This is a genomic window from Mycolicibacter longobardus (assembly GCF_002102265.1).
GTDB lineage: Bacteria > Actinomycetota > Actinomycetes > Mycobacteriales > Mycobacteriaceae > Mycobacterium > Mycobacterium longobardum.
In genome coordinates this window covers 1-112,245 of record NZ_LQPG01000027.1, presented here as the reverse complement: position 1 = coordinate 112,245, position 112,245 = coordinate 1, and the positions used below count along the sequence as shown (strand labels likewise).

The following is a 112,245-nucleotide window of genomic DNA, read 5'->3' as shown; positions in this document are numbered from 1 at the left end:
GACCGGGCCCCGACTTCCTTGACGCGCCGGGTCAGCCGGCCGGCATGGTCGGTGCGGTGGTGGAACCGGGGGGCTCCACGCAGGACGGTGACGGCCCGGACATCGATGCCGGTTACCTGAGCATCTCCGGCCTGCGCGAGAGTCTGAGCCCCTCGGCCACAACGCAATTGACTGACATCGCCGCCGGCTCCGAGCCGGTGACCCGGCGCCTGGACGGGGTCGGCCGCTACCGGGTGGTCGCGACGGCCGCCCGGCACAGTGATGACGTGATCGTCATCGGGCTGCCGCTGGCGGCCGTGGACGCCACCATGGTGCGGGTGCTGCTGATCTTCGGGTTGGTCACCCTGGTCGCGGTGGCCGCCGCGGCGACGGCCGGCAGCGTGGTCATCCGGCGGGCGCTGGCCCCGCTGCGCCGTGTTGCACAGACCGCCGGCGAAGTCGCCGACCTGCCGTTGGACCGCGGCGAGGCGGCCCTGCCGGTGCGGGTCGCCGAAGTCGACGCCAACCCCCGCACCGAGGTCGGGCAGCTGGGTGCCGCGGTCAACCGGATGCTCGACCACATCGCCGCCGCGCTGTCCACCCGGCAGGACAGCGAGACCCGGGTGCGTCAGTTCGTCGCGGACGCCAGCCATGAGCTGCGTACCCCGCTGACCGCGATCCGTGGTTACACCGAGCTGGCGCAACGGATTCCGGTGTCCGACGGCGCAGACGCCGAAGCCCTGTCGCACGCCCTGAGCCGGGTGCAGTCCGAAACCGAGCGGATGACGCAGCTGGTCGAGGATCTGCTGCTGCTGGCCCGGCTGGACTCCGGCCGGCCGTTGGAGCATGAGCCGGTGGACCTGTCGCGGCTGGCGGTCGACGCGGTCAGCGACGCCCATGTCGGCGGCCCGGACCACCAGTGGCAGCTGGACCTGCCCGACGAGCCGGTGACGGTCCCCGGCGATGCCGCCCGGCTGCACCAGGTGCTGACCAACCTGCTCACCAACGCCCGGGTCCACACCGGCGCGGGAACCGCGGTGACGCTGCGGCTGGGTGTCGACGGCGCCGACGCGGTGCTCAGCGTGACCGACGACGGCCCCGGGATCTCGGCGGAGTTCCTGCCGGAGATCTTCCAGCGGTTCGCCCGCGGCGACACCTCGCGATCCCGTAAGGGCGGCAGCACCGGGCTCGGGTTGGCGATCGCGGCGGCGGTGGTCCGGGCGCACCGCGGGACCATCGGTGTGACCAGCGTGCCGGGCCGCACCGAGTTCACCGTGCGCCTGCCCCGGTAGCGCCTTTCTCCCGCGAGCTGCGGCCACCTCCCCCTCCGCGAGTGTGCGTGTTTGCACGTCGACACGCCGGGTGTGGCGTACATCTGCGCACGCTCGCCCGGGTTTGCCTTGCCCGCACGGCGGGTAGGCGACTGGCATGAATCCCGAACTGCCACCCGAACCGGGCCGGCCGGAAGAGCCGCCGCACCGGCGTGTTCCCGAGGAACCGCCGGAACGACTGGTGCCCGCCGACCCGCCGGAGCGGCTGGCCCCCGAAGAAGTGCCGGAGCGGCTGGTCCCCGAGGACCCGCCGTCGCAGCCCGAAGACCCACCGGAGACGTGATCCCATGCGTGCTGAAGAAGGCGACGAATCCATCCGCGACTACGCCCATGAGGCCCGGGAGACCCGCGCTCACGTCGACCGCCGATCGTGGCCGACGAGGCTGCGTCACGCGCTGAGCGCTTTGATGCGGCGCCGTTGACGCGCCAACCGCCCCCAGCAATGGCACGCTGAACGTCATGGAACACCAGCCGGTCAGCGCGACGGTCGAGGCCGCGCACAGTGAACACCTCAGGACGCTGCCCTTCGAGGACACAACGGATTTCGAGGACGCCGACCGCGGCTTTATCGCCGCGTTGACGCCGTGCGTCATCACCGCGGCCGACGGCCGGGTGGTGTGGGACAACGACAGCTACGACTTCGTCGCCGGCCAGCCGCCGACGTCGGTGCATCCGTCGCTGTGGCGCCAGTCCCAGCTGGCTGCCAAGCAGGGCCTCTACGAAGTGGTCGAGGGCATCTACCAGGTGCGCGGCTTCGACCTCTCCAACATCACCTTCGTCGAGGGCGACTCCGGGGTCATCGTCATCGATCCGCTGATCTCCACCGAGGTCGCTGCCGCAGCGCTGGCGCTCTACCGAGAACACCGCGGTGGCGACCGCCCCGTCACCGCCGTCATCTACACCCACAGTCACGTCGACCATTTCGGCGGCGTGCTGGGCGTGACTTCGCAGGCCGACGTCGATGCCGGCCGGGTGGCCGTCATCGCCCCGGAGGGCTTTATCGAACATGCGGTGTCGGAGAACGTCTACGCCGGCACCGCGATGGCGCGGCGCGCCGGCTACATGTACGGCACCATGCTGGCGCGCGGCCCGCACGGGCAGGTCGGGTGCGGGCTGGGTCAGAACACCTCGACCGGGGAGGTTTCGGTCATCGTCCCGACTGTCACCATCTCTCACACCGGTGAGACCCACACCGTCGACGGCGTCGCGATCGAGTTTCAAATGGCGCCGGGCAGTGAGGCACCGGCCGAGATGCACTTCTACTTCCCGCAGTTCCGGGCGCTGTGCATGGCCGAGAACGCCACCCACAATCAGCACAACCTGTTGACGCTGCGCGGCGCGCTGGTGCGTGACCCGCGTGCTTGGGCGGGGTACCTCACCGAGGCCATCGACACCTTCGCCGGACGGGCCGATGTCGTCTTCGCCTCGCACCACTGGCCGACCTGGGGCGCCGAGCGAATCGCGGAATACCTGGCGTTGCAACGTGATCTCTACGCCTACCTACACGATCAGACGTTGCGACTGCTGAACCAGGGCCACACCGGCACCGAGATCGCCGAACAGTTCCGACTGCCCCCCGCGCTGGAACGCGCCTGGCACGCCCGCGGCTACTACGGCTCGGTCAGCCACAACGTCAAGGCCGTCTACCAGCGCTATTTGGGCTGGTTCGACGGCAATCCGGCCCGGCTGTGGCCGCACCCGCCGGAGGCAGCCGGCCCACGCTACGTCGCGGCGCTGGGCGGAGTGGACCGGGTGGTGGAGCTGGCCGAAGCCGCGTTCGATGACGGTGACTTCCGTTGGGCAGCAACCCTACTCGACCATGCGGTGTTCACCGATGCCGAGCACGCCGGGGCCCGCAGGCTCTACGCCGACACGCTCGAACAACTGGCCTACGGCGCGGAGAACGCGACCTGGCGAAACTTCTTCCTGTCCGGGGCCGCCGAGCTGCGCGGCGGGGTGCTGGGCACCGCGGTGGACACTACATCGACGTCGATGCTCACTCAGCTCGCAGTGGAGCAGATCTTCGACACCCTGGCCATCCGGGTCAACGGGCCGCGGGCCTGGGATCTGGAGCTGGCCCTGGACGTCTCGTTCGCCGACACCGGCGTCAACTACCGCCTGACCCTGCGCAACGGAGTGCTGGTGCACCGCAAGGTGCCTGCGGACCCGGGCAGCGCGGACGTCACCATAACTGCGGGCACCAAACTGGCGCTGCTCGCGGCGCTGCTGGGCAAGCAACAGCTGGAGGTCTCCGGCGACCAGACTGCGTGGGCGAAACTGCTGGGCGTGCTGGACCGTGCGGATCCGAATTTCAACATCGTCACCCCGTGACGCCGGGTTTGCCGCTGCCTTTAGGGTGACAGGCGTGCAGTTGCTGCTTATCCGCCACGCCCTCCCGCTGCGCAGCGAGTATGGCCAGGGTTCGGACCCCGAGCTGTCCGAGACCGGGTTCGCCCAGGCCCGGCGCCTGCCGGACGCGCTGGCGCGCTACCCGATCACCCGGCTGGTCAGCAGCCCGCAGCTGCGGGCCATTCAGACCGCCGAACCGCTGGCAGCCGAGCGCGCACTGACCGTCGACATCGATGAGCGGTTCGCCGAATACGACCGGGATCTGGCCGGGTATCTGCCCGTTGAGCAGCTGCGCACCGAGCGGCCGCAGGACTGGGCCCGGATGGCCCAGGGCCACCTGCCCGGCGAGGTCGACGAGGCCGCCTTCTGCGCGCGGGTCGCCGAGGCCGTCGCCGACGTGGCGGCCGGGTCTGGTCCCGACGACACCGTCGCGGTGTTCAGCCACGGCGGCGTGATCAACGTGGTGCTGCACCAGATTCTGGGCACCCAGCGGTTGCTGTCGTTTCCCATCGACTACGTGTCGATCACCCGGCTGCTGTATTCGCGGTCCGGGCAGGCCGCGGTGGCATCGACGAACGGCACCGAGCACGTCTGGGACCTGTTGCCACGCAACCAGTCCCGATTCTCCGCCGGCGAAGAAAGCACCGCGGCCGCGGACTGATCTACCGCCGGGCGGCGAGTGACTTCTTGGCCGCGCGACGTAGCTGGAAGATCCGGGCGGTCCCGACCAGGGCGGTGACCAGGCCGCCGGAGATTGCCGCCAGCAGGATCGCCACCCCCGTCGGCAGGCTCCACGTCCAGGTCAAAAACGCCAGGTCCACCGGACTGGTGTTCTGCGTGACGAACACCAGCAACACGATCAGCACCAGGAAGCCGGCGATCAGCGCGCTCCACAGGGCGCCGGCGCGGGTGAATCCGATGGGCGCCGGAGGAGGCGGTGGTGCGCTGGTTTCGGCCGGCGGCGGGTCGACTGGCACGGACGGATCGCTGCTCATGGGTGACATCTTGCCGGTTCCCGCCCTGAAATGAACTGATTCTCGTCAGTTTGCGCACCGGGGGGCGTCACTGCGGATCGCCGGCCGGTCCCTTACGGTGGTTTGGTGAGCGCAGCCCCGTCCGGCTCCTGGCCGGCGATTCTGACCTGGCGGGCTCCCGACGCCCCGCGAATGGAGTCGGTGCGAGTGCAGCTGTCCGGAAACCGGATCAGGGCCAACGGCCGGATCGTGGCCGGGGCCACCGCGGAGCACCCGGCGTTCGGCGTCTACTACGACCTGCACACCGATGAGTCCGGAGCCACCAAACGGCTGGGGCTGACCGTCACGCTGGCCGAACGGGAACGTCAGCTGGTGATCGCCCGCGACGAAGAGAACATGTGGCTGGTGACCGACGCCCGCGGGCAGTCGCGCGCCGGCTATGACGGTGCCCTGGATATCGACATGCTGTTCAGCCCGTTCTTCAACACGCTGCCGATCCGGCGGGCCCGGCTGCATGAGCGGGCGGCCGCGATCACCCTCCCGACGCTCTACCTGAACCTGCCCGACATGTCGGTGGTGGCGGCGACCGCCAGTTACAGCAGCGTCGGGGCGGGCGGGCCCATCAAGGCGGTGACGCCGGGCACCGATCCGCAGGGCGTCAACGTCACCGTCGACGCCGACGGGTTCGTCATCGACTATCCCGGACTGGCAGTGCGGATCTGATCACCCCGCCGGCCCGGCCGGCGGCGGCCAGTTCCCGGCGCCAGTCCGGGGCACCGATGATGACGGTGACGATCTCGTGGCGCGGAAAGTTGTCGTAGCGCGTGCGCGCGGCGTGCCCGTGATTGACCAGTTCGGCCACCGAGTCCGCCGCTGAGAGCGAGTCCCGGGCGTCGGCCAACAGCGCGATGGCGCGATCCAGCGCCGGCAGCAGTTGCTGCCAGTTGGCCTCGCACATGGCCCGGACCAGATCCGGCGCCGTCCCCGCCACCCGGGTGCCGTCCCGGAAGGATCCGGCGGCCAGCGCGAAAGCCAGCGGCACGTCGGCGGCGGTGATGGCCAGCGCCTCGGCCAGCAGGTGTGGCAGATGGGAGATGGCGGCCGCGGCCGCGTCGTGTTCCTCGGAGCGGGCCGGTACCGCCACCGATCCGCAGTCCAGGATCAGGTCCAGCACTTCTCCGAACACCACCGGGTCCACGTGGTCGTCGACGCTGATCACCCACGGAGCGCCCTGGAAGAGCCCGGCGTGGCCGGCCGGCCAGCCGGAGTGGGCGGTGCCGGCCATCGGATGGCCTCCGACGAAGCGGGCCTGCAGCCCGGCCGCGGTGATGTTGTCGAGTACCGGGCCCTTGACGCTGGTGACGTCGGTCAGCGGGCACTCCGGCGCCAGCCGGCGGATGGGGTCCAGCAGCATCGGCAGGGCCGGCACCGGGACAGCGACCACGATCAGCGCGCCGGTCTGCGCGGCGCGCGCCAGGGCCGTCTCCAGGTCGGTGGTGGCGTCGAAGCCGTCGGCGACCGCGGCGTTCACCCCGTCCGCGGAACGGTTGTAGCCGAACGTCATCCGGCCCGCCGCCGAGGCGGCACGCAGCACCGAACCGCCTATCAGGCCGAGCCCCAGTACGCATACCGGTGTTTTCGCTGCGCTTGCCACCACCCGTCAAGGTTGGCACACGCTGGTCAAGGGCGTAAACGGCGACTACCGTAGGCGCCCATGGGAGCACAGGGCGCGTCCGCACAGGGCCGCACAGCGGACACGCTGGACGGTTTCGGAGTGGCTGTTGTGCGTGAAGACGGCAAGTGGCGGTGCACGTCGATGCGCCCCGCGGCCCTGACCAGTCTGTCCACCGCGGAGACCGAACTGCGGGAATTGCGCAGCGCGGGAGCGGTCTTCGGTCTGCTCAACGTCGACGACGAGTTCTTCGTGATCATCCGCCCCGGCCCGGCCGGCACCCGGCTGCTGCTCTCGGATGCCACCGCCGCGCTGGACTACGACCTCGCCGATGAGGTGCTGGAGGAGCTCGACGCCGACATCGAGGCCGATGACCTGGAGGATTCCGAGCCTTTCGAGGAGGGTGATCTGGGGGTGCTGTCCGACATCGGACTGCCCGCCGCGGTGCTCGGTGTCATTCTCGACGAGTCGGACCTGGCCGTCGACGAACAGCTGCACCGGATCGCCAGCGAGATGGGATTCGACGAGCAGCTCACCGCGGCGCTGCCGCGACGCGATCGGTGAGCGGCCCGGCGGGCGATGAGGAGCTGATCCGCGCGGCGTTGGCGGCTGCCGCGCAGGCCGGCCCCCGCGATGTGCCGGTGGGCGCGGTGGTGGTGGGGCCTGACGGCACGTTTTTGGCCCAGGCCGCCAATGCCCGCGAAGCCCTCGGGGACCCGACCGCGCACGCCGAGCTGCTGGCGATACGCGCGGCCGCCGCGGTCCTCGGCGACGGCTGGCGGCTGACCGGCGCGACGCTGGCCGTCACCCTGGAACCGTGCACCATGTGCGCCGGTGCGCTGGTGGCCGCCCGGGTGGCCCGGCTGGTGTTCGGGGCGTTCGAACCCAAGACCGGCGCGGTGGGCTCGCTGTGGGACGTGGTGCGTGACCGCCGGCTCAACCACCGCCCGGAGGTGCGCGGCGGGGTGCTGGCGCAGGAGTGTGCTGAGCCCCTGGAAGCGTTCTTCGCCAAGCAGCGATTGGGCTGACGGCACCCTCGTTGGGTAGGCTGTCCCGCGGTGGCGTGTCCGAGCGGCCTAAGGAGCACGCCTCGAAAGCGTGTGTGGGGTAACCCCCCACCGAGGGTTCAAATCCCTCCGCCACCGCCAATTTGCCCCGAGCCTATTAGTGCAGGTAAGGGGCTTATTTCATGTGCCCGGGACCGTGCTTCGGGTGGTCGGTGCCCACACTTTGCCCGCCCACACTTCCGACTAACTTCCCGAGAGGGCTCTACCCTTCAGCGCGAGGTTCGACATGCCTTGACCTGCGATGTCTTCACAAGTGTCAACCAACTTCGCATATCGACCAGAAATGTAAAATTTCCGGCAATTATTTTGCATATGGAACGCAGGCCTGGGATCGTTCAACCCTATGAACAACTGGCGACCGGATCATCCATACAACGAACTCCCGCCTCCCCCCCGCGCTGAAACGCTTGAAACACTCCGAGTCCTCAAGGCTGCCATCGGCGCAAATAGAGCGCTCGGCCAGCTAGACCAAGCTGCCGTCTCAATCCCGAACCCGACGGTTCTGATCAACTCCCTTCCCGTTCTAGAGGCCCAGGCCAGTTCAGAGATCGAGAACGTCGTCACTACCGCGGACGAACTCTTCCGGCACTTGGATGACGATGGGGGCGCCGACCCTGCGACGCGTGAGACCCTGCGTTACCGCACCGCCCTACGCGTCGGCTTCGCGTTAACTGAAGAGCGAGGAGTTACCGCTACAACTGCTGCCGCAATCTGCAGCACGATCAAGGGGCGTGAGATGAAGATCCGTGCCGTTCCCGGCACACGGATCGTGAATCCCACGACCCAAGAAGTCATCTACAGCCCGCCCGAAGGCCGTCACGTCGTCACGGAAAAGCTTGACACGTGGGAGAAGTTTGTTCACTCCGAGGACAAGCTCGACCCGCTCGTACGCATGGCCGCCGCGCACTATCAGTTCGAGGCTATCCATCCGTTCTCCGATGGCAACGGCCGCACCGGCCGAATCTTGAACGTATTGATGCTGGTAGAAGCCGGACTGCTCCGACTGCCTGTTCTTTATCTATCGCGGTACATCATCGACACCAAGAAGGACTACTACCGTCTCCTCCTCGCCGTGACAGTCGAGGATGCATGGGAGGAATGGGTGCTCTATATCCTGGCCGGGATCGAGCAGACATCGAGGTCCACCCTTCGAAAGATCGAAGCCATCCGCGCGCTGCAAGAGGACTTCAAACATAGGGCACGCCTCGCCTCCAAGGGCGGCGCGGACGCCGAGTTTCTGTCCGTCCTCTTCGAACAGCCCTACTGTCGGATCAACACGGTGGTGAACCGTTGCGGTGTCTCGCGCCCCACGGCCACCGCCTGGCTTGGGGCACTTGCGGACGCCGGCATGCTCCAAGACGTCAAAATCGGTCGCGACCGGCTGTTCATCAATAGAGAGTTCCTGCGCGTGCTGGTCCGGCCGGAGCTCACACGTCAGCCGGATGGCGACATGAAAGAAAATTGACAGATCCCGAAAACATTAGAAAAAACGGCCAATAGATTCGCACATCAATGTGATTCAGAACACAAGAGGTGGGGCGGGTCAGGCCCCGCCGGTGCCTCGACGCGCAACCCGCCCCATCGCTCGCGGGGTAGCTTGGCCATGAGATCGTCGAGTCTCGGCGGTGGCATGGGGACCTTCATCAACGCCCTGCTTCCTCGCTGAAACCAAAATTAGGCGGTGTGATTCACCGCGGCCGGTCCACCTCGTAGGTCCCCGCGTCGTCGGCGAACTCCACCAACACCTGGCGTTGCCTGCCGTCCACGGTGACCGCGCAGGTGAAACTGCTGCCCTTCTGCACCCTCGGGTTCACTCCGGTGTTGCACCGGACATCGGTGACCTTGTCGCTGCCGTAGCCGTTGATCGGGTCGGTGAGCACCTGGCGGACGCCGTCTTGCGCGTGGAGCACATCGAGTTCTAGCGGCCCGGTGCCGCTGACGACGCCGCGCAGCACCAACGTCAGCAGCACCGCTATCGCAAGCAGTCCGGTGACGGCGACGCCGATCAGCAGGTCTCGGTTCGACGGACGTTGCGGCTCAGCTTCTTTCGGGGGAGTAGCGGCCGGGCGTGACGGCGCGGGCCGCGACGGCTGGGGTCGGGGAGCCGGCGGCCGGCGGAACTCCAGATACCAGGGCTGCTCGGGCGGCGACGAGGGCGGCGGCTGCGGCCCACGCGGCGGCCGAGGCGGGCGGGGTATCGGTGTGGTCCGCGGCTCAGGTGGCTCGCGCGGGTCTTCTCGCCGGTTCACGGGAACCGCTCGAAGCATCCGTCGGCGTCGCCGTGCAGCCCGGAGCGAAACGCCAGGATCCGGGTGAAACCGGCCGGCACGGTGTTGTCTTCGACGTCGCTGGCGACCACTCCGTTCATCAGCAGGCCGGTGACCGCCTCATCGAGGTCGCCGCCGGCCAGTGTCAGACCCGGACCGGATGACAACGTCATCGGCTCGGCCATCCGGCGCTGGGCCACCCCGGTCAGGCACGCGGTCCGCAGAGCCGCCGTCGCCGATTCCAGCGGGACTTCGCGTTCACGTTGCACCGCAAGGGCATACCGCGAGGTGACGGCGGACAGTCCGGTGTTGTCGCCCTGTGGCATACCGATTGTCGACTGATCCGACGGCGCGCTCATCTCCTGCAGGCCGGGCATGTCGACGACGATGGTGTTGGTCTCCGGGCAGTAGGCCACCGGGTCGGGTTCGTGGCCGCTGGGGCACTTGCCCTTCGTGGCCAGCTCGGGCGGGCGGGACAGCGCGAAGATCTGGCCCAGCTGCTCCATCAGGGTCGACAGCACCGCCTCGTCGATCGTCAGGTCGCTCTGCGGGTTCTCCGAATCGAACAGGGAGCGCGGCAGATCGCCCCGGCGCTTGCGGATTTCGTCGGAGTCGATCTCGGCGCACATCTCGGTGCCGCCGTCGAAGCCGGTCTGAAAGGCGCCGACTCGATCCAGCGCGGTCCCGTGCTCGTCGGAGATCGACACCGGGTTGTCGGGGGTCGAGACCGGGTCGCGGATCGCGATCAGGCCGGCCAGCACGTGATTGAGTCCGTCGCCGGTGCTCAACGTCGCACGCGACGAACTGCCCGCGGCCACCCATCGCAGATACACTCCGGCGAAGCAGTCGGCCTGCTGTTCGCGCACCAGTGTTCGCGTCAGCGGGTGCACGATCCCGGCCATGTTCTGCAGGGCGTGCCCGTACTCATGCGCTAGGGTCCCGTTGATCGCCATGTCGCCGAAGTACTTTCGGGCCGTCGGCAGGAACTTCTCCCGGTCCCAGGCCATCGTGTCCGACCGGCGGCAGTACATCGCGTTCGGCAGGTGGTAGACATCGGCGCCGCACACCGCCGGGTTGTTCGGGTCGGTGGAGTCGTAGGACACCAGCGTCGAGACCGGCTTGAAGTGCCCGCGCAGCGCCTCGGCGTAGTGCTGCGTCCAGAACTCCTCGATGTCGTCTATCGCCAGCAGCGACAGTCGGTCGATCTCGCCGCCGTCGCTGCCCAGCACCCTGGCGGTGACGGGCGGGACGGCACCGCGCGGGCCACTGGGGCCCTCGGCGGTGGGCAGTCCGCCCACCCGTCCGGGGTTGTACAGCATCGATATCGCATGCCCGGTGACCACCGTCGGTGGGTCATCGGAGCAGCCCGCCAGCGCCAACATCAGACCGGCGGCCGCAAAAAATGCTCTGGCGGTGCGGCCCATTTCCCCTCGCGACATGCTCACCTACTGAGGTAGGCCACGATTCCGCTGGCGACGGCTGCGGCATACCGAGCCCGCCCGTCGGCGCTCCCGAACTGCGCGGCGTCGGCGGCGTTGCGCATGTTGCCCAGTTCGACCAGCACCGCCGGATACTCGGCCAGGTTCAGCCCGGCCAGATCGGCCCGGCCGTACAGGCCGTCCGCGCCGAGGTAGTCCGATTGTGGGATGCCCGCGGCCGTCAGCGAGTCCCGGATGTCACCGGCCAGCCGCACGGCCGGGCCGGACTGGGCGTCGTTGAGCGGCGGGCTGGAGTAGTTGACATGAAACCCGCGGCCCGAGGCCGGCCCGCCGTCGGCGTGGATGGACACGATCGCGTCCGGGTGCGCGGCATTGGCCGCGGCGGCCCGGGCGTCGATGCACGGGCCTACCGAGGCGTCATCGGCGCGCGAGAGCTCGGTGTGCACGCCCAGCTCGTCCAGGGCGGCCCGGATCCGGTTGGTGACATCCCAGTTGAGGCTGTGCTCGGGGTAGCCGTCGTCGGCAGCGGTCCCGCTGGTCTGACACGGCTTGGTGCCACCGCGGCCGTTGGGGACCTGCCGGTTGATCGAGGAGTCGTTGGCGCCGCTGTGTCCCGGGTCCAGAAATACGGTCTTGCCGGCAACGTCGGCTACCGCGGTTGTGACGGGCGCACCGATGCTCGCCGCCACGACGCACGCTGCCGAGGCGACACAGACGACGGTCCGGCGACGCACCGGCCCAGATTAGCAAGCGGCCACGGGGCCTGCCGGGGTCTAATAGGTCGATGCAGCTGATGTCACCGCTCGATTCGGTATTCCTGCTGACCGAAACGCGGGAGCATCCCATGCACGTGGGTGGACTGATGCTCTTCGAGCCGCCGGAGGGCGCCGGACGGGAGTTCGTGGGCGAGATCTACCAGGGACTGCTGGGCGCCCGCGACCTACAGCCCGCTTTCCGGAAGCGCCCGGCCACGCTGCTCGGCGGGATCGCGAGCGCTGGCTGGGCCTTCGACGACGACGTCGACCTCGAGTACCACGTGCGGCGCTCGGCGCTTCCGGTGCCGGGCCGGGTGCGCGACCTGCTGGAGCTGACCTCGCTGCAGCACGGCAGCCTGCTCGACCGGCACCGTCCGCTGTGGGAGGCCCACGTGGTGGAGGGCCTCAACGACGGTCGGTTCGCCGTGTACGTCAAGATCCACCATGCCCTGATCGACGGCGTCTCGCTGCTGCGGCTGCTGAGCCGCACCCTGTCGGTCGATCCGCGCGAGGCGGACCTGCGCACCCCGTGGTCGGTGCCGCCGTCATCCCGGCAGCGTCCCGATCCGCCGTCCCGGCTGCGGGAGCTCACCGGAATGGTCAAAGGTGTTGCCGCCCTGGGGCCGTCGACGGTGCGGCTGGCGCGCGCCGCGCTGCTGGAGCAGCAGCTCACGCTGCCATTCGAGGCGCCGCGCACCATGCTCAACGTCAAGATCGGCGGTGCCCGCCGGTGCGCGGCCCAGTCCTGGCCGGTGGCCCGCATCATCGCGGTCAAACGGGCGGCCGGGGTGACCGTCAACGACGTGGTGCTGGCGATGTGCGCCGGGGCGCTGCGGTCTTACCTCGAAGAGCAGCAGGCCCTGCCGGAGCACCCGCTGGTGGCGATGGTCCCGGTGAGCCTGCGCACCGAAGCCGACGCCGACTCCGGCGGCAACATGGTCGGCGCCATCCTGTGCAACCTGGCCACCGACCTGAAGGACCCGGCGCAGCGGCTGGAGGCCATCAGCGAATCGATGCGTCGCAACAAGAAGGTGTTCAGCGAGTTGCCGCGCACGCAGGCGCTGGCCCTGTCGGCGGCCAATATGGCGCCGTTGGCGCTGGCGGCCATTCCCGGCTTCGTCTCGGCGGCCAAGCCACCGTTCAACATCGTCATCTCCAACGTGCCGGGCCCGGCCGAGCCGCTGTACTGGCGCGGCGCCCGCCTGGACGGCAACTATCCGCTGTCGATCGCCCTGGACGGGCAGGCGCTGAACATGACCGTGGTCAGCAACGCCGGCAACCTCGACTTCGGGCTGGTCGGATGCCGTCGTTCGGTGCCGCACCTGCAGCGACTGCTCGGCCACCTGGACACCGCGCTGGAAGACCTGGAACGCGCCGTGGGTGTGTGAACCGTGGCCAAGCGCAGCGCCGGGCTGCTGCTGTACCGATCCGGCGCCGACGGCGCCGTGGAGGTGCTGATCGCTCATCCCGGCGGCCCGTTCTGGGCGCGCAAGGACGACGGCGCGTGGTCCATCCCCAAGGGGGAGCAACCCGACGGCGAGGACCCGTGGCAGACCGCGCGTCGTGAGTTCGTCGAGGAGATCGGCCTGGACCCGCCTGACGGCGAGCGCCTGGACCTCGGCGTGGTGCAACAGGCCGGCGGAAAGGTGGTCACCGTGTTCGCCGTGCACGGCGACCTTGACGTCACCGACGCCCGCAGCAACACATTTCAGCTGGAGTGGCCGCCCCGGTCGGGACAACTGCGGGAGTTTCCGGAGGTCGACCGGGTCGGTTGGTTCTCGCCTGAGCAGGCGCGAGTCAAGCTGCTGGCCGGCCAGCGGCCCGTCCTGGACCGGTTGCTGGATTACCTGGGGGCCAAGCCCTAACTGCTGGAGCCGGTGGGCGGCGTTCCGGGCTGTTGCCGCTGCGCCAGGCCGGTGGCAAGTATCCGGGCCAGTGCGCTTGCCCCCGTCGGCGGGTTCTTGGCACGGGCGACCGGCACCTCCGGAGCATGCCACTGCGCCACCGGGCCCAGTGCGCCGTTTAGGAACTGCCGCCGGCATTCGCCACGCTGGATCTTGCCGCTGGAGGTGGTGGGCAGCCGCATCGCCGGCACCAGCAACACGTCGTGCGCTTCGATGCCGTGCTGCTCGGTGATCGCGGCCCGGATGGCGTCCATGATGCCGGCGTATTCGGTCTCGGCGACCTGCTGCCGGTAGTCCACCTCCTGCAGCACAACCAGGTGGTTGTCGGCGCCCGGTTTCGATGGCACCGCGACGACCGCGCCGCGGTCCGCCAGCAGCGCTGGATGACAGGCCTGCACGGTCGGTTCGATGTTGTTCGGGTAGTAGGTGCTGTCGCGCAGGGTGATCAGGTCGCTCCACCGTCCGGTGACGAACAACTCGTCCTTGCACAGGAAACCCAGGTCGCCGGTGCGCAGGAACGGGCCTTCGCCGGTGTCGGCGAGGAAACCGGCGAACGTGTGCGCGTTCTCCACCGGCCGGGCCCAGTAGCCCTGCGCGACGCTGGGCCCGGACACCCAGACTTCGCCGACCTCGTCGGGTCCGAGTTGGCGGCGGGTCTCCGGATCGACGATCATCACCCGCTGGCCATAGACCGGTGGACCGCAGCTGACCAGTGCGACGGCGGCCGCGTCGTCGGGGGTGGTGTCGACCGCCCGGTTCTCGCCCAGTGCGGCGCCGTCGACGTACCGGACGCCGGCCACCGCAGGACCGGGGTCGCCGGTGACCAACAGGGTGGCCTCGGCCAGCCCGTAGGCCGGGCGAAAGGCCTCCAGCCGGAACCCGGCCGGTGCGAACGCCTCGGCGAACTCCTGCATGGTCGTCGCGTGAATCTGCTCGGAACTGATGGCGGCCGTGGACCAATGCGAAAGATCCAGCGCGGCACGCTGCGCGGCGTTGCTGTGTTTGACGCACAGCCGGTAGGCGGCGTTGGGTGCGGCGGTCGTGGTGGCGCGATACCGCGACATCGCCTCCAGCCACGCCATCGGGCGCTGGAAGAAGACGATCGGCGACATCAACACGGTGCTGCAGCCGACGTAGATCATCTCCAGGACCCCGCCGATCAGTCCCATGTCATGCTGCTGCGGCAGAAAGTAGACGCTCTTGGCGTTCTCGTCGCCGCGCCAGGCCCGCCGGATGGCTTCCAGATTGTGGATGAGGTTGTCGTGGGTCACCACGACGCCCTTGGGGGACTTGGTCGAACCGGAGGTGTACTGGATCAACGCCGTGGTGCTCGGGTCGACGTCGGGCACCTCCCAGTCTTCGGGATCGCCGTTGACCTGGTCGGTGGCGCACCACCGTAGCCCCGACATGCCGGGCACGTCGGCGGCCAGCGACTGCAGCTGGGTCCGGGTGTCGGAGGTCGCGACGGCGAAGGGGGCTTGCGCATCGGGGGCAACCAGCTTCAGCCGCGCAAGCGGCGTGTCCACCGGTACCGCGATCGCGCCGGCGTAGAAGCAGCCGAAGAAGCTGACGATGCTGTCCAGGCCCGGACGGCAGATCACCAGTGCCCGCTGTCCGGCAGCGCCTTGGTGTTGCAGGTCGGTCGCGATCGCCCGCGCCTTGGTGTCGAGTTCGCGGTAGGTCAGCCGGGCGGTTATCTGCTTGCCGTCGGGGGCGAAGCTGAACGCGACCTTGTCCCCGTACCGGTCGGCCTGCAGCCGCAGCAGGTCCACCAGGGTGTGCACGGGTGGTGTGATCTGCTCGGGCATCCACACACCATAAACCGTGTGCTCAGGGGCGCCATCAGGAGCGGCGGTTGGCCTCCGGGTGACCGGCGCACCACTGTTCCGGTGGCACCTGGGCCTGCACCTCGGCGACGTGCTCGCCGCAGCCGTCCCAGGTGGTCTTGCCGCAGACCCGGCACGGTACGGGGTAGCACATCGGCGGTTCCTTTCAGGCGGTGCGCAAGGCACCTGCCAGGGTATCGATGACGGTGCGGATCTTCTCGCCCACCTCGTCGGCGATCGGCGCCAGCGCCGGGTTGTCGATGACCTGGGCCATCAGTTGCGGATTCATCGCCTCCACGAGCACCGTGCCGGGGTGCTGCGGGTCTTCGCGGACCACGACATTGCACGGCAGCAGCACACCGATGCGCTTCTCGGCCGTCACGGCCCGGTGCGCCAGCGGGGGGTTGCAGGCGCCCAGGATCAGATAGCGCTCCATCTCCTCGCCGAGCTTGGCTCGCAGGGTGGCCTGCATATCGATCTCGGTCAGCACTCCGAAACCGTTGTCCTTCAGTATCTCTCGAGTCTTGGCGGCCACCGTGTCGAAATCGGAGCCGGTCACCGCGGTGCTCAACGCGACGGACATGAGACCTCCTTCGTTGTCGTGATGCCATCATATCAAACACCCCCAGGGGTATATACCAGCACGGTATCGTCGCCTCATGCAGACCCTGCGCACCCCCGACGACAGGTTCGCCGGACTCCCGGATTTCGCCTACTCGCCGCAGTACGTCGACCTGGACGACTTGGACGGTGGCACGCTGCGGGTGGCGTGGGTAGAGCACGGCCCCTCTGGAGACGTGGCCGGTGACCCGATCCTGATGCTGCACGGCGAGCCGTCGTGGTCGTACCTGTACCGCAAGATGATTCCCATCCTGGCCGAGGCCGGATACCGGGTCATCTGTCCGGACCTGGTCGGGTTCGGACGCTCCGACAAGCCCACGCGCGCACAGGACCACACCTACGCCCGCCACGTCGAGTGGATGCGTGCGCTGGCATTCGACGTCCTCGACCTGCAGAACGTGACCCTGGTGGGGCAGGACTGGGGCGGGCTGATCGGGCTGCGGCTGGTCGCCGAGAACCCGGATCGGTTCGCCCGCGTGGTGGTGGCCAACACCGGGTTGCCCACCGGCGACATCCCGATGCCGGAGATCTGGTGGCGATTCCGGGAGGCGATCCAGACCGCGCCGACGATCGATGTCGGCTGGTTCGTGCAGTCCGGGTGCCGCAAGCCCATGAGTGACACCGTCCGGGCCGGCTATGACGCCCCGTTTCCCGACGACAGCTACTGCGTCGGGCCGCGGACCATGCCTTCGCTGATCCCGACCACCCCCGAGGACCCGGCCGCCCCGGCGAACCGGGCGGCCTGGGCCGCGCTGTGCGCCTCGCAGATCCCGATGCTGGTGGCGTTCAGCGACGGTGACCCGATCACCGGGGCCATGGCGCCGATCTTCGAGCGTGAGATGGCGGGTGCGCACGGGCGGGCGCACCCGGTGATCCACGACGCCGGGCACTTCCTGCAGGAGGACGCCGGTGAGGAGCTGGCCCGCCACATCGTGGAGTTCCTGCGCCGCTGATCTGTCGCGCCGAGACCGACATTTTGCAGAGATGCACTCGCACTTTGTCTGCAAAACGTCGGTCTCGGGTCGTCGGGCGGCATGATGGACACCATGGACCTGCCCGTGGCGCCGCCGGTGGACCCGATGCTCGCCAAGGCGGCCGCCGAGGTTCCCGAGGAGCCGGGCTGCTGGTCCTATGAACCCAAATGGGACGGCTTTCGCGCCATCGTGTTTCGCGACGGCGACGACGTGCTGCTGCAGTCCCGCACCGGCAAACCGTTGGGCCGCTACTTCCCGGAACTTCTCGACGCGCTGCGCGCCGAAGTCGCCCCGCGCTGCGTACTCGACGGCGAGGTGGTGGTGCCGCGCCGGATCGGCGGACGGACCCGGCTGGACTGGGACTCCCTGAGTCAGCGGATCCATCCCGCCGAGAGCCGGGTGCGGCTGCTGGCCGAGCAGACCCCGGCGCAGTTCATCGGCTTCGACGCGCTGGCCACCGGGTCTCAGTCGCTGCTCGACGAGCCGTTCCGGGTGCGACGGGCGGCGCTGGCCGAGCTGATCACCGGAGGTTCCAGCTGCCACGCCACCCGCGCCACCGCGGACCCCGAGCAGGCCGTGCGCTGGCTCACCACCTTTGAGGGCGCCGGGTTGGACGGGGTGGTCGCCAAACGGGCCGACGGGCCGTATCTGCCCGGCAAGCGCGAGATGGTCAAGGTCAAACACCACCGAGATGCCGACTGTGTGGTCATGGGGTACCGCATCCACAAGAGCGGCGTGGGGATCGGTTCGCTGCTGCTGGGCCTGTACCGGCCCGACGGAGAGTTGGCGATGGTCGGCGGGGCGGCGTCGTTCACCGCGGCGGATCGGCAGGCGCTGCTCGCCGAGCTGGAACCGCTGCGTATCGGCGACGTCCGCGACGGTGAACCGAGCAGGTGGAACTCCGCGGCCGACAAACAGTGGGTCCCGATCCGGCCCGAACGCGTCGCCGAGGTCGCCTACGACCAGATGGAGGGGGTGCGGTTCCGGCACACCGTGAAGCTGCTGCGGTGGCGGCCCGACCGGGACCCGGCCAGCTGCACCTTCGACCAGCTCGACGTCCCGCTGAACTACGACCTCGCCGACGTGCTGGTGACCTGACATGGCCGAGCCCGAGATATTGGACGTCAACGGCACCCCCGTCCGGTTCACCAGCGGCGACAAGGTGTACTTCCCCCGGCTGGGCGCCGGCGGCACCAAGCGGGCGCTGGCCGACTACTACCTGGCCGTGGCGAGCGGGCCGCTGCTGCACGCCGTGGCGGACCGGCCCACCCATCTGCAGCGGTTCCCGGATGGCATCGACGGTGACGAGGTCTACCAGAAGCGGCTGCCCAAGGGGCACCCGGACGACCTGGAGTCCTGCCGGGTGACGTTCCCGTCGGGCCGCACCGCCGACGTGCTCAAGGTCACCCGGCCCGCCGACATCCTCTGGGCCGTGCAGATGAGCACCGTCACTCTGCACCCGTGGCCGGTGCGGTGCCCCGACACCGACCACCCCGACGAACTGCGCATCGACCTGGACCCGCAACCCGGCACCGGGTTCGCCGAGGCCCGCGCGGTCGCCTTGGAGGTGCTGCGTCCGCTGCTCGACGAGCTGGGCCTGGTCGGCTACGTCAAGACCTCCGGTGGCCGCGGCCTGCACGTCTACCTGCGGATCAAGACCGACTGGGACTTCATCGAGGTCCGCCGGGCCGGCATCGCGCTGGCCCGCGAGATGGAGCGGCGCGCGCCGGAGGCGGTCACCTCCTCGTGGTGGAAGGAGGAACGTGGCGCGCGGATCTTCATCGACTTCAACCAGAACGCCCGCGACCGCACCATGGCGTCGGCCTATTCGGTGCGGGCCACGCCGATCGCGACCGTCTCCACCCCGTTGACCTGGGACGAGCTGGCCGACGGCGCGGACCCGGACGACTACACCATCGGCACCGTGCCGGACCTGCTCGCACGGCGCGGTGACCCCTGGCGCACCATCGACGACCTCGAGCAGTCCCTCGATCCGCTGCGCGAGATGGTGGCCGCCGATGAAGCCCGCGGCCTCGGCGACCTGCCGTACCCGCCGAACTACCCGAAGATGCCCGGCGAACCCAAACGGGTGCAGCCCAGCCGGGAGAAATCAGACTGAAGGTTCCAGCAGCCCCACGCAGGTGGCGGTGAGCAGCCGGGTCAACGCGGCGGTGAAGTCCAGGTTCCACTCCGGCAGCACCTGGCGTTCCAACGCGTAGGCGTGGGCCAGTTCCGCCGGCGGGTGGGAGATCTGCCACAGCGGTGCCGCCAGCGAATAGGAGGCCAGCAGCAGGTCGAGTGCCCCCTGCCGGCCCAGGCCGGGCAGCGCCCGCTGGATGGCGTCGGCCATGGCCAGCCCCGCGGCGGTGCTCTTCCTGCGGACCTCGACCACCCGCTCGGCGTCCACCTCGTGTTCCAGGTGCAGGTGCAGGTTGGCCAGCATGTCGCAGAACAGCGGGTCGGCGGCCAGTCCGCGGCTCAGGGTGTCGGCGATCCGCGCCGGCGACATGGGTCCGGGCGCGCCCAGTGCCGTGCACACGGTGTCAGACCAGCGCTCCCAGCTCTCGGCCGCCAGCCGCAGCAGCACCTCCTTGTGCGAGCTGAAGTAGCGGCGGACGGCCGAATAATGCACCCCGGCCCGGCTGGCGACCTTGGTCAGCGTCACCGAGGCCACACCGGTCTCCAAAGCCACCGAACGCGCCGCCTCCATCAATGCCTCAGCCCGCTGACGCTTCTTCTCGTCGCTGCGGGCGCGTTGGAAAGTGGCCTGACGCACAGTGCGAGGATAACGCACATGGCGTGCGTTGCGACCGTCCGCGCGAGTGCGGTAGCGTGCGTTTACGCACGTTGACTTGGGTTAGGGTACCCAAAGGTGCTGGCTGAAGGGGACTCCGATTTTCAAGGTGCTGAGCCGGGTGTGGATACCCCTGGTGATTCTGGCGGTGGTCGCTGTCGCCGGGTTCACGGTGACGCGCATCCACGGCCTGTTCGGATCCGAGAAGCGCCCGTCCTACTCCGACGGTCAGGTCGACGAGACCAAGCCCTTCAACCCCAAGCGGATGACCTACGAGATCTTCGGCCCGCCCGGGACGGTGGCCGACATCAGTTACTTCGACGTCAACTCCGAACCGCAACGGGTCTCCGACGTCCCGCTGCCGTGGCAGCTCGAAATCGTCACCACCCTTCCCGCAGTGGTGGGAAGCATTATGGCGCAGGGCAATAGCAACAGCATCGGCTGTCGCATCATTGTGGACGGAGAAGTCAAAGCCGAACGCATCTCCAACGAGGTGAACGCCTACACGTTCTGTCTGCTGAAGGCGGCATGAGCCCGCCCGGATTGCGCACCGGCAGCGGGCATCCCGAGCGGACGTTCCTGGCGCGCACCATTCGCCGGTTCGCGGTGCCCATCATCCTGGCCTGGTTGGCGCTGATCGCGGTCCTGGTGGCCACCGTGCCGCCACTGGAACAGGTCGGCAAAGAGAACGCCGTCTCGGCCAGCCCCCAGGACGCTCCTTCCATGGAGGCCCTGACCGAGATGGGCAAGGTCTTCCAGGAGTCGGACTACGACAGCACCGCGATGGTGGTGTTGGAGGCCGACCACGAGCTCGGCGACGCCGAACACGAGTACTACGCCGAGGTCGTCGAGAAGCTCAAGGCCGACACCGCCCACGTCCAGCACGTTCAGGACTTCTGGGGTGACCCGATGACCGCTGTCGGCGCCCAGAGTGCCGACGGCAGAGCGACTTACGTGCAGCTGAACCTGGTCGGCAACATGGGCCAGGCGGCGTCGAACGACTCCATCGAAGCGGTCCGCAAGATTGTGGACTCGGTGCAGACCCCGCCCGGGCTGACGGTCTACGTCACCGGTAGCGCGGCGCTTTTCGCCGACATGAACCATGCCGGCGACAAGTCCATGTTCAGGATGATGATTGTCACCATTCTGGTGATCCTCACCATGTTGTTGCTCGTCTATCGGTCGATCATCACCGTGGGGCTGCTGCTGGCGATGGTCTACATGGAACTGAACGCGGCCAGCGGCGTGGTGGCGTTCATGGGCCACCATCACTGGGTCGGGTTGACGACGTTCGCCGTGAATCTGCTTGTCTCGCTGGCGATCGCCGCCGGCACCGACTATGCGATCTTCCTGATCGGCCGCTATCACGAGGCCCGCCAGGACGGCGAGGACCGGGAAACGGCGTACTACACGGCCTTCAACGGCGTCGCGCACGTCATCCTGGGGTCTGGGCTGACCATCGCCGGAGCGCTTTTCTGCCTGCACTTCACCCGGATGCCGTACTTCGTCACTCTGGGAATCCCGTGCTCGGTCGGCATGATCGTCTCGGTCACCGCAGCGTTGACGCTGGGTCCGGCGATCATCACCGTCGGCAGCCGGTTCGGGCTGTTCGACCCCAAGCGGGCCACCAGTACTCGTGGCTGGCGGCGGGTGGCCACGGTGATCGTCCGTTGGCCGGCTCCGGTTCTGGTCGCCTCACTGGCGATCGCGGCCGTCGGCCTGCTGGCACTGCCGGGATATCAGCCGGACTACGACGACCGGAAGTACATCCCCGCCGACATTCCCGCCAACGCGGGCTTCGCCGCGGCGGACCGGCACTTCTCGCAGTCCCGGATGCTGCCGGAGGTGCTGCTGATCGAGGCCGACCACGACATGCGCAACCCGTCGGACTTCCTGGTCATCGACAAGCTCGCCAAGGCCGTGTTCAAGGTCATCGGGATATCCCGGGTGCAGGCGATCACCCGCCCGCAGGGCACCCCGCTGGAACACACCTCGATCCCGTTCCAGATCAGCATGCAGAACGCCGGCCAGATGGCGACCATGCAGTTCCAGCGCAAGCGCATGGACGAGATGCTGACCCAGGCGGAGGCGATGGCCGAGACCGTCGCCACCATGCGCCAGATGCACGGCTACATGAGCCAGTTGGCCGGCACCACCCACGAGATGGTGGTCGACATGGACGTCCTGCAGGGCCAGATCTACGACATCCGGGACCACATCGCCGATTTCGAGGACTTCTGGCGGCCGATCCGCAACTACTTCTACTGGGAACCGCACTGCTACGACATCCCGATCTGCTTCTCGCTGCGCTCGGCGTTCGACATGGTCGACAGCATCGACCCGATGAGTCAGAGCATGGACAAGATGATCGCGCACATGGGTGACATGGATGCGCTCATGCCGCAGATGCTGAGCACCTTCCCGTCGATGATCGACAACATGGAGACCATGCGGACCATGATGCTGACCATGCACAGCACCATGTCCGGAATCTTCGCTCAGATGGATGAGATGAGCGACAACGCCACCGCGATGGGCAAGGCGTTCGACGAGTCGAAGAACGACGACTCCTTCTACCTGCCGCCGGAGGTGTTCGAGAACCCGGACTTCAAGCGCGCGATGGACATGTTCATGTCCCCGGATGGCAAGGCCGTCCGGATGATGATCTCGCACCGTGGCAATCCGGCTACCGACGAAGGCATTTCGCACATCGACAAGATCCGGGAGGCGGCCGAGGAGGCGCTCAAGGGAACGCCGTTGGAGGACGCCAAGATCTATCTCGGCGGGACGGCGTCGATGTTCAAGGACATGCGGGACGGCTCCGCCTACGATCTGCTGATCGCCGGAATCGCTTCGCTGTGCCTGATTTTCATCATCATGCTGCTGATCACCCGCGCGCTGGTCGCCGCGTTGGTGATCGTCGGCACGGTGGCGCTGTCGCTGGGGGCATCGTTCGGGCTGTCAGTACTGGTCTGGCAGTACCTGATCGGTATTCCGTTGCACTGGTTGGTGCTGGTGATGTCGGTTATCGTCCTGCTGGCGGTGGGGTCGGACTACAACCTGATGCTGGTCTCCAGGTTCAAGGAAGAGATCCATGCCGGCCTGAACACCGGCATCATCCGGGCCATGGGTGGCACCGGGAAAGTGGTGACGGCAGCAGGGCTGGTGTTCGCCTTGACCATGGCTTCGATGGTGGTCAGCGACCTGCGCATCGTCGGGCAGATCGGCACCACCATCGGTCTGGGGCTGATGTTCGACACCTTGATCGTGCGGGCGTTCATGACGCCGTCAATCGCGGCGCTGCTGGGCCGCTGGTTCTGGTGGCCCATCAACGTGCTGCCGCACGTCGGCGGGAAAGCCGCCCGCCATCGGGAGGCCGCCGCCCTCGCGCGTGCCGACACCGAGGCGACCGAGGAGTTCGCCCGCTCGCAGCAGTGAGGGCCGACGCGGTCAGTGCCCACCTGTGAGCGATCCCATGGACCGAGCCACTACAACTAATTAGCTAGTTTGGCTAAAATTATGTAGCATTCTTGAGGTCAGATGCCCCCACCGGTATTGGCTGGGCCGCATCCGGCTGACCTGCTTCGCCCGGCTCATCGGTCAAGCCGGCGGGGCCGGTGCCGAAAGCTGACATAGGGAAAGGTTCGGGGAATGGCTACAGTGGATTCCATGCGTAAGCACTCGATACTCCGCGGCGCCGCCGTGGCCGCAGTAGCGGGCGCCGCCGCGCTGCTGTTGCCCGCGACCGCCGCCGCCGACGCGACCGACGACTTTCCGATCCCGCGCCGGGTGATCCACACCGATTGCAGCGCCGAGCAGATGCTCGCCGCCAGCCGCGATCTGTCGCCGATCTACTACGAGCGCTACATGATCGACATGCACAACAAGCCGGTGCAGGTGCAGCAGGCGGCCATCGACAAGATGCACTGGTTCTTCTCGCTGAACCCCGCACAGCGTCGGGCCTACTCCGAGGAGTTGGCGACGAACTTCGCCGACCCGCTGACGGTGTCCTGGCCCAACCACGCCAAGATCTTCTTCAACAACAAGGGCGTCGTCGCCAAGTCGACCGAGGCCTGCAGTCAGTACCCGCGCGACGACATGTCGGTGTGGGACTGGGCCCCCAAGCCGTAACCGGAGACGCCGATGAACGGTTCCATCCGTCGAGTCGCCCGGGTTCTGGCCCTCGCCGGCATGGCCGGTGGCCTGCTCATCGGGGCTCCGGGATCACCCGCGGGGGCCCAACCCGCGGGTTTTCCCAATCTGGACGACTTCACCGCGGCCCCGGTGGACGCCTACGTCACCACCGGGCCCAAGGGCCCCGGGCGCTGGGTGAATTTCTCCACGCCCTACAACATCGCGTGCCAGTTCGACGCCACCGATCCTCCGGCGGGATCCTCGCAGGCCATCATGTGTGACGGCGACATGCCCGGTCTGGCCAGCGCCCCACTGGGCTCGGGTGCTCCGGTGCCGGGGGGCTGTGTGATCGGAACCGTGCGCTCCCAGGGCGCGGCGGGCCTGCGACTGAACCGTGAGTCGACGAGCTGCGGTCGCCAGTTCTCCAACGGAGCCTTCCTGGGGGTCGGGCAGAAGGTGTCCTACGGCAACGTCACGTGCGCGGTGGGCGCCGACCAACTCGTCGCCTGCCTGGACACCTCGCTGGGGCACCACGGGTTCGTGCTGAGGCCCTCGGGCAGTTCCGCGTTCTAGCGGTTCGGGACTCGCTACGGGTCGATGTTGAACGTCGTCGTGTAAGTCCTCGGGTGGTAGGGCGGCGGCGGCGCATCCGGACCCGCCGGCCAGCCCTCGGGCGTCGGCCAGGTGCTGACCCGCATCGTCACCTGCTCCTGGCCGTTGGGCAGCGTCTGGACGTCGACGATCGACGGCCCGTAGGGGACGGCCGGCTGATTTCCCGGGCTGGGGATGAACCCTGGGCCGGTGAGCTGCTGCGATGGGGCCTGCAGCAGCCCCTGCGGGCTCGCCGCGGTGACGCCCACGACCTGGGCATTGTTGCTCGCGCTGGTCAACAGATACCCGCCCTGCGGCAGCGAGACGATCTGATTCTCCCGGTCGGCCGCACCCAGGTTGTTGAAGGTACCGACCTGCTGCAGGCTGTTCATCCACGACCCGGGCGGGGCGCCGGGGGCGATGGGATCGGACTGCCACATGGCCCGCTGACCGTCTTGGCCGATGTTCCCGACGATGATCATGGTTCCCGACGCCGGATCGTAGACGCCACTGGCCTGGGAGATGCCCACCTTGGTGTCCGAGCCGATGGTGGTGCCCATCAGCGGGCCCAAATCCGTTGCCGGATCGGCCAGGTTCTGCACCCGTGACTCCGGTGCGATGAAGTTCTCCGGGGACGTGCCCGGGCCGTAGGGCCGCACGCTGTAAAAGGCGTACTGCTCGCCGTTCGGGCCGACGGCCGTACCTGTCGGCAGCGCCCGGAATCCCTCGTCGACGGGAAACGGGTTGTCCATGTCGGGTTGTCCGGGGATGCGCAGCCGCGGATGCCCTGTTTCGGGGTCTCCGGTGATGACGATCCCGGTACCCGGAATCGTCGCGCCCAGGTCGTAGGGCGAGCCGTCCTGCTCCTCTTCCACCGGGGCGCTGCCGCGCCCCTCGATGGTGGGATCGCGCGGCGCCTCGCCATCTGCCGGTATTTCATTGTCCACCAAGCGGATCCGTGGGTCACCGTCGCCGTCACCGCCGAGTTTGTAGCGGTTGGTCAGGGTCCGCACCTGACTCGCCCGATGCCGGCTGTCGGCGGCGGCGTCGGCGACCACTTTGTGGATCTCGCGGGTCTTGGCGGTCAGGAAGCGCTGGAACTGGCGGGAACCGGCGGGGGTGTCCAGTCCCGGCCAGGTGCTGGCCGTTTGCCTGATCTCGGCTTCGATGGCGTCGAGGCGCCGCCGCGAACGCTCGGTGCTCTGCACGGCCTGCTGCAGGATCGCCTGGAACTCCCCGTCGGCAGCCACCGACGTCGCCAGCCGGTTCACGAGTTCTTCTTCCCGTGCGCGTGCCGCATCGGCGAATGAACCGAGATTCTCGGTCATAGCTGCACAGGGTAGTCCGGCCGGATCGGCCCTACTGGTCCTTTTTCGCGCGGCGCTTGCCGGACGGGCGCAGCTTCTCGCCGCCGGCCGGTGCCAGCGCTTCGGCGTCTGCTGTCTCGTCGCCCGCCGACTCGACGGTCTCTTCGGCTTCGACGGTCTCTTCGGCTTCGACGGTCTCGTCCTCGTCGTCGGCGGCCTCGGTGGCCTCGGCAGCCTCGTCGTCGGCTTCGTCGTCCGTTTCGGACTCCTCAGCCGTGGCTGCGCCGGCCTTCTTTCCCCATCGACGCCGCTGCTTGGGCTGCTTCTCGGCCTTGGGCTTGATCGGTTTCGGCGGTGGCGGCGGCATCTCGGCGACGAACGCCAGGTAGAACGCGCCGATCCCCAGCAGTGCGATCGCGGCCGCGGCCCCGTAGATCCCGAACAGGACCATGCCGGCGCTGTCCAGCGACAACCAGATCTCGCTGATAGCCGTGCCGGCGATCAACGCGCCGGCCACGACGGGGGCCACCAGCGCACCGGTGAGCAGTGTCAGCGCCAGCTGCGGCGTGCCGAACTCCGGCTTGCGGGCCTGCTTCAACGCCGCCGCCACCGGCAGCGCCGTCGCGGCGACCAGCAGTCCGAGGATCACCCGCATCACGGTGCCCAGCACGTGCGGGCTGAAGCCGGTCAGCTCCCACCACCGCGGCAGCACGAACAGGAAGTACAGAATGGCGGCGAGAGTCGAGAGCGACGCGTGCCAAACCGTAGCGACGGTGCGACTCACGCCACCTCCCATGCTCGTCAGCTGGTGATTCAGGTGCGACCGGACCTTGATCTCTCGGTCCGGCCGCACCTGAATCGGGTGCGGAGGATAGGGGATTTGAACCCCTGAGGGCTATTAACCCAACCCGCGTTCCAGGCGAGCGCCATAGGCCACTAGGCGAATCCTCCGTCGGCAATGGTAGCTGAGACTTCCGCAGCGGCCACGCGCTGCTCGTCCCGCCCGGCTTCGCCGCGCTGGCGACCGCCGCTAGACTCTGCTGTGGACCCCGCGCGGCGTCTATCCTGTGAACTCCCCCAGGGCCGGAAGGCAGCAAGGGTCAATGGGCTCTGGCGGGTGCGCGGGGTCCCCTCATGTGTCGGGCCTTCGATGGTGAAAGGCGCACCCCGTGTCGTTGCAGAACCTCAACCGTGCCGACTTGATCGCTCAACACGAGCGCTACCAGCGGGACTACGCCGAGTTGCAGGCCAAGAAGCTGGCCTTGGACCTCACCCGCGGTAAGCCGGCGCCCGAGCAGCTCGACCTGGCCAACGGCCTGCTGGCCCTGCCCGGCCCGGACGACTACCGCGGCGACGACGGCACCGACACCCGCAACTACGGCGGCCTGCACGGCCTGCCCGAGCTGCGGGCCATCTTCGGCGAACTGCTCGGCATCGCGGTGCCCAACCTGATCGCCGGCAACAACGCCAGCCTGGAATTCATGCACGACGTCGTCGTCTACTCGATGCTGCACGGCGGCGTGGACTCGCCGCGTCCGTGGAGTCAGGAACCGGCCGTCAAGTTCCTGTGCCCGGTGCCCGGCTACGACAGGCACTTCGCGATCACCGAGACCCTGGGCATCGAGATGATCCCGATCCCGATGCGCGAGGACGGCCCGGATACCGACCTCATCGAGGAGCTCGTCGCCGCCGACCCCGCGATCAAGGGCATGTGGACGGTGCCGGTGTTCGGCAACCCGACCGGCATCACCTATTCGTGGGAGACGGTGCGCCGGCTGGTGCAGATGCAGACCGCTGCGCCCGACTTCCGGCTGTTCTGGGACAACGCCTACGCGGTGCACACCCTGACCACCGAGTTTCCCCACCAGATCGACGTGCTCGGGCTGGCCGCCGCGGCCGGCAACCCGAACCGGCCGTACGTGTTCGCCTCCACCTCGAAGATCACCTTCGCCGGTGCCGGGGTCAGCTTCTTCGGCGGTTCGCTGGGCAACATCGCCTGGTACCTGCAGTACGCGGGGAAGAAGTCGATCGGCCCGGACAAGGTCAACCAGCTGCGGCATCTCCGGTTCTTCGGCGACGCCGACGGGGTGCGGCTGCACATGCGCCGCCACCAGCAGATCCTGGCGCCGAAGTTCCAGCTGGCGGCCGAGATCCTTGCGAACCGGCTCGGCGAGTCGAAGATCGCGTCGTGGACCGACCCCAAGGGCGGCTACTTCATCAGCCTGGACGTACTCCCGGGCACCGCACGCCGCACCGTCGCACTGGCCAAGGACGCCGGTATCGCGGTCACCGAGGCCGGTGCGTCGTTCCCGTACCGCAAGGATCCCGAGGACAAGAACATTCGGATCGCTCCGTCGTTCCCGTCCACCGACGACCTGCGCAACGCCGTCGACGGCCTGGCCACGTGCGCGCTGCTGGCTGCCGCCGAGGCGATGCTGGGCTGACATGCCACGTACCCGGGGCTACGCGGTGCTGGCGGCAGCTTTACTTGCCCTGGGCCAGGTTCCCGCGGCGTACGCAGTGCCGGATCGGCCGCCCGACCCTCCGTCAGTGCAGGCCGCAGATGTCGGCCCCGATGAGGCCCGTTCCCTGCCGCCGAGGGTCGCCGACGGACTCGACGTCTACCGGCGCGCCGCTGCCGATGCCGCCCTGGGCAATCCGGTGATGTACGGCGACGGCCAGTGCTATCCGCTGATTCAGCACTACATCCAGGCGCTGGGTTACGCATGGCGGAACCGAGACCCCAGCGGCAATGCCTTCGATCTCTACGAGCATTTCGGCACCAACGGCCTGGGTGCATTCTTCGAGCAGGTTCCGTTCGCCGGCGGCGCCAACGAGCCGCAGGTCGGCGACATCGTCGTCTACGGTCCCGGCGGGTTCGTCAGCGAATACGGGCATGCCGCGGTGGTCACGGACGTTCGCGGCAGCGGGCCCCTGTTCCGGTACGAGACGGCCGATCAGAACTCCGGCGGCCGGATGTTCGTGACATTGAACTGGCGTGACTTCAGCCCCGCGTACAACACCTTGGGCTATCTGCGCCCGAAGGTGTAGCGCGCTGGCTGCCGGGCCTGCACCGGCGTCGGTCCGAGCAAGTACCCTGCTGGCGTGGCGCTCTACCGCAAGTACCGGCCGGCAACCTTCGCCGAAGTGGTGGGGCAGGAGCACGTCACCGAACCGCTGTGCACCGCGCTGTCGGCGGGCCGGATCAACCACGCCTATCTGTTCTCCGGGCCGCGGGGCTGCGGCAAGACGTCGTCGGCGCGGATCCTGGCCCGGTCGCTGAACTGTGCGCAGGGCCCCACTCCCACGCCGTGCGGGACATGCGACTCCTGCGTGGCGCTGGCCCCCAACGGGCCGGGCAGCATCGACGTCGTCGAACTCGACGCGGCCAGCCACGGCGGGGTGGACGACACCCGGGATCTGCGGGATCGCGCCTTCTACGCTCCGGCCCAGTCGCGCTACCGGATCTTCATCATCGATGAAGCGCACATGGTGACCACCGCGGGATTCAACGCGCTGCTCAAGATCGTCGAGGAGCCGCCCGACCACCTGATCTTCGTGTTCGCCACCACGGAGCCGGAGAAGGTGCTGCCGACCATCCGGTCACGCACCCACCACTATCCGTTCCGGCTGCTGGCCCCGCGGACCATGCGTGAGCTGATCGGGCGGATCTGCGAGCAGGAACACGTCGCCGTCGACGACGCGGTGTATCCACTGGTGATCCGCGCCGGCGGCGGATCGCCGCGTGACACCCTGTCGGTGCTCGACCAGCTGCTGGCCGGATCGGAGAAGGACGAGTCCGGCATTGATCACGTCCACTATCAGCGGGCGCTGGGCCTGTTGGGCGCCACCGACGTCGCTCTGATCGATGAGGCTGTCGATGCGCTGGCGGCCGGGGATGCCGCATCGGTGTTCGGGGCGGTGGAGGCGGTTGTGGACGCCGGCCACGACCCGCGCCGGTTCGCCATCGACCTGCTGGAGCGGTTCCGGGACCTGATCGTGCTGCAGGCCGTTCCGGACGCGGTGGCCAAGGGTGTGGTCGACGCGCCGGAGGACATGCTCGAGCGGATGCATGAGCAGGCCGCCCGGCTGGGGCCGGCCACCCTGGCCCGCTACGCCGAGGTGGTGCACGCCGGCCTCGGTGAGATGCGTGGCGCGACCGCCCCCCGGCTGCTGCTGGAGGTGGTGTGCGCCCGGCTGCTGCTGCCCTCGGCCGCCGACACCGAAGCTGCGCTGCTGCAGCGGGTGGAGCGCATCGAGGGCCGGCTGGACATGTCGATCCCGGCGGGGTCGGCCGGCCCATCGGCCGGGTCTATGCGGCCGGGTCTCTCCTCGCCCGAGGGCTCGTCGCCCCCGGCCGGGTCTGTGCGACCGGGTCTCTCCTCGCCCGAGGGCTCGTCGCCCCCGGCCGGCAAGCAGTTCACTCGCCGCTCCCAGGCGCCCGAGCCCGCCCCTGCGCCCACACCTCCGGCCGCACCCGAGCCGGTGGCTGCTCCGGCTCCCACACCCGAACCCGAGCCCGTCCCACCGCCGGCGCCGCGGCCCGAACCGGAACCCGCGCCGCCCCCAACACCGGTCCCTGCCGCGGCAACAACCCCGGGCGAACCCGACGTCGCCGCCGTGCGCGCGATGTGGACCACGGTGCGCGAAAAGGTGCGTCAGCGCAGCCGCTCCACCGAAGCGATGCTGGCCGACGCGACCGTGCGCACGGTGGACGGCAACACCCTGGTGCTGACCCACGGAACAGCCTCGCTGGCCAGGCGACTCTCCGAACCGCGCAACACCGATGTCATCACCGAGGCGCTCAAGGACGCCCTCGGGGTGAACTGGCGGGTGCGTTGCGAGGCCGGGGGACCGCCCCCGGAGGCGGGCCGGGAGGCCGCACCCGCACCGGTCGAGGCGGACTCGGTTCGGCAGGCCGACGAGGAGGCCATGCTGGCCGAGGCTGCCGGAGATGCCTCCGCGGACCCCGCGCCGCGCCGCGACCCCGAAGAGGCCGCGCTGGAGTTGTTGCAGAACGAACTGGGCGCCCGTCGCATCGGCGGCGACTGACCGCCTAGGGAGTCCACCAGGGCCGCATCGGCAGGTCGTCGCGGCCGTGGTCGTCGACGTTGCTGGCCAGCACGTGGTGTAACTGACATTGGTTGCGCTCGAAGCCGAGTACCGACGCCGCCATGTACAGACCCCACACCTTGGCGCGGCCCAGTCCGACCTCGGCGACGGCCTCGTCCCAATGGTCGACCAGGTTCTGGCACCAGGCGCGCAACGTCCTGGCGTAGTGGAGCCGGAAGTCCTCCTCGTGCAGGATCTCGAAACCGGTCTGCTGGATCTCGGCGATGATGCTCCCCACGCCGGTGATCTCGCCGTCGGGGAAGACGTACCGGTCGGTGAAGGGGTCGCCCTTGTAGACCGAATTGTCCGCCGTCGTGATGCAGTGGTTGAGCAGCAGGCCACCGGTGCGCAGTTTCGACTTGAGGAACCTGAAGTAGGACGGGTAGTTCTTCACCCCGATGTGCTCGGTGAGCCCGATCGAGGAGATCGCGTCGAAATCGGATTCACCGACGTCGCGGTAGTCGCAGTGCCGCACCTCGGCCAGGTCGGACAGCCCCTCGGCCTCGATCGCCTGCTTACCCCACGCGACCTGTTCGGCCGCGAGTGTCGCTCCGATGGCGCGCACACCGCGCCGCGCCGCGTAGCGCACCATGCCGCCCCACCCGCAGCCCACGTCGAGCAGGCGGTCACCCGGCTGCAGGCGCAGCTTCTCGAAGATCAGCCGGTACTTGTTCTCCTGGGCCTCCTCCAGCGTCGCGTCGGCGCTCGGGTAGATCGCGCAGGTGTAGGTCATCGAGGGGCCCAGCACCCATTCGTAGAAGGTGTTGGACACGTCGTAGTGGTGGTGGATCGCGGCCGCGTCGCGGGCCTTGGAGTGGCGCAACCCCGCCGCGGTGCGGCGCCACTTGGCCGGCGCTTCCTCCGGTGGCGGCGCGATCGGCTTCAGGTGCTTCAGGCCGATCGAGCGGACGATGTTGACGAGCGTCTGCGGCGACGGCTGTTTGAATTCCAGGTCTGCCAGGGCCTTGAGCATCTCGTAGGGGTTTCCCGGGTGCACGCCGCGCAGTTCCAGATCGCCTGCGATGTAGGACCGGGCGATCCCCAGTTGACCGAGTGACGTGGCCAGATAAGTGGTGGCCCGTGGGTTCAGCAGGTCCACGGCCAGCTCGGCGTCGTCAGGACCGACACTGCTGCCGTCATAGGCGGTGACCTTGACCGGCGGTTGGCCCCCGCCGGAGAGCAGTCGCAGAACCTCGGCCAACCCCAGCTTGCCGTTCGTGGTGGTCTGGGCGTCCTTCGTAAGCGTTTTCAACATGGTGGTGCTCCCCCTGGCATCGTGTGTCCCCTAACCCAGATGCGGATAACCGCGCGGACGCCACCTCAAACACGCGTAACCTGGCACCCCGATGGGCAACACGGCCGACACCACCAGCTGCGCAATCGTCGGCGGCGGTCCCGCGGGCATGGTGCTCGGCCTGCTGCTGGCCCGTGCCGGCGTCGAGGTGACGTTGCTGGAGAAGCACGCCGACTTCCTGCGCGACTTCCGTGGCGACACCGTGCACCCCACCACGCTGCGGCTTCTCGACGAACTGGGGCTGTGGGAGCGCTTTGCCACGCTGGCCTACAGCGAGATCCACCAGGTCACCCTCGACGTGGCCGGGCGCGAGGTCACCATGGTCGACTTCGGCCGGCTGCGTCGCCAGCCGCACCCGTACATCGCGATGGTGCCGCAGTGGGACCTGCTCAATCTGCTCGCCGAGGCCGCGCAGACCGAGCCGACGTTCACCTTGCGGATGCAGACCGAGGTCACCGGTCTGCTGCACGAGAACGGCCGGGTGGCCGGAGTGCGCTACCGGGACCCCGACGGCCCCGGCGAACTGCGCGCCGACCTCACCGTGGCCTGCGACGGCCGATGGTCGATCGCGCGACACGAAGCCGGTCTGAACGCCCGCGAGTTTCCGGTGAACTTCGACGTGTGGTGGTTCCGGCTGCCGAACGACCGCGACGCCGAACCCACCCTGCTGCCCCGGCTCGGCCCGGGCCGGGCGGCGATCATGATTCCGCGCCAGGGCTACTTTCAGGTGGCCTACCTGGGGCGCAAGGGCACCGACGCGGACATGAGGGCGCGCGGAATCGAAGCGTTCCGCCGCGACGTCGTCGAACTCATTCCCGATGCGGCGGATTCGGTGCAGGCGCTGCGTACGTTGGACGACGTCAAACACCTGGATGTCCGGGTGAATCGGTTGCGGCACTGGAGCATCGACGGACTGCTGTGCATCGGTGACGCCGCGCACGCGATGTCACCGGTGGGCGGTGTCGGCATCAACCTGGCGGTGCAGGACGCGGTGGCTGCCGCGACCATCCTGGCCGAACCGCTGCTGCAGGGCCGGCTCACCCTGCGTGATCTGGCCGCCGTGCAGCGGCGCCGAACGCTGCCCACCGTTGTGACCCAAACGGCTCAGCGGGTGGCGCACCGGGGGCTGGACGCGATCCTGCGCGGCAAAAACCTAAGCCCGCCAGCCGGTTTGGGAGCTCTGGTCGCCAGGCTTCCGTGGATCGCCGCCATTCCGGCCTACCTGGTCGGGGTCGGGGTGCGTCCGGAGCGGGCCCCGGCCTTCGCCCGGCGCTTCTAAGGCCGAAACCGCTAGGGCCGCCACCACGGGCGCAACGGCAGACCGGCATTGCTCCCGTTGACGGCCAGCACATGGTGCAGCTGAATCACGTTGTGCTCGAAGCCCAGTCGTGAACCGGCCATGTACAGCCCCCAGACCTTCGCGGTAGCCAATCCGACCTCGGCAACGGCCTCGTCCCAGTGCGCCACCAGGTTTGCGCACCAATCCCGCAGGGTCAGCTCGTAGTGGTTGCGGAGGTTCTCGGTGTGCAGCACCTCCAGGCCGGCGTCCTGAATCTCGCTGGTAATGCGGCCCGACCCGGCCAGCTCCCCGTCGGGGAACACGTAGCGGTCGATGAAGTCACCCGCTGTCGCGCTGGACTTGTTGTCCGCCCGGGTGATGCAGTGGTTGAGCAGCAGGCCGCCGGCACGCAGCTTGGACTTGAGGAACCCGAAGTAGGCCGGGTAGTTGGCGACGCCGATGTGTTCGGTCATCCCGATCGAGGAGACCGCGTCGAAATCGGACTCGCGGACGTCGCGGTAGTCGCAGTGCCGCACTTCGGCCAGTTCGGACAAGCCGTCGTCGGCGATCGCGCGCTGCGCCCACCGCGCCTGCTCGGCTGAGAGCGTCGCACCGATGGCCCGCACCCCGTGGCGCGCCGCGTAGCGCACCATGCCGCCCCAGCCGCAGCCCACGTCGAGCAGCAGATCGCCCGGCCGCAGCCGCAGTTTGTCGAAGACCAACCGGTACTTGTTCTCCTGGGCCTGCTCCAGCGTCGCGTCCGGGTCCGGGTAGACCGCGCAGGTGTAGGTCATCGACGGACCCAGCACCCATTCGTAGAAGTCGTTGGAGACGTCGTAGTGGTGCTGAATAGCACTGGCATCGCGATTCTTACTGTGCCGCAATCCTTCCGCGACGCGCCGCCACCGGGGGAGGGCCTCTTGGGGAGGCGGTGCGATCGGCACCAGGTGCTCGATTCCGATCGAGCGCACGATGTTGGCCATCAGCCGCGGCGAGGGCCGCTTGAAGTGCAGTTCGTCAGCGAGCGCCTTGAGCAGCCGGTAGGGATCGCCGGGATGCACCCCGTGCACCCCCAGGTCTCCGGAGATGTAGGCGCGGGCCATGCCCAGATCGCCCGGCGCGGTGGCCAGGTAGGTGGTGCCGCGCGGCGTCAGCAGGTCCAGCCCCAGGGTGGCGTCGTCGGGCCCGGCGCTGCTGCCGTCGTAGGCGGTGAAGCGCAGCGGCAGGCGGCCGTCGGTGGACAGGACCTCCAGCACCTCGGCCAGGCTCAGCCGGCCGGTGTGAGTCTGCTCCTTGTAGGTGGTCATCGTCGTCGCACCGCCTTGTCGTAGAGATCCAGCAGCCTCGACTGGGGGTCGTAGGTCCGCTTGACCGTCCGATAGGTTTCACCGCCGTAGAGCTCGTCAAACTCCGCGGGGGTGTAGTAGGCGTCGGAGTACAGCGACTTGTGGCCGTCGAGTTCGCTCACCTTGGCCTCGATCAGGCGATTGGTGGCCCCCTCGGTGGCGCCGGCCGGGACCGAGGACCAGAACCCGACGTTGACGTAGGTGCGGTTCGGCCGGATCGGGTACAGCGGCCAGTGCTCCTCGTTGCGCAGCCTCAGCGGGCACAGCCACACCGGCTCGATCGGGACGTGGGTGAAGAACCAGTCCAAGAACTCTCCGCAGCGTTCCAGCGGCACTTCGATGTCCTGGACCACCCGTTCCCGCGGCGGGTGGCCGTGCCGCTTCTCGATCCGATCGGCGATGCCGAACCGCTGGTCGTAGCCGATCAGCTTCCAGTAGAAGCTGCTGCGCCGGTAGCGCCGCGGCCAGGCGCGCCGCACCAGCGGGCGCTGCGCCCCGAATGCCCGTGAGCACCAGAACCAGTCGGTGTCCCAGCGCCACAGGTAGTCGTGGATGGTCAGCCGGTCGTCTTTGATCCCGTGCGCGTGCCGGATCGAGCGGTAGTAGATCTGCTGGCCGGTGTAGTCACTGACGGCGCCGGGGGTGTCGGTCTCGATGCCGACGCACAGGTAGTTCTCGGCGGGGGAGAACACCACCCCGTCGAGGTAGTCCACCGCGACCCCGTCGAGCCCGCCGGTGTCGATGATGCGGTCCATGGTCGCCACCAGCTCGCCCAGGGACTCAAACCGGATGTGCCGCAACGCCACAAACGGTTTGACCGGTTCCAGCTCGATCCGCAGCCGGGTTGAATAGCCCAACGTGCCATAGGAATTCGGGAATGCCCGGAACAGGTCCTCGTGCTGGTGCCGCGAGACGGTCAGCAGCTCGCCGCCGCCGGTGAGGATGTCCATCTCCAGCACCGATTCGTGCGGCAGCCCGTTGCGGAACGACGCCGACTCGATCCCCAGGCCGCTGACCGCACCGCCCAGCGTGATCGTCTTCAACTGCGGGACCACAAGCGGGCTCAGGCCGTACCGGAGGGTGGCGGCGACCAGGTCCTCGTAGGTGCACATACCGTCGACATCGGCGGTGCGGCTGTCCGGGTCGACGGCGAGGACGCTCACCAGACCCGAGGTGTCCAGACCCGGCGCATGGCGTTTGGCGCGCATCCGGAAAAGGTTGGAGGTGGGCTTGGCCAGCCGGACCGAGGCGTGGGCCGGGATGGCCCGGTAGCTGTCCAGCAGCCGTTGCACCCCCCGCGCGTGGGATGTCGGTGCGTCGGCCGGCCGAACGGACATCACCCACCACGCTAGCGGCCGACAGCCGGGCATGCACGCAAGCGGAGCGGCGGTTAGGGCACCAGAGCCTGGCCGCTCAGGAATGCGGCGACGCCGCGGGCCACGGCGTCGGCGTAGCGCTGCCGGCCGCCCGGACTCTCGATCAGGGCGGCGTCGGCCGGGTTCTTCATGTTGCCCAGCTCGACCAGAACCGACGGGTATTCGGCCAGGTTCAGCCCGGCCAGGTCGGCGCGCCCCTTCAACCCGTCGGCGCCGATGTAGTTGGCCGGCGGAATGCCCGCGGCCTGCAACTGTCCCCGCATCACCTGGGCGAACCGCACCGCCGGGCCTTCCTGGGCCGGGTTGAGCGGAGGTGCGGAGTAGTTGACGTGAAACCCGCGGCCGGTGGCCGGGCCGCCGTCGGCGTGGATCGACACGATCGCGCTCGGGTGCAGCGAGTTGGCCATCGCGGCACGCTCGTCGACGCACGGCGCCGGCCCATTGTCATCGCCCCTGGACATGGCGGTGCGGACCCCCGCCGAGTTGAGGGCCTGCCGGATCCGCAGCGTCGTGTCCCAGGCGAAGCTGTGCTCGGGATAACCGGAGTTGGTGGCGGTGCCGCTGGTCTGGCAGTTCTTGGTGCCGCCCCGGCCGTTGGGCACCTGGCGTCCCAGGGCCGCGGGGTCGCCTGCGCCGCTGTGCCCGGGGTCGAGGAACACGATCATGCCGGCGATGTTGGGCGGCGCCGCCGAGGCCAAGGGAGTCACCGGGGCGCTCGGCACCGCGGCGGCCACCACCACGCCGGTGGTGATCGCGATACCGACACGCGAGAGCACTGGTACACGCACGCCGCCAACGTAGGCCGACGCCGACTAGGCTGGGAATCTCACACGCATCGGGTCTCCAGCTGAAACCAAGCCGCAACCCAGTCGAGACCACCGACGACAACGCAAGGGGAGTGTCATGCAACCAGGAGGCCCGCCCGACATGTCGGCGTTGCTGGCCCAGGCCCAGCAGATGCAGCAGCGACTGCTGCAGGCGCAGCAGGAGCTGGCCGTCGCCCAGGTGCACGGCGAAGCCGGCGGCGGCCTGGTCAAAGTCACCTCCAACGGCAGCGGCCAGGTGCTCGCCGTGCAGATCGACCCGAAGGTGGTCGACCCCAGCGACATCGAGACGCTGCAGGACCTGCTGGTGGGAGCGCTCACCGACGCGTCGAAGAAGGCCCACGCCCTGGCCCAGGAGCGGCTGTCACCGCTGGCCGGCGGGATGGGCAATGCGCTCGGCGTGCCGGGGGCCTAGGTGTTTGAGGGTCCGGTACAGGACCTGATCGACGAGCTGGGCAAGCTGCCGGGCATCGGACCCAAAAGCGCCCAGCGGATCGCCTTTCACCTGCTGTCGGTGGAGCCGCCGGAGATCGACCGGCTCACCGCGGTGTTGACCAAGGTGCGCGACGGCGTGCAGTTCTGCGAGGTGTGCGGCAACGTCTCCGACGCGCAGCGCTGCCGGATCTGTGCGGACCCCCGCCGCGACTTCGCCCAGATCTGCGTCGTCGAGGAGCCCAAGGACGTCGCCGCCATCGAGCGCACCCGGGAGTTCCGCGGCCGCTACCACGTGCTGGGCGGCGCGCTGGACCCGTTGTCGGGGATCGGGCCGGAGCAGTTGCGGGTGCGCGAGCTGCTGAACCGGGTCGGGGAGCGGGTCGACGGCATCGACGTCAGCGAGGTGATCATCGCCACCGACCCCAACACCGAGGGCGAGGCCACCGCCACCTACTTGGTGCGGATGCTGCGGGACATCCCCGGCCTGAGTGTGACGCGCCTGGCCTCCGGACTGCCGATGGGCGGTGACCTGGAGTTCGCCGACGAGCTGACGTTGGGCCGGGCGTTCACCGGCCGCCGCGCCATGGCTTGAATCTGCTTTTGCCCGCGAAACCGACGTTTTGCAGGTCGCTTCTCGCACTTTTCCTGCAAAACGTCGGTCTCGGCGGGGTGTCAGACGGTGCCCGCAGAATCTGGCGCCGCCTCACCCAAGGAGACCTGGCTGCGGCTGCTGCTGATCGATGCGGGCTTACCCATCCCCACCACCCAGATCCCGGTGTATGACGGCCGCTACTGGCCGTTCGCCTTTCTCGATATGGGTTGGGAGGACTACCGGGTTTCCGCCGAGTACGACGGGGACCACCACCAGAAGGACCGCCCGCAGTACGTCAAGGACCACAAGCGCCAGCGCAAGCTGGAAAGCATGGGCTGGATCAATATCCGGGTGATCAATGAGGACGATCCCGTCGACGTCATTCGGCGTACCCGGAATGCCCTGCTCTCCCGTGGCTGGCGCCCCTAAACCGGTTGCAGCACTTCGGAGATCGCCGCTCCGGCCGCGATCTTGGCGCGGGCCGACCGGACCTTCTCCGGGATGCCCGCGCCCACCACACCGACCAGCACCCCGTCGCGCTCGTAGTAGGCGAGAAAGCGGCGGCCGTCATCTTCCACGAGATGCACGGTGTCGCCGGTCCGCGGACGACCCAGGCACTGGATCTTGACGTCGTACTGGTCGCTCCAGAAGTACGGCACGCCCGCTTGAGCCGGCGCCGCCGAACCCAACATCGCTGACACCAGGGTCCTGGCCTGTTCGGCGACGTTGCTCCAGTGTTCGACGCGGATCTGGGCGCCGGTCTCGTCCCGCCAGGACGCCACGTCGCCGATAGCCCAGACGTCACCGGCGCTGGTCCGCCCGACCGCGTCGCAGACGACGCCGTCGGCCACGGCGACATCACTGCCCGCCAGCCAGTCCGCCGCGGGGCGTGACCCGATGCCGACGACCACCAGGTCGGCCTCGATGACCGACCCGTCGGACAGTGTCACTGACTCGATGCATTCGCCGCCGGAGACGGAGTCCACCCGCACGCCGGTGCGCACGTCAACACCCTCGTCCTGGTGCAACCGGGTGATCAATGCCCCGACCTGCTCACCCAATACGGATGCCAGCGGGGTGGCCTGCGGCTCCACCAGCACCACCTCGACACCGGAGTTGCGCAGGCTGGCCGAGACCTCACACCCGATGAAACCCGCGCCGATCACGACGGCGCGCCGCGCGCCCGCCGCACGGTGGCGAAGCGCCACGCAGTCGTCGAGCGAGCGCAGCACAAAGATGCCGTCCAGGTCGCCAAAGGACGGAATACGTTGGGGCACCAGGCCGGTGGCGATCACCAGCTGGTCGTAGCCCAGCACCTCCCCGTCGGCCAGCGTCACGGTGTGGGCCGCCGCGTCGACGGTGCGGGCCGGGCAGCCGAGCCGCAAGGTGATGCCGTTGTCCTCGTAGAACGCGGCCGGCTTGAGCGCCACAGTCTCGACCTCGCCGCGCAGCATCTCCTTGGACAGTGGCGGACGGTCATACGGTGCGTGCGCTTCGGCGCCGACGATGGTGATCGGATCGCGGTAGCCGTTGCGGCGGAGTTGTTCGGCGGTGCGAACCGCCGCCAGGCCCGCCCCGACGATGACCACGCCGCTCATGACCGGGCCACTTCCACCATCTCGAAGTCGGCCTTGGCCGCTCCGCAGTCCGGGCAGCTCCAGTCCTCGGGGATGTCGGCCCACCGGGTGCCGGGCTCGATGCCGTCCTCCGGCCAGCCCAGCGCCTCGTCGTACTCGAAGCCGCACTGCAGGCAGCGGAACAGTTTGTAGTCGTTCATGAGTTCTCTCCGATCAGTTCGAAATCCAGTTTTTCGCGTACCGCGCAGTCCGGGCAGGTCCAGTCGTCGGGAACCTGCTGCCAGGGCGTGCCGGCGGGGAACCCCTCTCGGGGCTCCCCGGTGGCCTCGTCGTAGACGTAGCCGCAGCCCGGGCACTCATAGCCGGCCATCAGGCTGCCGCCTGGTAGCGGGCCAGGATCTTCTCCCGGCGGCGCGGCGAGATGTTGGCCAGGGTGATGTCGCCGTTGTAGTGCTCGAGCACCCGGTGGTCCATCAGCTTGCGCCACACCTGCGGGAAGTAGGTCACCCCGATCAGGGCCCCGTAGCCGGCCGGCAGGTTCGGCGAGTCCTCGAAGCTGCGCAGCGTCTGGTAGCGCCGGGTCGGGTTCGCGTGGTGGTCGCTGTGCCGCTGCAGGTGGTAGAGGAACAGGTTGGTGACCATGTGGTCGGAGTTCCAGCTGTGCTGCGGTGTGCAGCGCTCGTAGCGGCCGCTGGCCTGCTTCTGGCGCACCAGCCCGTAGTGCTCAAGGTAGTTCACCGACTCCAACAGCGACGACCCGTAGAAGGCGTTGATCAGCACGTAGGGGATCAGCGCGACACCGAACACCGCGATCATCACGCCCCAGAACAGCACCGACATGGCCAGCGCGTTGAGTACGTCGTTGCCCGGCCAGGTACGCGGGTCCCACGGGTTCTTGCCGGTCCGGCGAATCCGAGCCGCCTCCAGCTCCCACGCCGAGCGGATGCCGCCCCAGGTGCTGCGCGGCAGGAACTCCCAGAACGTCTCACCGAAGCGGGCCGAAGCCGGGTCCTCGGGGGTGGCCACCCGCACGTGGTGGCCGCGGTTGTGCTCGACGTAGAAGTGCCCGTAGCAGACCTGGGCCAGGGTGATCTTGCCCAGCCACCGCTCCAGCGACTCCCGCTTGTGACCCAACTCGTGGGCGGTGTTGATACCCACTCCGGCCACCGTCGCCGCCGACATCGCCACGCCGATCTTGCCCAGCCAGCCCAGCGATCCGTCGAAGCCCAGCCAGCCCAGGTCCGACGCGGTGAACAGGTAGGCGCCCAGGATGGCGCTGGCGTACTGGAAGGGGATGTAGGCGTAGGTCGCGTACCGGTAGTACTTGTCGTTCTCCAGCGCGGCCATCACCTCATCCGGCGGGTTCTGTCCGTCGGCCCCGATCCACAGGTCGAGCACCGGCAGGATCACGTAGAGCAGGATCGGCCCGATGTACAACGGCAGCTGCGCCGCGGTGTGCCAGCCGGCCTTGTTCATCGCCCACACCAGCGGCAGCACCAGAAACATCATGGTGGGCACTATCAGGCCCAACAGCCACAGGTGACGTTTCTTGTCCTGCCAGATCGCCGGTTTGCCGGCCACTTCGGTGCTCATCGCATTTCAACCTTTCGTCGTGGTCACACCATGTTTTTGGATGTGACTGACGTTAGGTAGCGCCGCTGGGTGCTCGCTCGTCCCGAGCGGCTGGAATTCGGCCGGCTATTCGTCTCCGGGAGACAAGGGCGACAACACGCTCGTTCCGTACCACTGACAGAGCAGCAGGGCGATCTCGACGTCGAGGCGGTCTTCGGCGATCGGGCGGCCGCGGCGTTCGATCGCGCGCTGCACCCGGTACTTCATGGTGTTGACGTGGAAGTGCAGCTGCTCGCCGGCCGCCTTGAAGCTGGAACCGGTCCGCAGGAACACCCGCAGGGTGTCGCGCAGGCGCTCGTCGCCCTCGGTGTCGCAGGCCAGCGGGCCGAGCACCTCGGTCACCCAGGCCCGTGCAGCGGCCAGATTGTCACCGCCGAGCAGTGCGGCGGCAGAGAGGCCGGGATCACCGGCCGCGGTGACGCGATTCGCGGCCGCACCCGAGGCGACCGCCAGCGTGTGTGCCGCCAGGGCCTGCTGATGGGATCGTCGGAAGCCCTCCACGCCGGGCAGCGGATCACCGATCGCCACCCACGGTTCGCCGTCCGCGGTTTGCGCGCAGGCGCGGATGTGTTGCACCACGTCGGCTCCGGGGTCGCCCCCGGCGGCCGACGGCAGCGGAAGCCACGCCCACCCGGTGGTGCTGTCGGCTGGGACGAACAGCGGCGGACCATGCACCGCCAGCGTGTCGGCGAGCTGTTTGATGAAACCCTCCGCCGCGGCCAGCTTGTCCCCGCCGGCTTCCGGGTACCACACGACCACTGCGACGTGAGTGCGCCGCAGCGGGTAGCGGATCGCGGTCGTCATCGCGTCGACGTCCAGGCTCTCGCCGGCCAGGATCTCACGGACCCGCAAGGCGCGCACCGCATTTCGACTCTCCAGCCAGCGTTCCCGCTCGGCCTGGTAGACGGCGACCACCTGCTGCGACATCTCGTCGATATAGCCGAACATCAGCGTCGACATCGTGCCCAGCACACTCAGGCTCAGATCCGGCTCCAGCTCGGCGGCGCGGATCTCCTCGAGTACCAGCCGCAGCGCCTCCGAGTGCCCCAGCCGGTAACCACGCACCAACGCGTTCACCGGCACCCCGCGCTGGGCCAGCCGGCGGGCGTGTTCGAGCGCGACGGGGGGCGCGGCGATCTCCGCGACCGGGATGTTGTGCCGGATCGCCGAGAAGTACGCGTCGACGTTCGCGGCCACGGTCTCATGCAGCAGTTGCAGCAGCGGTGAGTCTCCGGTCAACTCCGGTGACTCCCTGGCGACCAGATCCTCGATGACACCGATCGTCTCGGCAAGGTGGTCGTAGAGCCGCTGCGAGATACCGATCGCGGCTTGCGCAACGGCGCTCTGATCGGCCCTCTGATCGGTCATAGTCCGACCGTAGTCAGACCCGCCGGGGCGCGGCCAGACGTTCGCGACGCAACACATCCACTTCGGGCAGTTCCAGCGGCGCCAGCTCGCCGACCACCTTCGACAGCAGCAGATCGGCCAGCTCCGGGTTGCGGGCCAGGCACGGCCCGTGCAGATAGGTGGCGACGACGCTGCCCTGCACCACGCCGTCGAACCCGTCGCCGGCCTTGTTGCCCGCGCCCTTGGTCACCTTCGACAGGGGTGCCGCCGACGCACCCAGCACGGTGCCGCCGCGGTGGTTCTCGAAGCCGGTGAGCGGCTGCGACAACCCCGCCAACAGCGGAGTGCCGACCACCTCGCCGATGGTGCGGACGTCCTGCGGAGAGGTGGTCACATCCAGCAGACCGACCCCGTCGACCCGTTCCCCGGCCGAGGTCTCATACCAGGCCCCGAGCACCTGGACGGCCGCGCAGATCGCCAGGACAGGCGCCCCGCGCTCGGCTGCCCGCTGCAATCCGGGGTGGGTGATCAGATGCCGGGTGGCCAGCCGCTGGGCGTAATCCTCGGCGCCGCCCAGGGTGTAGAGGTCCAGGGATTCGGGCACCGGGTCTGCCAGGGTGATCTCGACGATCTCGGCGGGAATCCCGCGCAGCAGCAGCCGTTGCCGCAGCACCACCGCGTTGCCGCTGTCACCGTAGGTGCCCATCACATCGGGCAGTACCAGCCCGATCCGCACCGGGTCAGACCTGCTCATGAGTCGCCCAACCTCCGCTGCAGTTGCAGGAACGCGGTGTAGTTGGCGACCACCTCGACCTCCCCGGGCGGGCAGGACGCGATCGCCTCCAGGGTGTCGTGCACCAGGGTGTGCTGCACCCCGGCGTAGCCCAGCCGCACCGCCAGGTCGGTGCCGCGCTCGCCGGCGGCTACCACGGCGGTGTCCTCGAAGTGCTCGAAGCGCACGTCCCACAGCCAGGACAGGTCCTCCCCGTCGGGCACCTGCCCGTTGACGGCGATCACCACCCCGGCGGCATGCTTGTCGACCATCGACAGTGCCTCCTGCCAGCCGGCCGGGTTCTTGGCCAGCAGCATCCGCACGCTGTGGTCGCCGACCTGCACGCGGCGGTAGCGGCCGGCCACCTCATCGACCGCGGAGACGGCGGCCACCGCTTTGACGGGATCGGCGCCCAGGGCGACCGCGGCGGCGACGGCCTGGGCGGCGTTGCCGCGGTTGACGGTGCCGGGCAGCGCGAGCCGCATCGGCAGCACCAGCCCGTCCGGTCCGTAGAGCGAGTCGTCGTCGAACCACCACTGCGGGGTGGGCCGGCTGAAGTCGATTCCGGAGGACTGCCAGTGGCCGTCGCGGCGATCGATCACCTCGCCGCTGCGCGGACAACTGACCGAGTCGCCCGACCAGCCGGCGCCCGCGGCCACCCAGACCACGTTGGGGGAGTCGTAGGCGGCCGAGGTCATCAGCACGTCGTCGCAGTTGGCCACCACCACCGTCTGCGGATGACGGGCCAGGCCGGCGCGCAGCGCCCGCTCCACGGCGTTGATCTCACCGACCCGGTCCAGCTGATCCCGGGACAGGTTGAGCAGCACGATCACCGCGGCGTCCACCGCGTCCAGCACGTGTGGGACGTGCATCTCGTCGACCTCGAGTGCTGCCAGCCCGGCGGTTCGGTCGACGGCCAGCGCCGACACCAGCCCGGCGTCCATGTTGGCGCCCTCGGAGTTGGTGGCCACCGACCCCAGGTCCGCCAATGCGGCGGCGATCATGCGCGTGGTGGTGGACTTGCCGTTGGTCCCGGTGACGATCGCGGTGCGCCGTCCGGTGCCGAGCTGACGCAGAATCGAGCGGTCCAGCGTCATCGCGACCAGGCCGCCGATCATCGCGCCGGCGCCGCGGCCGGTGACGCGCGACGCCCACCGGGCGCCTGCTCCGGCGGCGAGCGCGAGGCGTCCACGGGCGGTGATCACCCGGTGAGTTTAAATTGCCCCGACACGGGCCCTCGCCGCCCGGCCATCGTCCGACCGGCATGCCATCCTCATGGCATGACTGCTCGGTGGGGTCGCCCGGCCCGCGAGTCCGGCGACGGCTGGGTCGTCGTGGACGTGGAGACGTCGGGATTCCGGCCCGGGCAGGCCCGCGTGCTCAGCGTGGCCGCCCTGGCACTCGACGCCGACGGCCGGGTGGAGCGATCGGTGTCGCATCTGCTCAACCCGGGCACCGACCCGGGCCCCACCCACGTGCACGGCCTCACCGCCGAGATGCTGGCGGGCCAGCCGCAGTTCGCCGACGTCGTCGACGAGGTCGCCGCGCTGCTGGCCGGCCGCACCCTGGTGGCGCACAACGTGGCCTTCGATTACACGTTCCTGGCGGCCGAAGCCGAGATGGCCGGCGCCGAGCTGCCCGTCGACTCGGTGATGTGCACCCTGGAGCTGGCCCGGCGGCTGGACCTGGGGCTGGCCAACCTGCGGTTGCAGACGCTGGCCGCGCACTGGGGCGTGGTGCAGACTCGGGCGCACGACGCGCTTGACGACGCCCGGGTGTTGGCCGGGGTGCTGGAGCCCGCCCTGCAGCGAGCCCGGGAGCGGGATGTGTGGCTGCCGGTGCGGCCGGTGACCCGCAGCCGCTGGCCCAACGGCCGGATCACCCACGACGAACTGCGGCCGCTCAAGGCGCTGGCGTCACGGATGCCGTGCGCCTACCTCAACCCCGGCCGCTACATACGCGGCCGTCCGCTGGTGCAGGGCATGCGGGTGGCGCTGTCAGCGGAGTGCACCCGCACCCACGAGGAACTCGTCGAACGCATCCTGCATGCCGGGCTGGCCTACAGCGACGTCGTCGACACCCACACCTCGCTGGTGATCTGCAACGAGGATCGGCCCGAGCAGGGCAAGGGCTACCAGGCGCGGGAACTCGGCGTGCCGACGGTCTCCGATCAGGACTTCATGGCGTGCGTCGATCGCGTGGTTGACGGCACCGGCATCGAGGAGTTCGTCGACGCCGGGGCCGCCGGCGAGCAGATCTCGCTGTTCTGACCGCACCTACGGGGGCATGGGATTTGCCCACCTATGAGCGACAACCGACGTTATGTCAAGTAAATCGGGGGGAGCTCCCGGCGCTCGATCTGACATAACGTCGGTTGTCGCTCATACGCGGGCGCAACACACATACCAACCCCTGGTTACCCGTGGGGCGGACGTTGCGAGCGGAACCGGTCTCAGCCGAGCCGGGCCGCCCGGTTCACCGCGGAGACCACCGCCCGCAGCGACGCCGTGGTGATCGACGACGCGATCCCGACGCCCCACACGGTCCGGCCATCGATCTGCGCCTCCACGTACGCCGCAGCCTGAGCCTCCTCGCCGGAACTCATCGCGTGCTCGGAGTAGTCCAGCACGTGGACGTGCACCCCGACATCGCCCAAAGCGTCGACGAACGCGGCCAGCGGACCGTTGCCGGAGCCGGTGATCTCGGTCTCCACCCCGTCGACCAAGACCGTGGCCTCGATGCGGTCGGTGCCGTCGTCGGTCTCGGCGGCGATCAGCTTCTGGTGCATCCGCTCCAGCGGGCGTACCGGGTTCAGGTACTCCTCGGCGAAGGCGTCCCACATCTCCTTCGGCGTGACCTCGCCGCCCTCGCCGTCGGTCAGTTGCTGGATCACACGCGAGAACTCGATCTGCAGCCGGCGCGGCAGCACCAGGCCGTGGTCGGTCTTCATCACATACGCCACGCCGCCCTTGCCGGACTGCGAGTTGACCCGGATCACCGCCTCGTAGGTGCGGCCCACGTCACGGGGATCGATCGGCAGGTACGGCACCTGCCAGAGCATGTCGTCGACGTCGGAGTCGGCGGCATCGGCATCGATCTTCATCTGGTCCAGGCCCTTGTTGATGGCGTCCTGGTGGCTGCCGGAGAACGCCGTGTAGACCAGGTCGCCACCGTAGGGGTGGCGCTCGGGAACGTTGAGCTGGTTGCAGTACTCGACGGTGCGGCGGATCTCGTCGATGTTGGAGAAGTCGATCTGCGGGTCCACGCCGCGGGAGAACAGGTTCAGCCCGAGCGTCACCAGACAGACGTTGCCGGTGCGCTCGCCGTTGCCGAACAGGCAGCCCTCGATCCGGTCCGCGCCGGCCTGATACCCCAGCTCCGCCGCGGCGACCGCGGTCCCGCGGTCGTTGTGCGGGTGCAGGCTCAGGATGACCGAGTCGCGTCGCTTCAGGTTGCGGTGCATCCACTCGATCGAGTCGGCGTAGACGTTCGGGGTGGCCATCTCCACGGTGGCCGGCAGGTTGAAGATGATCGGGTTGTCCGGCGTCGGCTCGATGACGTCGCCGACGGCGTCGCAGACCGCCTTGGCGTACTCCAGCTCGGTCCCGGTGTAGGACTCCGGCGAGTACTCGTAGCGCCACCGGGTGCCCGGATACTTGGCCTGCTCCTCCAGGCACTTGCGTGCCCCGGCCACCGCGATGGCCTGCACCGCGTCCCGGTCGGCGCGGAACACCACCCGCCGCTGCAGGATCGACGTGGAGTTGTAGAAGTGCACGATCACGTTCGGGGCACCCGCGCACGCCTCGAAGGTGCGCTCGATCAGCTCATCGCGGCACTGGGTCAGCACCTGCAGGGTGACGTCCTCGGGTACGGCGTCGGCCTCGATGATCTCGCGGACGAAGTCGAAGTCGGTCTGGCTGGCCGACGGGAACCCGACCTCGATCTCCTTGTAGCCCATCGCCACCAGCAGGTCGAACATCCGGCGCTTGCGGGCCGGGCTCATCGGGTCGATCAGTGCCTGGTTGCCGTCGCGCAGGTCGACCGCGCACCACTGCGGGGCACGTTCGATGACGCGGTCCGGCCAGGTGCGGTCGGGCAGCGTGATCGGTTCGACCTCGTCGGCGAAGCTGCGGTATCGGTTCACCGGCATCGCCGAGCCTCGCTGGGCGTTCCAGGTGGGCTGGCCTGGGCCTCGCGGGCCCGATGGTTTGGTGATGGCGCGGGCGGACGTGAAGGCGTCCGGGTTGGAATAGGTAGTCACGGTGTTTGCTCCGGCTCGTCAGGGCTTGACAGGACTTGTCAAAGGGACTCAGACCGGCGCATCGGCGAAACCCGCGACGGGAAGCCGGTCTTGGTCAGACCCCGTCGCGGCGTCCGAGCAGGAGCGCGCGCAGCACGCGGATCAGTCTACACGTTGATTCTGCGGCCAGGGCGGGACGTACTCGCACGTTGCAGCCCTGGACGCAGAGTGAACGGGCGGAGGCCTTCCCCTATTCTTGTTGAGGTTCTATTGAGGCCCTAACAGACATATCGGCGGAAAGGACGACCGTGGCGCTCGTCGTGCAGAAATACGGCGGATCGTCGGTGGCCGACGCCGACCGGGTCCGCCGGGTCGCCGAGCGCATCGTCGAGACCAAGACGGCCGGCAACGAGGTCGTCGTGGTCTGCTCGGCGATGGGCGACACCACCGATGACCTGCTGGATCTCGCCCAGCAGGTGTGTTCGGAGCCGCCGGCCCGCGAACTGGACATGCTGCTCACCGCCGGCGAGCGGATCTCGAACGCCCTGGTGGCCATGGCCGTGGAAGAACTGGGCTGCAACGCCCGCTCCTTCACCGGCTCGCAGGCCGGCGTCATCACCACCGGTGCACACGGCAAGGCCAAGATCATCGACGTCACCCCGGGCCGGCTGCAGGCCGCGCTCGGCGAAGACCAGGTGGTGCTGGTCGCCGGCTTCCAGGGCGTCAGCCAGGACACCAAGGACGTCACCACGTTGGGCCGGGGCGGTTCGGACACCACCGCGGTGGCGCTGGCCGCGGCGCTGAACGCCGACGTCTGCGAGATCTACACCGACGTCGACGGCATCTTCAGCGCCGACCCGCGCATCGTGCCCAACGCCCGCCGGCTCGACACCGTCACCTTCGAGGAGATGCTCGAACTCGCCGCGTGCGGCGCCAAGGTGCTGATGCTGCGCTGCGTGGAATACGCCCGCCGCTACCACCTGCCCATCCACGTCCGGTCGTCCTACTCGGACAAGCCGGGCACCATCGTTTCCGGATCGATCAAGGACATCCCCATGGAAGACGCCATCCTGACCGGAGTCGCGCACGACCGCAGCGAAGCCAAGGTGACCGTGGTCGGTATCCCCGACCTGCCCGGCTACGCGGCCAAGATCTTCCGCGCCGTCGCCGACGCCGACATCAACATCGACATGGTGTTGCAGAACGTCTCGAAGATCGAGGACGGCAAGACCGACATCACCTTCACCTGCCCGCGCGACAACGGTCCGGCCGCGGTGGCCAAGCTGGAATCGCTCAAGAGCGAGATCGGTTTCACCGAGGTGCTCTACGACGCGGAGGTGGGCAAGGTGTCGCTGATCGGTGCCGGGATGCGCAGCCACCCCGGCGTGACGGCCACGTTCTGCGAGACGCTGGCCGACAACGGGGTCAACATCGACCTGATCTCCACCTCCGAGATCCGGATCTCGGTGCTGTGCGCCGAATCCGACCTGGACAAGGCCGTCGTCGCGCTGCATGAGGCGTTCGGCCTCGGCAGTGACGAGCAGGCCACCGTTTACGGCGGGACGGGGCGCTGACCATGGTTTCCATCGGTGTGGTGGGCGCGACCGGCCAGGTCGGCCAGGTGATGCGCGCCCTGTTGGAGGAACGCAATTTCCCCGCCGAGGAGGTGCGATTCTTCGCCTCGGCGCGTTCTGCCGGGCGCAAGTTGCCGTTCCGCGGTGCCGAGATCGAGGTCGAGGACGCCGAGACCGCCGACCCGGCCGGGCTGGATATCGCGCTGTTCTCCGCCGGAGCGACGATGTCGCGAGTGCAGGCACCGCGGTTCGCCGCCGCCGGGGTCACGGTGATCGACAACTCGTCGGCGTGGCGTAAGGATCCGGACGTTCCGCTGGTGGTCTCCGAGGTGAACTTCGACCGCGACGTGCGCGGGGTGACCCTCAAAAAGGGCATCATCGCCAACCCGAACTGCACGACGATGGCCGCGATGCCAGTGCTCAAGCCCCTGCACGACGAGGCCGGCCTGACCCGGCTGGTCGTCTCGACCTACCAAGCTGTTTCGGGCAGTGGGCTGGCCGGGGTGCAGGAGCTCGCGTCGCAGATCCGTGCGGTTGCCGACGGCGCAGAGCAGTTGGTGCACGACGGCGGCGCGGTCGACTTCCCGCCGCCGGACAAGTACGTCGCACCCATCGCGTTCAACGTGGTGGCATTGGCGGGTTCGCTGGTCGACGACGGCTCGGGTGAGACCGATGAGGACCAGAAGCTGCGGTTCGAGAGCCGCAAGATCCTCGGTATCCCAGAGCTTTTGGTGAGCGGTACCTGCGTTCGGGTGCCGGTGTTCACCGGGCACTCGCTGTCGATCAACGCCGAGTTCGCCCGGCCGCTCTCCCCGCAGCGGGCCGCCGAGCTGCTTTCCGCCGCACCGGGAGTGACGCTGACGGACGTACCCACGCCGTTGGCCGCCGCCGGCGCCGACGACTCGCTGGTGGGGCGGATCCGGGTCGACCCCGGCGCTCCCGACGGGCGCGGTCTGGCGCTGTTCGTCTCCGGAGACAACCTGCGGAAAGGCGCGGCGCTCAACACGATTCAGATCGCCGAGCTGCTGGCTGGGTCTTAGCGCAACCTTTCAGGCCGCCGAACGTGTACTCAGCGCGAAGAATCGCCGAAGATCTCGCGCTGATGGCACGCTCGGCGGGGTCCGTGGCGGTGACTTTAGCGGTAGCGGCGCTCGCGATCGGTCCGTGGTCTGCCAGCGCAGAGCCGCCCGCACCAATCCCGCGTCCGGTGCTGTGGCCGCTGGCTGAGGGCCAAGTGGTCCGGATCGGTCCCAGCGCCGGGACCGGCACGCCCACCGGCGATTACGGCATCGGCGCCACCGACCTGTGCGAGTTCATGGAGTTCCCCAGCGCGGCGCTGCAGATCTGCGGGGACAGCTTCGCCGGTCAAGGCGTCGGCTACGGCGGCTGGTATTCGCCGATCGCGCTGCGTCTGGACCCGGACTCGGTCGACGACCCCGACGGGGTGCGCTACACCGGCGTGATCGGGGTGGACAGGCCGTTGCTGGCCGATCCGTCGCCGTCCGGGTGTTCACAGTTGCCGGCCGGAATCGTGTCGATCAATCGGACCAACTATCTGATGGTGACCACCACCAAGATGTTGGTGCCGCAGACGTCGCGTCTGGTGAAAGCCGATCCGGCGCAGCCGGGTTGGCAGACGGTGCCGGGATCGGTGCGGGCGGCCTCCTACCAGGATTTCGGCCAGTCTCAGATCAGCGGCTACTACGATCCGATCCCGACGCCGGACTCGGCCACGGGCTGGGTGTACTTGGTGGCCAACAACTTCGACCGCAGCGCATCGGTCACGCTCTACCGGGCCACGCCGGAGAAGTTCACCGACCGGTCCGCCTGGCAGGGCTGGGCGGCCGGAGCAGGCTGGGGCCGCAAGCCCACGCCGCTGTGGAACGACCAGATCGGCGAGCTCAGCCTGCGCCAGGTCGACGGCAAGCCGGTGCTGTCCTACTTCAACGGCACCACCGGGAACATGGAAGTGCGGGTGGCCTACGACCCGACCGGACTGGGGACCGCCCCGGTGACCACGGTGGTGCAGCACGCCGAGTGGCCGGACTGGCCGGTGCCCGCCGAGACCTTGCCGTCACCGTTCGACAATCGGCTGGCCCAGCCCTACGGCGGCTACATCTCCCCGGGATCGACCCTCGACGAGCTGCGGGTGTTCGTCAGCCAATGGAACACCCAACCGCGCGACCGGGCGCCCTACCGGGTGATCCAGTTTGCGGTGAACCCGTTCAAGCCCTGGTCAGCGGGCTAATTTCAGGCATCCGTGACCGTAGGCGGCGCTGGGGAACAACCACCGATCCGGGTCATCCCCGCCCGGCACAGCTGGATGCACAGGGCTGCGTAGGGAGTCAGTGGCCCATTATCGACCTCAGTAGGCCGACCATCTCACTCTGCTGGTTTTGGTCAGACATCAGCGTTAGCCGTGCTACCGCCATCTCGTAGCACTCGGCGTCGGCACGCGCCGCTACCACCATCACTACGGCCAAGTCGTCGCCCTCAGCTGCGAAAACTGCGCGATATCCCTTGTTGGGGCCGACGTACAACTTTCGAAGCCCGGTTAGGTTCCCACTGTTCCGGGAGCCCAAGGGATCGCCGCGCTGAGACGGGGAGACTTCAAGTTTCTTGAGGTCCTTCAGGACCCGAGTTCTAACTGAACCATCGAGGCCTCGGATGTCATCCTTCGCATCGTCGGTCAGTTGGACGCGGGCCATGGCGGGTTAGTCGTCCTCGTCCTCGCCCTCAATCGCGGCCACATCGTCGGTAAGGCCCAGCTCTGCTATGAAGTCGTCCAAGTCGGTTCGGTTGCCGTTGTCAGTTGCCATTCGAGTCACTGCCAGAGACAACAGCGCCAGGTTCTCTTCACGGTCTTCCAGTTCCTGCAACCGGTCGATACCCACAAGCACGGCCGTGAGACGGTTGTTTTTAGAGATGATGACGTCGCGTCCCTGCGCGGCGTCGGCAACTAGCCGAGAGCTGCGGTTCGCAAGTTCGGTGACGCTAACAACGTCACGGTGATCGATCATCATGTCTAGGAGTCTAGATAGAATTACAGGTAGTTTTCTACCTCGATTTTGTCACAGATCGACTAGCAACCGATTTACCTGCAAGAAGCGGAACCTGACGAGCCGACCTCGCGGTGGTGGCGGTGTTGGTGTGGCCACCGGGACGCGGCCGCGTCGGGCAAGCCAGTTGACGGAACATAGCGCCCACGTTCTGCCCTTGCCCCTGCCTCCTTCCGCAGTAGTCTCAGCGCACCACACTTGTTGCCAACGTCGCCGGTCAATCTCTTCAAGCCCTAGTTGCAGGCCTGATTCCCGCAGGGTCAGTTGCTGAACAGGCTCCACAGGTCGGACCAGAAGTCGGTCGCGTCGGCGCTCGGGGGCACGACCTCCGGTGCGTAGTCGACGACACCGTCCCCAATGGCGCTCGCCACGTTATTGCTGCTCCCGTCCCAGCCGGCGTAGGCGATGGCTTGGTAGCCCTCGGCGGTGGCGTTGTTGAAGTCGCTGTCGTAGACGGCGTCTCCGACCCCCGAGCCCGCGTAGGCCACGGCGTGGTCCCCGGTCGCGGTGGCCACATTGCCGCTGCCCCAGCCCGCGTTAGCGCTGGCCCAGTGGCCGGCAGCGGCGGCGTAGTTGAAGGATCCGCCGGCTCCGGCCATCGCGTTGCTTTGCACGCCCATGGCCGAGGCGTAGTTGAAGAAGCCGCTCATGGCGTTGGCGTTGGAGTTGTCGCCGTAGGCGATCGCGATGTTGCCGAAGCTTGAGCTCGCAGTCGCGGAGCCCAGGGACAGCAACGACATCCCGCTGACCGAGATAGCCAAGCTGCCGAAGTCGTCGGGGAGAGTCGGCCCTGTGGCGGCCGCAGTGCCCACCGTGGCAACCGCATCGCCGATGCCTGCGGCGGCAAACGCGCCGGCGACGCCAAGGGCGCCGGCCCCGCCGTCAGTTGAGGATGGCGCGGCGGAAGCGATCGGTGTCGCCGCCAGTGCCGCTCCGACCCCCAGTCCCAGTGCCAGCATGCCGAGACTGCCTATGCGCTCCAGATTCCGCATCTTCGTGCCTTCCCCTACGGTCCCCGCCCTGGTGGCTGGTAGTAGCGCCGACGATAGGAGGGAAAAGCACGGCAGCGATACAGGGTTTTCCCTGGTTCTTCTGACTTCTTCTATAGGAAGGAGCCCCTTGGGACGCCTCTTCGGTGCGACGTGGGGCCGTCGGCTCATAGCTGGCGCATAGCCAAGACCTAGCGGTAGCGGGTGTTCGCCCCGGCAAGATGCCAACCATGAGCGAAACTCCCGGAACCACAGCCACCCCACCCGTACCGCCGGGTGAGCCCAAGCCCTACTGGCTCTACCGGCTTGCCGCCTGGGTCGTGACCGTCGCGGGGATCGTCTTCATCGTGTTGTCGATCTTCTTCGCCGGAGTCTGGGCCAGCAACGGCGGTCCGCGCGGGCACCACTGCCACGGACATCACGGCCACCACGCGATGTTCCACAAGGGCCCCCACCGCGGCCCGGGGCCGATGGGGCCCGGTCCGGACCGTCCGGGACCCGGTGAGCTGCCGCCGCCCGGCACCCAGTCCCCGGCACCCACGCCCGGCCGGTAACCCGGTCCGGCCACGAACACCCGGCCGCCGCCCCTCCCGAAGGGCGGCGGCCGGCGTCGTTCTGGGGCATGATGGATCGGTATGAGCGAGTCGCCAGCACCCACTCCACCGCCGCCTCCTCCGCCATCGCCGCCGGCTAAACCCAACCGGCTCTACCAAGCCGCGGCATGGGTGGTGATCGTCGCTGGAACGGTCTTCATCGCCGCGGTGATCTTCGGCACCGGTGCCTACCTCAGCGATGGTGGCTTCCGCGGGCACCATCACCGCCATGGGCCGTGCATGATGCATCACGGCCCGCCGATGGGCCCAGGCTTCGGTCCCGCAGGCCCGGGCGATGAATGGGGCTGGCCCGGTTTCCGGCCTGCCGGCCCGGGCAACGGTCCCGGTGGACCCGGGGGCCCGCCGCCACCCCAGCCGTCGGCCCCGCCGCACCGCTGACCGGGCGAGGCCTCGGGGGCATGGGAAACCGCCAGATCGGCGGCGCTGAGAGTCCAACGCTTTGAGCCAAACACCTTGAGCCAAAAGACTTGAGCACAAGAGGAGGCAGGGAGATGACCCAGCACTACACCACCACCGAGGCCGGCGCGCCGGCGCCGAGCGACAGCGAGTCGCTGACGGTCGGCCCGGACGGCCCCATCCTGCTGCAGGACCACTACCTGATCGAGCAGATGGCGATGTTCAACCGGGAACGCACCCCCGAACGTCAGCCGCATGCCAAGGGCGGCGGGGCATTCGGGCACCTCGAGATCACCGAGGACGTCAGCGCCTATACCAGGGCGGCGGTGTTCCAGCCGGGCACCAAGACTGAGATGCTGGCCCGGTTCTCGACGGTCGCCGGCGAACGCGGCAGCCCGGACACCTGGCGCGACGTACGCGGATTCGCGCTCAAGTTCTACACCACCGACGGCAACTTCGACATCGTCGGCAACAACACCCCGGTCTTCTTCCTCCGCGACCCGATGAAGTTCCAGCACTTCATCCGTTCCCAAAAGCGCCTGGTTGCAAGCAATCTGCGTGACCACCACATGCAGTGGGACTTCTGGTCGCTCAGCCCGGAGTCGGCGCACCAGGTGACCTACCTGATGGGGGACCGGGGCCTGCCGAAGTCCTGGCGGCACATGAACGGCTACGGCAGTCACACCTACAGCTGGAGCAACGCCGCCGGCGAGATCTTCTGGGTCAAGTACCACTTCATCAGCGACCAGGGTGTCGAGTACCTGGACCAGGCCGAGGGTGACCGTCTGGCCGGCGCCGACGGCGACTATCACCAGCGCGACCTGTACCAGGCGATCGAGCGCGGCGAGTATCCGAGCTGGGCGGTGAAGGTGCAGATCATGCCGTTCGAGGACGCCAAGACCTACCGGCTCAACCCGTTCGACCTCACCAAGGTGTGGCCGCACTCCGACTATCCGCTGATCGATGTCGGGCGTTTTACGTTGGACCGCAACGTCACCGACTATCACGCCCAGATCGAGCAGGCGGCGTTCGAGCCGAGCAACACGGTGCCCGGCACCGGATTGAGCCCGGACAAGATGCTGCTGGCCCGCGGGTTCTCCTATTCCGACGCCCATCGCGCCCGGATCGGCACCAACTACAACCAGCTGCCGGTCAACGCGCCGAAGGCCGACGTGCACGCTTACTCCAAGGACGGCGCCATGCGGTTCCGCCTGGCCAGTGACCCGGTGTATGCGCCGAACTCGATCGAGGGGCCGGTGGCAGACCCGGCCCGTGCGGCAGAGGTGCGCTGGCATTCAGACGGTGACATGGTGCGTTCCGCCTACGCCCTGCGCAAGGACGACGACGACTTCGGCCAGGCCGGCACCCTGGTCCGCGACGTCTTCGACGATGACCAGCGGAAGAGGTTGGCCGCCAACATTATTGGCCACGTCTCTGCGGGAGTCAGGGAGCCGGTGCTGTCTCGGGTGTTCGAGTACTGGCGCAACGTCGATGAGGATCTGGGCCGCGCGGTGGAGGCCGGAGTGCGGGCCAACCTTGGCTGACGGTCGGCGGGCGGCCGCAACACTGCTGGTGGGACTGGGCCTATACGGCGCGGTCGCTACGGTGGCTCCAACTGCTGGGGCCCGGCCCTCGGATCCGGGCGTGGTGTCCTACGCGGTGCTGCCGAAAGGGTCGGTCGGCAACATCGTCGGCGCCCCGATGGGCTTCGAAGCGGTGTCGGGCACACCGTTCCAGGCCTTCTGGGTCGACGATCCGGCCTGCAACAACTGGGCCGACATCGGCCTGCCCGAGGTCTACAACGACCCCGACCTGGCGTCCTTCAACAGCGCCGTCACCCAGACCTCGGCCAACGACCAGGCTCACTACGTCAAACAGGCGGTGGGGGTGTTCGCCACCAACGACGCCGCTGCCGCGGCCTTCCACCGCGTCGTCGACCGCACCGCCGGATGCTCGGGACGCACCACCGCCATGCATCTGGAAAGCGGCGCCACGCAGGTCTGGTCGTTCGGCGGCGTGCCGGCCGCGGGGGCCGACGCCGCCTGGACCAAGCAGGAGGCCGGCACCGACCGGCGCTGTTTCAACCAGACCCGGCTACGGGCGAACGTGTTGTTACAGGCCAAGGTCTGCCAGTCCGGGAACGCCGGCCCGGCGGTGAACGTGCTGGCCGGGGCGATGCAGAACTCCCTGGGCCAGTAAACGGCGGGCACCTTGTCGGACAACTCCGGTAGCGTCGGGAAGATCGACGGGCGGAGGGGCTGATATGGGGTTGGGCGCGGCGGCGCAGCTGTCCCGCGCCGATGAATCCTGTCTCGGCGGCCCGGAACTTTCCGGCGCCGCCGACGCCGCCGACTACATCGCCGAGCGCTGCCTGACCGACGCCCCGCACGGCCGGGCGGGCCTGGAGGTCGAGGCGCACTGTTTCGACCCGTCCGACCCGTTGCGCCGGCCGGGCTGGTCCGAGATCGGCGACGTGCTGGCGACCCTGCCCGAGTTGCCGGGCGGCAGCGTCGTCACGGTCGAACCCGGCGGCGCGGTGGAGCTGTCCGGACCGCCGCTGGACGGCGCGGTCGCCGCCATCGAGGCGATGGCCGCCGATCAGGCCGTGCTGCGGACGGCGTTCTCCGACGCCGGGCTGGGGCTGGTACAGCTGGGCGCGGACCCGTTGCGGCCGGCGGAGCGGATCAACCCCGGCGAACGCTACGCCGCGATGGAGCAGTTCTTCGCCGCCAGCCACACCGGTTCGGCGGGGGCGGCAATGATGACGTCGACGGCGTCGATCCAGCTCAACCTGGACGCCGGTGCGCGCTCCGGCTGGGCGGACCGGGTTCGGCTGGCCCACGCGCTGGGACCGACGATGGTCGCCATCGCCGCCAACTCCCCGCTGTTGGGCGGGGAGTTCTCCGGCTGGTGCTCCACCCGGCAGCGGGTGTGGAGCCGGCTGGACTCGGCGCGCTGCGGCCCCGTCCTCGGCCTCGACGGCGCCGACCCTGCCACGGACTGGGCCCGGTACGCGCTGAAGGCGCCGGTCATGCTGGTGCACACCCCCGAGGCCATCCCGGTCACCCGCTACGTGCCGTTCGCCGACTGGGCCGACGGGCGGGTCTGCCTCGGTGGCCGCCGCGCCGGCATCGGCGACCTCGACTACCACCTGACCACGTTGTTCCCGCCGGTGCGCCCCCGTGGCTGGCTGGAGATCCGCTACCTCGACAGCGTCGACGACACCCTCTGGCCGGCCCTGGTGTTCACCTTGGCGACCCTGCTCGACGACCGGGCCGCCGCCGACGGCGCCGCCGAAGCCGTCGAACCCGTCGCGACCGCCTGGGACGTCGCCGCGCGGAACGGCCTGACCGACCCGCGACTGCACGCCGCGGCCGGGAGCTGCGTCGGGTTGGTGGCCGACCGGGCGCCCGCGTCGCTGCGCGCCGGGATGGACCGGCTGGTCGGGATGGTCGAACGGGGCCGCTGCTCGGCCGATGACGTCACCGACGAGGTGGCCCGCACCGGTGCCGCCGCGACGGTCGCCCGGATGGCGCGCAGTCAGTCATGACCACACCCGAAGCGCTGGCTCGTGACCTGACCCGGGCGCGGGACCGCACGCTGGCGCTGGTCGACTTCGACGACACCGAGCTGCACCGCCAGTACGACCCGCTGATGAGCCCGCTGGTGTGGGATCTGGCCCATATCGGTCAGCAGGAGGAGCTGTGGCTGCTGCGCGGCGGAGACCCGGCCCGGCCCGGGATGCTGCCCGCCGACGTCGAAGGCCTTTACGACGCTTTCACCCATCCGCGGGCCAGCCGCGTCGACCTGCCGCTGTTGGCTCCTGAACGGGCCCGGAAGTATTGTGCCACAGTACGATCCAAGGTCTTTGACGAGCTCGGTGCGCTGCCGGATGGAGACGGTTTCGTGTTCGGCCTGGTCCTCAGCCACGAACACCAGCACGACGAGACCATGCTGCAGGCACTGAACCTGCGCACCGGCGCGCCTCTACTCGGTGCGGGCTGCGGGCTTCCCGCCGGGCGGCCCGGCCTGGCCGGAACCTCGGTGCTGGTTCCCGGCGGTGAGTTCGTGCTCGGCGTCGACGCGACCGACGAACCCTTCGCGCTCGACAACGAGCGCCCCGCACACCGCGTCGACGTGGCTACGTTCCGGATCGGCCGGGTGCCGGTGACCAACCGCGAATGGCGGGCGTTCATCGACGACGGCGGCTATCGGCAACCACGGTGGTGGACAGAACGCGGCTGGCGTCATTGTGTGCAGGCCGGACTGACCGCGCCGGCGTTCTGGGGCCCCGACCACACATCCCGGATCCGGTTCGGCCACATCGAGGACCTTCCCGACGACGAACCGGTGCAGCACATCAGCTACTTCGAGGCGCAGGCCTACGCCGCATGGGCCGGCGCCCGGTTGCCCACCGAGATCGAATGGGAGAAGGCCTGCGCCTGGGACCCGGCCATCGGCGCGCGGCGCCGTTATCCCTGGGGCGGAACGGATCCGTCGGCCGAGCTGGCCAACCTGGGCGGTGCGGCACTGCGGCCCGCTCCGGTCGGGGCGTACCCGGACGGGGCGTCGGCGTACGGGGCGCAGCAGCTGCTCGGCGATGTCTGGGAGTGGACGAGTTCGCCCCTGCGGCCGTGGCCCGGCTTCGCCCCGATGATCTACCAACGCTATTCGGAACCGTTCTTCGACGGCGACTACCGGGTGCTGCGCGGCGGTTCGTGGGCGGTCGCGCCCGAGATCCTGCGGCCCAGCTTCCGCAATTGGGACCACCCCTACCGGCGGCAGATCTTCGCCGGTGTGCGACTGGCCTGGGACGCCTGATGTGCCGGCACCTGGGCTGGCTGGGCAAGCCGCGGTCACTGGCCGAGTTGATCCTGGAACCGCCGCACAGTCTGCTGGTGCAGTCCTACGCGCCGCTGCGACAACGGCACGGACTGCTCAACGCCGACGGTTGGGGCGCAGGGTTTTTCGACGTATCCGGAAGTGACAAGCCGCGACGCTGGCGCAGCGCGGCGCCGCTGTGGGGTGATGCCTCCTTCGCCTCGGTGGCGCCGGCACTGTCGAGTCATTGTGTGGTGGCAGCGGTGCGCTCGGCCACCGTCGGGATGCCGATCGAAGCCAGCGCCACCGCGCCGTTCACCGACGGCATCTGGCTGCTGTCGCACAACGGGGTGGTCGACACCGCCGTGCTGCCCGCTTCTCGCGGGGCTGAATCGGTATGCGACAGTGCGTTGTTGGCCGCCGCGATCTTCGAGCGCGGGGTCGATTCTCTCGGTGAGGTGATCACCGAGATTGGTTCGGGAGATCCACAAGCACGGCTGAATATATTGGCCGCCAACGGCTCCCGGATGTTGGCGACGACATGGGGGGACACCTTGTCGATGCTGCACGGCGCCGACGGCGTGGTGCTGGCCAGCGAGCCCTACGACGACGACCCGCGTTGGGTGGACATACCGGACCGGCACCTGGTGGACACCCACGACGGCGAGGTCCGCGTCACCGCCTTGGATGTGAGCCGATGACGGGGTCCGATGCGGGTGCGGTCTCGATCGCCAATCATCTGGCCGCTGACGCAGCGCGGACCGCATTGCGTGACGATGTCCGTCACGGCCTGGCTCAGGATCCGAAGTCGTTGCCGCCCAAATGGTTCTACGACGATACCGGCAGCGAACTGTTCGATCGGATCACCCGGCTGCCCGAGTACTACCCGACCCGCGCCGAGGCGGAGATCCTGCGCGCCCACTCCGTCGAGGTGGCATCGTTGTCGGGTGCGGACACCCTGGTCGAACTGGGCAGCGGGACTTCGGAGAAAACCCGGATGCTGCTCGATGCGCTGCAGGATACGGGGTCGCTGCGCCGGTTCATTCCCTTCGATGTGGACGCCGGTGTCCTGGAGATGGCAGGGGAGGCGATCGCCCGCGACTACCCGGGTGTGCGGGTGCAGGCCGTCTGCGGCGACTTCGAGCATCATCTGGCGCAGATCCCCGGCGGCGGCAGAAGGCTGTTCGTGTTCCTGGGCTCCACCCTCGGCAACCTGACCCCCGGGCCGCGCGCGGACTTCCTGTCGGCCCTTGCCGGGGTGATGAACGACGGCGACGGGTTGCTGCTGGGGACCGATCTGGTCAAGGGCACCGCGCGGCTGGTGCGCGCCTACGACGACGCGGCGGGGGTGACGGCCGCGTTCAACCGCAACGTGCTCGCGGTGGTGAACCGGGAACTCGACGCCGACTTCGACCTGGAGGCGTTCGCCCATGTGGCGCGGTGGAATTCGGCGGAACGGCGCATGGAGATGTGGCTGCGGGCCCGCCGCGCCCAACGCGTGGTGATCGCGGCGCTGGACCTCACGGTCGACTTCGCGGCGGGGGAGGAGATGCTGACCGAAGTCTCCTGCAAGTTCCGTCCTGAGCAGGTCGCCGACGAGCTGGCCGCCGCGGGGCTGCAGCGCCGCCGGTGGTGGACCGACGCGGCCGGTGATTTCGGCTTGTCGCTCGCCATCAAATAGGCCTCGGCGGTCGCTAAGACGCGCAGCGGTTCAGGAGGCGGATTCCATTTCGCGGATGCGGTTCAGCGTGAGCCTTGCAGCCCGCATCGCCAACGCCGGTGAGAGCCGTTCCAGGTACCAAAAAGCCTTCCACCAAGCAGGAACCACGATAATCGCCTTGCCCCGCAGCACGGCGCGAAGGGCGCGTTGGGCGAACTTCTCGGGTGCCATCGGCCGGAGCGGCTCCCAGAATTTGAGTTGCTGCTCGCCGCTGATGCCATGGGAGCGCCCGTACTTGCCGCCGGCGAGGATCGGGGTTCGGATGGCACCCGGACACAGTACGGACACCTGTACGCCGTGCCGTTCGGCTTCCAGACGCAACGCTTTCGAGATCCCGACGACCGCGTGTTTGGTAGCGGTGTAGCTGCCCAGTCCCGGACTGGCGACAAGGCCGGCCATTGAGGCTGTGTTGACGATGTGGCCGCAGTGCTGCCGGATCATGATCGGATAGACGGCTTGGATACCGTGCACCACACCGCCCAGGTTCACGTCGAAGACATCGTTCCAGTCGTCGAGCGTGTAGGAGTCAATCTCGCCTTGGGCCCCAATGCCCGCATTGTTGAACAGATAGTCGATTCGCCCGGATTGCTGTGCCGCCTCAGCGGTGGCGTGCTCAAACGATGGGTAACTGCGCACGTCGAGTTCGATCGCGTGGGCTTTGCCGCCACCACTGTTGAGTCGTTGCGCCAACTCCTGCGCCGGGCCGATCTGGCGGTCAGCGATCCAGACTTCGGCACCTTGATCGACCAATGTGGTGGTCAAGGCGGCGCCGATGCCGGACGCACCGCCGGTGACGAATGCAACCTTCCCGGACGGGCTCGCTGCCATCAGCTGAGTTTAGTTTGTGGCCTGCTGTTCCAACAGGTATTGCGCGAATACCGGCACAGCGAGCCATCTTCCACGACGGGCTAGTGACCGAATAGGCCTCCGCCGCGGCCTCCGCCTCCACCGAAGATTCCGCCGCCGAGCTTGCCGCCTCCGCCGCCGAAGATTCCGCCGCCTCCGCCTCCACCGAAGATTCCGCCACCGGGCTTGCCGCCTCCGCCGCCGAAGATTCCGCCGCCGGGCTTGCCGCCTCCGCCGCCGAAGATTCCGCCGCCGGGTTTGCCGCCACCGCCGATGCCTCCGCCCAGGTTGGGCAGGGACGGTCCGCTAGGTGCGGGCATCGAGGGCATCGAGGGCATCGAGGGTGCCTTGGGCGCCGGGAATACCGGCATCGACGGGGCCTTGGGTGCCGGGAGTGACGGGAGCGAGGGTGCCTGGGGCGCTGGGAATGCCGGCATCGACGGGGCCTTGGGTGCCGGCAACGCCGGGGCAGGAGCACTGGGGGCCGGGAAGTTCGGCAGGGCAGGCGGGTTGAACGCCGGCATGCTGGGTGCCGCGGGGATCGCCGGTGCAGATGGCGCGGGCATGGCCGGTGCGTTTGGCGCGGGAATCGCCGGCAGACCGGGGAATGTCGGCGCGTTGGGTGCCGGAACAGCGGGCAGGCCGATCGGGGGCGCGGCGTTCGGCGGCTGGATACCCAGCTCCGGTAGTTGAAGGGGCGGGCTGGGATTGGCCACCGGGGGGTCGGGGAGCTTGACCGGCATATCCGGCACGTGGATCGGTGGGTTGGGGTTGATCACCGGTGGTTCCGGCAGGTGGATCGGTGGGTTGGGGTTGACCACGGGCGGTTCCGGCACCTGGATGGGCGGATTGGGCTTCACCACCGGCGGGTTGGGCTTGACGACGGGGGGGTTGGGTTTGACGACCGGCGGATTGGGTTTGACGACCGGCGGTTCGGGCAGCTCGATCGGCGGTTTGGGCTTCACCACCGGTGGGTTGGGTTTGACAACCGGCGGTTCCGGGAGCTCGATCGGCGGAACAGGCTTGACCACGGGCGGGGTCGGAACCTCCACCGGCGACTTAGGCGCGGAACTGGGTGGGGTGGGCTTCTTCGCCGGCAACCCGAGCAGGAATGACAGATCGGCCAGACCCGAAAGCACCGGCCGGTGGTGTGTGGGCTGGTGGATGACCGGGGCCAAGACGAACGGCGACGGGCCATGGGCTGCAGGCGTTTCCGCGTGCAGCGGCGGACCGAACACCGGCGCCGGAATGAACAGCGGCGTGATGCCCGGCCCGGCGGCCACCGGCACGGCTGCCGGGGCCGGGAGGTCGAGCGCCGGAGCCGGAAGATCAAGCACCGGCGCCGGAAGCTCTGGCGCCGGGGGGTGACTCAAAGGTGGCAGCGGCAGTAGGTCCATGGGTGCGTGACCCGTCACCGGCGGTTGTCCCCCGAACGATTCCGCGGTGGGTACCTGCAGGTTCGGCGTCCGGTGTGGAATGGTCAGCACCCGTCCGATATCCGGCCGCAGCGCAACCAGGTTGGGGGTGATGTCCAGGGCCATGGCCACCATCAACGCCGAGGCCGCGGCGAACGCGGCGGAGGCCAGGGTCGCGCCGGCAACCAGCAGCGGACGCCGAGCAGGCTGGCCCGCGATGCCGATGAATTCGGTGGCCGCGGCCGCATCTTCGTCGGGGACTGCGCTGTAGGCCAGGCCGTCGGCCTCCAAACCGGCTTCAGAATCGGGGATGTCGTAGTACCCGGGGGTGAGCGCACCCGAAGCGGGTTCCTGGGTGTAGGCCAGCGCTGCGGTAGAAGCCCCGATGACTGCGGATTCCTCACCGGCACAGGCCAATCGGGCCGATGCCAGCGCCGCCCCCCGAGCCAGGGCAGCCAGCGGCTCCGTGGGCTCACACACCTCGTGGTTGACCGTCGCCTCCAGTCGCGGTCTGATCGCGGTGGAGTCGCCCCCCGAGCAGAGCAGGAACAGGCCGTCCGGGGAGGTCTCATGAGTGCTCAGCCGATCAGCGACGGTGTCGACCGCGGCCCGGGCGTCGCCGTTGTCCAGGGGCTGACGGAATATCCGGGTGACGGAGCCGTCGGTGCAGTCGACCATGGCGAGCGTCGCGGTCGCCGACTCGACCGACAGCAATCCCATCCGGTCACAGCCGACTGTCTGTCCCAGGTTGCGGGCCAGGCTCGCCGCGGCAAGCACCGGTGAGATCAGGGCTACATTGCCCAGGCCCTCGAGCCCGCCGGTGGACAGTCTCGAACTCAATGCGTCGGCATCCAACGGGTCCGTCACGGTTACCCCGGTCGAAACCAGCTGATGACCTGCGGAGTCGGCGGCGTCGCGCGCCCGGAGGATGGCGGCGATCACCGCGTCGACGGCGGCGAAGTCCGTGGCGTCGTCGGTCGGCACGTCGAAGCTGAGCTCCTCCAGCGTGACGCCGTCTCCGTACTCGCCGCAGACCAGCACGGTGTGGATGGTGGCGGGTGTGCTTGATGCAAGTGCCACACCGAGTACGACGTCCATGTGCTCCTCCGATTCAGTTCTGACCCGCACGCGGTCGGCCGCGGCGGCGAGGGGGCCTCAAGACATCGGCGGCGTTCCGACACCGTTTGTTCACCATTTAGACATCTACCGGTGACACATCGAAATATGCGCTCGGATGAATGAATGCCGTCTGATGGGTTGGTGAAGAATGTCTAATTTTGTGGACGCGGGTCGCTGCGGGCGTCGGGATCCTGCCGTGTAGCGCCGCCCGATCCGGCCGCGGTGGGCGATGATGGACGCGGGACCGACCGGGCACTGGGATGGACAGGAGTCAGACTTGGCCGATTTCGTCGCGTCGATCGACCAGGGCACCACCAGCACCCGCTGCATCATCTTCGATCATGACGGGGCCGAGGTCGGCCGCCACCAACTCGAACACGAACAGATCCTGCCGCGGGCCGGCTGGGTGGAACACGATCCGTTCGAACTGTGGAACCACACCGCCGCGGTGCTGGTGTCGGCGCTCAACACCACCAAGCTCCACGCCGCGGACCTCGCCGCGCTGGGCATCGCCAATCAGCGTGAGACGACCGTGGTGTGGAACAAGAAGACCGGTCAGCCCTATCACAATGCGATCGTCTGGCAGGACACCCGGACCGACTACATAGCTGCTGCGCTGGAGCGCGACGGCCACGGCGAGGTGATCCGCCGCAAGGCGGGATTGCCGCCGGCCACCTACTTCTCCGGCGGCAAGCTGCAGTGGATTCTCGACAACGTCGACGGCGTGCGCGCCGATGCCGAGCGCGGCGACGCCCTGTTCGGCACCTGCGACACCTGGGTGCTGTGGAATCTGACCGGCGGCCCGCGTGGTGGCGCGCATCTGACCGATGTCACCAACGCCAGCCGCACCATGCTGATGAACCTGGAGACCCTGGACTGGGACGACGAGTTGTTGGCCCTGTTCTCGATCCCGCGGGCGATGCTGCCGCGCATCACTCCGTCGTCGTCGCGGCGGCGGCACGCGGTCACCGTCAGTACCGGTCCGCTGCGCGGCGAGGTGCCCATCGCGGGCATCCTGGGCGACCAGCAGAGTGCCATGGTCGGGCAGGTGTGCCTGTCGGCCGGGGAGGCCAAGAACACCTACGGAACCGGAAACTTCTTGCTGCTCAACACCGGTGAGCAGATCGTCCGCTCCGACAACGGGCTGCTGACCACCGTCTGCTACCAGTTCGGCGACGCCAAACCCGTCTATGCACTGGAGGGTTCGATCGCGGTCACCGGTTCGGCGGTGCAGTGGCTGCGCGACCAGCTGGGCATCATCAGCGGCGCCACCCAGGTGGAGTCGCTGGCCCGTCAGGTCGCCGACAACGGCGGGATGTACTTCGTGCCGGCGTTCTCCGGCCTCTTCGCGCCGTACTGGCGCTCGGATGCCCGCGGCGCGATAGTCGGGTTGTCGCGATTCAACACCAACGCGCACCTGGCCCGGGCCACGCTGGAGGCGATCTGCTACCAGAGCCGGGACGTGGCCGAGGCGATGGAAGCCGACTCCGGTGTGCACCTTGGGGTTCTGAAGGTCGACGGCGGTATCACCGCCAACGATCTGTGCATGCAGATCCAGGCTGACGTGCTGGGCGTCGACGTGGTCAAGCCGGTGGTGGCCGAAACGACGGCGCTGGGCGCGGCGTATGCGGCCGGACTGGGCGTCGGGTTCTGGAAGGGCCCGGATGACCTGCGCGCCAACTGGCGGGAGCACAAGCGCTGGACCCCGAACTGGTCCGACGACCAGCGCGCCGAAGGCTATGCCGGATGGCGAAAGGCCGTGCAGCGCACGCTGGACTGGGTCGAACTGCCCTGAGCATGGCCGCCCGCAAGCGAGTGGTCCCCGGCGCGCTGGTCGTCCTGGTGGTGGCGGCAGCCGTCGGCTGGGCGTGGTGGCAGCACGAGGGCTTTCCGGGGCTCCCGCGGTCTTCGGGACCTTCGCCGACCTGGACTCCGCCGGCGCCCAGCGCCGCGCCGCTCGACCCTGGCTATGATGACGCCCGCCGAATGCTCGCGGCGTTGGCCGTCAAGGGCTGGGATCGGGTGCAGGACTTCAAGCGCTACCGGTTCGGCGAGCGTTGGAGCGACGACGTCAACGTCGAGTTCGGCCACAACGGCTGCAACACCCGCGACGACATCCTGCGCCGTGACCTGACGCAGATCGAACTGCGCAGGGGCACCTGCCTGGTGCAGCGCGGCTTCCTGCACGACCCCTACTCCGGGGAGACCATCGAATTCGTCCGTGGCCCAGAGACTTCCGAGTCCGTGCAGGTCGACCACCTGGTGTCACTGGCCGACGCCTGGTACAAAGGCGCACGGTCCTGGGACGACGCACGCCGACGCGACTTCGCCAACGACCCGCGTAACCTGCTCGCGGTCAGCGCACAAGCCAACTTCGACAAGGCATTCCGCGACGCCGCCGGCTGGCTGCCGACGAACGTCGCGTTCGAATGCGAGTTCGTGGCCCGTCAGGTCAGAGTCAAAACCGCTTACGGACTGTGGGTTTCATCCAACGAGAAGACTGCGATGCATCGGGTCCTTCGCCGCTGCTGATTCCTAGTCGGTTTCCCCGAGTATGCCGTAGATCTCCTTGCGGGCGTTGTTGACGATGTCGACGATACGCTGCTGCTGTTCGGGAGTGGCGGCCTGGCCGGCCTGCGCGACGGCGCCGAACAGCTGGCCGGTCGCGGTACGCAGGTTGATCTGCCCCGGGTCGACGCCGTCGGCGATGTGTTCCCACGGCGGGATCTCGATCTTCTCGGCCGCCGCACGGCCGTCCTCGGTCAACTCGAAAAGACGCTTCTTGCCGTCGGTTTCGCTGCCGGTGATCAAGCCCTCGTCCACCAGCATCTGCAGGGTGGGGTAGACCGATCCGGGGCTGGGGCGCCACAGCCCCTGGCTGCGCTCGGCGATCTGCTGGATGATCTCGTAGCCGTGCATCGGGCCCTCGCCCAGCAGGGCCAGGATGGCGAGCCGCACGTCACCGCGCCGGCCGCGATGGCCGCGCCGGTGCCCGCGGTGCCCGGACGGGCCGAAACCGAATCCGAACCCGAAACCGGGGCCGCCGGGACCGAACCCAGGTCCGAACCCTGGACCGTGCCGGAAGTCCGGGCCGAAACCGCGGCTGCCGACATCGTGGCCGGGGTCGAAGCCGAACGGGGCGCAGTGCTCGGCGCCCTGCTCGCGCAGGTGCCTGCGGAACTCGCGCCGGGCCTGCCGGCGTGCGGCGTGCGCGGCGCGCCGTTGATGCGGTGTCGCGGGCCCGAAGCCGAAGCCGGCGTGTTGTTCGGGGTTCTCTGGAATAGGTCCGCCGGGCGGACCGAAGGGGATGTTCATTTCTTACCTCTTGCTCTCGAAACGGGAGCGCTCACCACTCCCGATACGTTAACGATATATCGGGAACTATCGTTATGCAACGAGGCGTCGCGGGCAGGTCAGCCTGGGGGGACGAACCCACCCGCGTTCGGTGGCGGCCACGGCGCCGGAGGCGGCGAGAAATAGGGGCCGACGGGCCCGGCCTGTAGTCGCGCCAGCTCGCGCTGATGCCGCTCGGCGAGCACCGCCGCCAGCACCAGCTCCGGCGGAGCATCCGGGGGCGGCGGTGGGGAGATGTGCGCCAGCACGTCGCCGGAGATCCGGTAGGCCATCATCTGCCGGGTGTGCGGGTCGAGCTGCGCTGCGCGGCCCAGGAATTGCCGTGCCAGTTCCGCGGATTCGGCCCGCAGCCCCGACAGCTGCAGTGTCGACGCCCACCAGGCCAGCCCCGGCGGCATCATCGGCGGTGGTGCCATCACCGGTGCGCGTTCACTGATCACCACCGTGCCGGCGAAGATGTCGCCCAGGCGTTTTCCCCTCGCCGACACCAGGCTGCAGATCACCGCCGGGCTGCCGGTCAGAGCCCAGATCTCCACGACCCCGGCCAGCGCCCGAAACAACGCCTGCCGGAAGCGCTCCGGGCCACCGTCGTCGGATACCACCCGCAGTCCCATGGCCATCTTGCCCAGCGACCGGCCCCGGGTGAGGGTCTCCATGGCGACCGGATAGCCGACCAGGAGCAGCACCGCGAAGATGATCAGGATCGCGGCGGTCAAAGCATCGTCGAACTGTCCCAGGGTGCTCGCCCACAGCACCACCGAACAGAGGTAGGCCGCCATCACGACGGCGATGTCGATCAGCGCGCTGACCGCCCGCACCGGCAGCTGCGCGATCGCGATGTCGAGGACAACGGCGTCGCCGGTCACCAGCTCAGGGCTGCGATTCGACATAAACCAGACGCTACTCGCCGATCCGGTGCCGTTAGGCTCGGCGACGTGGATGTCGACGCCTTCGTGCTGACTCATCGCCCCCTCTGGGACCGGCTGGATTCACTGGTCAAGAGGCGTCGCCGGCTCACCGGCGCAGAGGTCGACGAACTGGTCGATCTCTACCAGCGGGTGTCCACCCACCTGTCGATGGTGCGCTCGTCGTCCTCGGACGCGGCACTCATCGGCCGGCTCTCCAGCCTGGTGGCGCGGTCGCGTGCCGCCGTCACCGGCGCGCACGCCCCGTTGGCCTCGGAGTTCGTCCGGTTCGCGACGGTGTCGTTTCCGGTGGTCGCCTACCGGGCCTGGCGGTGGTGGCTGGGCACCGCGGTGGTGTTCCTGGCGGTCTCGGCGATCATCGCCTGCTGGGTGGCCGGCAATCCCGATGTGCAGGCGGTGATCGGCACCCCTGCCGAGATCGACAAGTTGGTCAACCACGAATTCGAGGCCTATTACAGCGATCATCCGGCCGGATCCTTCGCCCTGCAGGTCTGGCTGAACAACGCCTGGGTCGCCGCGCGCGCGATCGCGTTCGCGGTCCTGCTGGGTCTGCCCATTCCGGCGCTGCTGTTGGCCAACGCCGCCAACCTCGGGGTGGGGCTCGGGCTGATGTTCCACGCCGGCCGGGGCGGGTTCATGCTGGGCCTGCTCCTCCCGCACGGCCTGCTGGAGCTGACCGCGGTGTTTCTGGCAGGCGCGGTGGGAATGCGGCTGGGCTGGGCGGTGATCGCGCCCGGTGACCGGCCCCGCGGACAGGTACTGGCCGAGCAGGGCCGGGCCGTCGTCGCGGTCGCCGTGGGCCTGGTGGTGGTGTTCGCCGTGGCCGGGTTGATCGAGGCAATGGTGACCCCGTCGCCGCTGCCGACTTGGCTGCGGATCGGCATCGGGGTGCTGGCCGAGGCGGCGTTTCTGGCTTATGTGGTGCACTTCGGGCGCCAGGCGGTGGCCGCCGACGAGACCGGCGACATCACCGACGCCCCCGACGTGGTGCCCACCGGCTAGCCCCGTACCGCGCGAGCGTGCGTGTCTGCACAGCGACACGCCGCGAATCGTGGCATTCTGCGCACGCTCGCGATCTGCGATCAAAGCCGTCCGGCGGCCTTCATCTCCAGATAGGCGTCGGCAAGTGCGGGCGCCAGCTCGTCGGGCGGGGCGTCGATGACCTGCACGCCGCTGCGCCGCAACACCGCCGCCACCGCCCGCCGGTCATTACGGGAACGTTCGGCGGCGCCCGCGTCATACACCGCAGCCGCGTCGGCGCGTCCGCGAGCCAGCCGTTCCACCCGGGGATCGGCGACCGCGGCCAGGATCACCTGATGTTCGGCGGTCAGCTTGGGCAGCACCGGCAGCAGGCCCTCGTCCAGGGCGGAGGCGTTGAGATCGGTCAGCAGCACCACCAGGTTCTGCCGCCGCGCCCGCCGGGACAGCGTGGCCAGCATTGCCGCGGCGTCGGATTCGACCAGCGCCGGCTGCAGCGGCGCCATCGCGTCCACCAGCTGGGCGAACAACCGGGTGCGGGACGCGCCGAACACACCGGCCCGGGTCACAGCGTCGTGGGCGAGCAGATCGACATGATCACCGGCGCGTAATGCCAACGCCGCCAGCAACAGTGCCGCATCCATCGACCAGTCCAGTCGCGGCCAGCCCGCGGGATCGCGTGAAGTCGGGTCGACTCCGATCCGGCCGGCCGCGGTCCGGCCGGTGTCGAGCACGATGACGACTCGCCGGTCACGTTCGGGCCGCCAGGTCCGCACCACCACATCGGAACGCCGGGCCGTGGCTCGCCAGTCGATCGAGCGCACGTCGTCGCCGACGACGTACTCACGCAGCGAGTCGAATTCGCTGCCCTGGCCGCGGACCAGCGCCGGCAGGTTGCCGTCGACCTCCCGCAGCCGGGCCAGCCGCGCCGGCAGATGGCGGCGGGACAGGAACGGCGGCAGCACCCGCACCTGCCCGGGAACCTGCCTGGATCGCTGTCGGCCCGCCAGCCCCAGCGGTCCGATCGAGCGCACGGTGACCCGGTCGGCGTGCTGGTCGCCGCGACGGATCGGCCGCAGTTCGGTGACCACCCGGTGTGCCTGTCCGGGGGCCAGCTCGAGGGCGTGAGCGCGCGGCGTGGCACAGGCACTCGGTGGCCAGGCGTCACGCAGCCGGCCCCGGAATCGACGGCCCTCGTTGACGATCGACAGGGTTGTCGTCATGCTCTGGCCGAGTCGAACCGCGTTGTCGATGCGACGGTCGATGCGCAAGGCGCCGGGATCGGTGGTCAGGACGACGTCGAGCAGCACCGCCACGCCGAGTCCGGCCGACAGCACCGCGAACGCCGTCGCCGGCCAGGGGGCCAGCGCGACGGGCAGTGCGCAGACCAGTGCGATCAGCGCGGCGCGACCGGTCAGAATCACCAGCGTGGCACCGGAACCGAGGCCAGGATGCCGTCGAGGACCCCGTCGGCGGTGGCGCCTTCGAGTTCGGCCTCCGGGCGCAGCATCACCCGGTGCCGCAGCGTGGAGCGGGCCATCGCCTTGACGTCGTCGGGCGTCACGTAGTTGCGCCCGGACAGCCACGCCCACGAACGCGACGTGGCCAGCAACGCGGTCGCGCCGCGCGGCGAGACGCCCAGTTGCAGTGCGGGCGAGCGCCGGGTTGCCGCCACCACGTCGACGATGTAGCCCAGCACCTGGTCGGCCACCAACACCTGACGCACCGCGTCGCGTCCGGCCGCCAGGTCCTCGGCCCCGGCCACCCGCGCGACCGCGGACAGGTCGTGTGGATCGAAGCCCTGGGCATGCCGGGACAGGATGTCGATCTCGGCCTCGCGCACCGGCAGTGGCACGGTCAGCTTGAGCAGGAACCGGTCCAGTTGCGCTTCCGGAAGCCGGTAGGTGCCCTCGTATTCGATGGGGTTGGCGGTGGCCGCGACGATGAACGGGTCAGGCAGGGGCCTGGCTGCACCGTCGACGCTGACCTGGCGCTCTTCCATCGCTTCCAGCAGCGCCGCCTGGGTTTTCGGTGGGGTGCGGTTGATCTCGTCGGCCAGCAGCAGGTTGGTGAAGACCGGGCCGGACCGGAACACGAACTGGGCGGTGTTGGTGTCGTAGATCAGCGAACCGGTGATGTCGCCGGGCATCAGGTCCGGGGTGAACTGAACCCGCTTGAAGTCCAGCCGCAACGCCGCGCTCAGTGTTCGGACCAGCAGTGTCTTCGCCACGCCCGGAACGCCTTCGAGCAGCACGTGGCCGCGGCACAGCAGCGCGATCACCAGGCCGCTGACCACGGCGTCCTGTCCGACCACCACCTTGGCGACTTCGCTGCGCAACGCCAGCAACGCCTCGCGTGCCGCGGTAGCCGCCGGATTCTGCGGGGGAGTGTGTGTCACGAGTGGGTGACCTGCCTTTCGATGTCGTCGAGTGCGTGGGCCAGGCGGACCAAAGCGTCGTCGGAGTCGGGCGGCGGGCCGAACAGCAAGTGTCCCAACCAGTCCGGGTCGCCGCCGATACGCTGGGACACCGCGCCGACCAGCGCCGGTGGATCCGGTGCCGGCCCCAGTCCCAACCGGGGCGCCAGCCTGCGCAGGGTCGCGGTGCGCAACGCGGCGGCGGCCCGGTCCCGGGCCCGGTGCGACCGGTAGAGCCGGCCGAGTCCCTCGACGGTCTCCGATGCGCGTACGACGACCGGCAGGGGCTCGGCGACCAGCGGGCCGAGCCGCCGGCCCTTCCACAGGGCGGCCAGCGCCAGCGCCAGGAACAGTTGCCAGAACAGCCATTTCACATTCGTCGGGATCAGATCGGAAATGGTTGCCGTCCCGGCCTTTCCACCTTGGATATGTTGGGGCGCGTACCAGACGAGGCGGCCGGAGGAGCCGGCCAGGTTCATGGCCAGCGCGGCATTGCCCTCGCGGGCCAGGTTCGTGTTGGTCATGAAGGACTCGCTGCCGATCACCGTGATGGTCCGATCGCCATCGCGGTAGCGCACCAGTGCGCCGTCGTAGCAGCTTTCCACCGACTGACCTTGTGCCGCAACGTAAGTCTGTGTGGTGCGCAGATCGACCCGCCCGGCCCGTTCGGCCTCACGCAACCCGCAGCCGGGCTGGTGGGTGAACGCCCGCGCGGGACCCGACCGGACACCGGGCGCCAGGGCCTTGCGTGCCTTGGCGCTGGGTGTCACCAGCAGCAGATCGCCGGGCAGGCCGGCCAGCCGGTCCATCAGCTCGTCGCCGGCGATGCGCTGGGTCTCGGCCACCAGCACCAGAGTCTCCGGGCGCGCTTCGCGGGCGGCATCATCGACGGTGCCGGCGATCACGATCTCGACCCCGCGGTGACGCAACAGCGTCACCAGGGCGTGCGCCCCGTCGGGCCCGGTGGCGTTCGGATCCATCCGGCCACCCGGCCGGGGTGTAGTGAGGTAGGCGCCCACCGCTGAAACCGTCACGATCACAACCAGAGTCAGCGCGACCCACAGCCATGTCCGCCTCGTGGACTTCACCGGTACTGCCGAATCTGCGTCGCGGCCCGCACCCGCTCGTCGAGGTCGGTGACGATCCGGTATCCCTCCGGGGTGGCGGGCAGCTCGCCGTAGCTGACGTCGTTGAACGTCTCAGCGCCCCTAAGCAGTTCGTCTGCCAGGTGAGGCAGGACCGCGGCGGCGTCGCGGGCCAGCTCGGTGGCGGTACGCCCCGGCGCAGGATGCAGGACCCCGGTCTCTTCGAGTTCGCGGGCCACCGCGCGCAGCCGATGCCGGATTGCGGCACCCCAATCTCCGGATGCGGCATGACGCCCGGCGGCGGCACGGTGCTCTGCGGCGCTGAGCTGGGTGGTGCCGAACAGGGGCTGGTCACCGTGCCCGTCGCGCAGCATGCGGCGGCTGATGTGGATGGCGGCCACCACGGCCGCCGCCAGCAGGATCAGCAGCACGGCGATGGTGAACCACCCGCCGGGCAGCTCCGCCCCCTTGAGTACCAAGCGCCGCACCAGGGTCTCGATGAAGTCGACCAGTTGTTGCTTCGGTGACGGCCGCGGGTAGATCGGTTTGGTCAGCTCACGTTCGGCCGCCTCGCGGGCGGCTTCGCGGTCGATGTCGACGGTGGGCACCCGGCGGTCCTCACCCCGGTGGCCGGGTCAGCCACAGGTTGTCGGTCCATCCGCCGACGTGCGGTCCGCTGGTCGCACCGGTGCGCAGCACCAGGTCGAACGCCTCGGCCCGGATGCGGCGATCGGCATAGAGCAGCACCGAAACACCGGCGGTGAAGGGCAGCACAATGATCTGGCCGATCGTCGTACCGACCTGGGAGAAGAGATTCAGCTGCGCCGCGCCGGTCAGGGCGTCCGCGCCGTGGGTGACCATCATCCCCATGATGTTGAACGGAAACGCCACCGCGCTGCTGATCAGGGAGGTGATCAGCGCGGTCAACAACATGATGCCCAGCACCCGCCAGAAACTGTTGCGCACCAAGAAGAATGACCGGCGCATCGCCTCGAACACCGGTTGACGCTCCAGCACGATCACCGTCGGCGCGAAGACCAGCACCGCGTAGCCGTAGCCCAACGCCGCGACCAGTGCCAGCACCAGCGGCAGGCCGATCAGCACCGCTGCCCCGGTGCCTCCCGCTCCGGCGGCGAAGGCGATGATGGCCACCGCGAAGCCGCACAGAATCACCGCGGCCAAGCCGATCAGGGCGGCCAGGCCGATCAGCGGTCCGAAGCGGCCCCGGACAATCGCCCAGGCTTCGCCGATGGTGATCGGTGACCCGAACACCGCCCGTCCGACGACGACGGTCAGCATGCCGGTCAGCACGATGGTGCCCACGGCGGTCACGATGCCGGCGCCGGCGAATCCGGTCAGCCACGCCACCACGTCACTGCCGGAGACTTCGGTGGCCGACTGTCCCTCGAGTGACGGGCCAAGGGCCGACAGCAGGCCGTACAGGGCGATCCCGCTGATGATCTGGCTGGCCACCACGACGACGGTGGTCAGCCCGAGCACGGTCTTCGGGTTGGCGCGGATGTAGCCGATCGCCCCGTTGTACATATCGGTCAGGCTCAGTGGGCGCAGCGGGATGACACCGGGCTTCAGCTCGGGCTGCGGGTATCCCGGGGGTGGGCCGTAGCCGGGCGGGGGCCCATATCCCGGAGGTGGGCCATACCCCGCAGGCGGTGGACCGTAGCCCGGAGGCGGTGGACCGTAGCCGGGCGGCGGGCCGTAGCCCGGAGGCGGTGGACCGTAGCCGGGCGGCGGGCCGTACCCCGGCGGCGGCGGACCGTAACCGGGCGGGGGAAAACCAGGCCCGGGATAGCCGGGCGGCGGCGGATTCACCATGTGGCTGAGCGTAGCGTTATGCGGCATGGCGGAACTCAAATCCCAGTTGCGGGCGGATCTGACCGCAGCGATGAAGGCCCAAGACAAGCTGCGCACCGCGACCCTGCGGATGCTGCTGGCTGCGATTCAGGCCGAAGAGGTCTCCGGTAAGCAGGCTCGCGAACTGACCGATGAGGACGTGCTGAAGGTCCTGGCCCGCGAGGCGCGCAAGCGCGCGGAGTCCGCCGCGATCTACACCCAGAACGGCCGCGGTGAACTCGCTGCTGAAGAACACGCCGAGGCGCGGATCATCGACGAGTACCTTCCCGCGCCGCTGAGCGACGCCGAACTGGCCGACGTCGTCGACACGGCGCTGGCGCAGGTGGCCGAGGATCTCGGGGAGCGGCCGCACATGAAGCACATGGGCCAGGTGATGAAGGCGGCCACCGCGATCGCCGCGGGCAAAGCCGACGGCGCCAGGCTGTCGGCGGCGGTCCGGGAACGGCTCTAGGAAAACTAGGAACCGGTTGCCGGCAGCTGCCAACTGGTCAGTGCGGCGATGAAGGTGTCGGGATCGGTGACGCTGACGTAGAGGCAGCGGACCGGTTTGTTGAAGAGGCCCGCTGTCGGCGCCTTGGTCGGTTTGACCGGGTGGGCGAACCTGATCTCGACCATGCCGTGCCGGGATCCGTTGACCAGCCAGCCGTTGCACGCCTGATGGACTCCCCAGCCCCACATGCGTTCCGGGGCCGGCCGCGCGGATTCGATGTTGTCCAGCGCGACATCCATCGCGAAAGCCCACCCGCTGCGGACCTGCAGAAAACCGTCGGCCACCCGGATGCTTGCCCGCTTGGGCCCCAGCCCCAACACCGTTGCGAACGGGCGATACCAGCGGTCGTAGCGCATCGCGAAGTTCACGCCGACCATTGTCTCCGGCCGGTACGGCCGGTGGACGGGTTTGGCGAACAACGGGGTCAGGCGACGACAGCCGCCTCGCGCCCCTTGGTCAGTTCGACCCTCCGACGCTCGATACGACAAGGTCGATGAGCTTCTCAAGTTCCGGCCGCGCATAGTTGGACATGCCGCCGGTCGCGTCGAGAACTACCGACTCGTCGTCCCAGTGAGCAGTGACCTTCATCTTCACCGTGTACTGCGCCTGCCCCACTGGCGGGTTGGTCACGTCGAACTGCACATCGACCTTCCGAATGCCCGACAGCGGCCGAATGCAGCTAGCCGTGGCGGGCGCCGCCAAGTCCTGGTCGTCAGGCCTTAGAACCTCAGCCAGGCCGAACACTCCGCCCTTGACCCAGTAGAACTTGTACAGAACGCCACCGACAGGGCAGCCGCCGTCTCTCTTGATGCCGAAAAAGGCATCGGGCGCACCCGCGATCACAGCGGTGAGTGCATGTGCCACTGCACGCGCCTGGGCTTCGGTCAGCGGCCCGGTGAGGTCGACTGACCGGTGTATGGCATCCCAGACGCCTTGGAACGGGCTGGGCTCTTCACTCATGGCGACGACCTTAACGTGCGCGCTGCGGACGGAGCGGGGTCCGGCCCCGTAACGCAAAACGGCCCCGACCGAGTCATACCTGGTCGGGGCCGCTTTCACGCTGTCGGGGTGGCGGGATTCGAACCCACGACCTCTTCGTCCCGAACGAAGCACGCTACCAAGCTGCGCCACACCCCGTGTGAAGCCACGACAGCGTATCGCACCGTCCCTCCGGTCACCCAAACGCGCTGGGTGTTCCGGCGCGACCGGGTGGTCCGACTAAGGGACCGCCCCGGCGACCGCCGGGGTACAGGTATGAGAAGTGCCCGCCTTTGAGCGACAAGCCTGTCGCTCAAAGGCGGGCAAACTCCACCTGACCGAGGCCCAGCTCACTAGTGCCGAACAGCATGAAACGCCCCACATTCCGGCGCGGGGAGCTGAAAACACAGCCGCATTTAGGCAGACTGGCTAATAACCTCTGAATGCAAGGGAGTCAGATCATGACGCTGTTGGGCGGCGCGGTGTATGCCGGGTTCTTCGCTCTGGCTGCGCTGTGGCTGGCGGCCACCAACCCCGACACCGCCGAAGAGCGGGTTCACGCGAACGCAAAGCCGCAGAACCTCTCGAGCTGAGTCAACGAGCCGACACGGACGGCTGCGTGGAGCCGCGGGTCAGCCGCGAGTCGTCGCCGCCGGTCGGTGCGGCCACCAGGGTCAGCAGGGTGGCCTCCGGGCGGCAGGCGAACCGCACCGGTGCAAACGGCGAGGTGCCGATTCCGGCCGAGACGTGCAGGCGCATGTGGCCGCCCCACTGCGACGGTCCCTTGACCCGCGAGCGGTCCAGGCCGCAATTGGTCACCAGCGCGCCGTAGAACGGAACACAGAGCTGCCCGCCGTGGGTGTGCCCGGCCATCACCAGCTGGTAGCCGTCGCCGGCGAAGCGGTCCAGGACCCGCGGCTCGGGCGAATGGGTGAGCCCCAGCCGCAGATCGGCGGTCAGGTCGGCCGGTCCGGCGATGGTGTCGTAGCGGTCCCGAGCGATGTGCGGGTCGTCGACGCCGGCCGCGGAGATCCGATGGCCGGCCACGTCGAACTCGCGACGGTTGTGGGTCAGATCCAGCCAGCCTCGCTCGGTGAACGCGGCCCGCAGATCCTGCCACGGCAGCGGGGCCCCGTGGACGCGATGGGTGGGCTTGGTCAGGTACTTCGCCGGGTTCTTCAGCCGCGGCCCGAAGTAGTCGTTGCTGCCGAACACGAACACGCCCGGCACCGACAGCAGATCACCGAGGGCCTGCACCACCGCCGGCACCGCCTTGGGGTGGGCCAGGTTATCGCCGGTGTTGACCACCAGGTCCGGCTCCAAGCGCACCAGACTCCGTAGCCAGGCCTGCTTGCGGCGCTGCCCGGGCCGCATGTGGATGTCGCTGATGTGCAGCACCCGCAGCGGCGACGAGCCCGGCGCCAGCACCGGCATCGTCGCCTCACGCACCACGAACGCGTTGCGCTCGATGATCGCGCCGTAGCCGATGGCGAGTGCCGCCGGCCCGAGCGCCGCCGAGGCGGCGACGACGGACCGGGTCAGAGCAGGGGATGCAGCCATGCGCTCCAGACTACTGCCCCCGCAGCAGACGGCCTGCGGTTACGGGGGTAAGGGCACCCCGGGCGGCGGCGGTGGCAGCAGCGGGATGGTGATCGGCGGCAGCCCCGGTATCTCCACCACCGTCGAGCCCACCGGCCCCGGCGGAGGCATGCCCTCCGGCGGCGGTGGGGGTGGCGGCGGGATGCCGTTGCTGACCTCGATGGTGATGATCGAGCCGGGAATGGTCTGCCCACCCGGTGAGGTGCCCACGACCGCGCCGGAACGGGCGCTGCTGTTGACCCAGTTCGGCTGCTCGGCGACCTGGAACCCGGACTCCTTGAGCCGCTGGCGCGCGGCGTCGACGTCCAGCCCGACGACGCTGGGCACTCGCGAGTTGGGGCCGCCGTCGACGTAGCGCGGGTCGGTCGGCGGCATGATGACGTCGCCGAAGTTGGTGGCGATCGGCTTCATCGCCGCGAACCAGGTCCGGGCCGGCTCGTTGCCGCCGAACAGGTCTCCGTCCCCGCAGTGCCGCAGCGGCCACGAACACAGGTCCGACGGCGAGCTGGAGTCGTCGAAGATGTAGTTTGCCGCCGCGTAGCGGTTGGTGAAACCCATGAATCCCGACGACCGGTGCGCCTCGGTAGTGCCGGTCTTGCCGGCCATCGGCAGATCCCAGCCCACCGAACCCGCCGCGGACGCCGCTGTTCCGCCGCCCTGGATGTCCTTGCTCAACGCGTTGGCCAGCGTGTTCGCCAGGCCCTCGGGAATCACCCGGTCGCAGGTCTCGGTGGTGACGGCCACCTCGTTGCCGTTGCGGTCGAAGACCTTGTCGATCGGGTTCGGCGGGCACCACACGCCGCCGGAGGCCAGGGTGGCGGCGACGTTGGACAGCTCCAGCGCGTTCACCTCGATCGGGCCCAGCGTGAACGAACCCAGGTTCTGCCGTTTGACGAAGTCGGCCAGGCTCTCGGTGCTGTCCGGGTCGTAGTTGCGGGCGGTGCCCGGATCGGCGTAGGACCGCAGCCCCAGCTTGATCGCCATGTCCACGGTGCGCTCCACCCCGACCTGGGAGATCAGCTTTGCGAACGCGGTGTTGGGCGAGGTGGCCAGTGCGGTCGAGACGTTCATCGGCGACCGGTAGGGCGCGACGTTGACCACGCACCAGGTCTCCTTGGGGCAGCCCTTGGCGCCACCGCTGCCCATGCCCTTGGTCTGGAAACGGCCCGGCACGTCGAGCTCCGCGCTGATGCCCATGCCCATCTCCAGGGCGGCGGCCACCGTGAACGTCTTGAAGATGGACCCGGCCCCGTCGCCGACCAGTGAGAACGGTTGCGGCCGCATGGTTTCGCCGATGTCACCGTTGAGCCCGTAGGTGCGGTTGCTGGCCATGGCCAGCACCGGGTGCGCGTCACTGCCGGGCTTGATCACGCTCATCACGCTGGCGATGCCCTGCACGTTCGGGTTGGCGAAGTTGTCGATCGCCTGTTTGATCGGGTCCTGCACCTCGGGGTCCAGCGTGGTGTGGATCACGTAGCCGCCGCGGGCCACCTGTTCCTTGCTGATGCCCGCGCGTGACAGGTACTCCTGCACGTAGTCGCAGAAGAAGGCCCGGTCGCCGGCGGCGATGCAGCCGCGCGGCAACTCATTGGGCTGCGGCAGGATGCCGAGCGGCTCCGCTCTGGCTGCCCGCAGCGCGTCGGCCTGGTCGGGAAGGTTCTCGATCATGGTGTCCAGCACCAGGTTTCGCCGTGCCAGCGCGCCCTCGGGATTGGTGTAGGGGTTCAGCGCGCTGGTCGACTGCACCATCCCGGCCAGCAGTGCCGCCTGCTGCCAGTTCAGGTCCGCGGCGTCGACACCGAAGTAGGTCTGCGCGGCGTCCTGGATGCCGAACGAGTTGTTGCCGAACGACACCAGGTTCAGGTAGCGGGTCAGGATCTGCGGCTTGGTGAAGGTCCGGTCCAGGGTCAGTGCCATCCGGATCTCCCGGAGCTTGCGCGCGGGGGTGGTCTCGATCGCGGCGCGCTTCTCGGCGTCGGTCTGGGCCAGGACCAGCAACTGATAGTTCTTGATGTACTGCTGCTCGAGGGTGGACCCGCCGCGGGTGTCGAGGTCACCGGAGGCGTAGCCGGCCAGACCGGCCAGCGTGCCCTTCCAGTCCACCCCGCTGTGTTCGGCGAACCGCTTGTCCTCGATGGAGACGATCGCCAGCTTCATGGTGTCGGCGATCTTGTCGCTGGGAACCTCGAACCGGCGCTGCGAGTACAACCACGCGATCGTGTTGCCCTTGGCGTCGACCATGGTCGACACCGCCGGAACATCGCCGCTGACCAGTTGGGCCGACCCGTTGGCCACCACATCGGAGGCGCGGTTGGACATCAGGCCGATACCGCCGGCGATCGGGAACAGCAGCGCCGCCAGCAGCACAGCTGCGAGCAGGCAACACCCGGCCAGTTTGAGCACAGTTGGGCCGGTCGGGGGACGCTCCGACATGGCTAACACACTAGCGGTGGTCGCAAGCGCGGCGGAGTCGGGCGAAGCGGGCCACCGCCATCAGCCCAGCCCCCGGTGGCGGACGGCGCCCACGGAAGTCCCCAGTAGACCCCGAACCCGGCCTGGAGGGGCGCAGATCATGATCGGACTGCACGGTTGTCCCAAAAAAGGGGTGATCTACCTGTTGCGCAGACGCCACCTGACCACCTAACTTGGACATCAAGTGCGATTCAGGTAACACTGATGACACGATGTGGCGTAGATCGCATTAGTGGGTCGACGTTGATGTTGAATAGGTGGCTGCTGGGGCGGCCGGGACGGAGGATCGTCAGTGTCTGTTACACGGACAGCGGTTCACAACACCAACACACCAGCGGCACCAACCCCCCGAACAGTCTTGCGCGGCGTGCAGGACGAGGGCCGGATCGCCTGGGTCTCCAAGGCCGTATGCCGCGGGGCGGACCCCGACGAACTCTTCGTACGCGGTGCGGCACAACGCAAAGCGGCCGTGATCTGCCGGCACTGCCCGGTGGTGCTCGACTGCCTCGCCGACGCCCTGGACAACCGTGTCGAGTTCGGAGTGTGGGGCGGCATGACCGAGCGGCAACGCCGGGCGCTGCTCAAGCAGCACCCCGAGGTGACCTCCTGGCGGGAGTACTTCTCCGCCCAGCGCAAGCAGCGCGACGCCGGCTGACGCCAGCCTGAGTTCTCTTCAGCTTTTACTTCTACTTCGCCGCCAGCTGGTCGGCGATCGCGCCGAGTGCCTCCAGGTCGGAGACGTCGAACGGCAGTGACGGCACCCCCACGATGGGAACGCGCGGGTTCGCGCGGGTGAAGCGCGACAGCAGCCGAATCTCACGCTTGGCGGTGGCGCCGCGTTCGGCGTGAATCTGCAGGGCCGCGGTGGTCAGCGCCTTGGCCCCCTCGGACAGCGACTTGCCGGTCGGGATCTCCTGCAGCGTCTCAACGCCGTCGATGGCGCGCTCGATGGGCAGATCGCACAACATCGGGTGGGTGCGGTTGAGGATCAGACCGGCCAGCGGCATGTGCTCGCCTGCGAGCCGGTCGACGAAGAACGAGGCCTCTCGCAACGCGTCGGGCTCGGCCGCCGACACCACCACGAACTGGGTGCCGCGGCGCTTGAGCAGGTCGTAGGTGCGGTCGGCCTTCTCTCGGAAGCCGCCAAAGGTGGCGTCCAGAGACTGGACGAAATTAGCTGCGTCGGAAAGCATTTGAGAACCGAGCACGGTCGACAGGGCTTTCATCGCCAAGCCGAGCGCGCCCGCCACCAGCTTGCCGATACCCCGCCCGGGGCCCAGCAGCAGCTTCCACAGCCGGCTGTCCATGAAGCTGCCCAGCCGCTTCGGGGCGTCCAGGAAGTCCAGGGCGTTGCGCGACGGCGGGGTGTCGACCACCACCAGATCCCAGCGGTCCTCGGCGAGAAGCTGGCCGAGCTTCTCCATCGCCATGTACTCCTGCGTGCCGGAGAGCGAGGTGGCGACCGTTTGGTAGAACTGGTTGCCCAGGATCGCCTCCGCGCGCTCCGGGCCGGAGTACTGCGTCACCATCTCGTCGAAGGTGCGGCGCATGTCGAGCATCATCGCGTGCAACTGGCCCGGCACCTCCGCCGGCAGCGCCACCCGCTGCGGGGTGTTGCCCAGATCGTCGATGCCCAGCGCCTGCGCCAGCCGACGGGCCGGATCGATGGTCAGCACCACCACGGTGCGGCCGTATTCGGCGGCCCGCAACGCCATCGCCGCGGCGGTGGTGGTCTTGCCGACGCCGCCGGCGCCGCAGCACACCACCACGCGGTTGGCGGTGTCGGCCAGGATGGCGGCCATGTCCAGTGCCAGCGGCTTGCCGGCCGGATCGGGTGTCATCGAACCCCCTGTTGGGCGAGAATTTCGGAGAGCTCATAGAGGCTGCCGAGGTCGACCCCGTCGGCGATCGTCGGCAAATGCAGACGCGGGACGTCCAGCTGCTGCAACTGCTCGGCCGTCTCCGTCCGGGCGCTGATGCGGGTGGCGTGCTGGATGGTCTCGGTCAGCAGGCCGGCGAAGTCGTCGTCGGCCAGCGTGATCCCGGCCGCGGCCAGGCCCGCGCGGACCGCGTCGGCGTCGACGACGCCCTCGGCCGCCTTGGCCAGATCGGCGGGCTCCAGATGAGCGGGTATGTCGCGGTTGACGATCACGCTGCCGATCGGCAGATCCAGCTCGCGCAGCTCGTCGATGGCCTCGAGGGTCTCCTGCATCGGCAGGGACTCCAGCAGCGTCACCAGATGGATCGCGGTCTGATCGGAGTGCAGCAGCTTCACCACGCCGTCGGCCTGGGAGTGCACCGGGCCGCCCTTGGCCAGCTGTGACACCGCCTTGGTCACGTCGAGGAACCGGGCGATCCGGCCGGTCGGTGGCGCGTCGACCACGATCGCGTCGTACACCGGCTTCTTGTTCTTGTCCACCTGGATCACGTGGTACTTGATCTTGCCGGTGAGGATGACGTCCCGCAGGCCGGGCGCGATGGTGGTGGCGAACTCGACGGCGCCGACGCGCCGCATCGCCCGCCCGGCGATCCCCAGGTTGTAGAACAGGTCGAGGTATTCCAGGAACGCGGCCTCGATGTCCATCGCCAGCGCATCGACCTGCCCGCCGTCCTCGGCTGTCGCGACCTTGAGCGGCTCAATGGGCAGCGGCGGCACGTCGAAGAGTTGCGCAATGCCTTGGCGCTCTTCGACTTCCACCAGCAGCACCCGCCGTCCGCCGGCCGCCAGCGATAGCGCCAGCGCGGCCGCCACCGTCGTCTTGCCGGTACCGCCTTTGCCGGTCACGAAATGCAGCCGGGCCTTCGACAATCGCGAAGGCCAGCCGAGGATGGGCTCGCTGCTGGATGTGGCTGTCACCACTGCATGCTAACCAAGGGCTGGTTGGCGCTAGCGATAAGCTCGCTGCCATGAGTCAACGCACGGTCTGGGAGTACGCCACCGTCCCCTTGATCACGCACGCAACCAAGCAGATTCTGGACCAGTGGGGCGAGGACGGCTGGGAGTTGGTCTCGGTACTGCCCGGGCCGTCCGGTGAGCAGCTCATCGCCTTCCTGAAGCGCCCGAAATGAGCTGGCGGGCCCGGCTGGGCGAACTCGGGATCGACCTGCCCGAGGTGGTGGTGCCGCTGGCGGCCTATGTGCCGGCGGTCCGCACCGGCAACCTGGTCTACACCTCCGGTCAGCTCCCGATGGTCGGCGGCAAGTTGCCCCACACCGGCAAGGTGGGGGCCGACGTCAGTCCGGAGGACGGGCACGCGCTGGCCCGGATCTGTGCGCTCAACGCACTGGCCGCCGTCGATGCCCTGGTCGGCCTCGACACCGTGGCCCGGGTGGTCAAGGTGGTCGGGTTCGTCGCGTCGGCGCCGAACTTCAACGGGCAGCCCGCCGTGGTCAACGGCGCCTCTGAGTTGTTGGGCGAGGTGTTCGGCGACGCCGGCGTGCATGCCCGCTCGGCCGTCGGGGTGTCGGAGCTGCCGCTGGATGCGCCGGTCGAGGTGGAGTTGATATTGGAAGTCGGCTAGGCGTGTCACCGACCCATCCCGCCTACGGTCGGCTGCGACCGGTCACCGAGACCGCGTCGGTGCTGTTGGCCGACAACCCCGGCCTGATGACCCTGGAGGGCACCAACACCTGGGTGCTGAGCGGCCCCCGCAGCGACGAGGTGGTGATCGTCGACCCGGGACCCGACGATGACGAGCACATCAGCCGGCTCGCCGAGGTCGGCCGGATCGCGCTGGTGCTGATCAGCCACCGGCACTTCGATCACACCGACGGCATCGACAAGCTGGCCGACGCGGTCGGAGTGCCGGTGTACTCGGCGGGCAGCGGGTTTCAGCGCCGGCTCGGCGGCGGGTTGGTCGACGGTCAGGTGATCGATGCGGCCGGACTGCGCATCACCGTGTTCGCCACCCCGGGGCACACCGCCGACTCGCTGTCGTTCGTGCTGGACGACGCCGTGCTGACCGCCGACACCGTGCTGGGTCGCGGCACCACCGTCATCGACACCGAAGACGGCGACCTGGCTCACTACCTGGACTCACTGCGGCGGCTGCGCGGGTTGGGCGGGCGGACGGTGCTGCCCGGGCACGGACCGGAGCTGCCGAACATCGATGCGGTGGCCACCGGGTACCTGGCGCACCGTGAGCAGCGGCTGGATCAGGTGCGCTCCGCGCTGGCCGCGCTCGGCGACGACGCCACCGCACGTCAGGTCGTCGAACACGTCTACACCGACGTCGACGAGGAGCTGTGGGGCGCCGCCGAGTGGTCGGTGCAGGCCCAGTTGGACTACCTGCGGGGCTGAACTACCCCCAGGCTCGGCGGAACTACCGAGCGCTGTGCCGATGCTCGCTGCGGTTCGTCGCGCGAGCGCTCCTTACCTCGCTCGGCGGGCCAGCCGCTCCGAGTCGGAGATCAGCACGCTCTTGCCCTCCAGCCGGATCCATCCGCGGTGGGCGAAGTCGGCCAGGGCCTTGTTCACCGTCTCCCGGGATGCCCCGACCAGCTGGGCGATCTCCTCCTGGGTCAGGTCGTGGGTGACCCGCAGAGCGCCGCCCTCCTGAGTGCCGAACCGCTGCGCCAGCTGCAGCAGCTGCTTGGCGACCCGGCCGGGCACGTCGGTGAAGATCAGGTCGGCCAGGTTGTTGTTGGTGCGACGCAGCCGGCGGGCCAGCACTCGCAGCAGTTGCTCGGCGATCTCGGGCCGGTCGGAGATCCACGACCGCAGTGCGTCGCGGTCCATCGAGACCGCGCGCACCTCGGTGATGGTGGTGGCGCTGGAGGTCCGGGGCCCGGGGTCGAAGATCGACAACTCGCCGAACATGTCCGACGGGCCCATGATGGTCAGCAGGTTCTCCCGGCCGTCCGGCGACCGTCGGCCGATCTTCACTTTCCCGGAGACGATGATGTACAGCCGATCGCCGGGCTCTCCCTCCGCGAACACGGTGTGTCCGCGCGGAAAGTCCACGGGCTGAAGCTGCTTCGTCAGCGCGGCGACGGCGCTGGGCTCGACTCCCTGGAAGATTCCGGCCCTGGCCAGGATCTCGTCCACGTTGCCCCTTAGATGTTCTTGATGGAGGTTTGGAACGCGTAAACGCCGGCCTATACCCGGCTAGCAGTCTGAGTCTAGAGTCAGGCGTCAAGCGACTTTACAACGCTACACACGATTGGCACCCCGAGTCGGGGGAAACTGCGGATTCGTCCTCTCCACCCGGCTCAACCCGGTTTCGATGCGCTCCAACCCGACCGCTGCCAGCATCAGCAACGTGGGTATGGCGGTGATCAACAACCAGGACACAAGGTGTCAGTAAACATGGGCAAGGTCTCGTTGCGGTCACAAATTAGTACCCTGTCGGAGGTGACAGTGGACAAGCGCGCCCGGCCCGCGCGGATCGAGACCCGGACCGGGCTGGTCCGGCGCGCACGCCGGATGAATCGAACTCTCGCGCAGGCCTTTCCGGACGCCCACTGCGAGTTGGACTTCACCACGCCGTTGGAGCTGGCCGTGGCGACGGTGCTGTCGGCCCAGTGCACCGACGTGCGGGTCAACCTCACGACGCCGGCGCTGTTCGCCCGGTACCCCACCGCGCTGGACTACGCCCAGGCCGACCGCACCGAGTTGGAGGAGCTCATTCGGCCCACCGGCTTCTATCGGAACAAGACCACCTCGTTGATCAACCTGGGGCGCGCGCTCGTCGAACGGTTCGACGGAGAACTGCCCGACACGATGGACGAACTGGTGCGCCTGCCCGGGGTGGGCCGCAAGACCGCCAACGTGATTCTGGGCAACGCGTTCGGGATCCCGGGCATCACCGTCGACACCCACTTCGGGCGTTTGGTGCGGCGCTGGGCCTGGACCAGTGAGGAAGACCCGGTCAAGGTCGAGCACGCGGTCGGTGAGCTGATCGAGCGCAAGGAATGGACGCTGCTGTCCCACCGGGTGATCTTCCACGGCCGCCGGGTCTGCCACGCCCGCAAACCGGCCTGCGGCGTGTGTGTACTGGCCAAGGACTGCCCCTCGTTCGGAATCGGGCCCACCGACCTCATGGAGGCCGCCGCATTGGTCAAAGGCCCCGAGACCGAGCACCTGCTGGCTCTGGCCGGGCTGTAGCGGCCATCGAGTGGGAAAGTGTCGATGAGCAGTTCAACCCGGTGGACGGTGGCGGTGCTGGCGGTAACGGCCGCGCTGCTCACCGGACTGGTGACCGAGCTGCGCCGCGAGCCGGCCCCGATGCGGACCGGTCCGCACCGATCCAGCACCGCCGTCGACGCCGGGCCGGACCTGACCGCCCTGCGGGAGCGTGCCGCCCTGCCGCCCTGCCGGGTCGCTCCCGGCGATGCCGGCCCGACGGCGCTGCGCGGTGTCACCGTGGAATGCGCGGCCGACGGCGCACCCGTGGATGTGGCCGGGATGTTCGCCGGCCGGCGGGTGGTGCTGAACCTCTGGGCGTACTGGTGCGGGCCGTGCCGGGACGAGTTGCGGGCGTTCGCCGAGTACCAGCGCCGGGTCGGGCCGGCCGTGACGGTGGTGACGGTGCATCAGGACGACAACGAGGCCGCGGGGTTGGCCCTGCTGGCCGAGGTGGGGGTGCGGCTGCCCACCCTGCAGGACGGCCGGCGGAAGCTGGCGGCGGCGTTGCGGGTGCCCAACGTGATGCCCGCGACCGTGGTGCTGGCCGCGGACGGTAGCGTTGCCCGCATCCTGCCGCAGCCCTTCGCCACCGCTGAGGAGATTGCCGCCGCCGTCGAGGGCCGCGGGCGCTGACGTGGGCCCATCAGGATCAGGTACATCAGGATCCGGCACAGAGGGAGATGCGGTGAGCGCTGGCGATTCCAGGGCTCCGTCCTGGTTGCGCCCGCTGCTCGACAACGTCGAGAAGCTGCCGAAGGCATATCTGCACCGGCTGCCCGCCGACGTCCGCGCGATGATCACGGCTGCCAACGCCCAGGCGACCATCACCGGCACCAGGCGTGACGCCGCGGTGCTGGTGCTGTTCTCCGGGCCGCCGTCAGAGCCCCCGGGGTCCATACCGGAATCGGCGGACCTGCTGGTCACGGTGCGAGCCTCGACGCTGCGCCACCACGCCGGTCAGGCGGCGTTCCCGGGCGGTGCGGTCGATCCCGGCGACTCCGGACCGGTGCACACCGCGCTGCGGGAGGCCAACGAGGAGACCGGAATCGACCCGGGCCGGGTGTATCCGCTGGTCACGTTGGAGAAGGTGTTCATCGCCCCCTCGGGCTTTCAGGTGGTTCCGGTGCTGGCCTACTCCGAAGATCCCGGTCCGGTGACGGTGGTGGATCCGGCGGAGACGGCCGTGGTGGCCCGGGTTCCGGTCCGGGCGTTCATCAACCCCGAGAACCGGTTGATGGTTTACCGTGATGCGCGCAGCCGGCGTTGGGCCATGCCGGCGTTCCGGCTCAACGAGATGTTGGTCTGGGGGTTCACCGCCCAGGTGATCTCGGCGATGTTGGACGTGGCCGGCTGGGCGCAGCCCTGGGACACCACCGAGGTGCGCGGGCTGGACGAGGCCATGGCTTTGGTTGGAGGAGAACCTGGTGGAACGGGGATGACTGGGATATGACGTCGTCGCAGTGGCTGGACATCGCCGTCCTGGCGATCGCTTTCATTGCCGCAGTGTCCGGTTGGCGTTCCGGTGCGCTCGGCTCCCTGCTGTCGTTCGTCGGCGTGGCACTCGGTGCGATGGCCGGCGTGCTGCTGGCCCCGCACCTGATCGAGAACCTCTCCGGTCCGCGGCTGAAACTGTTCGCCGCACTCTTTCTGATCCTGGCCATGGTCGTCATCGGTGAAGTCGCCGGGGTGGTGCTGGGCCGGGCGGTGCGCGGAGCGATCCGCAGCCCCGGTGTCCGGGGAGTGGACTCCGTGGTCGGCGTGGTGCTGCAGTTGGCGGTGGTGATGATCGCGGCCTGGCTGTTGGCCACCCCGCTGACCGCGTCCGATCAACCCAACCTGGCCGCCGCGGTCAACGACTCACGAGTGCTGCGCCAGGTCGACGAGATCGCGCCGCGCTGGCTCAAGAATGTGCCGCGGCGGTTGTCGGCGGTGCTGGACGACTCCGGGCTGCCCGCGGTGCTGGAACCCTTCAGCCGGACCCCGATCGCCGCGGTGGACGCGCCGGACCCGGGGCTGGCCGCCAGCCCGGTGGTGGAGGCCACCGCACCGAGTGTGCTGCGGATCCGCGGCGTGGCGCCGAACTGCCAGAAAGTGCTGGAGGGCACCGGATTCGTGATCGCGCCCAACCGGGTGATGACCAACGCGCACGTGGTGGCCGGATCGGACAGTGTCGCCGTGGAGAGCGGCACCAAATCCTATGACGCCACGGTGATCTCCTTCGACCCCAAGGAAGACATCTCGATCCTGGCTGTGCCCGATCTGCCGTTGCCGCCGTTGACATTCGCCTCCTCGCCCGCCGAAGCTGACACCGACGCGCTGGTGTTGGGCTACCCCGGCGGCGGGGTCTTCGAGGCGACCCCGGCCCGAGTCCGTGACACGATCAACCTCGAAGGGCCGGACATCTACCGCAGCACGACCGTCACCCGTCGGGTCTACACGATCAGAGGCACTGTGCAGCAAGGCAATTCCGGCGGCCCCATGATCGACATGAACGGCCGGGTGCTTGGCGTGGTGTTCGGTGCCGCCGTCGACGACGCCGACACCGGGTTCGTGATGACCGCCGAGGAGGTGGCGAACCAGCTCGCCCGCGTCGCCGACACCCAGCCGGTCTCGACCCAGACCTGTGTCGGCGGGGAGTGAGCTGCGCCGCCGATGGTGGCTGCCTAGCCTCGTCGCAGAAACCGCATCAGGTGGTCGTTGACCGCCTCGGGCGCCTCCTCGTGGGCGAAATGCCCTGCGCCGGGCACGGTCACATACTCGCCGTGCGGCGCGTAGCGGCGGGTCTTGGCGACCGGATCCGCCAACACGTAGGGGTCTTCCTCGCCGCGTAGATGCAGCAGCGGGATGTTCAGGGTGCGCAGGTCGAGTGCCTTCATGAACCGCCGGCCCTCGGCGCGGAGCTGGCTGCGCACCGCCCAGCGCTGGTACTCCAGCGTGCAGTGCGCCGCCGATGGAATCCGGATCGCCGTGCGCAGGTGACCGATGGTTTCGGTGAAGTCCTGGCTCGCCTGCCACGTCGCACCGGCTCGACTGCGCACCAGGCGCTCGATCTCCGCGCCGCCATGCCGGGTCAGGGTGTGTTCCGGCCAGATCGGCACCTGGTAGCGCAACAGCCACGGCAGCAACGCCCGGCCCTGATCGGTGTTGGTCAGCGCCGAACGGCGCAGCGCGGCGGGGTGCGGCGAGCTGACCACGGCGATGTCGCGCACCAGTCGCGGGTGCAGCAGCGCGGTCGCCCAGCACACCAGGCCGCCGTCGGCGTGGCCGACCAGGGTCGCCGAAGAGTGCCCCAGGGCCCGGATGAGTCCGGCGGTGTCGCCGGCCAGGGTCCAGCCGTCGTAGCCGCGGGGCGGCTTGTCGCTGCCGCCGTAGCCGCGCAGGTCCACCGCGACCACCCGGCAGTCGCTGAGCCCGCGCAACTGGTGGCGCCAGGTCCACCAGAAGGAGCCGAACCCGTGCAGCAGCACGACCAGCGGCCGTGTCGTGGGCGGGCTTTCGGCGGCGTCCGTGCCGGGTTCCGCCTCGACGACATGGAAGCGAATGCCGTTGGCGTGGATGTCCCAATGCCGCCACGGCCCGTCGATGCGGGTGATCGACGGATCCGGTGGCGGCACTACCAGCCCGAGGGATCTGTGGTCGGCCTGCCGTCGTGGGCTCCCAGCGCCTGCGACGCCGACGGGCCGTGCAGGCGGTCCGGGTCGGGGCGCAGCGCGTCGCGGGTCTCCCGCACCGATTCGATGGTTTGGCGCGGGCCGCGGATGCGCCGAACCCGCAGGAACCCGAACAGTGCCAGCGCCACGGTCACCACCAGCATGATCCCGAACACGATGAGATAGGCGGCCCAGTCCTGCAGCCAGATATTGAGCAGCTCGGCGACGAAGAAGAAGAAAAAGAACGTGGAGTAGAACAGCACGACCAGGGCCGCGATGAAGAACACGCTGCCGGTCAGGCCCTTCTTGACGTCGCGGGTGATCTCGGCGCGGGCGAGCTCGACCTCCGCGCGCACCAGCGTCGACATCTGCGCCGTTGCGTCTTTGACCAGCGCACCCAGGGACGGGTCGGCGGGCAGGGCGTGCGGGTCGGTCAAGGGAATGGTCGCCAGGGTGTTGGGCACCCCGTTGCGGTCTGTCCTGGCTCCTCTGTTCGAGGCACGTTTTGCGTTCCTGCGATCGGCCTTGCTCACCGGCTGTCCTCCCGTTCGCTGTCGTCGCGGCTTAATGTTGCCATGCGGTAGCCGACCCGAGGAGCGACCCCGGTAAAGCTGCGGCCGATCTGGGCTGGACTCACGATAGGCTGTTTCTTTACCACCGAAGGTGGAGTTGATCGACGGGAGAACCTCTGTGCAGACCGCGCACCGCTGGTCGCTGCGTGCCATGACGGCGCTGCTGACATGGGCGGCCTGCGCCGGCCTGGCCGTGTTCGCCGTACCGGCGGCCCGGGTGGCTGCCGATGACAGGGTGCCGATGGGCGGCGGCGCCGGCATCGTCGTCGACGGCGACACCATGTGCACGCTGACCTCGATCGGCCACGACAAGACCGGTGCGCTGATCGGTTTCACCTCCGCGCACTGCGGCGGCCCGGGCGCCCAGGTCGCCGCCGAGGGCTCCGAGGGCAACGGCACGATCGGCCAGATGGTGGCCGGCAACGACAACCTGGACTACGCGGTGATCGAGTTCGACCCGAACAAGGTGACACCGGTGTCCAACTTCGGCGGCTTCGTCATCGGCGGCATCGGGCCGGACCCCATTTTCGGCCAGATCGCCTGCAAGCAGGGGCGCACCACCGGTAACTCCTGCGGTGTCACCTGGGGGCCGGGCCAGGACCCGGGCACCATCGTGATGCAGGTCTGCGGGCGCCCGGGTGACTCCGGCGGACCCGTCGTGGTGAACAACATGCTGGTCGGCATGATCCACGGGGCGTTCAGCGATGCGTTGCCGACCTGCGTGGTCAAGTACATCCCGTTGCACACCCCCGCGGTGGTTATGTCGATCAATGCGGTGCTGGGAGATATCAACGCCAACGACCGGCCGGGCGCGGGTTTCGTCCCGATCGGCTAGGCAGGCGATCGCAAGCGCGGCGGAGCCGGGCGCGGCGGGTCGCCGCATCGGCTAGGTCGCTAGTCGGCCGCCCGGATCGCGTCGAACACGCTGGGGTCCACCAGGGTTGAGGTGTCGCCGAGTTCGCGGCCGTCGGCGATATCGCGCAGCAGCCGTCGCATGATCTTGCCGCTGCGGGTCTTGGGCAGCTCCGGGACCACGTGCACGTTGCGGGGCTTGGCGATCGGCGAGATCTCCACGGTGACGCGCTCACGCAACTCGTCGACGATCGTGCCGCCCATGTCGCTGTGGGAGGCGGCCAGCACCACGAACGCGCAGATCCGTTGGCCGGTCTGCTCGTCCACGGCCCCGACCACGGCGGCCTCGGCCACCGCGGCGTGACTGACCAACGCGGACTCCACCTCGGCGGTGGAGATGCGATGCCCGGACACGTTCATCACGTCGTCGATCCGGCCGAGCACCCAGATGTCGCCGTCGGCGTCATAGCGCGCGCCGTCCCCGGCGAAGTACCAGCCCTGCTCGGCGAACCGCGACCAGTAGGTGTCGATGAAACGCTGTTCGTCACCCCAGATTCCGCGGGTCATCGACGGCCACGGCGCATCGATCACCAGGTATCCCGAGACCGGTTCCGCGCCAGCCTCATTCGGCGACAACAGATCGCCGTGGTCGTCGACGATGCGCGCCGAGATCCCGGGCAGCGGGGTCATCGCCGCGCCCGGCTTGGTTGCAGACACCCCGGGCAGCGGGCTGATCATCGTCGCGCCGGTCTCGGTCTGCCACCAGGTGTCGACCACCGGAACCGCGTCCTTGCCGATCACCCGCCGGTACCAGCGCCAGGCCTCCGGATTGATGGGCTCACCGACCGAACCCAGCAGCCGCAGACTGGACAGGTCGTGGGCGTCCGGAATCTCGCGGCCCCACTTCATGAACGTACGGATCAACGTGGGAGCGGTGTAATAGATTGTCACACCGTATTTTTCGATGATCTGGAAGTGCCGGTGCTGATCCGGGAACTCCGGGGTGCCCTCGTAGATCACCTCGGTGGCGCCGTTGGCCAGCGGCCCGTACACCGAATAGGTGTGGCCGGTGACCCACCCGACGTCGGCGGTGCACCAGAAAACGTCGGTGTCGGGCTTGAGGTCGAAGACGTAGTGGTGCGTGTAGGCGGACTGGGTCAGGTAGCCGCCGCTGGTGTGCAGGATGCCCTTCGGCTTACCGGTGGTGCCCGAGGTGTACAGCAGGAACAGCGGCTGCTCGGCCTCGAACGCCTCGCACGCGTGCTGCGGTGACGCCGGGTCCACCACGTCGTGCCACCACAGGTCGCGGTCCGGCGTCCAGGACACCTCGCCACCGGTGCGGCGCACCACCAGCACGTGCTCCACGGTTTCAGCCTCCGCGACCGCCTCGTCCACCGCGGGCTTCAGCGGTGCCGGGTGGCCGCGGCGGAACTGCCCGTCGGAGGTGATCACCAGCTTCGCCTGCGCGTCGTCAATGCGGGACCGCAGCGCATGCGCGGAGAAACCGGCGAACACCACGGTGTGCAACACGCCCAGCCGCGCGCACGCCAGCATCGCGATGACCGCTTCCGGGATCATCGGCAGATAGATCGCCACCCGGTCACCGGCGACCAGACCCAGCCCGGTCAGCGCGTTGGCCGCGCGGGAGACCTCCGCCTGCAACTCCGCGTAGGTGATGGTGCGGGTGTCCCCGTGCCCAAGCGACGGTCCCAGCTTCGCCTCTCCTTCGTCGAGGCTCGCTGAACCGCCGTGCCCAAGCGACGGTCCCAGCTTCGCCTCTCCTTCGTCGAGGCTCGCTGAACCGCCGTGCCCATGCGCCGGTCCCAGCTTCGCCTCTCCTTCGTCGAGGCTCGCTGAACCGCCGACCGGCTCGCCCTCCCAGTGAATCGCGACCCGATCGCCGTTGCCGGCCTCCACGTGGCGGTCCACGCAGTTGTAGGCGACGTTGAGCCGGCCGTCGGCGAACCAGCGGGCGAACGGAGGTCGGGAGTAGTCCAGCACCTCGGTGAACGGTGTCGACCAGCTCAGCCGGTTGGCCTGCTCGGCCCAGAACGCGAGCCGATCAGCCTCGGCCGCGCGGTACAGCTCCGGGCCGGCGTTGGCCTGGGCGATGAACTCGGCAGGCGGCGGGTACGACGGCTCTGACGCGGCGGGGGCGGTCTCCGGGTTGTGGCTCACCGTCAGGAGCCTAATCACCACGGCGGTAGTGTCACAGCCCGTGACCACACACCGGGACCCGCTGGCCCCGTTACTCGAATTGCCCGGCGTGGCCGAGGTCAGTGAGAAGGTCCGCGACGAGCTGGCCCGGGTCCATCGGCACAAGACCAATATGCGGGGCTGGCCGGTCAGTGCCGCGGAGGCGTCCCTGCGGGCGGCCCGGGCGTCGTCGGTGCTCGACGGCGGCCCCGCCGTCGTGGACGCGGCCGCGACCGACGATCCGGTGTTCGCCGGTGCCCTGCGGGTGGCGCAGGCCCTGGAGGGCGGGGAGACCTCTCTGGTCGAGGTCTGGCGTCGCGCCCCGCTGCAGGCCCTGGCCCGGCTGCACGTGTTGGCCGCGGCAGACCTTGTCGACGAGGAACGCCTCGGCCGCCCGGAGGGGGGAGCGGCGGTCGGCCGACGGCTGGAGATGCTGGCCGAGCTGGCCACCGGCGGCACCTCGGTGGCCGCGCCGGTGTTCGCCGCGGTGGTGCACGGCGAACTGTTGACGCTGGCGCCGTTCGGCAGCGCCGACGGTGTGGTGGCCCGGGGCGCCGCCCGGCTGGTGACGATCGCCAGCGGGCTGGACCGGCACGGGCTGGGGGTGCCCGAGGTGGCTTGGATGCGCAAGGCCGGTGAGTATCGCCGCGCGGCGGCGGATTTCGCGGGCGGTTCTGCCGAGGGCGTCACCGCGTGGATGATGCTGTGCTGCGACGCGCTGCACGCCGGTGCGCTGGATGCGCTGAAGATTGCTGAGGCGGGGCGCTGAAGGCTGATTCGATGCCACCCTTGAACGAACGAAGCGGGCGGCGTTCCGAATGATTCGGCCCGCCGCCCGCTAGTACGGTACACGGTTACCAAGCGTCCAACGTGGGCTGCGTGGGTGGCCTCGGCGCTCCTGCGGTGTTCTTCGGTCGCAACCCCACCCAAAGGGCTGCCGACACCGATCACGTTCCGCAATTACGCAGGCCCGCAACACTTCTGCCATCTTCGCGGCTGTGGCTCCGCGTGGGTACCGCTCTCCGTACTGGGAAGTGCGGCTTGGGAGATCGATCCTTCTCTTCCGGGTCGACCCTGGCCTTGCCGGCTTCCGTGCTTCCTTTGTACTACGTGACGCACGACACAGCAAGACCTAATCGCGAACGGCTTGTGGCGTGTCATCGGATTGTGACCGACGATGTTTGCTGGAGGCCGGGTCAGGACACCAGTCGGCGCAGCAGGGAGTAGGTCAGCGCCCCGGCGGCGAGTGCGCTGATGCCGACTGCGGCGGTGGTCGCCACCGCGGCGCCGGACGGCGCGGGGATGCGGTCGCGCAGCGACACCGGCCGGGAGAAGGTCAGCACCGGCCAACCGTTGGCGATCGCCTCCTTGCGCAGCGCGCGGTCGGGGTTCACCACGGAGGGGTGTCCCACCACCTGCAGCATCGGCAGGTCGGTGATCGAGTCCGAGTAGGCGTAGCAGTGCTCCAGCGGGTAGCCCTCGCGGGCGGCCAACTCGCGGATGGCCTGCACCTTGCCTTCGCCGTAGCAGTAGAACGCGATCTCGCCGGTGTACTTGCCGTCGGCGACCACCATGCGGGTCGCCATGGCGTGGGTGGCGCCCAGCGCCCGGGCGATGGGCGCCACGATCTCCTCCCCGGAGGCCGAGACCACCACCACGTCGCGACCGCAGAGTTTGTGGTCGGCGATCAGCTGGGCAGCCTCGGCGAACACCAGGGGCGTGACGATGTCGTGGATCGTCTCGTTGACGATCGCCTTGACCTGTTCCACGTTCCAACCGGTACACATGTTGGTCAGATGGGCACGCATCCGCTCCATCTGGTCATGGTCGGCGCCGGACAGCAGCATCAGGAACTGGGCGTAGCTCGACTTGAGCACGGTGCGCCGGTTGATCAGTCCCTGGTCCATAAAAGGTTTGCTGAAGGCCAGCGCGCTGGACTTCGCGATCACCGTGTGATCGAGGTCCAGGAAGGCGGCTGTGCGGGTTCGTGGGTCCCCGGAAGGGTCCGTCGCCGGCGTGGGTGGTGACTGCGGCTGCGGGGTGGATGCGGTCACCGCTACAGCATAGGTGCGGAGCGTCGGTCAACCCGGTGCTACGCCGGAAACAGCACTTCACACGCCGTTCGGGCTGAGGGGCCGGCATTTGGCGACAATACTTGCGCCGGACCACCCTCTCGTGTGTATAGTGGCATCACTCGGCTTATGCTGAGGGTGTATCGGCCCGACCCCCCGGGGTTGATACACGACGACCTCCGCCTCCTCCCCCCCTGGCGGGGGTCGTCTTTTTTAACCGGTAATTTGTTCGCCGGAGCGCACCTTTCACCGACTGAACGTGTTACAGAACCGTTCCGTCATCCGTTTTGTCTGAAATAAGCGGCATCGCTATACGCGGAGTTATTCACAGTCGCATTTTTCATTCACATCTGCCCGGAATCGGCTGGCGTGGCAGGCGTCGCCGCGGCACGGTGAGGCGGTGAGCGCAGCCGCCGGCCTGTTGGCCCTTGTCTCCCAGTCCGCCCTGCGCGACGAATTGGACCGGGTGGCCGCGGCGGTGGGCACGCGGGTGATCCACCTGGGCGCCGCGATACCGACTCGCAAGGCCTGGTCTGCCGCCGCGGCGGTGCTGCTCGACGAGGCCGCGGCCGCCCGCTGCGGCCCGGCCCGGCTGCCACGTCGGGCGCACGTCATCGTGCTCACCGGTGGTGAGCCCACCGCGGCCAGCTGGCAGGCCGCCGTCACGGTAGGCGCGCAGCGAGTACTGACCCTGCCCGGCGGGGGAGACGAACTGGTGGCCGAGCTGGCCGAGGCCGGCGAGGCGGCAGCCGATGGGACGTGCCGGGGTGCGGCCATCGCGGTGATCGGCGCGCGCGGCGGAGCCGGTGCCTCGCTGTTGGCCACCGCGCTGGCGCAGTCCGCTGGCAGGACCGCCGAAGCACTGCTGGTCGACCTGGACGCGTGGGGCGGGGGCATCGACCTGCTGGCCGGCACCGAGGACGTGGCCGGCCTGCGCTGGTGCGACCTGACGCAGCAGGGCGGGCGGTTGACCTGGTCGGCGCTGCGCGCAGCGCTGCCCCGCCAGCGTGGTGTCAGCGTGCTGTCGAATGCTCGGCGTGGCCAGAAGGCCCATGAGGGCCACGAGCTGCAGGCAGGCGCCGTCGATGCCGTCGTGGAAGCGGGCCGTCGCGCCGGGATCACGGTGGTTTGTGACCTGCCCCGGGCGTGGGCCGACCCGGTCGAGGTTGCGCTGAGTGCCGCCGATCTCGTGGTCGTGGTCAGCCCGTGCGACGTGCGTTCGTGTGCGGCGGGCGCCGCGATCGCGCCGCGGCTGGGCGCGGTGAATCCCAACGTCGGTCTCGTGGTGCGCGGCCCCGCCCCGGGCGGACTGCGCGCCGCCGAGGTGGCCGAGATCGTCGGGCTGCCGCTGCTGGCTGCGCTGCGGGCCGAGCCACGGCTGGCCGAACGGCTCGAACACGCGGGCCTGCGATTGCATCGCCGCTCCGCGCTGGCGGCAGCGGCCGGCCGCGTCCTTGGCGTGGTGCCGCAGCGGAAGGCGTTGGTGCCATGAGGGATTCGTTGATCGAACGGGTCCGGGAACGGTTGGCTGCCGAGTCCTGGGCGTCCGCGGAACCGTCGGCGTTGCGTCCCCAGGCGGTGGCCGCGGCGATCCGGGCCGAATCGGGAGGCGTGCTCGGAGACACCGAGATGCTGTCCAGCCTGCGGGTGCTGCAGACCGAACTGACCGGAGCCGGGGCACTGGAACCGCTGTTGTGCGCGCCGGGCGTCACCGACGTGCTGGTCACCGCCCCCGATGCGGTGTGGGTCGACGACGGATCCGGCTTGCGGCGCACCGAGATCCGGTTCGCCGACGAAGCGGCCGTGCGCCGGTTGGCCCAACGGTTGGCGGTGGCTGCGGGCCGCCGGCTCGACGACGCCCAGCCGTGGGTCGACGGCCAGCTCAGCGGTATCGGGACCGGTGAGTTCAGCGTGCGACTGCACGCGATTCTGCCGCCGGTCGCCGCCGGCGGGACGTGCCTGTCGCTTCGGGTCCTGCGGCCGGCCGCCCAGGACATCGCCGCCCTGACGGCCGCGGGCGCCATCGCGCCACCGGCCGCGGCGCTGCTGGCCGACATCATCGCCGCCCGGCTGGCGTTCCTGGTCTCCGGCGGCACCGGCGCCGGCAAGACCACTCTGCTGGCGGCCATGCTGGGCGCGGTGCACGCCGGAGAGCGTCTGATCTGTGTCGAGGACGCTCCCGAACTGCAGCCCCGCCACCCGCATCTGGTCAGGCTGGTGGCCCGTGCGGCCAATGTCGAGGGCGCCGGCGAAGTGGGGCTGCGCGACCTGGTGCGCCAGGCGCTGCGGATGCGGCCGGATCGGCTGGTGGTCGGCGAGGTCCGGGGCGCCGAAGTGGTGGACCTGCTGGCCGCCTTGAACACCGGCCACGACGGCGGCGCGGGTACCGTGCACGCCAACAGTCCGGCCGAAGTACCGGCCCGCCTGGAAGCGCTTGCCGCACTGGGAGGTCTGGACCGCGCCGGGCTGCACAGTCAGTTGGCGGCGGCCGTCCAGGTCTTGGTGCACGTTGCGCGGGACCGTGACGGCAGGCGGCGGCTCACCGAGATTTCACTGTTGCGCCGCACCGCCTCCGGCCAGGTGCAGGCCGCACCGGTGTGGCGGCTTGAGCGCGGCCTGACCGATCACGCCGCCGAATTCCACGCCCTGCTGCGCGATCGGATACCGGCGTGACCGGGTCGGCGATCTCCGCACTGGCGCTGGCCTCGGCGGCCCTGCTCGGCGGCTCGCCGCGACGTCGGCTCGTGCCGGCCGGCCGTCCGCGCCGCGGTCCGGGCGGCAGGGGCAGACGGTGGAGCCTCATCGGGGTCGGAGCCGGCGGTGCGGTGCTCGCCGCCTTCGTCCTACCCCTGAGCACCTGGCTGGCCGGTGCGGTGTTCGGCGCCACCGCCGCGCTGCGCCACCGCCGCCGACGCGCGGGCCGCCGGGCCGCTGTGGAGTCGCGCGCCCTGGAGACCGCGCTCGACGTACTGGCCGGTGAGCTGCGTGTTGGTGCGCACCCGGTGCGGGCCTTCGCCGTTGCCGCCGCCGAAACCGGCCACCCCGCGGTGGCCGCCGGCCTGCGCGGGGTGGCCGCCCGGGCCCGGCTAGGTGCCGACGTCGCGACCGGGCTGCGCGATGCGGGCACGACCTCGGCGCTGCCCGCACATTGGGAGCGGCTTGCGGTCTACTGGGATCTGGGGGCAGAACACGGCCTGGCGGTAGCTGCCCTGATGCAGGCCGCGCAACGCGATATCGCGGCGCAGCAAAGTTTTTCGGCGCACGCCGAGGCTGGTATGGCCGGCGCCCGGGCGTCAGCCACCCTGCTGGGCTGCCTTCCGGTGCTCGGTGTGCTGCTGGGGCAGTTGATCGGGGCCCGGCCGGTTGAGTTTCTGATCGGCGGGCCGGGCGGGGCGCTGGCACTGGTCGGGATGAGCCTGGTATGCGCCGGGTTGCTGTGGTCGGATCGGATCACCGCGCGTGCGGGAGGCAGGCCGTGACTGCCGCCGCGGTGTTGCTCGGGCTGGCCGTGCTGACCGCCGCCGGACCGTCGACGGTTCGGGTGCGCGCCGGGCTGCCCCGGCCAGACCGTCCGGTGCGCCCCCGGACCGTGCCGGGCAACGACGCACTGGCGCTGGCCGCCGGCCTTGAGGTGTTCGCACTCTGCCTGGCCGCGGGCATGCCGGTGTCGGGTGCGGCCGCGGCCACCGCCCGGCACGCGCCGCCGCAGCTGGCGGTGGTGTTGCGCCGCGGCGCGGACCTGCTGGCGATGGGCGCAGATCCCGGCATCGCGTGGTCGGCGCCGGACGGTGCGTTGGACCCGTCGACCACCGCCGTGCTTCGACTGGCTCGGCGGTCGGGGTCTTCCGGCGCAGCGCTGGCGGCCGGGCTGGGAGAGCTTGCCGCGCAGTGCCGCGACGACGCCGCGGATGCGGCGACGGCGGCCGCCGAGCGGGCGGGGGTGCTGATTGCCGGGCCGCTCGGGGTGTGTTTTCTGCCGGCGTTCGTGTGCCTGGGCATTGTGCCGGTGGTCGCCGGCCTGGCCGGCGACGTGCTGCAGTCGGGCCTGCTGTGAGCGGGAGATGTTTCGCGGACAGACCGCGAGAACCTGAGAAGGGTGATGATGGAGGAGGTTTCGTGAGAACACGGGTATTGCAGGCGCGCAACATGTTTCGCGTCATTTCGCTGAAGATGGTGCTGCTGGCCTCCGACGAGTCCGGGATGTCTACGGTCGAGTACGCGATCGGAACCATCGCTGCCGCCGCCTTCGGCGCCATCCTCTACACCGTCGTCACCGGTGATTCGATCGTGTCGGCACTGAACCGGATCATCGGGCGCGCGCTGAACACCAAGGTCTGACGGGCGGTGAGCGGCGGTGGCCCGATTGCCGACGAAGTCGGCGGTACCCCGTTTGCCGACGACGCGGGCGCCAGCACGGTCGAGGCGGCGTTCGCGCTGGCGGCCCTGGTCTCGGTGTTGGTGCTGTGTCTGGCGGGAATCAGTGCGGTGTCCGCCCAGGTCCGCTGCATCGATGCCGCCCGGGAAGCCGCCCGGCTGGCGGCGCGCGGAGACACCCCGGCGGCCACCGCGGTGGTGCGCCGTATCGCGCCGGCCGGAGCCGCAGTCCGGCTGCGCTCCGAGGGTGACCTGGTGGTCGCGACGGTCACCGCCCGGCCGGCGCTGTTGCCCGGATTGGCGATCAGCGCCGAGGCGGTGTCGGCCGTCGAGCCGTCCCGGTGAGGCGGGCGCGGCCACCGTCGCCGCCGCCGCGATGGTCGCAATCCTGTTGAGTATCACCGGGGGTGGCTTTCTGCTCGGCGCCGCGGTCATTGCGCGACACCGGGCGCAAGCGGCCGCCGACCTGGCTGCCCTGGCCGGCGCGGCCCGAGTTCCCGCCGGGCCGGAAACGGCCTGCGCGGCGGCGCAACGACTGGCCGGCCGGATGCGGGTCGGCGGAATCGACTGCGCGGTAGAGGGACTCGACGTACTGGTCACCGTGGCGGTGTCACTGCCCGGTAGGCGCCTCGGCCCGGCCCGGGCGACGGCCCGCGCCGGGCCCGGCTAGGGACTACCCGTCCAACCCGGCGTCGGCCAACTCGGCCTCGGTGGGCAGGCGCAGCGCGAGCAGGCCCGCGTACGTGTCCTCCTCGAGCTCCAACCGGTTGACGGTCACATGCACCGGCCGCCAACTGCCGTCCGGCTGACGCAGGCGCAGCACCCCGGCCACCGGGGGTTGGGTGAAATCGTTTGTCATCCGGTCGATCAGGGCCACATCGTCGGGGTGAACCCGTTGCGTGTCCCCGGGGCCGCGCCAGTCGAAGAACGGGCACGGATCGTCCAGCCACTTCAGCAACCGCCAGTCGGTCAGGTCGATCATCGCCCGATACACGCCGGGCTGCGCCAGTCCGTGCAGGACCTGCTGGGCCAAGAAGTCGGGTTGCTGCACGGCGCCGTCGAACGGGAGGCGCCAGTTCATCCCGCGTGCCACCAGATGCTCACGCCCGTTGGGACCGGCTTCCCGGGCAGTGCGCACCACGAAACCCACCCGGATGACATCGCCGAGGTAATCGGTGACATCCCAACTGATGCAGAGGCTTTGGCCGGCCTCGGCCCGGATCGCCAGGGCAAGCACCTTGTTCTCGTTCGGGCTGAACTCGCGGGTGGGCAGCTCCTCGGCGAACGCCCGGCCCTGGGTGGCCTCCGCGTCCGGGTCCTTGCCGCTGTTCGCCAGGGATTCCCTGGTGTCGGTGGCGACCCCCAGAGTCAGGTCCCACTTCAGCGCGCCCGGGATGGGTCGTTCGGGCGGCTCGACATCGGCCGGACCGATCCAGACGTGCACGCCGTGCACGCGGTCGTCGGACATCACCACCGGTTCGGTGCGGATCACCCGGTCGTTGCGGGGAGTGATACTGGCCAGACTCTGCCCGGTTCGCACCGATTCGCCGATCGCGGTCTGGATCGCCGCCAGGTGCGGGCGGCGGCGCAGGAAGTCGGTGATCGGTACCAGATTCTCCAACTGGTGCCCGTGGGCGACAACTGCCGGTTCACCACCGAGCGTCTCCACCAGCAGCCAATCGTGTCCCATGATCCGGGATATTACGGCTATCGGCCCTCTACCAGCGTCAATAGCAATCGATTGCCCGGTTTTGCCGGGCGACGTGACGTTTCTCGCAGGTCTGCCAGGTTGCGGGGGTTCCGGTTCAGCCGGTAACTTACGGCCGCATCCGGTTACGAATCGGGTTGAAGAACGGATCGCATCGCTCGACCGTTCGTCCTACTGCCTCGGCTGTATTCCGGCGTGGTGACGTCTTGTCATTGTGCGCATGGTTGTCGGGGTAAGTGCTGCAGGGGGGAGTCGGCCGTTCGGGGGGTCGGCCGACTCCCGCAGTCTTTCTCAAGCCGGACCGGCGCCGTTGAGCTCGCCGAGCACCAATCGCAGCACCCGCACCGCACCGTCCTTGTCCAGCGGGTCGTTGCCGTTGCCGCACTTGGGTGACTGCACGCACGAGGGGCATCCGTGCGGGCACTCGCAGGATTCGATCGTCGCCGCCGTCGCGGCCAACCAGGTGGTCGCCGCGCGGAATCCGCGTTCGGCGAATCCGGCACCACCGGGGTGACCGTCGTAGACGAACACGCTGGGCTCACCGCCCAGGGCGACCGGTCCCACCGCGGTGGACAGCCCGCCGATATCACCGCGGTCGCAGCTGGCCACCAGCGGCAGCAGCCCGATCGCCGCGTGCTCGGCGGCGTGCAACGCCCCCGGGATCGCAGGTTCGGCGATCCCGCCGTCGGCCAACGCCTCCGCGGTGACGGTGTAGACCACCGCGGTGGTTGGCAGTGTCGCCGGCGGTACGTCCAGGTCGATGAAATCCAGCACTTCCCCGGTCGGAAGCCGGCGCAGGTAGCCGACGATCTGGCGGGTCACCGTCACCGGCACCAGGCCGAGACCGACCGGACCGAACCGCGCGCGTTCGCCGTCGCCGGTCACATCGATGTCGGTGATCTCGCGCGCGAACGTCGCGTAGCCGGGATCCTCGGCATGCACGAAGGCGATCTGGCGCTCGGTGTCCAGCGAGTCGACCAGATAACTCTCACCCTGATGCAAATGCACCGCCCCGGTGTGCACCGTGGCCGGCGCTCGGCCGGCGTCGACGCTGCCCAGCAGCCGGCCGGTGTCGGCTTCGACGATCACCACCTGCCCGCCGGCCGACCCGCGGATCTCCACCGCCGCGTGCGGGTCGAGCCCGGGCGCCGGGAAGTACTGATTGGACCGTCGCCGCAACAGCCCGTCGTCGACCAATCCCTCGGCCACCTGCTCGGCACCCAGCTGCGCCACCTCGGCCGTCGTCAGCGGCAGCTCGGCAGCAGCGCACAGCAGCTGCGGGCCCAGTACGTAGGGGTTGGCCGGATCGATCACCACCTGCTCGATCGGTCTGTCCAGCAGCGCCGCCGGGTGATGCACCAGATAGGTGTCCAGTGGGTCGTCACGGGCGATCAACACGATCAGCGCCGTCTGGCCTCGTCGTCCCGACCGGCCGGCCTGCTGCCAGAACGACGTCACCGTTCCGGGGAAGCCGGCGATCACCACCGCGTCCAGCCCGGCGATGTCTACCCCGAGTTCCAGGGCATTGGTGGTGGCCAGGCCGCACAACTCGCCGTCGGCCAGCGCGCGTTCCAAGGCTCGGCGCTCCTCGGCCAGATACCCGGCCCGATAAGAGGCCACCTTGTCGACCAGCGCCGGGGCGACCGATTCCAGCCGGGTGCGGGCCGCCAGCGCGGTGAGCTCCGCACCGCGGCGCGAGCGCACGAAGGTCAGGGTGCGCGCACCCTCGGCGATCAGATCGGCCATCACGCGGGCCGCCTCGGCGCCGGCCGCGCGCCGCACCGGTGCACCGTTCTCACCGGTCACGTCGGTGCGCAGGGCGGGTTCCCACAGCGCCACCGTCCGGGCCCCGTGCGGTGAACCGTCCTCGGTGACCTCCGCGACGGATTGACCGATCAGTGCCGACGCGCTGGCGCCCGGTGATGCGGTTGTGGCACTGGCGAAGATCACCGTGGACCCGGCAGGCTCAACGGCCCCGGGCGCGGCGTAGCGATCACACAGCCGCAGCAGCCGCCGCAGCACCATCGCCACGTGCGAGCCGAACACGCCCCGGTAGTAGTGGCATTCGTCGACGATCACGAAGCGCAGACCGCGCAGGAACACCGCCCAGCGGGCGTGGTTGCGCAGCAGCGACAGGTGGATCATGTCCGGGTTGGAGAACACCCAACGGGAGCGTTCCCGGGCGAACCGGCGGACCTCGGCCGGGCTGTCGCCGTCGTAGGCGGTGGGTGCCACGGCGCCTCCTATGCCAGCTGCGCCGGTCAGCGCCGGAACCGCCGCGGTCAGCGTGTGCGCGGCCCGCAGCTGATCATGGCCCAGCGCCTTCGTCGGCGACAGGTACAGCACCCGGGCGCGAGGGTCGGTCGCCAGCGCATGCAGGACGGGGAGTTGATAGGCCAGCGATTTTCCCGACGCCGTGCCGGTGCTGATCACCACGTGACGCCCGGCGTGCGCCAGCTCGGCGGCGGCCAGCTGATGTGACCAGGGTGCGTCGATCCCGCGCTCGGTGAACGCGCTGATCACCCCGGGTTCGGCCCAGTCCGGCCAGGCGCCGACCCGGCCCGTCGACGCCGGCAGGTCGGCGACGTGACGCAGCGGATGTTCTCCGGGATCGACCCCGGCGAGCGCGGCGGCCAGCAGTTCACCGCCGAAATTCGCCGTCATTTCCCGTCCTCAATTTGCCTGGTTCGTACGGCGGTCCCAGCTTCGCCTCTCCTTCGTCGAGCCTCGCTGAACCGCCCGGCCCATGCGACGCTCCCAGCTTCGCCTCTCCTTCGTCGAGCCTCGCTGAACCGCGGTGTTGATGCGGCGGTTCCAGCTTCGCCTCTCCTTCGTCGAGCCTCGCTGAACCGCCGGCATCGAATGCCCGCCGCCGTATTGTTCACCCTGCCTCGAAACCTTCTAAAGGCCATTTGGGCACCGCACTCTGTCCTCGGCGCGATGAACATGGTTGACTGTGGGCGGTCGTAGCTTCTGTGTTCGTGTTAAGCCTTCGCAGGATCTGTGGTTGCGGCCGCAGTTCCCGCGGGGGAGTGGTTCGGTGGCAGCACCGACCGACCGCCAGGGTACGGCGGCGGGAACCCGGCCCGGGGCAGCGAAATGCGGTGCCCCGAACAACGGTGCCCCGCACCGAGCAAGAAGAGTAAGGAAAGATCGACAGATGCCACAGGGAACTGTGAAGTGGTTCAACGCGGAAAAGGGCTTCGGCTTCATCGCACCAGAGGACGGCTCGGCTGACGTGTTTGTCCACTACACGGAGATCCAGGGAAGCGGCTTTCGCACCCTTGAGGAGAACCAGCGGGTGGAGTTCGAGGTCGGGCAGAGCCCCAAGGGCCCCCAGGCCACGGGCGTCCGCGCCGTCTGAGCAACGGAATTTGACGTCACCCCCCGGGCAGCTCCCGCCAACGGAGCCAAGCCGGGGGGTTTCGTTTCGGGCGGGTATACCGCCGCTGAACCCACTCGACGGCGTCCCGGCTTACTGTCGGTGACGTGAGCCAGCTTTCCTTCTTTTCGGCAGAGTCGGTGCCGCCCAGCGTCACCGACCTCACCGGGGTGCTGGCGGGTCCGGGACAGATCGTTATGGTGGGCGCCGGGGCACGGCTGTCGGTCGTGGTCGATGCGCAGTGGCGGGCCGTGGCGCTGGCCGAGCTGATCGACGAGGCCGGCCTGCTGCCCGAGATCACCCGCACCGAGGAGAACACCCCGCTGGTGCGGACCGCGGTCGATGAGAGATTGCGCGTGCTGGCGCAGGCGTGGACCCGTGGCGCGGTGAAGACCGTGCCGCCGGGGTGGCTGCCGGGCCCGCGTGAACTGCGGGCATGGACGCTGGCGGCGGGGGTCGCAGAAGGCGACCGGTACCTGCTCGGACTGGACCCGCACGCGCCGGACACTTTCGCTCCGCTGGCTTCGGCCTTGATGCGGGTCGGGATCGCACCCACGCTGATCGGCACCCGCGGCGGCCATCCGGCGCTGCGGATCACCGGTCGACGCAGGCTGTCGCGGCTGGTCGAGAACGTTGGGGAACCGCCCGCGGATCCCGACGCGTTGAGCCAGTGGCCGCGTGTCGCAGCGACGATCCCGGGGCAGCCCGGTGGCCCCTGAGAGGATCCAGCAAGAATTCACCGCTGAACGCCGGTTTGCATCGGCACGGCCGTGAGTGCGAGATTGTCAGTTGTCCGCCGGCGGCGCGAGCTGCGGGTGCGGACAGAAGTGGAGTGGTAGGCGCAAGGTGGCTGACTCTGAGACGGTGAGCGCCCGCAACGGCGATGATTCACCCGTGCGGCGACTCGTCATAGTCGAGTCGCCTACTAAAGCACGCAAAATTGCGGGTTACCTGGGCCGTAACTACGTCGTGGAGTCCTCCCGAGGGCACATCCGGGACCTTCCGCGCAATGCCGCCGACGTGCCGGCGAAGTACAAGACCGAGCCGTGGGCGCGCCTGGGCGTCAACGTCGACGCGGACTTCGAACCGCTCTACATCGTCAGCCCCGACAAGAAGAGCACCGTCACCGAACTCAAGGGCCTGCTCAAAGACGCCGACGAGCTCTATCTGGCCACCGATGGTGACCGGGAGGGCGAGGCCATCGCCTGGCACCTGCTGGAGACGCTGAAGCCGCGCATCCCGGTCCGGCGGATGGTGTTCCACGAGATCACCGAGCCGGCGATCCGCAGTGCCGCCGAGAACCCTCGTGACCTGGACATCGACCTGGTGGACGCGCAGGAGACCCGGCGCGTCCTGGACCGGTTGTACGGCTACGAGGTCAGCCCGGTGCTGTGGAAGAAGGTCGCACCGAAGCTGTCGGCGGGCCGCGTTCAGTCGGTGGCCACCCGGATCATCGTGCAGCGCGAACGCGAGCGGATGGCGTTCCGCAGCGCTTCTTACTGGGATGTGGTCGCCCAACTGGACGCCAGCGTCTCCGACCCGACGGCATCGCCGCCCACCTTCACCGCCCGGCTGGTCGCCGTCGATGAGCTGCGGGTGGCCAGCGGCCGCGACTTCGACTCGCTGGGGCAGTTGAAAAAGCCCGCCGAGGTCACGGTGCTCGACGAGGCCGCGGCCACCGCGCTGGCGGCCGGGTTGCGGGGTGCGTCGCTGTCGGTGACCTCGGTGGAGGACAAGCCCTATACCCGGCGGCCCTACGCGCCCTTCATGACCTCGACCCTGCAGCAGGAAGCCGGCCGCAAGCTGCGGTTCTCCGCCGAACGCACGATGAGCATCGCCCAGCGGCTCTACGAGAACGGCTACATCACCTATATGCGTACCGACTCGACGACGCTGTCGCAGTCGGCCATTGATGCCGCGCGCACCCAGGCCCGCCAGCTCTACGGCGAGGAGTACGTCTCGCCGTCGCCGCGGCAGTACACCCGCAAGGTCAAGAACGCCCAGGAGGCCCACGAGGCGATCCGCCCGGCCGGCGAGACGTTCGCCACCCCAGACGCGGTGCGCAACGAGCTGGGCAGTGACGAGTTCCGGCTCTACGAGCTGATCTGGCAGCGCACGGTGGCCTCGCAGATGGCCGACGCCCGCGGCACCACCCTGAGCCTGCGGATCGGTGGGCAATCCGGGTCTCAGCAGGTGACATTTGCCGCGAGCGGCCGCACCATCACCTTCGCCGGGTTCCTCAAGGCCTACGTGGAGACCGTCGACGAGCTGGCCGGTGGTGAAGCCGACGACGCCGAGCGCCGGCTGCCGCAGTTGACCCAGGGACAGCGGGTGGATGCCACCGAGCTGACCCCGGACGGGCACGCCACCAATCCGCCGGCCCGCTACACCGAGGCCTCGTTGGTCAAGGCGCTCGAAGAGCTGGGCATCGGCCGGCCTTCGACCTACTCGTCGATCATCAAGACCATCCAGGACCGCGGCTACGTCTACAAGAAGGGCAGCGCGCTGGTCCCGACCTGGGTGGCGTTCGCCGTCATCGGGCTGCTCGAGCAGCATTTCGGCCGGCTGGTCGACTATGACTTCACCGCGGCCATGGAGGACGAACTCGACGGGATCGCCGCCGGGCGCCAGCGCCGTGTCGACTGGCTGCACAATTTCTACTTCGGTGGCGACTACGGGGTGGAGGGCTCGATCTCCCGGGCCGGGGGCCTCAAGAAGCTGGTCGGGGTCAACCTGGAGGGCATCGACGCCCGCGAGATCAACTCGATCAAACTGTTCGACGACGCCGAGGGCCGGCCGGTGTATGTGCGGGTGGGCAAGAACGGCCCCTACCTGGAGCGCATGGTCACCGGCGACGACGGCGAGCCGACCCCGCAGCGGGCCAACCTCGACGACTCGCTCCCGCCCGATGAACTGACCCTGGCGCTGGCCGAGGAACGCTTCGCGACCCCGCAGGAAGGCCGGCCGCTGGGCGTGGACCCGGACACCGGGCACGAGATCGTGGCCAAAGACGGCCGATACGGCCCGTACGTCACCGAGGTGCTGCCGCCACCGCCGGACGACGAGTCCGGGACGCCCGCCAAAAAGGGCAAGAAGCCGACCGGGCCCAAGCCGCGCACCGGCTCGCTGCTGCGCAGCATGAGCCTGGAGACCGTGACCCTCGAGGACGCGCTGAAACTGCTGTCGTTGCCGCGGGTGGTCGGTGTGGACCCCGAGTCCGGTGATGAGATCACCGCGCAGAACGGCCGATACGGCCCATACCTGAAGCGCGGCACCGATTCTCGGTCACTGTCCACAGAGGAGCAGATCTTCGAGATCACCCTCGAAGAGGCACTCAAGATCTACGCCGAACCGAAACGCCGTGGCCGCCAAGCGGCTGCCGCTCCGCCGCTGCGCGAGCTGGGTGCAGACCCGGCGACCGGAAAGCCGATGGTGATCAAGGACGGCCGATTCGGGCCGTACGTCACCGATGGTGAGACCAACGCCAGCCTGCGCAAGGGCGACGAGGTGGTTTCGATCACCGATGAGCGTGCCGCGGAGCTGCTCGCCGACCGGCGCGCGCGCGGGCCGGCGAAGAAGGCCGCGAAGAAGACCACCCGCAAGGCGACCGCCAAGAAGGCGCCGGCCAAAAAGTCCGTCGCGAAAAAAACAGCCCAGCGCTGAGTCAGTCCGCGGCGGCTGAGGTCGCCGGGTCCTCTGCGTTCGACGCCGGGATCTCTTCGATCACCGCAAGTTTCAGCGGCCGCGCCAACTGAGTGGGGACCGCGCGTCCGCGCAGCTCGACGATCTCGCCGACTTCCCAGCACAGTGCCTCCGCGTCGACGGCGCCGCTGACCGCGACCGCCGAAGCCAGCACGTGACCGTCCTCCAACTTGGCCAGCTCGGTCAACCGGGCGGCCTCGTTGACCGGGTCGCCGATCACGGTGTACTCGAAGCGCGCTCGGGCCCCGATGTGCCCGGCGATGGCCCGCCCGGTCGACACCCCGATGCCGAACTCCTCCGAACCGAGCACCGGTAGCAGGCCGTCGTGCAGTTCGCGGGCTGCCGCCAGGGCCGCGCTCGAGGCGTCCGGGTGCTCGATGGGCGCGCCGAAGATCGCCAGGGCCGCGTCACCCTGGAACTTGTTGACGAAACCGCCGTGCCGTCCGACGGCCTCGACCACCACCCGGAAGAACTCGTTGAGCAGGTTGACCACGTCGCTGGGCGGCCGGGTCGAGGCGAGCTGGGTCGAGCCGACCAGGTCGATGAAGAGCACCGCCACGTCGCGTTCCTGGCCGCCCAGCTCGGTTCCGCGCTCCAGCGCACGCCGGGCCACGTCTTCGCCGACGTAGCGTCCGAACAGGTCGCGCAGCCGCTGCCGCTCGGCCAGGTCGCGCACCATGTCGTTGAACCCGGCCTGCAGCAGGCCGAGCTCGCTGGCGTCGTAGATCTGCATGTGCGCGTTGTAGTTGCCGCGCTGCACCTCGCCGAGCGCCCAGCGCAGCTGACGCAGCGGGTCGGCGATCGACATCGACACCAGGACCGTGCCGGCCAGCCCGATGACCAACGCGGCCAGCGCCATCAGCAGAATCGGGGTGAACAGCTTGTCCGGTGAGGCGTCGAGCAACGACGCCTTTCCGGCCAGCACCGACAGCACGATCGCCAACAGCGGCACCCCGGTGGACAGCACCCAGGTCAGCAGCTGACGCAGGATGACCCCGGGCGCCCGCAGCCGCTCCGGGGTGCCCTCGCGCAGCGCGGCCACGGCCACCGGCCGCAGCACCCGCTCGGACTGCAGGTAGCCGATGATCGCGGTGGCGGCGGCGCCCAGCGCGGTGGCGGTGACCACCACCGGCACGACGTCATGTGTCACCGGCCAGCTGATGATTACGAACACCACCCCGCCCACCGTCCAGTAGCAGATGCTGATCAGCGAGCGGTAGAACGGCATCCGCAGCGCCCGGGATCGCGCCAGTTCGGTGTCGGCGGGGTCGGAGTCGGTGTTCTCCAGGTCGGCGAGCAGGGCCTCCCGGCGTTGCCAGCGGAATACCGGCATCAGCAACGCGGTGCTGATCGAGAAGCCCAAGGCGAACAGGCACAGCAGGGTGGCGGCGAAGATCGCCAGGTTGCTGCGCGGCAGGTCCTGCAGGTTGATCCGGTCCTCGTCGGGCAGGCCGAATCGTAGGAAGCCGAACACGAACAGCGAGCCGATGATGTCGGCCTGCAGCATGCTCAGCGTGAATACCGGCCAGGGTGTGCGCACCACCCAGCGGACGAATCGGCTGATCCGCCCCGCCAAGGTCGTAGTACTCACCAGCACACCGTATCCGGCGGAACGACAAAGCCGGAGTCTGAATGTCCGGTCAACCCACTACTGTGGCCGATGATGTCCGGGGTTTTCGCACGATTGGTGGGCCAGCAGACGGTCGAAGCCGAGCTGCTGGCAGCTGCGCGGGCGGCCCGGCATGATTCTGCTCACAGTGGCATGACCGCGGGGGGCATGTCACACGCCTGGTTGATCACCGGCCCGCCGGGATCGGGCCGGTCGATCGCGGCACTGTGTTTCGCCGCGGCGCTGCAGTGCACCGCTGACGACGCCGATGGCGGGCCCGGCTGCGGGCGGTGCCGGGCCTGCACCACCACGATGGCCGGCACCCACGCCGACGTGCGGCGGGTGGTGCCGGAGGGGCTGTCCATCGGTGTCGAGGAGATGCGCGCCATCGTGCAGATGGCGTCCCGACGGCCGGGGACCGGCCGCTGGCAGATCGTGGTGGTCGAGGACGCCGACCGGCTCACCGAGGGCGCGGCCAACGCCCTGCTCAAGGTCGTCGAGGAGCCGCCGCCGTCGACGGTGTTCCTGTTGTGCGCCCCCTCGGTCGACCCGGAGGACATCGCGATCACGCTGCGGTCCCGGTGCCGGCACATGGCGCTGGTAACGCCTCCGCCCGCGGCGATCGCCCAGGTGCTGATGGATACCGACCGGCTCGACCGCGCGACCGCCGACTGGGCGGCGGCGGTCAGCGGCGGCCACGTGGGGCGCGCCCGGCGGCTGGCCACCGATCCGGAAGCCCGCCAGCGCCGCCAGCGGGCGTTGACGCTGGCCCGCGACGCGGCGACCCCGTCGCGGGCGTTCACCGCCGTCGACGAGTTGGTGGCCGCCGCCGAGTCCGAGGCCCGGGATCTGACCGCCGAGCGGGCCGAGGTGGAGACCGAGGAACTGCGCACCGCGCTGGGCGCCGGTGGCACCGGCAGGGGCACCGCCGCCACGCTGCGCGGCACCGCGGGGGTGATCAAAGACCTGGAGCGCCGGCAGAAGTCGCGCCAGACCAGGGCGTCGCGTGATGCGCTGGACCGGGCTCTGATCGACCTGGCCACCTACTTCCGGGACGCGCTGCTGGCCGCCACCGCGTCGGCCGGAGCTGCCCGGCCCAATCACCCGGACATGACCGATGCCGTCGCGGCGATCGCCGGCCACGCCTCGCCGGACCGGCTGTTGCGCTGCATCGAGGCGGTGCTCGAATGCCGTGACGCGCTGGCGGCCAACGTCAAGCCCCGCTTCGCCGTCGGTGCCATGGTTGCCACCATCGGGCAGGCGCTGCGGGGCGACCTGTAAACTGGCCCGGCCCGGTTCGCCGGGCACGCCGCCTTAGCTCAGTCGGTAGAGCGATTCACTCGTAATGAATAGGTCAGGAGTTCGATTCTCCTAGGCGGCTCCAGCTACCATGTATTACGTCGGGTGATGCTTGACGTTTCGGCTTCGGGTGATGCTTGACAGTGTTTCGGCTGATGCTTGTCAGTTG

At 69.0% G+C, this 112,245-nt stretch carries 110 protein-coding genes, 4 tRNA genes, 1 other RNA gene and 1 pseudogene (1 of these 116 only partly in view); 66 read left to right on the top strand and 50 right to left on the bottom strand.

The genetic code is table 11. The features are described 5' to 3' along the window. The 5 genes from AWC16_RS15075 to AWC16_RS15060 form a co-directional block, all read left to right on the top strand. Window positions 1-1,271, top strand: the 3' portion of a protein-coding gene (locus tag AWC16_RS15075) for a sensor histidine kinase (RefSeq protein WP_085265554.1). It extends 259 nt beyond the left edge of the window; only the last 1,271 of its 1,530 coding nucleotides appear in the window; its start codon lies off the left edge, out of view; the stop codon is at window positions 1,269-1,271. A gap of 136 nt (window positions 1,272-1,407) precedes the next feature. Then, window positions 1,408-1,593 (top strand): hypothetical protein, encoded by a 186-nt coding sequence (locus AWC16_RS15070; protein ID WP_085265553.1) that lies wholly within the window; start codon window positions 1,408-1,410, stop codon window positions 1,591-1,593. A 4-nt stretch (window positions 1,594-1,597) separates the two neighbouring features. Continuing rightward, a complete protein-coding gene (locus AWC16_RS25600; protein ID WP_264017243.1) occupies window positions 1,598-1,732 on the top strand; it encodes a hypothetical protein in 135 nt (44 codons plus the stop codon). Between the two features lie 37 nt (window positions 1,733-1,769). Continuing rightward, window positions 1,770-3,641: an alkyl/aryl-sulfatase gene (locus tag AWC16_RS15065; protein WP_085265552.1), complete on the top strand. Its 1,872-nt coding sequence runs from the start codon at window positions 1,770-1,772 to the stop codon at window positions 3,639-3,641. 34 nt (window positions 3,642-3,675) lie between these two features. After that, window positions 3,676-4,320 carry a histidine phosphatase family protein gene (locus tag AWC16_RS15060; protein ID WP_085265551.1) on the top strand — a complete coding sequence of 215 codons (645 nt, stop codon included), beginning with the start codon at window positions 3,676-3,678 and terminating at the stop codon, window positions 4,318-4,320. 1 nt (window position 4,321) lies between these two features. On the opposite strand, the gene AWC16_RS15055 is transcribed toward AWC16_RS15060, so the two are convergent. Continuing rightward, window positions 4,322-4,654 (bottom strand): LapA family protein, encoded by a 333-nt coding sequence (locus tag AWC16_RS15055; RefSeq protein WP_085265550.1) that lies wholly within the window; start codon window positions 4,652-4,654, stop codon window positions 4,322-4,324. Between the two features lie 105 nt (window positions 4,655-4,759). On the opposite strand from AWC16_RS15055, the gene AWC16_RS15050 reads away from it, so the two are divergent. Further along, on the top strand, window positions 4,760-5,356 hold the full coding sequence (locus AWC16_RS15050; RefSeq protein ID WP_085265549.1) for a putative glycolipid-binding domain-containing protein: 597 nt from the start codon (window positions 4,760-4,762) through the stop codon (window positions 5,354-5,356). On the opposite strand, the gene AWC16_RS15045 is transcribed toward AWC16_RS15050, so the two are convergent. Next, entirely contained in the window at window positions 5,322-6,290 is a 969-nt protein-coding gene (locus tag AWC16_RS15045; RefSeq protein ID WP_085265548.1) for a prephenate dehydrogenase, read from the bottom strand. The genes AWC16_RS15050 and AWC16_RS15045 overlap by 35 nt on opposite strands. Before the next feature lie 57 nt (window positions 6,291-6,347). Between AWC16_RS15045 and AWC16_RS15040 the strand changes: the two genes are divergently transcribed. From AWC16_RS15040 to AWC16_RS15025, 4 genes are all read left to right on the top strand, one after another. Beyond that, window positions 6,348-6,869 (top strand): tRNA adenosine deaminase-associated protein, encoded by a 522-nt coding sequence (locus tag AWC16_RS15040; protein ID WP_085265547.1) that lies wholly within the window; start codon window positions 6,348-6,350, stop codon window positions 6,867-6,869. Continuing rightward, a complete protein-coding gene (locus AWC16_RS15035; RefSeq protein ID WP_085265546.1) occupies window positions 6,866-7,333 on the top strand; it encodes a nucleoside deaminase in 468 nt (155 codons plus the stop codon). The genes AWC16_RS15040 and AWC16_RS15035 overlap by 4 nt, the downstream gene beginning before the upstream one ends. Window positions 7,334-7,362: 29 nt before the next feature. Beyond that, window positions 7,363-7,453: transfer RNA gene (locus AWC16_RS15030), tRNA-Ser, on the top strand. A 262-nt stretch (window positions 7,454-7,715) separates the two neighbouring features. Continuing rightward, on the top strand, window positions 7,716-8,837 hold the full coding sequence (locus AWC16_RS15025) for a Fic family protein (protein ID WP_085265545.1): 1,122 nt from the start codon (window positions 7,716-7,718) through the stop codon (window positions 8,835-8,837). A 223-nt stretch (window positions 8,838-9,060) separates the two neighbouring features. On the opposite strand, the gene AWC16_RS25595 is transcribed toward AWC16_RS15025, so the two are convergent. Genes AWC16_RS25595 through AWC16_RS15010 form a run of 3 tightly spaced genes read right to left on the bottom strand, consistent with a single transcriptional unit; the run spans window position 9,061 to window position 11,812 of the window. Further along, window positions 9,061-9,621: a DUF4333 domain-containing protein gene (locus AWC16_RS25595; protein WP_264017242.1), complete on the bottom strand. Its 561-nt coding sequence runs from the start codon at window positions 9,619-9,621 to the stop codon at window positions 9,061-9,063. Beyond that, window positions 9,618-11,078: a neutral zinc metallopeptidase gene (locus AWC16_RS15015; RefSeq protein ID WP_234812284.1), complete on the bottom strand. Its 1,461-nt coding sequence runs from the start codon at window positions 11,076-11,078 to the stop codon at window positions 9,618-9,620. Before AWC16_RS15015 ends, AWC16_RS25595 begins: the two co-directional genes overlap by 4 nt. Window positions 11,079-11,080: 2 nt before the next feature. Next, window positions 11,081-11,812 carry an Rv3717 family N-acetylmuramoyl-L-alanine amidase gene (locus AWC16_RS15010; RefSeq protein WP_085265543.1) on the bottom strand — a complete coding sequence of 244 codons (732 nt, stop codon included), beginning with the start codon at window positions 11,810-11,812 and terminating at the stop codon, window positions 11,081-11,083. 50 nt (window positions 11,813-11,862) lie between these two features. On the opposite strand from AWC16_RS15010, the gene AWC16_RS15005 reads away from it, so the two are divergent. Then, a complete protein-coding gene (locus tag AWC16_RS15005) occupies window positions 11,863-13,221 on the top strand; it encodes a WS/DGAT/MGAT family O-acyltransferase (protein ID WP_085265542.1) in 1,359 nt (452 codons plus the stop codon). Between the two features lie 3 nt (window positions 13,222-13,224). Then, complete coding sequence (locus tag AWC16_RS15000; protein WP_085265541.1) at window positions 13,225-13,698, top strand: NUDIX hydrolase; 474 nt, start codon at window positions 13,225-13,227, stop codon at window positions 13,696-13,698. Here AWC16_RS15000 and AWC16_RS14995 read toward each other — a convergent pair. Genes AWC16_RS14995 through AWC16_RS14990 form a run of 3 tightly spaced genes read right to left on the bottom strand, consistent with a single transcriptional unit; the run spans window position 13,695 to window position 16,146 of the window. Beyond that, a complete protein-coding gene (locus AWC16_RS14995; RefSeq protein ID WP_165759232.1) occupies window positions 13,695-15,545 on the bottom strand; it encodes a fatty acyl-AMP ligase in 1,851 nt (616 codons plus the stop codon). The two genes, AWC16_RS15000 and AWC16_RS14995, sit on opposite strands and share 4 nt — an antisense overlap. A gap of 34 nt (window positions 15,546-15,579) precedes the next feature. Beyond that, window positions 15,580-15,717 carry a hypothetical protein gene (locus AWC16_RS24385; protein ID WP_165759231.1) on the bottom strand — a complete coding sequence of 46 codons (138 nt, stop codon included), beginning with the start codon at window positions 15,715-15,717 and terminating at the stop codon, window positions 15,580-15,582. Window positions 15,718-15,729: 12 nt separating this feature from the next. Further along, window positions 15,730-16,146: a DUF302 domain-containing protein gene (locus AWC16_RS14990; protein WP_085265539.1), complete on the bottom strand. Its 417-nt coding sequence runs from the start codon at window positions 16,144-16,146 to the stop codon at window positions 15,730-15,732. A 76-nt stretch (window positions 16,147-16,222) separates the two neighbouring features. On the opposite strand from AWC16_RS14990, the gene AWC16_RS14985 reads away from it, so the two are divergent. The 3 genes from AWC16_RS14985 (at window position 16,223) to AWC16_RS14975 (ending at window position 19,277) form a co-directional block, all read left to right on the top strand. Next, window positions 16,223-17,137, top strand: coding sequence for a haloalkane dehalogenase (locus AWC16_RS14985; protein WP_085265538.1), 915 nt, complete (start codon window positions 16,223-16,225; stop codon window positions 17,135-17,137). A gap of 84 nt (window positions 17,138-17,221) precedes the next feature. Next, window positions 17,222-18,256, top strand: coding sequence for an ATP-dependent DNA ligase (locus AWC16_RS14980; protein ID WP_085265569.1), 1,035 nt, complete (start codon window positions 17,222-17,224; stop codon window positions 18,254-18,256). 1 nt (window position 18,257) lies between these two features. After that, entirely contained in the window at window positions 18,258-19,277 is a 1,020-nt protein-coding gene (locus tag AWC16_RS14975) for a DNA polymerase domain-containing protein (protein ID WP_085265537.1), read from the top strand. On the opposite strand, the gene AWC16_RS14970 is transcribed toward AWC16_RS14975, so the two are convergent. Continuing rightward, window positions 19,269-19,952 carry a TetR/AcrR family transcriptional regulator gene (locus tag AWC16_RS14970; protein WP_109561430.1) on the bottom strand — a complete coding sequence of 228 codons (684 nt, stop codon included), beginning with the start codon at window positions 19,950-19,952 and terminating at the stop codon, window positions 19,269-19,271. The two genes, AWC16_RS14975 and AWC16_RS14970, sit on opposite strands and share 9 nt — an antisense overlap. Window positions 19,953-20,061: 109 nt before the next feature. Here AWC16_RS14970 and AWC16_RS14965 point away from each other — a divergent pair, with 109 nt between their 5' ends. From AWC16_RS14965 to AWC16_RS14950, 4 genes are all read left to right on the top strand, one after another. Beyond that, window positions 20,062-20,484 (top strand): MmpS family transport accessory protein, encoded by a 423-nt coding sequence (locus tag AWC16_RS14965; RefSeq protein ID WP_085265535.1) that lies wholly within the window; start codon window positions 20,062-20,064, stop codon window positions 20,482-20,484. Further along, window positions 20,481-23,390, top strand: a complete 2,910-nt coding sequence (locus AWC16_RS14960; RefSeq protein ID WP_085265534.1) for an MMPL/RND family transporter — start codon at window positions 20,481-20,483, stop codon at window positions 23,388-23,390. The genes AWC16_RS14965 and AWC16_RS14960 overlap by 4 nt, the downstream gene beginning before the upstream one ends. 231 nt (window positions 23,391-23,621) lie before the next feature. Next, window positions 23,622-24,083 carry a DUF5078 domain-containing protein gene (locus tag AWC16_RS14955; RefSeq protein WP_085265568.1) on the top strand — a complete coding sequence of 154 codons (462 nt, stop codon included), beginning with the start codon at window positions 23,622-23,624 and terminating at the stop codon, window positions 24,081-24,083. A gap of 12 nt (window positions 24,084-24,095) precedes the next feature. Beyond that, on the top strand, window positions 24,096-24,659 hold the full coding sequence (locus AWC16_RS14950; RefSeq protein ID WP_085265533.1) for a hypothetical protein: 564 nt from the start codon (window positions 24,096-24,098) through the stop codon (window positions 24,657-24,659). A 14-nt stretch (window positions 24,660-24,673) separates the two neighbouring features. On the opposite strand, the gene AWC16_RS24680 is transcribed toward AWC16_RS14950, so the two are convergent. From AWC16_RS24680 to AWC16_RS14935, 3 genes are all read right to left on the bottom strand, one after another. After that, window positions 24,674-26,005 (bottom strand): DUF4226 domain-containing protein, encoded by a 1,332-nt coding sequence (locus tag AWC16_RS24680; protein ID WP_085265532.1) that lies wholly within the window; start codon window positions 26,003-26,005, stop codon window positions 24,674-24,676. A gap of 31 nt (window positions 26,006-26,036) precedes the next feature. Continuing rightward, the gene (gene lucA, locus AWC16_RS14940) at window positions 26,037-26,768 is read right to left on the bottom strand and encodes a lipid uptake coordinator LucA (RefSeq protein ID WP_085265567.1); all 732 of its coding nucleotides are present in this window, start codon (window positions 26,766-26,768) and stop codon (window positions 26,037-26,039) included. Window positions 26,769-26,849: 81 nt separating this feature from the next. Continuing rightward, window positions 26,850-26,935: transfer RNA gene (locus tag AWC16_RS14935), tRNA-Ser, on the bottom strand. 90 nt (window positions 26,936-27,025) lie between these two features. On the opposite strand from AWC16_RS14935, the gene ffs reads away from it, so the two are divergent. From ffs to AWC16_RS14915, 4 genes are all read left to right on the top strand, one after another. Then, window positions 27,026-27,120: signal recognition particle sRNA small type (ffs, locus tag AWC16_RS14930), an RNA gene on the top strand. A 33-nt stretch (window positions 27,121-27,153) separates the two neighbouring features. Then, on the top strand, window positions 27,154-28,428 hold the full coding sequence (locus AWC16_RS14925) for an aspartate aminotransferase type Ic (protein WP_085265531.1): 1,275 nt from the start codon (window positions 27,154-27,156) through the stop codon (window positions 28,426-28,428). A 1-nt stretch (window position 28,429) separates the two neighbouring features. Next, window positions 28,430-29,035: a CHAP domain-containing protein gene (locus AWC16_RS14920; protein WP_085265530.1), complete on the top strand. Its 606-nt coding sequence runs from the start codon at window positions 28,430-28,432 to the stop codon at window positions 29,033-29,035. Between the two features lie 54 nt (window positions 29,036-29,089). Next, window positions 29,090-31,036, top strand: a complete 1,947-nt coding sequence (locus AWC16_RS14915; protein WP_085265529.1) for a DNA polymerase III subunits gamma/tau — start codon at window positions 29,090-29,092, stop codon at window positions 31,034-31,036. Window positions 31,037-31,040: 4 nt separating this feature from the next. Here the strand turns inward: AWC16_RS14915 and AWC16_RS14910 are convergent, their stop codons facing one another. Further along, complete coding sequence (locus AWC16_RS14910) at window positions 31,041-32,351, bottom strand: class I SAM-dependent methyltransferase (RefSeq protein WP_085265528.1); 1,311 nt, start codon at window positions 32,349-32,351, stop codon at window positions 31,041-31,043. A gap of 91 nt (window positions 32,352-32,442) precedes the next feature. Between AWC16_RS14910 and AWC16_RS14905 the strand changes: the two genes are divergently transcribed. After that, on the top strand, window positions 32,443-33,669 hold the full coding sequence (locus AWC16_RS14905) for an FAD-dependent oxidoreductase (RefSeq protein ID WP_085265527.1): 1,227 nt from the start codon (window positions 32,443-32,445) through the stop codon (window positions 33,667-33,669). An 11-nt stretch (window positions 33,670-33,680) separates the two neighbouring features. Here the strand turns inward: AWC16_RS14905 and AWC16_RS14900 are convergent, their stop codons facing one another. From AWC16_RS14900 to AWC16_RS14890, 3 genes are read right to left on the bottom strand one after another with little or no spacing between them, the layout of a single operon-like run. Then, complete coding sequence (locus AWC16_RS14900; protein ID WP_085265526.1) at window positions 33,681-34,976, bottom strand: class I SAM-dependent methyltransferase; 1,296 nt, start codon at window positions 34,974-34,976, stop codon at window positions 33,681-33,683. Next, entirely contained in the window at window positions 34,973-36,352 is a 1,380-nt protein-coding gene (locus AWC16_RS14895) for an FAD-binding oxidoreductase (protein WP_085265525.1), read from the bottom strand. The genes AWC16_RS14900 and AWC16_RS14895 overlap by 4 nt, the downstream gene beginning before the upstream one ends. Before the next feature lie 53 nt (window positions 36,353-36,405). Continuing rightward, the gene (locus AWC16_RS14890; protein WP_085265524.1) at window positions 36,406-37,179 is read right to left on the bottom strand and encodes an Rv3717 family N-acetylmuramoyl-L-alanine amidase; all 774 of its coding nucleotides are present in this window, start codon (window positions 37,177-37,179) and stop codon (window positions 36,406-36,408) included. A gap of 115 nt (window positions 37,180-37,294) precedes the next feature. Between AWC16_RS14890 and AWC16_RS14885 the strand changes: the two genes are divergently transcribed. The 3 genes and pseudogenes from AWC16_RS14885 to AWC16_RS14875 all read left to right on the top strand — a co-directional run. After that, window positions 37,295-37,630 (top strand): YbaB/EbfC family nucleoid-associated protein, encoded by a 336-nt coding sequence (locus AWC16_RS14885; protein ID WP_085265523.1) that lies wholly within the window; start codon window positions 37,295-37,297, stop codon window positions 37,628-37,630. Further along, window positions 37,631-38,242: a recombination mediator RecR gene (gene recR / locus AWC16_RS14880; protein ID WP_085265522.1), complete on the top strand. Its 612-nt coding sequence runs from the start codon at window positions 37,631-37,633 to the stop codon at window positions 38,240-38,242. It begins immediately after the preceding gene. Between the two features lie 96 nt (window positions 38,243-38,338). Further along, window positions 38,339-38,671: pseudogene (locus tag AWC16_RS14875) on the top strand (DUF559 domain-containing protein); the annotation flags it as partial. On the opposite strand, the gene AWC16_RS14870 reads toward AWC16_RS14875, so the two are convergent. The 7 genes from AWC16_RS14870 to AWC16_RS14840 form a co-directional block, all read right to left on the bottom strand. Then, window positions 38,668-39,840, bottom strand: a complete 1,173-nt coding sequence (locus AWC16_RS14870) for an NAD(P)/FAD-dependent oxidoreductase (protein ID WP_085265520.1) — start codon at window positions 39,838-39,840, stop codon at window positions 38,668-38,670. The pseudogene AWC16_RS14875 and the gene AWC16_RS14870 sit on opposite strands and share 4 nt — an antisense overlap. Next, on the bottom strand, window positions 39,837-40,019 hold the full coding sequence (locus AWC16_RS14865) for a rubredoxin (RefSeq protein ID WP_013830921.1): 183 nt from the start codon (window positions 40,017-40,019) through the stop codon (window positions 39,837-39,839). The genes AWC16_RS14870 and AWC16_RS14865 overlap by 4 nt, the downstream gene beginning before the upstream one ends. Further along, on the bottom strand, window positions 40,016-40,189 hold the full coding sequence (locus tag AWC16_RS14860) for a rubredoxin (protein ID WP_085265519.1): 174 nt from the start codon (window positions 40,187-40,189) through the stop codon (window positions 40,016-40,018). Before AWC16_RS14860 ends, AWC16_RS14865 begins: the two co-directional genes overlap by 4 nt. Next, a complete protein-coding gene (locus AWC16_RS14855) occupies window positions 40,189-41,412 on the bottom strand; it encodes an alkane 1-monooxygenase (protein WP_085265518.1) in 1,224 nt (407 codons plus the stop codon). Before AWC16_RS14855 ends, AWC16_RS14860 begins: the two co-directional genes overlap by 1 nt. 105 nt (window positions 41,413-41,517) lie before the next feature. Next, on the bottom strand, window positions 41,518-42,819 hold the full coding sequence (locus AWC16_RS14850; RefSeq protein WP_085265517.1) for a PucR family transcriptional regulator: 1,302 nt from the start codon (window positions 42,817-42,819) through the stop codon (window positions 41,518-41,520). A gap of 13 nt (window positions 42,820-42,832) precedes the next feature. Continuing rightward, complete coding sequence (locus tag AWC16_RS14845; protein WP_085265516.1) at window positions 42,833-43,552, bottom strand: type 1 glutamine amidotransferase; 720 nt, start codon at window positions 43,550-43,552, stop codon at window positions 42,833-42,835. Further along, on the bottom strand, window positions 43,549-44,775 hold the full coding sequence (locus tag AWC16_RS14840; protein ID WP_085265515.1) for a Mur ligase family protein: 1,227 nt from the start codon (window positions 44,773-44,775) through the stop codon (window positions 43,549-43,551). The genes AWC16_RS14845 and AWC16_RS14840 overlap by 4 nt, the downstream gene beginning before the upstream one ends. A 75-nt stretch (window positions 44,776-44,850) precedes the next feature. On the opposite strand from AWC16_RS14840, the gene AWC16_RS14835 reads away from it, so the two are divergent. Next, window positions 44,851-45,840, top strand: a complete 990-nt coding sequence (locus AWC16_RS14835; protein WP_085265514.1) for a DEDDh family exonuclease — start codon at window positions 44,851-44,853, stop codon at window positions 45,838-45,840. Window positions 45,841-46,022: 182 nt separating this feature from the next. Here the strand turns inward: AWC16_RS14835 and leuA are convergent, their stop codons facing one another. After that, window positions 46,023-47,831 carry a 2-isopropylmalate synthase gene (leuA, locus tag AWC16_RS14830; RefSeq protein ID WP_085265513.1) on the bottom strand — a complete coding sequence of 603 codons (1,809 nt, stop codon included), beginning with the start codon at window positions 47,829-47,831 and terminating at the stop codon, window positions 46,023-46,025. A 287-nt stretch (window positions 47,832-48,118) separates the two neighbouring features. On the opposite strand from leuA, the gene AWC16_RS14825 reads away from it, so the two are divergent. The 3 genes from AWC16_RS14825 (at window position 48,119) to AWC16_RS14815 (ending at window position 51,632) form a co-directional block, all read left to right on the top strand. Beyond that, the gene (locus AWC16_RS14825) at window positions 48,119-49,384 is read left to right on the top strand and encodes an aspartate kinase (protein WP_085265512.1); all 1,266 of its coding nucleotides are present in this window, start codon (window positions 48,119-48,121) and stop codon (window positions 49,382-49,384) included. 2 nt (window positions 49,385-49,386) lie between these two features. Next, a complete protein-coding gene (locus AWC16_RS14820; protein ID WP_085265511.1) occupies window positions 49,387-50,424 on the top strand; it encodes an aspartate-semialdehyde dehydrogenase in 1,038 nt (345 codons plus the stop codon). Between the two features lie 62 nt (window positions 50,425-50,486). Then, window positions 50,487-51,632: a DUF4185 domain-containing protein gene (locus AWC16_RS14815; protein WP_085265510.1), complete on the top strand. Its 1,146-nt coding sequence runs from the start codon at window positions 50,487-50,489 to the stop codon at window positions 51,630-51,632. Window positions 51,633-52,098: 466 nt separating this feature from the next. On the opposite strand, the gene AWC16_RS14805 is transcribed toward AWC16_RS14815, so the two are convergent. Then, window positions 52,099-52,407 (bottom strand): type II toxin-antitoxin system Phd/YefM family antitoxin, encoded by a 309-nt coding sequence (locus tag AWC16_RS14805; protein ID WP_085265508.1) that lies wholly within the window; start codon window positions 52,405-52,407, stop codon window positions 52,099-52,101. Between the two features lie 296 nt (window positions 52,408-52,703). Continuing rightward, entirely contained in the window at window positions 52,704-53,435 is a 732-nt protein-coding gene (locus AWC16_RS14800) for a hypothetical protein (protein WP_133055948.1), read from the bottom strand. Window positions 53,436-53,662: 227 nt separating this feature from the next. Between AWC16_RS14800 and AWC16_RS14795 the strand changes: the two genes are divergently transcribed. The 8 genes from AWC16_RS14795 (at window position 53,663) to egtD (ending at window position 60,944) form a co-directional block, all read left to right on the top strand. Next, a complete protein-coding gene (locus AWC16_RS14795; protein ID WP_085265506.1) occupies window positions 53,663-53,986 on the top strand; it encodes a hypothetical protein in 324 nt (107 codons plus the stop codon). An 81-nt stretch (window positions 53,987-54,067) separates the two neighbouring features. Further along, on the top strand, window positions 54,068-54,424 hold the full coding sequence (locus tag AWC16_RS14790; RefSeq protein WP_085265505.1) for a hypothetical protein: 357 nt from the start codon (window positions 54,068-54,070) through the stop codon (window positions 54,422-54,424). A 113-nt stretch (window positions 54,425-54,537) separates the two neighbouring features. Then, window positions 54,538-55,986 carry a catalase gene (locus AWC16_RS14785; RefSeq protein WP_085265504.1) on the top strand — a complete coding sequence of 483 codons (1,449 nt, stop codon included), beginning with the start codon at window positions 54,538-54,540 and terminating at the stop codon, window positions 55,984-55,986. Then, on the top strand, window positions 55,934-56,641 hold the full coding sequence (locus AWC16_RS14780) for a sensor domain-containing protein (RefSeq protein WP_085265503.1): 708 nt from the start codon (window positions 55,934-55,936) through the stop codon (window positions 56,639-56,641). Before AWC16_RS14785 ends, AWC16_RS14780 begins: the two co-directional genes overlap by 53 nt. Window positions 56,642-56,705: 64 nt before the next feature. Continuing rightward, window positions 56,706-57,992 (top strand): ergothioneine biosynthesis glutamate--cysteine ligase EgtA, encoded by a 1,287-nt coding sequence (gene egtA / locus AWC16_RS14775; protein ID WP_085265502.1) that lies wholly within the window; start codon window positions 56,706-56,708, stop codon window positions 57,990-57,992. Continuing rightward, on the top strand, window positions 57,989-59,263 hold the full coding sequence (gene egtB, locus AWC16_RS14770; protein ID WP_085265501.1) for an ergothioneine biosynthesis protein EgtB: 1,275 nt from the start codon (window positions 57,989-57,991) through the stop codon (window positions 59,261-59,263). The genes egtA and egtB overlap by 4 nt, the downstream gene beginning before the upstream one ends. After that, on the top strand, window positions 59,263-59,964 hold the full coding sequence (gene egtC, locus AWC16_RS14765; RefSeq protein ID WP_085265500.1) for an ergothioneine biosynthesis protein EgtC: 702 nt from the start codon (window positions 59,263-59,265) through the stop codon (window positions 59,962-59,964). The genes egtB and egtC overlap by 1 nt, the downstream gene beginning before the upstream one ends. Continuing rightward, a complete protein-coding gene (gene egtD / locus AWC16_RS14760; protein WP_085265499.1) occupies window positions 59,961-60,944 on the top strand; it encodes an L-histidine N(alpha)-methyltransferase in 984 nt (327 codons plus the stop codon). The genes egtC and egtD overlap by 4 nt, the downstream gene beginning before the upstream one ends. Before the next feature lie 30 nt (window positions 60,945-60,974). Here egtD and AWC16_RS14755 read toward each other — a convergent pair whose 3' ends face one another. Both AWC16_RS14755 and AWC16_RS25590 read right to left on the bottom strand, forming a co-directional pair. After that, window positions 60,975-61,811: an SDR family NAD(P)-dependent oxidoreductase gene (locus AWC16_RS14755; protein ID WP_085265498.1), complete on the bottom strand. Its 837-nt coding sequence runs from the start codon at window positions 61,809-61,811 to the stop codon at window positions 60,975-60,977. 80 nt (window positions 61,812-61,891) lie between these two features. Beyond that, a complete protein-coding gene (locus AWC16_RS25590) occupies window positions 61,892-64,342 on the bottom strand; it encodes a DUF7159 family protein (protein ID WP_165759230.1) in 2,451 nt (816 codons plus the stop codon). 253 nt (window positions 64,343-64,595) lie between these two features. Between AWC16_RS25590 and glpK the strand changes: the two genes are divergently transcribed. Together glpK and AWC16_RS14740 are read left to right on the top strand one after the other, a co-directional pair. After that, on the top strand, window positions 64,596-66,158 hold the full coding sequence (gene glpK, locus AWC16_RS14745) for a glycerol kinase GlpK (RefSeq protein ID WP_085265565.1): 1,563 nt from the start codon (window positions 64,596-64,598) through the stop codon (window positions 66,156-66,158). 2 nt (window positions 66,159-66,160) lie between these two features. Further along, window positions 66,161-66,895, top strand: coding sequence for an HNH endonuclease family protein (locus tag AWC16_RS14740; RefSeq protein WP_165759229.1), 735 nt, complete (start codon window positions 66,161-66,163; stop codon window positions 66,893-66,895). Window positions 66,896-66,898: 3 nt separating this feature from the next. On the opposite strand, the gene AWC16_RS14735 is transcribed toward AWC16_RS14740, so the two are convergent. Then, window positions 66,899-67,678, bottom strand: coding sequence for a PadR family transcriptional regulator (locus tag AWC16_RS14735; protein WP_085265497.1), 780 nt, complete (start codon window positions 67,676-67,678; stop codon window positions 66,899-66,901). Window positions 67,679-67,776: 98 nt separating this feature from the next. Then, complete coding sequence (locus AWC16_RS14730) at window positions 67,777-68,607, bottom strand: RDD family protein (RefSeq protein ID WP_085265496.1); 831 nt, start codon at window positions 68,605-68,607, stop codon at window positions 67,777-67,779. Between the two features lie 45 nt (window positions 68,608-68,652). Here AWC16_RS14730 and AWC16_RS14725 point away from each other — a divergent pair, with 45 nt between their 5' ends. After that, window positions 68,653-69,645 (top strand): stage II sporulation protein M, encoded by a 993-nt coding sequence (locus tag AWC16_RS14725; RefSeq protein ID WP_085265495.1) that lies wholly within the window; start codon window positions 68,653-68,655, stop codon window positions 69,643-69,645. A gap of 80 nt (window positions 69,646-69,725) precedes the next feature. Here the strand turns inward: AWC16_RS14725 and AWC16_RS14720 are convergent, their stop codons facing one another. Genes AWC16_RS14720 through AWC16_RS14700 form a run of 5 tightly spaced genes read right to left on the bottom strand, consistent with a single transcriptional unit; the run spans window position 69,726 to window position 74,952 of the window. Continuing rightward, complete coding sequence (locus tag AWC16_RS14720; protein ID WP_085265494.1) at window positions 69,726-71,045, bottom strand: DUF58 domain-containing protein; 1,320 nt, start codon at window positions 71,043-71,045, stop codon at window positions 69,726-69,728. Next, window positions 71,042-72,019 (bottom strand): AAA family ATPase, encoded by a 978-nt coding sequence (locus AWC16_RS14715; protein ID WP_085265493.1) that lies wholly within the window; start codon window positions 72,017-72,019, stop codon window positions 71,042-71,044. Before AWC16_RS14715 ends, AWC16_RS14720 begins: the two co-directional genes overlap by 4 nt. Next, on the bottom strand, window positions 72,016-73,071 hold the full coding sequence (locus AWC16_RS14710; RefSeq protein WP_234812282.1) for a DUF4350 domain-containing protein: 1,056 nt from the start codon (window positions 73,069-73,071) through the stop codon (window positions 72,016-72,018). The genes AWC16_RS14715 and AWC16_RS14710 overlap by 4 nt, the downstream gene beginning before the upstream one ends. Before the next feature lie 50 nt (window positions 73,072-73,121). Then, the gene (locus AWC16_RS14705; RefSeq protein ID WP_085265491.1) at window positions 73,122-73,730 is read right to left on the bottom strand and encodes a DUF4129 domain-containing protein; all 609 of its coding nucleotides are present in this window, start codon (window positions 73,728-73,730) and stop codon (window positions 73,122-73,124) included. Window positions 73,731-73,740: 10 nt separating this feature from the next. After that, window positions 73,741-74,952 (bottom strand): DUF7847 domain-containing protein, encoded by a 1,212-nt coding sequence (locus AWC16_RS14700; protein WP_109561434.1) that lies wholly within the window; start codon window positions 74,950-74,952, stop codon window positions 73,741-73,743. 28 nt (window positions 74,953-74,980) lie between these two features. On the opposite strand from AWC16_RS14700, the gene AWC16_RS14695 reads away from it, so the two are divergent. Next, window positions 74,981-75,445: a GatB/YqeY domain-containing protein gene (locus AWC16_RS14695; protein WP_085265489.1), complete on the top strand. Its 465-nt coding sequence runs from the start codon at window positions 74,981-74,983 to the stop codon at window positions 75,443-75,445. A 5-nt stretch (window positions 75,446-75,450) separates the two neighbouring features. Here AWC16_RS14695 and AWC16_RS14690 read toward each other — a convergent pair whose 3' ends face one another. From AWC16_RS14690 to AWC16_RS14680, 3 genes are all read right to left on the bottom strand, one after another. After that, entirely contained in the window at window positions 75,451-75,852 is a 402-nt protein-coding gene (locus tag AWC16_RS14690; RefSeq protein ID WP_085265564.1) for a hypothetical protein, read from the bottom strand. A gap of 88 nt (window positions 75,853-75,940) precedes the next feature. Further along, window positions 75,941-76,444 (bottom strand): hypothetical protein, encoded by a 504-nt coding sequence (locus AWC16_RS14685; protein WP_133055947.1) that lies wholly within the window; start codon window positions 76,442-76,444, stop codon window positions 75,941-75,943. Between the two features lie 103 nt (window positions 76,445-76,547). Next, window positions 76,548-76,621: transfer RNA gene (locus AWC16_RS14680), tRNA-Pro, on the bottom strand. A 302-nt stretch (window positions 76,622-76,923) separates the two neighbouring features. On the opposite strand from AWC16_RS14680, the gene AWC16_RS25585 reads away from it, so the two are divergent. Next, complete coding sequence (locus AWC16_RS25585; protein WP_264017240.1) at window positions 76,924-77,055, top strand: hypothetical protein; 132 nt, start codon at window positions 76,924-76,926, stop codon at window positions 77,053-77,055. A 1-nt stretch (window position 77,056) separates the two neighbouring features. On the opposite strand, the gene AWC16_RS14675 is transcribed toward AWC16_RS25585, so the two are convergent. Continuing rightward, window positions 77,057-78,022, bottom strand: coding sequence for a metallophosphoesterase (locus AWC16_RS14675; RefSeq protein WP_085265487.1), 966 nt, complete (start codon window positions 78,020-78,022; stop codon window positions 77,057-77,059). A gap of 39 nt (window positions 78,023-78,061) precedes the next feature. Continuing rightward, entirely contained in the window at window positions 78,062-80,494 is a 2,433-nt protein-coding gene (ponA2, locus tag AWC16_RS14670; RefSeq protein WP_085265486.1) for a transglycosylase/D,D-transpeptidase PonA2, read from the bottom strand. A 331-nt stretch (window positions 80,495-80,825) separates the two neighbouring features. Here ponA2 and AWC16_RS14665 point away from each other — a divergent pair, with 331 nt between their 5' ends. Further along, entirely contained in the window at window positions 80,826-81,188 is a 363-nt protein-coding gene (locus tag AWC16_RS14665) for a WhiB family transcriptional regulator (RefSeq protein WP_085265485.1), read from the top strand. 31 nt (window positions 81,189-81,219) lie between these two features. Here the strand turns inward: AWC16_RS14665 and bagB are convergent, their stop codons facing one another. Together bagB and bagA are read right to left on the bottom strand one after the other, a co-directional pair. Next, window positions 81,220-82,374 (bottom strand): ArsA family ATPase, encoded by a 1,155-nt coding sequence (gene bagB / locus AWC16_RS14660; protein WP_085265484.1) that lies wholly within the window; start codon window positions 82,372-82,374, stop codon window positions 81,220-81,222. Beyond that, window positions 82,371-83,393, bottom strand: coding sequence for an ATPase BagA (gene bagA / locus AWC16_RS14655; RefSeq protein WP_085265483.1), 1,023 nt, complete (start codon window positions 83,391-83,393; stop codon window positions 82,371-82,373). The genes bagB and bagA overlap by 4 nt, the downstream gene beginning before the upstream one ends. Before the next feature lie 47 nt (window positions 83,394-83,440). On the opposite strand from bagA, the gene AWC16_RS23535 reads away from it, so the two are divergent. Genes AWC16_RS23535 through AWC16_RS14645 form a run of 3 tightly spaced genes read left to right on the top strand, consistent with a single transcriptional unit; the run spans window position 83,441 to window position 84,833 of the window. Further along, a complete protein-coding gene (locus AWC16_RS23535) occupies window positions 83,441-83,602 on the top strand; it encodes a Sp36 family protein (protein ID WP_109413488.1) in 162 nt (53 codons plus the stop codon). Next, a complete protein-coding gene (locus tag AWC16_RS14650; protein WP_085265482.1) occupies window positions 83,599-84,054 on the top strand; it encodes a RidA family protein in 456 nt (151 codons plus the stop codon). Before AWC16_RS23535 ends, AWC16_RS14650 begins: the two co-directional genes overlap by 4 nt. 2 nt (window positions 84,055-84,056) lie before the next feature. Further along, window positions 84,057-84,833, top strand: a complete 777-nt coding sequence (locus AWC16_RS14645) for an MBL fold metallo-hydrolase (RefSeq protein WP_085265481.1) — start codon at window positions 84,057-84,059, stop codon at window positions 84,831-84,833. Between the two features lie 72 nt (window positions 84,834-84,905). Here AWC16_RS14645 and crp read toward each other — a convergent pair whose 3' ends face one another. Further along, window positions 84,906-85,580, bottom strand: coding sequence for a cAMP-activated global transcriptional regulator CRP (gene crp / locus AWC16_RS14640; protein WP_013830875.1), 675 nt, complete (start codon window positions 85,578-85,580; stop codon window positions 84,906-84,908). Window positions 85,581-85,892: 312 nt separating this feature from the next. Here crp and nth point away from each other — a divergent pair, with 312 nt between their 5' ends. The 4 genes from nth to marP are packed head-to-tail and all read left to right on the top strand — an operon-like array spanning window position 85,893 to window position 89,300. Further along, window positions 85,893-86,639, top strand: a complete 747-nt coding sequence (nth, locus tag AWC16_RS14635; protein ID WP_085265563.1) for an endonuclease III — start codon at window positions 85,893-85,895, stop codon at window positions 86,637-86,639. A gap of 24 nt (window positions 86,640-86,663) precedes the next feature. Then, window positions 86,664-87,293 carry a TlpA family protein disulfide reductase gene (locus AWC16_RS14630; protein WP_085265480.1) on the top strand — a complete coding sequence of 210 codons (630 nt, stop codon included), beginning with the start codon at window positions 86,664-86,666 and terminating at the stop codon, window positions 87,291-87,293. A gap of 52 nt (window positions 87,294-87,345) precedes the next feature. Further along, window positions 87,346-88,110 carry an NUDIX hydrolase gene (locus tag AWC16_RS14625; RefSeq protein WP_085265479.1) on the top strand — a complete coding sequence of 255 codons (765 nt, stop codon included), beginning with the start codon at window positions 87,346-87,348 and terminating at the stop codon, window positions 88,108-88,110. Continuing rightward, window positions 88,107-89,300, top strand: coding sequence for an acid resistance serine protease MarP (gene marP / locus AWC16_RS14620; RefSeq protein ID WP_085265478.1), 1,194 nt, complete (start codon window positions 88,107-88,109; stop codon window positions 89,298-89,300). Before AWC16_RS14625 ends, marP begins: the two co-directional genes overlap by 4 nt. A 23-nt stretch (window positions 89,301-89,323) precedes the next feature. Here marP and AWC16_RS14615 read toward each other — a convergent pair whose 3' ends face one another. Together AWC16_RS14615 and AWC16_RS14610 are read right to left on the bottom strand one after the other, a co-directional pair. Further along, the gene (locus AWC16_RS14615; RefSeq protein WP_085265477.1) at window positions 89,324-90,274 is read right to left on the bottom strand and encodes an alpha/beta fold hydrolase; all 951 of its coding nucleotides are present in this window, start codon (window positions 90,272-90,274) and stop codon (window positions 89,324-89,326) included. Beyond that, window positions 90,274-90,843, bottom strand: coding sequence for a phage holin family protein (locus AWC16_RS14610; RefSeq protein ID WP_085265476.1), 570 nt, complete (start codon window positions 90,841-90,843; stop codon window positions 90,274-90,276). The genes AWC16_RS14615 and AWC16_RS14610 overlap by 1 nt, the downstream gene beginning before the upstream one ends. 157 nt (window positions 90,844-91,000) lie before the next feature. On the opposite strand from AWC16_RS14610, the gene AWC16_RS14605 reads away from it, so the two are divergent. Next, a complete protein-coding gene (locus AWC16_RS14605) occupies window positions 91,001-91,717 on the top strand; it encodes a chymotrypsin family serine protease (protein WP_085265475.1) in 717 nt (238 codons plus the stop codon). A 59-nt stretch (window positions 91,718-91,776) separates the two neighbouring features. Here AWC16_RS14605 and acs read toward each other — a convergent pair whose 3' ends face one another. Then, window positions 91,777-93,912 (bottom strand): acetate--CoA ligase, encoded by a 2,136-nt coding sequence (acs, locus tag AWC16_RS14600; protein ID WP_234812281.1) that lies wholly within the window; start codon window positions 93,910-93,912, stop codon window positions 91,777-91,779. 40 nt (window positions 93,913-93,952) lie between these two features. Between acs and AWC16_RS14590 the strand changes: the two genes are divergently transcribed. Then, window positions 93,953-94,699 (top strand): oxidoreductase, encoded by a 747-nt coding sequence (locus AWC16_RS14590; RefSeq protein ID WP_085265562.1) that lies wholly within the window; start codon window positions 93,953-93,955, stop codon window positions 94,697-94,699. Window positions 94,700-95,126: 427 nt separating this feature from the next. Here the strand turns inward: AWC16_RS14590 and AWC16_RS14580 are convergent, their stop codons facing one another. Continuing rightward, window positions 95,127-95,984 carry an HAD-IB family hydrolase gene (locus AWC16_RS14580; RefSeq protein ID WP_085265474.1) on the bottom strand — a complete coding sequence of 286 codons (858 nt, stop codon included), beginning with the start codon at window positions 95,982-95,984 and terminating at the stop codon, window positions 95,127-95,129. 418 nt (window positions 95,985-96,402) lie between these two features. Between AWC16_RS14580 and ssd the strand changes: the two genes are divergently transcribed. From ssd to AWC16_RS25160, 7 genes are all read left to right on the top strand, one after another. Continuing rightward, window positions 96,403-97,494 carry a septum site-determining protein Ssd gene (gene ssd / locus AWC16_RS14575; protein ID WP_109561427.1) on the top strand — a complete coding sequence of 364 codons (1,092 nt, stop codon included), beginning with the start codon at window positions 96,403-96,405 and terminating at the stop codon, window positions 97,492-97,494. Beyond that, complete coding sequence (locus AWC16_RS14570; protein WP_085265473.1) at window positions 97,491-98,675, top strand: TadA family conjugal transfer-associated ATPase; 1,185 nt, start codon at window positions 97,491-97,493, stop codon at window positions 98,673-98,675. The genes ssd and AWC16_RS14570 overlap by 4 nt, the downstream gene beginning before the upstream one ends. Further along, on the top strand, window positions 98,672-99,481 hold the full coding sequence (locus AWC16_RS14565; RefSeq protein ID WP_085265472.1) for a type II secretion system F family protein: 810 nt from the start codon (window positions 98,672-98,674) through the stop codon (window positions 99,479-99,481). Before AWC16_RS14570 ends, AWC16_RS14565 begins: the two co-directional genes overlap by 4 nt. Next, the gene (locus AWC16_RS14560) at window positions 99,478-100,056 is read left to right on the top strand and encodes a type II secretion system F family protein (protein ID WP_207572326.1); all 579 of its coding nucleotides are present in this window, start codon (window positions 99,478-99,480) and stop codon (window positions 100,054-100,056) included. Before AWC16_RS14565 ends, AWC16_RS14560 begins: the two co-directional genes overlap by 4 nt. Before the next feature lie 92 nt (window positions 100,057-100,148). Beyond that, window positions 100,149-100,340 (top strand): DUF4244 domain-containing protein, encoded by a 192-nt coding sequence (locus AWC16_RS14555; protein WP_085265471.1) that lies wholly within the window; start codon window positions 100,149-100,151, stop codon window positions 100,338-100,340. Between the two features lie 24 nt (window positions 100,341-100,364). Further along, entirely contained in the window at window positions 100,365-100,721 is a 357-nt protein-coding gene (locus AWC16_RS25165) for a TadE family type IV pilus minor pilin (protein ID WP_109561432.1), read from the top strand. A gap of 31 nt (window positions 100,722-100,752) precedes the next feature. Then, complete coding sequence (locus tag AWC16_RS25160; RefSeq protein ID WP_109561425.1) at window positions 100,753-101,046, top strand: Rv3654c family TadE-like protein; 294 nt, start codon at window positions 100,753-100,755, stop codon at window positions 101,044-101,046. A gap of 3 nt (window positions 101,047-101,049) precedes the next feature. On the opposite strand, the gene AWC16_RS14545 is transcribed toward AWC16_RS25160, so the two are convergent. Beyond that, window positions 101,050-102,066, bottom strand: coding sequence for a PAS domain-containing protein (locus AWC16_RS14545; protein ID WP_085265469.1), 1,017 nt, complete (start codon window positions 102,064-102,066; stop codon window positions 101,050-101,052). Window positions 102,067-102,375: 309 nt separating this feature from the next. Further along, window positions 102,376-104,748 (bottom strand): DEAD/DEAH box helicase, encoded by a 2,373-nt coding sequence (locus AWC16_RS14540; RefSeq protein WP_085265468.1) that lies wholly within the window; start codon window positions 104,746-104,748, stop codon window positions 102,376-102,378. A gap of 496 nt (window positions 104,749-105,244) precedes the next feature. Here AWC16_RS14540 and AWC16_RS14535 point away from each other — a divergent pair, with 496 nt between their 5' ends. From AWC16_RS14535 to topA, 3 genes are all read left to right on the top strand, one after another. Continuing rightward, window positions 105,245-105,448: a cold-shock protein gene (locus AWC16_RS14535; RefSeq protein WP_005138711.1), complete on the top strand. Its 204-nt coding sequence runs from the start codon at window positions 105,245-105,247 to the stop codon at window positions 105,446-105,448. Between the two features lie 125 nt (window positions 105,449-105,573). Beyond that, complete coding sequence (locus AWC16_RS14530) at window positions 105,574-106,185, top strand: hypothetical protein (RefSeq protein ID WP_085265467.1); 612 nt, start codon at window positions 105,574-105,576, stop codon at window positions 106,183-106,185. Window positions 106,186-106,312: 127 nt separating this feature from the next. Further along, entirely contained in the window at window positions 106,313-109,129 is a 2,817-nt protein-coding gene (gene topA / locus AWC16_RS14525; RefSeq protein WP_085265466.1) for a type I DNA topoisomerase, read from the top strand. A gap of 1 nt (window position 109,130) precedes the next feature. Here the strand turns inward: topA and AWC16_RS14520 are convergent, their stop codons facing one another. Then, window positions 109,131-110,765, bottom strand: coding sequence for an adenylate/guanylate cyclase domain-containing protein (locus tag AWC16_RS14520; RefSeq protein WP_109561424.1), 1,635 nt, complete (start codon window positions 110,763-110,765; stop codon window positions 109,131-109,133). A gap of 66 nt (window positions 110,766-110,831) precedes the next feature. Here AWC16_RS14520 and AWC16_RS14515 point away from each other — a divergent pair, with 66 nt between their 5' ends. Continuing rightward, a complete protein-coding gene (locus AWC16_RS14515; protein WP_207572325.1) occupies window positions 110,832-112,058 on the top strand; it encodes a DNA polymerase III subunit delta' in 1,227 nt (408 codons plus the stop codon). 27 nt (window positions 112,059-112,085) lie between these two features. Then, window positions 112,086-112,161: transfer RNA gene (locus AWC16_RS14510), tRNA-Thr, on the top strand. Window positions 112,162-112,245: the final 84 nt, after the last annotated feature.

What these genes read in the sequence shown, in the direction of transcription:
- AWC16_RS14735 (WP_085265497.1), bottom strand. Translation starts at nt 67,678, where the DNA reads ATGAACATCCCCTTCGGTCCGCCCGGCGGACCTATTCCAGAGAACCCC.
- glpK (WP_085265565.1), top strand. Translation starts at nt 64,596, where the DNA reads ATGGACGCGGGACCGACCGGGCACTGGGATGGACAGGAGTCAGACTTG.
- AWC16_RS14960 (WP_085265534.1), top strand. Translation starts at nt 20,481, where the DNA reads ATGAGCCCGCCCGGATTGCGCACCGGCAGCGGGCATCCCGAGCGGACG.
- AWC16_RS14740 (WP_165759229.1), top strand. Translation starts at nt 66,161, where the DNA reads ATGGCCGCCCGCAAGCGAGTGGTCCCCGGCGCGCTGGTCGTCCTGGTG.
- AWC16_RS14795 (WP_085265506.1), top strand. Translation starts at nt 53,663, where the DNA reads ATGAGCGAAACTCCCGGAACCACAGCCACCCCACCCGTACCGCCGGGT.
- AWC16_RS14835 (WP_085265514.1), top strand. Translation starts at nt 44,851, where the DNA reads ATGACTGCTCGGTGGGGTCGCCCGGCCCGCGAGTCCGGCGACGGCTGG.
- AWC16_RS14540 (WP_085265468.1), bottom strand. Translation starts at nt 104,748, where the DNA reads ATGACGGCGAATTTCGGCGGTGAACTGCTGGCCGCCGCGCTCGCCGGG.
- egtA (WP_085265502.1), top strand. Translation starts at nt 56,706, where the DNA reads ATGGGGTTGGGCGCGGCGGCGCAGCTGTCCCGCGCCGATGAATCCTGT.
- AWC16_RS15070 (WP_085265553.1), top strand. Translation starts at nt 1,408, where the DNA reads ATGAATCCCGAACTGCCACCCGAACCGGGCCGGCCGGAAGAGCCGCCG.
- AWC16_RS14955 (WP_085265568.1), top strand. Translation starts at nt 23,622, where the DNA reads ATGCGTAAGCACTCGATACTCCGCGGCGCCGCCGTGGCCGCAGTAGCG.
- AWC16_RS14855 (WP_085265518.1), bottom strand. Translation starts at nt 41,412, where the DNA reads ATGAGCACCGAAGTGGCCGGCAAACCGGCGATCTGGCAGGACAAGAAA.
- egtD (WP_085265499.1), top strand. Translation starts at nt 59,961, where the DNA reads ATGACGGGGTCCGATGCGGGTGCGGTCTCGATCGCCAATCATCTGGCC.
- AWC16_RS14685 (WP_133055947.1), bottom strand. Translation starts at nt 76,444, where the DNA reads ATGAGTGAAGAGCCCAGCCCGTTCCAAGGCGTCTGGGATGCCATACAC.
- AWC16_RS15040 (WP_085265547.1), top strand. Translation starts at nt 6,348, where the DNA reads ATGGGAGCACAGGGCGCGTCCGCACAGGGCCGCACAGCGGACACGCTG.
- AWC16_RS14975 (WP_085265537.1), top strand. Translation starts at nt 18,258, where the DNA reads ATGGCCGAGCCCGAGATATTGGACGTCAACGGCACCCCCGTCCGGTTC.
- AWC16_RS14820 (WP_085265511.1), top strand. Translation starts at nt 49,387, where the DNA reads ATGGTTTCCATCGGTGTGGTGGGCGCGACCGGCCAGGTCGGCCAGGTG.
- AWC16_RS15025 (WP_085265545.1), top strand. Translation starts at nt 7,716, where the DNA reads ATGAACAACTGGCGACCGGATCATCCATACAACGAACTCCCGCCTCCC.
- egtC (WP_085265500.1), top strand. Translation starts at nt 59,263, where the DNA reads ATGTGCCGGCACCTGGGCTGGCTGGGCAAGCCGCGGTCACTGGCCGAG.
- AWC16_RS25590 (WP_165759230.1), bottom strand. Translation starts at nt 64,342, where the DNA reads ATGGACGTCGTACTCGGTGTGGCACTTGCATCAAGCACACCCGCCACC.
- AWC16_RS14910 (WP_085265528.1), bottom strand. Translation starts at nt 32,351, where the DNA reads ATGTTGAAAACGCTTACGAAGGACGCCCAGACCACCACGAACGGCAAG.
- AWC16_RS14865 (WP_013830921.1), bottom strand. Translation starts at nt 40,019, where the DNA reads ATGAACGACTACAAACTGTTCCGCTGCCTGCAGTGCGGCTTCGAGTAC.
- AWC16_RS14900 (WP_085265526.1), bottom strand. Translation starts at nt 34,976, where the DNA reads ATGACCACCTACAAGGAGCAGACTCACACCGGCCGGCTGAGCCTGGCC.
- AWC16_RS14790 (WP_085265505.1), top strand. Translation starts at nt 54,068, where the DNA reads ATGAGCGAGTCGCCAGCACCCACTCCACCGCCGCCTCCTCCGCCATCG.
- AWC16_RS15005 (WP_085265542.1), top strand. Translation starts at nt 11,863, where the DNA reads ATGCAGCTGATGTCACCGCTCGATTCGGTATTCCTGCTGACCGAAACG.
- AWC16_RS14800 (WP_133055948.1), bottom strand. Translation starts at nt 53,435, where the DNA reads ATGCGGAATCTGGAGCGCATAGGCAGTCTCGGCATGCTGGCACTGGGA.
- AWC16_RS14920 (WP_085265530.1), top strand. Translation starts at nt 28,430, where the DNA reads ATGCCACGTACCCGGGGCTACGCGGTGCTGGCGGCAGCTTTACTTGCC.
- bagB (WP_085265484.1), bottom strand. Translation starts at nt 82,374, where the DNA reads ATGACACCCGATCCGGCCGGCAAGCCGCTGGCACTGGACATGGCCGCC.
- AWC16_RS14860 (WP_085265519.1), bottom strand. Translation starts at nt 40,189, where the DNA reads ATGGCCGGCTATGAGTGCCCGGGCTGCGGCTACGTCTACGACGAGGCC.
- marP (WP_085265478.1), top strand. Translation starts at nt 88,107, where the DNA reads ATGACGTCGTCGCAGTGGCTGGACATCGCCGTCCTGGCGATCGCTTTC.
- egtB (WP_085265501.1), top strand. Translation starts at nt 57,989, where the DNA reads ATGACCACACCCGAAGCGCTGGCTCGTGACCTGACCCGGGCGCGGGAC.
- AWC16_RS15065 (WP_085265552.1), top strand. Translation starts at nt 1,770, where the DNA reads ATGGAACACCAGCCGGTCAGCGCGACGGTCGAGGCCGCGCACAGTGAA.
- AWC16_RS14515 (WP_207572325.1), top strand. Translation starts at nt 110,832, where the DNA reads ATGTCCGGGGTTTTCGCACGATTGGTGGGCCAGCAGACGGTCGAAGCC.
- AWC16_RS14950 (WP_085265533.1), top strand. Translation starts at nt 24,096, where the DNA reads ATGAACGGTTCCATCCGTCGAGTCGCCCGGGTTCTGGCCCTCGCCGGC.
- AWC16_RS14895 (WP_085265525.1), bottom strand. Translation starts at nt 36,352, where the DNA reads ATGTCCGTTCGGCCGGCCGACGCACCGACATCCCACGCGCGGGGGGTG.
- AWC16_RS23535 (WP_109413488.1), top strand. Translation starts at nt 83,441, where the DNA reads ATGAGTCAACGCACGGTCTGGGAGTACGCCACCGTCCCCTTGATCACG.
- AWC16_RS14905 (WP_085265527.1), top strand. Translation starts at nt 32,443, where the DNA reads ATGGGCAACACGGCCGACACCACCAGCTGCGCAATCGTCGGCGGCGGT.
- AWC16_RS14650 (WP_085265482.1), top strand. Translation starts at nt 83,599, where the DNA reads ATGAGCTGGCGGGCCCGGCTGGGCGAACTCGGGATCGACCTGCCCGAG.
- AWC16_RS25160 (WP_109561425.1), top strand. Translation starts at nt 100,753, where the DNA reads ATGGTCGCAATCCTGTTGAGTATCACCGGGGGTGGCTTTCTGCTCGGC.
- AWC16_RS15055 (WP_085265550.1), bottom strand. Translation starts at nt 4,654, where the DNA reads ATGAGCAGCGATCCGTCCGTGCCAGTCGACCCGCCGCCGGCCGAAACC.
- AWC16_RS14545 (WP_085265469.1), bottom strand. Translation starts at nt 102,066, where the DNA reads ATGGGACACGATTGGCTGCTGGTGGAGACGCTCGGTGGTGAACCGGCA.
- AWC16_RS14535 (WP_005138711.1), top strand. Translation starts at nt 105,245, where the DNA reads ATGCCACAGGGAACTGTGAAGTGGTTCAACGCGGAAAAGGGCTTCGGC.
- AWC16_RS14630 (WP_085265480.1), top strand. Translation starts at nt 86,664, where the DNA reads ATGAGCAGTTCAACCCGGTGGACGGTGGCGGTGCTGGCGGTAACGGCC.
- AWC16_RS14885 (WP_085265523.1), top strand. Translation starts at nt 37,295, where the DNA reads ATGCAACCAGGAGGCCCGCCCGACATGTCGGCGTTGCTGGCCCAGGCC.
- AWC16_RS14845 (WP_085265516.1), bottom strand. Translation starts at nt 43,552, where the DNA reads ATGAGCAGGTCTGACCCGGTGCGGATCGGGCTGGTACTGCCCGATGTG.
- AWC16_RS14555 (WP_085265471.1), top strand. Translation starts at nt 100,149, where the DNA reads ATGTTTCGCGTCATTTCGCTGAAGATGGTGCTGCTGGCCTCCGACGAG.
- AWC16_RS14785 (WP_085265504.1), top strand. Translation starts at nt 54,538, where the DNA reads ATGACCCAGCACTACACCACCACCGAGGCCGGCGCGCCGGCGCCGAGC.
- AWC16_RS24680 (WP_085265532.1), bottom strand. Translation starts at nt 26,005, where the DNA reads ATGACCGAGAATCTCGGTTCATTCGCCGATGCGGCACGCGCACGGGAA.
- AWC16_RS14815 (WP_085265510.1), top strand. Translation starts at nt 50,487, where the DNA reads ATGGCACGCTCGGCGGGGTCCGTGGCGGTGACTTTAGCGGTAGCGGCG.
- AWC16_RS14780 (WP_085265503.1), top strand. Translation starts at nt 55,934, where the DNA reads ATGAGGATCTGGGCCGCGCGGTGGAGGCCGGAGTGCGGGCCAACCTTG.
- ponA2 (WP_085265486.1), bottom strand. Translation starts at nt 80,494, where the DNA reads ATGTCGGAGCGTCCCCCGACCGGCCCAACTGTGCTCAAACTGGCCGGG.
- AWC16_RS14980 (WP_085265569.1), top strand. Translation starts at nt 17,222, where the DNA reads ATGGACACCATGGACCTGCCCGTGGCGCCGCCGGTGGACCCGATGCTC.
- AWC16_RS14990 (WP_085265539.1), bottom strand. Translation starts at nt 16,146, where the DNA reads ATGTCCGTCGCGTTGAGCACCGCGGTGACCGGCTCCGATTTCGACACG.
- AWC16_RS14805 (WP_085265508.1), bottom strand. Translation starts at nt 52,407, where the DNA reads ATGATGATCGATCACCGTGACGTTGTTAGCGTCACCGAACTTGCGAAC.
- AWC16_RS24385 (WP_165759231.1), bottom strand. Translation starts at nt 15,717, where the DNA reads ATGTGCTACCCCGTACCGTGCCGGGTCTGCGGCAAGACCACCTGGGAC.
- AWC16_RS15015 (WP_234812284.1), bottom strand. Translation starts at nt 11,078, where the DNA reads ATGTCGCGAGGGGAAATGGGCCGCACCGCCAGAGCATTTTTTGCGGCC.
- AWC16_RS14995 (WP_165759232.1), bottom strand. Translation starts at nt 15,545, where the DNA reads ATGCCCGAGCAGATCACACCACCCGTGCACACCCTGGTGGACCTGCTG.
- AWC16_RS14695 (WP_085265489.1), top strand. Translation starts at nt 74,981, where the DNA reads ATGGCGGAACTCAAATCCCAGTTGCGGGCGGATCTGACCGCAGCGATG.
- AWC16_RS14755 (WP_085265498.1), bottom strand. Translation starts at nt 61,811, where the DNA reads ATGGCAGCGAGCCCGTCCGGGAAGGTTGCATTCGTCACCGGCGGTGCG.
- AWC16_RS14850 (WP_085265517.1), bottom strand. Translation starts at nt 42,819, where the DNA reads ATGACCGATCAGAGGGCCGATCAGAGCGCCGTTGCGCAAGCCGCGATC.
- AWC16_RS25585 (WP_264017240.1), top strand. Translation starts at nt 76,924, where the DNA reads ATGACGCTGTTGGGCGGCGCGGTGTATGCCGGGTTCTTCGCTCTGGCT.
- AWC16_RS14730 (WP_085265496.1), bottom strand. Translation starts at nt 68,607, where the DNA reads ATGTCGAATCGCAGCCCTGAGCTGGTGACCGGCGACGCCGTTGTCCTC.
- AWC16_RS14570 (WP_085265473.1), top strand. Translation starts at nt 97,491, where the DNA reads ATGAGGGATTCGTTGATCGAACGGGTCCGGGAACGGTTGGCTGCCGAG.
- AWC16_RS14870 (WP_085265520.1), bottom strand. Translation starts at nt 39,840, where the DNA reads ATGAGCGGCGTGGTCATCGTCGGGGCGGGCCTGGCGGCGGTTCGCACC.
- AWC16_RS14675 (WP_085265487.1), bottom strand. Translation starts at nt 78,022, where the DNA reads ATGGCTGCATCCCCTGCTCTGACCCGGTCCGTCGTCGCCGCCTCGGCG.
- AWC16_RS25600 (WP_264017243.1), top strand. Translation starts at nt 1,598, where the DNA reads ATGCGTGCTGAAGAAGGCGACGAATCCATCCGCGACTACGCCCATGAG.
- AWC16_RS14985 (WP_085265538.1), top strand. Translation starts at nt 16,223, where the DNA reads ATGCAGACCCTGCGCACCCCCGACGACAGGTTCGCCGGACTCCCGGAT.